The organism is Streptomyces sp. NPDC041968, from assembly GCF_055589025.1.
On record NZ_JBVJCB010000010.1, the window covers coordinates 268,440 to 363,541 of the forward strand.

The following is a 95,102-nucleotide window of genomic DNA, read 5'->3' on the forward strand; positions in this document are numbered from 1 at the left end:
CGGGGCACCGGGGTGGGGGTCACGCATGTGGTGCCCGGTGTCGTCGACACGCCGTTCTTCGAGCGCCGCGGGACGCCCTACCGGCGCTCACGGCCACGTCCCGTGTCCGCCGAGCGGGTGGCCGAGGCGGTGCGCACCGCGGTGGTACGGGGCCGGGACGAGGTGTACGTCCCCGGCTGGCTGCGGCTGCCGTGCCGGGTGCGGGGTGCGGCTCCGGGACTGTACCGGCGACTGGCCACGCGGTTCGGGTGAGTTCCGGATGAGCGGGAACGCGCGGCGGTGAGTGTCCTCACCGTCGTCCTCGCCCTGTTCGCGGCGCTGTCCAACGCCGCGGCGTCGGTCCTGCAGCGCCGGGCCGCGGCGCAGGACGAGGACCGGGCGGGCGCCGTTCACACGGCGGTGCGCTCGCTGCTGCGGCTGGTGCGCGACCCGTACTGGGTCGGCGGCGCGGCGCTGCTCGCGCTGACGACGGTCCTGCAGGGGGCCGCGCTGGCGGTGGGCAGCCTGTCCGTCGTCCAGCCGCTGATGGCCACGGAACTGCTCTTCACCCTGATGGTCGGCAGCGTCGTCTTCCACCGGCGGCCCGACCTGCGGACCTGGCTGGCCTTCGTGGCCCTGGCCGTGGGGCTCGCGCTGTTCCTCGGCGCCGCCAGCCCGTCGGCCGGTCAGGACACCGCCACCCCGGGGCGCTGGGGCTGGGCGGGCCTGGTGCTGTTCGTCCTGGTGACGGCCCTCGCCTCGGTCGGCAGCCTGGTGCGGGGCGCACCCCGCGCCGCGCTGTTCGGATCGGCGTCCGCGGTGGCGTTCGGCGGTACCGCGGCGCTGCTGAAGGAGGTCACCGGTCGCCTGCCCCAGGGGGTGGGCGCGATGCTGGCCCAGTGGCCGCCGTACGCCACGGCGGTCGTGGGGGTCGTCAGCTTCCTGCTGCTCCAGAGCGCGCTGCGGGCGGGGACCCTCGCGGCGTCGCAACCGGCGCTGACCCTCGGCGACGCCTTGACCAGTGTCGCCCTGGGCTGGGCGCTGTTCGGCGAGGAGATCGCCCTCGGGGTGCGGGTGCTGCCCGAGCTGGTCGGCGTGGCACTGATCGGTCTCGGCAGCATCGGACTGGCCCGGGCACCGTCGGTCCACGGGGCGTGGGACACGGCCCCCGCGGCGCGGGACGGGCCTGCCGGACGGAAGACGGCCGGAGCTTGAGCAGGGACGTGACGAGGAGCGGGAGCGTGAAGGCGGTCGGCAACGAGGTCGGCGGGAGGGCCGGGACCAGCACCGGTGGGGGACATGACGGGTTCACGTGGCACCGGGACAGGAGGCACACGATGCGGCGTAGGGGACCGGCCATCGGAGCGGCGGTGTACGCCGCCGCACCGGTCGCCCTCGCGCTGGCCCACGTCGGCCCGGCCGCGACCTGGCTGCCGGGGTTCCGCCGGCGCGCGTTCCCGGGTCTGGCGGGACTGGGCCGCCCCGACCACATCGCGCTCACCTTCGACGACGGCCCCGATCCGGCGTCCACCCCGCGCTTCCTCGACCTGCTGGACGAGCTGGGCGTACGGGCGACGTTCTTCCTGCTCGGCGAGGACGTCGTCCGCCACCCGGCGACCGCCCGTGAACAGGCTCGGCGGGGACACGAACTCGCCGTCCACGGCTGGTCGCACGACCGTCCCTGGACACCGGCCCCTGCGCGGGACGCGCGCGAGCTGCTGCGGGCGGCCCACGCGGTGGGCGAGGTCGCCGGGTGCGCCCCGGTCTGGTACCGCCCGCCCTACGGCATCCTCACCTCCGGACGCTGGGCCGCGGCACACCGGGCGGAGCTGCGGCCGGTGCTGTGGACCGCGTGGGGGAAGGACTGGCGGCCGGACGCCACGCCCGCGTCCGTGCGGGGCACCGTCGCGGCGGACCTGCGCGGGGGCGGCACGATCCTCCTCCACGACACCGACCACGCCTCCGCCCCCGGCAGCTGGCGGTCCGCCCTCGGCGCCCTGCCCGGCATCGTGCGCGACTGCCGGGAGGCGGGGCTGGCGGTGGGGCCGCTGGGGGAGCACGCGGTGGGCCGGCCGGACGCGCGGCACACGCCGGCACCGGCCCGGTGACGGCCCGGTCCGGGCAGCCGCCACCGGCCGGTAGCCACCGGCCGGCAGGGGTCGGGCGGCCGGGGAGCCGCCGGACAGGGACGGACCGCTCCGGACCGGCCCCCGCCCGGTGACAGGGCCACGGCACCCGCCCGCCACCCGCCACGGCTCGTCCGCCGTACCGCTGCCACCGGACGGACCCACCGAACGGAGCCACCGGACCGACCCCCGGCCGGCAGGGGTCAGGCGGCCACACCCGTGAGGTCGCGGTGGATCGGTGCCGCCCCGCCCGTGAGGGGTGCGCCCGTTCCGCCGCGCCGGGCGGCGACGATCTCCGCCGCGATGGAGAGCGCGGTCTCCTCGGGCGTCCGGGCGCCGAGGTCCAGGCCGATCGGTGAGCGGAGCCGGGACAGCTCCTGCTCGGTCAGGCCCGCCTCGCGCAGCCGCCGGTCGCGGTCCTCGTGGGTGCGGCGCGAGCCCATGGCACCGACGTACGCGACCGGCGTCCGCAGGGCCTCCGTCAGCAGCGGTACGTCGAACTTGGCGTCATGGGTGAGGACGCACAGCACCGTGCGTGCGTCGGTCGGCGTGCTCCGCAGGTAGCGGTGCGGCCAGTCCACGACCACCTCGTCGGCCTCGGGGAAGCGGGCCGCGGTGGCGAAGACGGGCCGGGCGTCGCACACCGTCACATGGTGACCGAGGAACTTGCCGGCCCGCACCAGCGCCGCGGCGAAGTCGACCGCCCCGAAGACGATCATGCGGGGCGGCGGCACCCTGGACTCGACGAGCAGCGTGAGTCCGCCGGGGCAGTGCGAACCGTCCTCCGAGAGGCCGACCGTGCCGGTGCGGCCGGCCTCCAGCAGGGCCCGGGCCTCGGCCACCGCCGTACGGTCCAGGTCCGGGTGGCCGCCGAGCCCTCCCTCGTACGAGCCGTCGGGGCGAACGAGCAGGGCCCGGCCCAGCAGTCCGGCCGGGCCCTCGACGACCCGGGCGAGGGCCGCGGTCCCGCCCCGGGCGGCGGTCGACAGGGCCGCCCGGAGGACCTCCCGTACGGGCGCGTCCGCGCCGACCGGCGTGACCAGCACGTCGATGACCCCGCCGCAGGTCAGTCCCACCGCGAAGGCGTCCTCGTCGCTGTAGCCGAACCGCTGCCGCACGGGCTCGCCGCTGCGCAGGGCCTCGGCGCACAACTCGTACACCGCGCCCTCGACGCAGCCGCCGGAGACCGATCCGACCGCCGTGCCCGCGCTGTCGACGGCGAGGGCGGCGCCGGGGCCGCGCGGCGCGCTGCCGCCGACGGAGACGACCGTGGCGACCGCGAACTCCCGGCCCTCGGTGAGCCATCCGTCCAGCTCGTCGGCGATGTCAAGCACCGTCCGCTCCCCCGCCGTCGGGTGCCGGAGCCGAGAGCACGCGGTCGGGCCGGATGGGCAGGTTCCGGTGGCGCACCCCGGTCGCGTGCCAGACGGCGTTGGCGACGGCCGCCGCCGCACCGACGATGCCGATCTCGCCGACGCCCTTGATGCCGACCGGGTCGTCCGGGTCGGGGTCGTCGACCCAGTCCGCCTGGACGTCCTGGACGTCCGCGTGGCTGGCGACGTGGTAACCGGCGAGGTCGGGGCCGTAGAGGCCGCCGCTCACCCGGTCCCGGACCGCCTCCTCGTGCAGGGCCATGGAGATGCCCCAGACCATGCCGCCGACGAGCTGGTTGCGGGCGGTGAGCGGGTTGACGATGCGGCCCGCCGCGAAGATGCCGAGCATCCGGCGCACCCGCACCTCACCGGTGGCGGTGTCCACGGCGACCTCGGCGAACTGCGCCCCGAAGGAGTGCCGTTCCTTCTGCGCGAGGGCACCGAGCGCCTCGGTGGTGTCGGAGCGCACGGTGATTCCCTCGGGCGGGACACTCGTGCCGAGGGCGAGCCGCTCGCGCAGTTCACCGGCCGCCGCCGTGATCGCCCAGGCCCAGGACCGCGTGCCCATGGAGCCGCCCGCGATCATCGCCGGTCCGAAGTCACTGTCCCCGATCCGCACCCGGACCCGCTCGGGCGCCACCTCGAGCGCGTCGGCGGCGACCAGGGTCAGGGCGGTACGGGCGCCGGTGCCGATGTCGGCTGCGGCGATCCGCACGGTGAAGGTGCCGTCGGCCTCCGCGGTCAGCAGGGCCGTGGAGGGACCGGCACCCGCTCCGAAGGAGGCGGCGGCCGTACCGGTGCCCAGCAGCCAGCGCCCGTCCCGGCGCACACCGGGGCGCGGGTCGCGCTCCGCCCAGCCGAACCGCCGGGCGCCCTCGCGGAAGCAGGCCGCGAGGTTGCGGCTGCTGAACGGCAGCCCGGAGACCGGGCCGACGTCGGGCTCGTTGCGCAGGCGCAGTTCGATCGGGTCGACGCCGCAGCGCTCGGCGAGTTCGTCGAGCGCCACCTCGATCGCGAAGGATCCCGGCGCCTCGCCCGGCGCCCGCATGAAGGTCGGGGAGGGCACGTCGAGCCGTACGACGTGGTTGGCGGTGCGGTGGGCCTCGGCGTCGTACATCACCCTGGCGACACCGGCGCCGGGCTCGACGAACTCGTAGACGGTCGACGTCTGGTTCAGCGAACGGTGCTCCAGGGCGCGCAGCCGGCCGTCGGCGTCGGCGCCGAGCCGTACGCGCTGGGCGGTGGGGCTGCGGTAGCCGGCCAGCGAGAACATCTGCCGCCGCGTCATCACCACCCGCACCGGTCGCTGCAGAAGGGTCGCCGCCATGACCGCGGACACCTGGTGGGCGCGCAGGCCCTTGCTGCCGAAGCCGCCGCCGATGTGCTCGGAGCGCACCCGTACCGCGGACTCGTCGAGGGAGAACATCCGCGCCAGCTCGCCCTGGACCCAGGTGGCGCCCTGGTTGGAGTCGACGACCTCCAGCCGGCCGCCGTCCCACCGGGCCGTGGCCGCGTGCGGCTCCATCATGCTGTGGTGTTCTTCGGGAGTGGTGTACTCCTCGTCGACGACGACGGCGGACGCGGCGAGCCCGGCCGCCAGGTCGCCCTTCTCGGTCTCCGCCGGCATGTGTCCGTCGGCCGGGTAGGCGCCGGGGTGGTCCGCCGTGAGCGCGATGTCGTGCGGCTCCGTGTCGTACGTGACGGCGAGGGCCTCGGCCGCCTCCCGCGCCTGCTCGGGCGTCTCGGCGACGACCAGGGCGACCGGCCAGCCCGCGTGCGGCACCCGCTCGTCCTGGAAGACGGCGGCGGTCGGGTCCGGTGCGATGCCCAGCATGCCGATGTAGTCGGTCTCGAGGCGCGGGGCGTTGCCGTGGTGCAGGACGGCGAGTACGCCCGGCATGCCGAGGACGGCGTCGGTGTCCATCGAGCGGATGCGGCCGCGGGCGACGGTGGACAGCACCAGCCAGCCGTGCGCGAGGTCGGCGAAGGGGATCTCGCCGGCGTAGCGGGCCGCTCCGGTGACCTTGTCGCGGCCCTCCACGCGCGTGTGCGAGGTGCCGACGGCGCCCTTGACCGTCGCGGGGCCGGTGGTGGCGGTGCTCATCGGGCGGCCTCCTCGGTGAGTTCGGTCAGGACGGCCACCACGAGGTTGCGCATGAGGGTCACCTTGTATCCGTTGTCGGGCAGCGGCCTGGCGGCGGCGAGTTCGGCGTCCGCGGCGGCGGCGAAGGTCGCGCCGTCGGCCGGCGCGCCGATCAGCACGTCCTCGGCGGCACGGGCCCGCCAGGGCCGGGAGGCGACCGCGCCGAAGGCCAGCCGTGCGTCGCGTACGACGCCGTCCTCGACGTCGAGCGCGGCGGCGACCGAGCCGATCGCGAAGGCGTACGAGGCGCGCTCGCGGACCTTGCGGTAGCGGGAGCGGGCGGCGACCGGGGCGGCCGGCAGGATCACGCCGGTGATCAGCGCGCCGGGCGGCAGGGCGGTCTCGCGGTGCGGGGTGTCGCCGACGGGGAGGTAGAAGTCGGCGAGCGGCGACTCGCCCGGTCCGTCCGGTGTCTCGTAGGAGACGACCGCGTCGAAGGCGGTGAGGGCGACGCCCATGTCCGAGGGGTGCACGGCCACGCAGTGGTCGGAGGCGCCGAGTATGGCGTGGTTGTGGTGCTCGCCGGTGACGGCGGGGCAACCGCTGCCGGGGGCGCGCTTGTTGCACGGCTTGCTCACGTCGGTGAAGTAGCCGCAGCGGGTGCGCTGGAGCAGGTTGCCACCGACGGTGGCCATGTTGCGCAGCTGCCCGGAGGCGCCGGCCAGCACCGCCTGGGTCAACGCCGGGTAGCGGCGGCGCACTTCGGGGTGGGCGGCGAGGTCGCTGTTGGTGACGGTCGCGCCGATGCGCAGGCCGCCGTCGGCGGTCGGTCCGATGCCGTCCAGGGGGAGGTCGCGGAGGTCGACGAGGCGGGCGGGCCGCTCGACGCCGGTCTTCATCAGGTCGACGAGGTTGGTGCCGCCGCCGAGGAAACGGGCGTCCGGGTCGGCGGCGAGCAGTGCCACCGCGCCGGAGACGTCGTCGGCGCGCTGGTAGCCGAACTCCCTCATGCCGCCGCCCCCTCGGTGGAGCCCTCGCGGGCACCGTCGTCGTCGTGGGCCGTCGCGTCGTGGGCCTCGGCCGCGCGGGCGACCGCCTGGACGATGGAGACGTAGGCACCGCAGCGGCACAGGTTGCCGCTCATGCGTTCGCGGATCTCGTCCGGTGTCAGGGGTGGTGGTCCGGCCTCGGGGCGGACGTCCTCGGTGGCGGCGCTGGGCCAGCCGGCCGCGTGCTCCTCGATGACGGCGACGGCCGAGCAGATCTGGCCGGGCGTGCAGTAGCCGCACTGGTAGCCGTCGAGGTCGAGGAAGGCCTGCTGCACCGGGTGCAGCCGGTCGCCCTCGGCCATGCCCTCGATGGTGGTGATCTCCCGCCCCTCGGCGGCGACGGCGAGGTTCAGGCAGGAGACGGCGCGGCGCCCGTCGACCAGGACGGTGCAGGCGCCGCACTGCCCCTGGTCGCAGCCCTTCTTGGTGCCGGTGAGGTCGAGGCGCTCGCGCAGGGCGTCGAGCAGGGTGGTGCGGTGGTCGACGGTCAGCTGGTGCTTCTCGCCGTTGATGGTCAGGACGACGGCGCTGGACGTCGACGAGGGCGCTGGGGCCATGATCAGCCTTCTTTGTGTCTGGTGACTGCGTCTGGTGACTGGGTCCGGTGACTGTGGGCTGTGGGCTGTCGGCTGTGGGCTGTATCCGGTGAGCGGGGAGACAGGCGGCGGAGAATGGTTTCGCCCGTGTTCGAGCGCACCTGCGGGTCACGCCGACCCGTTCCGCCGCTATCGTGGCTGACAACCGGACAACTGTCCGCTCACGAAAACGTAACGGACAGTTGTCCGCTTAGCAAGGACGGTATTCGGCCATGACCATGCAAGGAGGAGGAGTGCCTCACCCGGGCAGGGACAAGAAGGACACTCCCCTGCGCTCGGACGCCCAGCGCAACCGCGAGCGCATCCTGGAAGTGGCCAGGGAGGAACTGACGCGCTGCGCGGACGCGCCGCTGAGCGCCATCGCCAGGAAGGCCGGCGTGGGCCAGGGCACCGTCTACCGCAACTTCCCGCACCGCGAGGCGCTCGTCCTGGAGGTCTACCGCTACGAGATGCAGCAGGTGGCCGAAGCCGCGCGCCAGCTGCTGGCCACCCGGGACCCCGAGCAGGCCCTGCGCGAGTGGATGGACCGCCTGGCCCGGTTCGCCATGACCAAGGCCGGGCTGGCGGACGCGATCAGGCTGGTCACCTCCACGCCCGGAGGGCCGGTCAAGCCGGGTCCCACGCCCGTGGTGGACGCGGCCGAACTCCTGCTCCGCGCCAACGACGAGGCCGGGACCATCCGCCCCGGCGTCACGGCGGACGACTTCCTTCTCGCCATCGGTGGCCTCTGGCAGGTCGACCCGCGCGAGGACTGGCAGCCGAGGGTCACCCGGCTCCTGGACCTGGTGATGGACGGACTGCGCGCGGGCGCGCCCGGCCGGTGACCATGCCGACCGCGCCCACCCCGCCTTCCGCGGCGGCCGCGCAACGGTCAGGCCGTTCCGTCGTGCCGTCCACCCGGCTCCCGGCGCGCGCTCACCGTCCCGGCGGCCGGGCCCCGGGTGCGGCCCCGGCCGTCCCGAGCCCCGCGGGACGCTCCCGGAAGCGGTAGCGGCGTTCCGGCCGTCCGGCCACGCCGTACCGCAGGGACACGTCCGCGCTGCCGACGGTGTGGAAGTACTCCAGGTAGCGGCGGGCACTGACCCGGGACACGCCGGTCAGCGCCGCGCACTCGCTGGCGGACAGGGTGTCGTCGGCCGCGCGCAGGGTCCGTTCGACCAGCTCGGCGGTCTCCACGCTCATGCCCTTGGGCAACGCCGGCACCGCGGCGGCCGGTGCCGCCGCGGCCAGTACGCGGTCGACGTCGGCCTGACTGCGGACCACCGTGCCGAGCAGGCGGCCCCGCTGGACGGCGTAGCGCTCCAGCCGGACCCGCAGGTCCTCGAACTCGAACGGTTTGAGCAGGTAGTCGACCACGCCGTGCCGGACGGCGCCGCGCACCGCGTCCGCCTCCCGGGCCGCGCTGATGACCATGACGTCGCAGTCGTGGCCGGCGGCGCGCAGCCGGGGGATGACGTCGAGGCCGAAGACGTCCGGCAGGTACAGGTCGAGCAGGACGAGGTCGGGGCGCAGCTCGCCGACCGCCGCGAGGGCCTCCTCGCCGGTGCCGGCCACGCCGACGACCCGGAAGGGCTCGACGCGTCCGACGAAGGCCCGGTGGACCCGGGCCACCATGAAGTCGTCGTCGACCACCAGCACGCCGATCGCGGCCCCGGCGTCGTGGGGCGCCGCTCCCGTCACGGCGGCGGGGCCGCTGGTACCCGTCATGGTGCTGCTCCTTCCGCCACCGCTTCGGTGAGGTGGCCGACGGTCATGCGTGCGGTGAACATGGCGCCCTCGGGGGTGTTGGTCACCGAGATCTCACCGCCGTGGCGTTCGCAGACCAGCCGGGTCAGTGCCAGGCCGATGCCGCGTTCGCCCTGCCGGGCGGCCTTGGTGGTGAAGCCGTGCGAGAACACCTCACGGGCCAGCTCGGGGGCCACCCCCGGCCCCGAGTCGCGCACCACGATCTCGACGCCGGTGGCGTCCTGCCGCAGCTCGACCTCCACCCACGCCTCCTGGCCGTCGCCGGGCGCCGCGGCGGCGTCCACGGCGTTGTCGACGAGGTTGCCGACCACGGTGGCCACGTCGGCGGCGTCCGCCGGGGCCAGCCGGTCGAGCGCCGTGCGGTCCGAGACGCGCAGGGCGACCCTGCGCTCGGCCGCGAGGGAGGACTTCGCCGTGAGCAGCGCGGCGACGGCGGTGTCGCCTACCCGGCGGCTGAGCGTGACGTCCAGGGAGTGGCGGCGCTGGTTGAGCGCGCGGATGTAGCGCACGACCTCGTCCTGCTCGCCGATCTGGATGAGGCCGGAGATGGTGTGCAGCTGGTTGGCGAACTCGTGGGCCTGCGCACGCAGCAGCTCGGAGGTGCTGCGGAAGGCACCGATCTCCCGTTCCAGGCGGGCCAGTTCGGTGCGGTCGCGCAGAGTGGTGACGGAGCCGAGCGGGCGGCCGTGCTGCGTCACCGTCATGCGGTTCATCACCAGGACCCGGCCGTGGCGGACGACGACCTCGTCGCCCGGTTCCGCCGCGTCGGTGGCGCCGGCCAGGACGTCGCGCAGGCGTCCGTCGATGCCGAGGCCGTCCAGACTCTGGCCCACGCAGTCCGTGGGCAGGTCGAGCAGGCGCCGGCCCATCTCGTTGACCAGGGTGAGCCGGTGCTGCGGATCGAGGGCGACGACGCCCTCGGCGATGCCGTAGAGCATGGCCTCCCGGTGTTCGGCGAGTCCGGCGATCTCGCGCGGTTCGAGGCCGAGGGTCTGCCGTTTGACGCGCCGGGCGAGCAGCCAGGAACCGGCCACTCCGAGTCCGCTCGCGATGCCGAGGTAGGCCAGCAGGTAGGAGGAGGCACCGCTCAGCCGCTGCCACACCGTGGGGTCGGCCTCGCCGACCATCACCGTGCCCAGGTGCCGGCCGAGGGTCTGCCGGGTGGCGCCGAGCACCGGCACCTGGGCGACCAGCTCCCGGCCGCCCCGCACCGTCAGCGGCCCCGACCAGCCGCGCCCGTCTCCGGCCCCCTCGCCGCGCGCCAGCCGGCCACCGATCGCCGTGGGGTCGGTGGAGCTGACGACGCGGCCGTCGGCGTCGGCCACCGTGACCGAGGTGACCCCGGACTGGGTCTGTGTGGAGTTCACCAGCGGGGCCAGGGCCTCCTGCGGCACGGGGCGCAGAAGCTGGCTGCGGACCAGCGGAGTGGCGGCCAGCTGTTCGGCCAGGGCGGTGACCCGGCGCCCCTCGACGCGGTTGAAGGTGGCCTCGGACTGGGCGAGCGAGACGGCGGCGACCGCGAGCAGGACCACCACGACGATGGCGAGCTGGAGGACCAGCATCTCGCCCGCGAGGGTCTGACGGCGGAAGGTGGGGGCCACGACGGACTCGATCTCGACGGACGGGCGGGGACTGGAGGGCGGGGGCGGGAGTACGGGGCGGGGCGAGGCGCGGCGGGAGGGCGGGGCGCCCGGCGGCTGTGCCGGGTCGCCATCATGGCGCCCACCTGCGGCGAAGGAAAGGGATGTGTTGTCTTCGCAATGAACCGGCGATGAAGCGGCGACCCTTCGGAGACGCACCGCGGGGGCGCCGGCCCCGCGCGGCCGTGACCGCAAAGACCACAACCTCCCTTGGTTCCGCAAGGAAGACAGGGAGCAGGGGCACGGGCACCATGTGGCCCACGTCACCCTCCCCCACAGGGCTCTCCCGTACCGATCTACCCAACCGACAGGTGGTGTCATACGTGCGCCTGCGCACCCCCCTCGCCCTGCTCGGGGCCGCCGTGCTCGTCCTCGCGGGACCGCCGTTGCTCTCCACGGGCAGCGACGCCGGGAACGGCACCCAGATCCCCGGCCTGCGCTTCATGGTTCCCAACACGCCCGGCGGGGGTTACGACATCACCGCCCGCACGGCCGCGAAGAACGCCGAGGACGCCGGACTGACGCACAACATCGAGGTGTTCAACCTGCCCGGCGCCGGCGGCACCGTGGGGCTGAGCCGACTGGTGAGCGAGCACGGCAACGGCAAGCTCGCCATGTCCATGGGCCTCGGTGTCGTCGGCGCCGCCCGCTCCAACCACGCGCCCAAGACCCTCGCCGACACCACGCCGATCGCCCGCCTCACCGAGGAGCAGGACGTCGTGGTGGTCGCCAAGGACTCGCCGTACAGGACGATCGACGAGCTGATCGGCGCCTGGAAGAAGGACCCGGGCAAGGTCCCGGTGGGCGGTGGCTCCTCGCCGGGCGGTCCCGACCATCTCGCGCCGATGCTGATGGCGCAGGCGGCCGGGATCTCCCCCCGGTCGGTGAACTACATCCCCTTCGACGGCGGCGGCGAGCTGCTCGCCTCGATCCTCGGCGACAAGGTCGGCTTCGGGGTCTCCGGTGTCGGCGAGTACCTGGACCAGATCAAGGCGGGCGAGCTGAGGGTACTCGCGGTGACCGGCCCGGAGCGCGTCGACGACCTCCCGCAGGCGCCGACGCTCAAGGAGTCCGGCTACGACGTGGACTTCACCAACTGGCGCGGCGTCGTCGCCCCGCCCGGCCTGTCCGACGCGGAGCGGGACAAGCTGATCCGCTTGGTCGAGGAACTGCACGCCTCGCCCGAGTGGAAGAAGTCCCTGGAGCAGAACGGCTGGGACGACGCCTTCCTCACCGGTGAGAAGTTCGGCGCGTTCCTGGACGCCCAGGACAAGCGCGTGGTGTCGGTACTCAAGGAGCTGGGACTGTGACGACGCGGACCGAATCCACCCCCGCCCCGGACCCGGCGTCGGCGCCCGAGCGGCGCTCCTGGCTGCGCGAGCACTCCGAACTGGGCGTGTGCGTACTGCTGTTGGCGCTCGGCGCCGTGGTCCTGACCGACGCGCTCACCATGGACGTCGACCTCACCCAGCGCGGGCCGGTCGGCCCCAGGACCGTTCCGGTCGTGGTCGGCGCCGGCCTGCTGCTGATCGCCGCGCTGCTCGCCGTGGACGTCCTGCGCGGCGGCCGGGGCGAGGCCGAGGGCGGCGAGGACGTCGACCTGTCCGAACCGGCCGACTGGCGCACGGTGCTGCTGCTCGCCGGGATCTTCCTCGGCTCGGCGGTGCTCATCGAGCCGGCCGGCTTCCCCGTCGCCGGTGCGCTCCTGTTCTGGGGGGCCGCCTTCGCCCTCGGCAGCCGCCGGGTGGACCGCGATCCGTTGATCGCCGCGATGCTGTCCCTGCTCACCTACGTCGTCTTCGACAAGCTGCTCGGGGTTCCGCTGCCGGGCGGTCCGCTGATGGGAGTGCTCTGACATGAACGCCCTGAACTCCCTCATGGACGGCTTCGGAACGGCCCTCACCCCGCTCAACCTCCTGTGGGCCGCGCTCGGAGTGCTGCTGGGCACGGCCATCGGCGTCCTGCCCGGCATCGGCCCGGCGATGGCGGTGGCGCTGCTGCTGCCGGTGACGTACGGGCTCGATCCGGTCGCCGCGTTCATCATGTTCGCCGGCATCTACTACGGTGCGATGTTCGGCGGTTCGACCACGTCCATCCTGCTCAACACGCCCGGCGAGAGCGCCGCCGTGGTCGCGGCCATGGAGGGCAACCCCATGGCCAAGGCAGGACGCGGGGCCCAGGCGCTGGCGGCCGCCGCGATAGGCCACTTCGCGGGCGGCATGATCGGCACGGTGCTGCTGGTGGCCCTGGCACCGGTGGTCGCCGACCTGGCGGTGGACATCGGCGCGCCGGACTACTTCGCCATCATGGTGCTCGCCTTCATCGCCGTGACGTCCGTGCTCGGTTCGTCGCGCGTCAGAGGCCTGGCCTCCCTCCTGATCGGCCTGACGATCGGCCTGGTGGGCCTGGACCAGATGACCGGCCAGCAGCGGTTGACGTTCGGCTCCCTCCAACTCGCCGACGGCGTCGACGTGGTGATCGTCGCGGTCGGTCTGTTCGCGATCGGCGAGGCCCTGTGGGTGGCGGCGCACCTGCGGCGCGGTGCGGCCGAGCCGATCCCGGTGGGCCGTCCCTGGCTCGGCCGCGGCGACGTGCGGCGGACCTGGAAGGCCTGGCTGCGCGGCCCGTTCATCGGGTTCCCGTTCGGCGCCATCCCGGCGGGCGGCGCGGAGATCCCCACGTTCCTGTCGTACGTCACGGAGAAGCGCCTGTCCAAGCACCAGGACGAGTGGGGCAAGGGCGCGATCGAGGGCGTGGCGGGCCCCGAGTCTGCGGCGTCGGCCTCGGCGGCGGGCACCCTGGTGTCCATGCTGACCCTGGGCCTGCCGACGACTGCGGTCGCGGCGGTCATGCTGGCCGCGTTCCAGCAGTACGGCATCCAGCCGGGCCCGCTGCTCTTCGAACGCGAACCGGAGCTGGTCTGGGGCCTGATCGCCTCCCTGTTCGTCGGCATGGTGCTGCTGCTCGCCCTCAACCTGCCCCTGGCACCGGTCTGGGCCAAGCTGCTGCGCATCCCGCGGCCCTACCTGTACGCCGGGATCATGTTCTTCGCGGCCGTCGGCGCGTACGCGGTCGGCGGCGAGGTCATCGACCTGGTGACCCTGCTCGTCATCGGCCTGGTCGGTTTCGGCATGCGGCGCTACGGCCTGCCGATCCTGCCCGCCGTGATCGGCGTCATCCTCGGCCCCAACGCCGAGCAGCAGCTCCGCCGCGCGCTGCAGATCAGCGACGGCAGCGCGACGGGCCTGGTCGACACGCCGTTCGCGGTGACGGTCTACGCGGTGATCGTGCTGCTGCTGGCGTGGCCGCTGGTGAAGCGGCTGGTACGGAGGGTGCGCCACTGAGGGCCCGGACGCCGACGCGTCACCGCCGAGCCCCGCCGGCGGTGACGCGCCGGTGGTACCACCCGACCGGCCCCACCGCTCCAGCTGCCGTGGGGCCGGTCAGCGCTCCCCTGTCCGCCGTCCACGGACCGCCTGCCGCGATCCGCATGCGAGCGAAGTCTGCCAGTGCGGGACCATGGGGGCGTGGGGCCTCACACACGCCGGCCTCGCCGCAGCCGAACCAGGAGTCACCGTCTTGCCCGAGCGCACCCCGAACGCCGCCCACCCCGACCTGCGAGCCGACTGCGGCGACTGCTTCGGTCTGTGCTGCGTGGCGCTGCGCTTCTCACGTTCGTCGGACTTCCCGGTGAACAAGTCCGCCGGCACACCCTGCGGGAACCTCCAGGCGGACTTCCGCTGCGGGATCCACGAGCGACTGCGCGACCAGGGCTACAGCGGCTGCACGGTGTTCGACTGCTTCGGCGCGGGCCAGAAGGTCTCCCAGATCACCTTCAAGGGCGTCAGCTGGCGCGAGGAGCCGGAGTCGGCCCGCACGATGTACGAGGTCTTCCCCGTAGTGCGCCGGCTCCAGGAGCTCCTGAAGTACACCGCGCAGGCCTTGGACCTGCCCTCGGCCCGGCCCGTCCACCGGGACCTCCGCCGCGCGTACGAGCAGATCGACGCGCTCACCCGGGACACGGCCCAGACCTTGCTCGCCGTCGACGTGGACGCGCTGCGTGGCGAGGTCAACCCCCTGCTCCTGCGCGCCAGCGAACTGGCCCGCGCGGCGGTGCCGGGGCGCAAGAAGAACCACCGGGGCGCCCACCTCATCGGCTCGCGGCTTCGCGGCGCGAAGCTGCGCGGCGCCAGCATGCGCGGCGCTCTCCTCATCGCGGCCGACCTGTCCGACGCCGACCTGCGCGACGCCGACCTGATCGGCGCGGACATGAGGGACACCAACCTGTGCGGGGCAGACCTGCGCGGCGCGCTGTTCCTCACCCAGCCTCAGCTGAACGCCGCGCGGGGCGACGCCCGCACGAAGGTCTCCGACCCCTTGCAGCACCCGTCGCACTGGGCGGCCTGAAGCGGGGCGCAGAAGGCCGCTCCCGGGCAGGTTCCGGAGCCGGCCCGGCCACGCGGCGAGGACAAGGGCGCACCTGAGCCCGAGTCGGCTCAGCCGAGGAAACTCAGCCGCACCTGCCGGTTCGCGTTGTCCACGTTGGTGTCCACCAGGCACACCGACTGCCAGGTTCCGAGTTCCAGCCGTCCGCCGATCACCGGGAGGGTCGCGTGGGGCGGTACGAAGGCGGGGAGGACGTGGTCGCGGCCGTGGCCCGGGGTGCCGTGGCGGTGCTGCCAGCGGTCGTCGGCGGGGAGCAGGGTGTGCAGGGCGGCCAGCAGGTCGTCGTCGCTGCCCGCGCCGGTTTCGATGACCGCGATCCCGGCGGTGGCGTGCGGCACGAAGACGTTGAGGAGGCCGTCGCGGCCTGCGGCCGCCTCGCGGAGGAAGGACTCGCAGTCACCGGTGATGTCGGCGACACGCTCCGCCGAGCCGGTGGCGAGGTTCAGGACCCGGGTGGTGAAGGCATCAGGCATGCCTCCCATCCTGACGTACCCGGCGGACCGGGCGCGGGCCCAGAGGGGCGGGTCGGGGGAAGATCGGAGCCCTCGGCTCGGTTGGTAGAAGCGTGAACAACACGCGCGAGGTCGAGGTCGTCGTCATCGGTGCCGGTCAGGCGGGGCTCGCCGCCGCCCACCACCTGCGGCGCACCGGGTGGGAGCCGGACCGGGACTTCGTCGTGCTCGACCACTCCCCCGGCCCCGGCGGCGCCTGGCAGTTCCGCTGGCCGTCGCTGACGTACGGCAAGGTGCACGGGATGCACTCCCTGCCGGGCATGGAACTGACCGACGCCGACCCGGCGCGGCCGTCCGCGGAAGTGGTCGGCGAGTACTTCGCGGCGTACGAGCGGGTCTTCGACCTGCGCGTACGGCGGCCCGTGGACGTGCGCGCGGTGCGTGAGGGTACGGGCGGGCGACTGCTCGTGGAGACCTCGGCGGGCGTCTGGTCGACGCGGGCGCTGATCAACGCGACCGGCACCTGGGACCGGCCCTTCTGGCCGCGCTACCCGGGGCAGGAGACCTTCCGGGGTCGGCAACTGCACACCGCGCGGTACACCGGCCCCGAGGAGTTCGCCGGGCAGCGGGTCGTCGTGGTGGGCGGGGGTGCCTCGGCGACGCAGCACCTGCTGGAGATCGCTCCGTACGCCGCCGCCACCACCTGGGTGACCCGGCGGCCTCCCGTCTTCCGCGAGGGACCCTTCGACGAGGACGCGGGCCGGGCGGCGGTCGCGCTCGTGGAGGAACGGGTACGGCAGGGGCTGCCGCCCAAGAGCGTGGTGTCGGTGACCGGTCTTCCGCTGAACGACGCGATCCGGGCCGGGCTGGAATCGGGTGTGCTGGACCGGCGGCCCATGTTCGACCGGATCACGCCCGAGGGGGTCGAGTGGAGCGACGGGCGGCGCGTGGACGCCGACGTCATCCTGTGGGCGACCGGGTTCCGGGCCGCCATCGACCATCTGAGACCGCTGCGGCTGCGGGAGGCGGGCGGCGGCATCCGAGTCGAGGGGACGCGCGCGGTGACCGACCCTCGCGTGCATCTGGTCGGCTACGGGCCGTCGGCCAGCACCGTCGGCGCCAACCGGGCCGGGCGCGCGGCCGTACGGGACATCAGGCGGCTGCTGGCCGAGCGGGAACAGCTCGCCGCGTGACGTCCCCGCCCGGTCACGTGGCCAGGTCCTCCTTGGCGGCGTCCTGCCGGACGCGGTTGAACTCGGCGACGTTGCGCTGGTGCTCGGCGTGGTCGGCGGTGAAGCGGGTGTCGCCGGGCTTGACCGTGACGAAGTACAGCCAGTCGCCGGGGGTCGGGTTGATCGCGGCGCGCATCGCCTCGTCACCCGGGTTGGCGATGGGCGTGGGAGGCAGCCCCATGCGCTGGTACGAGTTGTACGGGCTGTCGATCCGGGTGTCCTTCGTGGTGGTGTGCAGCGTGGAGCGCCCCAGGGCGTAGTTGATGGTGGAGTCCATCTGCAGCGGCATGCCGCGTTCCAGCCGGTTGAAGATCACCCGGGCGGCCTTGGCCATGTCGTCTTCGGTGGCGGCCTCCGCCTGCACGATGCTGGCGATCGTGACGGCCTGGTAGACGTTCAGGGCGTTGCGCTGGGCGCCCGCGGCGACCGGCGCGCCGGTGAACCTCTCGTTCGCCTTGTCGACCATGGCCGTCAGCAGCTTCTCCGGGGTCGGGGCCTCGCCGAGCGGGTAGGTCGCCGGGAAGAGGTAGCCCTCGGGGTTGCCCTCGGCGTCGTTCGGCAGCTTCAGTTCGGCCTTGGCCAGGGACTTCCTGGTGGTGCCGGCGGGCAGGGCCAGGGCCTTGTCGACGGCCGCGTAGACCTGGGTCGCGCGCCAGCCCTCCGGGATCACCAGGGACGTGGGTTCCGACCCGCCCTCGTCGTCCGTCGTCAGCAGCGGCACCGCCACGGCGGTACCGGCGACGACGGCGCCGGTCACGATCAGGGCGATACGGCCCCGGCGCGTCAGTCGGATCGTTCTCCTCGTGCCTCTCGCACCGCGTGGCGGAGTGTTCGTCTGCATGCGGGCACGGTAACCCCCATCTGCACGCAAACCCGGCATATCGTCATCTTGTCGGCTCCAGTCGGGCGTCCCGGCGCACCAGTGCCGCGTACCTGCCCTCCTGCGCCAGCAGCTCCTCGTGCGTGCCCTGTTCCGCCAGGCGCCCCGAGTCGAGGACCACGATGCGGTCGGCGTCCCGGACGGTGGACAGGCGGTGCGCGATGGTGATGGTGGTGCGGTTGGCGGACAGGGCGTCGATCGCCTTCTGCACGGCGGCCTCGGTGCGCGTGTCCAGGGCACTGGTGGCCTCGTCGAGGACGAGCACGGGCGGGTCGCGGAGGATGGTGCGGGCGATGGCCAGGCGCTGCTTCTCACCGCCGGAGAAGCGGTGGCCGCGCTCGCCCACGACCGTGTCGTACCCGTCGGGCAGGGCGGCGATGTGGTCGTGGATCTGGGCCGCCCGCGCCGCCGCCTCCAGCTCCGCGTCGGTGGCGTCCGGCTTGGCGAAGCGCAGGTTCTCCGCGACCGAGGCGTGGAAGAGGTACGTCTCCTGCGAGACGACGCCGACCGCGCGGGCGAGGGTGTCGAAGTCGAGGTCGCGCACGTCGGCCCCGTCCAGGGTGACCCGGCCGCCCGTCACGTCGTACAGCCGGGGCACGAGGTGGCCGAGGGTGGACTTGCCGGCGCCGGTCGGGCCGACGACGGCGAGGCTGCTGCCCGCCGGGACGGTGATGTCGATGCCGTCGAGGACCGGGCGGCCCGCGCCGTCGTAGCGGAACTCGACGTTCTCGAACCGGACCTCGCCCTTGATGTGGTCGAGGTGGCGGGGGTCGTCCCGTTCGGTGATGTCGATCGGCAGGTCGAGGTACTCGAAGATCCGCTGGAAGAGCGCGAGCGAGCTCTGGATCTGGACGCCGGTCGACAGCAGGCTCACGGTCGGGCGGAAGAGCCCCTGCTGGAGCGAGACGAAGGCGACGATCGTGCCGAGCGAGACCTCGGGACCGCCGAACTGGAGGGCGATGCCGGCGGTCCAGTAGATGACGGCCGGCATGGCGGCCATGACGATCGTGATGACCGCCATCCGCCAGCGGCCCGCCATGTTCGACCTGACCTCCAGGTCGACCAGGCCCTCCGACTCGTCGGCGAAGGCGCGGGTGAGCGAGTCGGTACGCCCCATGGTGCGGCCCAGCAGGATGCCGCTGACGGAGAGCGACTCGGTCACCGTGGCGGCCATCGCGGCCATCTGCTTCTGGCGCCGGGTGGTGATCTTCCTGCGTTCCCGGCCGACGCGGCGGCTGATCCACACGAACACCGGCAGGAGGAGCAGCGAGACGACGGTGAGGCGCCAGTCCAGGACGACCATGGCGGCGATCGTGGCGATCACACTGGTGAGGTTGGAGACCAGGGAGGTCGCCGTTGACGTGACGGTGGCCTGCATGCCGCCGATGTCGTTGGCGATGCGGGACTGGACCTCGCCGGTGCGGGTGCGGGTGAAGAAGGCGAGGGACATCTGCTGCAGCCGGCCGTAGACGGCGGTGCGCAGGTCGTGCATGACGCGCTGGCCGACGGTCGTCGAGATCAACGTCTGCAGGACACCGAAGACGCTGGTGAGGACGGCGCCGAGGATCATGCCGAGGGCGAGCAGGCTCAGCAGGCCCGTGCGCCCCTCGGGGAGGGCGACGTCGAGGATCTCCTTGAGCAGGAAGGGCGTGGCGACCGACACGAGCGACGCGGCACCGACGAGCAGGCCGACGATCGCGAGCCGGGCGCGATAGGGGCGGAAGAGTCTCAGAATGCGGCGCACCTGCCGCGGCTGTTCCTTCGCCTCGGCGGGTGCGGTCCAGGCGGACTCGTGGTCGGGATGCATGGGCTCCTACGGGGGTCGGCAACCGGAAAGGCCGGGCGGGGGAGATCGGGGGCGGGAGGTGGGGGGAAGCCTGCGGATCACGGGATCCGGGCGGACTTCCGGCGACCTTGCGGACGCGATCAGGTGGATCCGACCTTGCGGATCCGACCTTGCGGATCATAGCTCATTGTTACCTATACTCACAATGAACGTAGTCCTGATATTGTTCCCGTATGACCGCCCCCGATCCCGACGGCCTGCTCGCCGAGCAGTTGCTGCGGCTCACGCGCCGGGTGCACCGCATCCAGAAGCGCCATCTCGAACACCGCGACCTCGGCATCACACCGGCCCAGTCCCGGCTGCTGCGCACGCTGGCGCACTACGGCTCGCCGCCCCGCATGGCCGACCTTGCCGAGCGTCTGGAGGTGGTGCCCCGGGCGGTGACGACGCTGGTCGACGGTCTGGAAGCCGCGGGGAAGGTCCGCCGCGTCCCGGACCCGGCCAATCGCAGGGTGATCCGGATCGAACTCACCGACGACGGACGCGCGGCCCTGCGGGAGTTGCACGGCGCGCGCCGCTCCGCCGCGGAGGAGATCCTGGCGCCGCTGACGGGCGAGCAGCGTACGGTGCTCGGCGGGCTGCTGGACACGCTGGTCGACGGCCCCGGTGTCATGCGGGGCGACCGGACCGGGTGACCGGGGGGCGCGTCCTCAGAGCCGCAGGTGCTCCCTGTCCCCCATGACCACCACCGGGTGCAGGTCCGGGTCCAGCGTGCGCAGCAGATGCTCCATGGCCGGCTTGGGCAGGCTCACGCAGGCCGACGTGCCACTGCCGTGGTCCATGTGCAGCCAGATGCCACCCCCCTTGGACGCGCCCCGCGGACGGGTCGGGTCGTTCGGCGGGGTGCCCTTGACCCGGTTGTAGTCGATGGCGATCACGTAGTCGAAGTCGTGCCAGTAGGACTTCTTCCACCACCTCGGTGCCGCGAAGGCGGCGGACCGCGTGTAGGGCAGGCCGGCGCCGGGGGCCGGTGCGGGGTCCGGGAGGACGCCCCCGGCGTCGCTGAGCGTGAAGACACCGACCGGGCTGCGCCGGTCGTTCTCGCGGTGGTCCGTCGTCCACCCCTTCGTACCGTTGTGCGCCGCCCAACTGCGCACGCGCTGCCAGCCGGAGCCCTGCTTCGTGTACAGCACGACCGTGGAGTCGGCGGAGTCCCTGTCCTGCCCGTACACCGCGACGACCTGGCGGGAGTCGGCGGGAACGAGCCGCTGGAGACGGTCGCCGACGCCGGGAACGCGGGTCGGGCCGGCCGTCGCACCACCCGCTCCCGCCCCTCCGGCGGGCCCGCTCGCCCGGGCGCCCGCGCCGGGCCCGGACGGGCCGCCGCAGGCGGACACCGTCGCCAGCAAGGATCCGAGGACCGCCAGAGCGACCGCCGTTCGCCGTGCACCACCCCTACGCATCGGTCCATGGTCGCACCGGCGCGGCATCCGTCGTAAAGGGAGGGGACGGACGGCAGCCGGATTCGTGTCCCCGCGCGGAAAACCGCTTGATTTTGGGCATGCCGCGACGCGAACCTTGCACGGTTTGCAGCCTCTTGCCGCCGCATCGCAACGGCACCCCCTGACACGAGCCACTGGGACGTCATGCAGATCCAAGACCTTCCGTATCCCGACCCGGGCGTGCCGGACGCGCGCTCGGGCCCCCGCTTCCTGCGATGGCTGTTCCGCAACCAGCTGGGAGGACAACTCAAGGCCTTGGCCTGGGGCATGGTGCACTTCGTCTCCGTCTCCGCCCTGCCGTTCTGCGTGGGTTTCGCCATCCAGGCCGTCGTCGACCGGTCCGGCGCCCGACTCGCCCTCGCGGGCGGCCTCCTGGCCTTGTGCTGCGCCGGCAACGCGCTCGGCGACACCTTCCTGCACCGTGCCGCCGTCACCAACTGGATCACCGCGGCGGCCCGGGTCCAGCAACTGCTGGCCCGCAAGACCGCGGTCCTGGGCTCGGCGCTGACCCGCCGGGTCGCGGCGGGCGAGGTCGTGGCCGTCTCCACCGGCGACGTCGAGAAGATCGGCTGGTTCGTGGAGGCCGTCTCCCGCTTCACGGCGGCGGCGCTGACGATCGTGCTGGTCTGTGTCGCCCTGCTCGTCTACGAGCCGGCGCTCGGCGTCGTCGTGATCCTCGGTCTGCCGGTGCTCGCCCTCGCCGTGCTGCCTCTGCTGCCGCGGGCCACCCGACGGGCCGACGTCCAGCGCGAGAAGGCCGGGCGCGCCACCGAACTCGCCTCGGACACCGTCGCCGGACTGCGGGTACTCCGCGGCATCGGCGGCGAGGAGCTCTTCCTCGACCGTTACCGCAGCGCCTCCCAGGAGGTGCGCCACGCTGCCGTGCGCAGCGCCCGGATGTGGTCCCTGATCTCCGCGATCCAGGTGCTGCTGCCGGGGCTGCTGCTGGTCGGCGTGGTCTGGCACGGCGTTCATCTCGCCCGCCAGGGCCGCATCGGGGTCGGCGAACTCGTCACCGTGTACAGCTCCGTCATGCTCCTCACCTATCCTCTTCGGCACTTCGAGGAGATCGCCATGGCGTACTCCTTCTCCCGGCCGTCGGCCAAGCGGGCCGCGCGGGTGCTCGCCCTGGAGCGGGCCACCGACACCGCCGGCTCCCGCGCCGCCGAGGTACCGACCGGGGATCTGTACGACCCGGCCACCGGTCTCCTGGCGTCGAGGGGCCGGTTCACCGCCGTGGTGTGCGGCGACCCGGACGCGGCCGGACGGCTCGCGGAACGGCTCGGTGGGCACCCCTCGGAGCAGGGCGAGTCGGCGCTGCTCGGCGGCGTGCCGCTCGACGAACTGCCGCTGGAGTCCGCCCGCACCGCCGTGCTGGTCCAGGACAAGGACCCGGTCCTGCTCTCCGGCACGCTGCGGGAACTGCTCGACGTGCCCGCCTCCGGCACGGTCGCCGCGCAGGACGCGCTGGCCGCGGCCCAGTGCGACGACGTGCTGGCGGCGCTCACGCAGGGGTCTCCAGGTGTGGACGACCCGATGGACGCCCGGATCACCGAACGCGGACGCTCGCTGTCCGGCGGCCAGCGCCAGCGGCTGGCCCTGGCCCGGTCACTGATCACGGACCCGGAGGCACTCGTCCTGGACGAGCCGACCTCGGCCGTGGACTCGCACACCGAGGCGCGGATCGCGGAAGGCGTGCGGACGCTGCGCGCCGGTCGGACCACCGTGGTGTTCACCTCGTCGCCGCTGCTGCTGGACCGCGCGGACCGGATCGTCTTCCTGCACGACGGCGAGGTCGCCGCGGTCGGTGGCCACCGGGAACTGTTGCACACCGACCCCCGGTACCGCGCGGTGGTGACCCGTGAGACCGACGAGGAGACCGCGGCGCGCGGCTTGACGGTCCCTGCGGCCGGAGGCGGCCCGGAGCCGGCCCCGAACGGTCGGCCGGCGCTGAACGGTGAGCGCCCGCGCGACCGCGAGAAGACCCCGGACGACGGCGCCCTCGTCGACGACGACGTACTGCGCCGACTGGAAGAGATCGAGGAGACGGCATGATCGGCGTCGCGCCACCGTCGTACGACCCGGCGGCCCCGACCACGGCGAGCACCCTGCCCGTCGGGGCACCCGCGACCGTACGCGCGTACACGGGAGAGCTGCTGCGCCGGCACCGCCGGGCGTTCCTCCTCCTGGTCTCCGTCAACACCGTCGCGGTGATCGCCTCCATGGCGGGCCCCTACCTGCTGGGCGGGCTGGTGGAACGGGTGTCGGACGAGTCGCGCGAGCTGAACCTCGGGCTCACCGCCTCGCTGTTCGTGCTCGCGCTCGTCGTCCAGGCCGTGTTCGTCCGGGAGGTGCGGCTGCGCGGAGCCGTGCTGGGCGAGCGGATGCTGGCCGATCTGCGTGAGGACTTCCTCGTGCGGTCGGTCAGGCTGCCGCCCGGCGTGCTGGAACGGGCCGGTACCGGTGATCTGCTCTCCCGGATCACGACGGACATCGACCGGCTCGCCAATGCCATGCGCGAAGCCGTGCCGCAGCTGGCCATCGGTGCCGTGTGGGTGGTGCTGCTGCTCGGCGGGCTCGTGATCACGGCGCCGCCGCTGGCGCCCGCGGTGCTGATCGCGGTGCCGCTGCTGGTCGTCGGCTGCCGCTGGTACTTCCGGCGGGCGCCCGCCGCCTACCGCTCGGAGGCCGCCGGGTACGCCGCCGTCGCCGCCGCGCTCGCCGAGACCGTGGACGCCGGCCGCACCGTGGAGTCCCACCGCCTCGACGCCCGTCGCATCGAGCTGTCGGAGCGGCGGATCACCGAGTGGACGGCCTGGGAGCGCTACACGCTCTGGCTGCGGTCGGTGCTCTTCCCGGTCATCAACGTCACCCATGTGACCGTGCTCTCCTCCGTCCTGCTGATCGGCGGCGTGTTCGTCCTGCAGGGCTGGATCGGGGTCGGTCAGCTGACCACGGCGGCGCTGATCGCGCAGATGCTCGTCGACCCGGTCGGCCTCATCCTGCGCTGGTACGACGAGCTCCAGGTCGCGCAGGTGTCCCTGGCGCGGCTGGTGGGAGTGCGGGACATCGAGCCCGAGGCCGGTGACCCCTCGCTGGCCCCCGACGGGCGGCACGTGCACGCCGACCGCGTGCACTTCGGCTACGTGGAGGGCGTGGACGTCCTGCGCAAGGTGTCGCTGGAGGTCGCCCCCGGCACCCGGCTCGCGCTGGTCGGACCCTCGGGCGCCGGCAAGTCGACGCTGGGCAGGCTGCTGGCCGGCATCTACGGCCCCCGCGACGGCCGGGTCACCCTGGGCGGCGCCGAGCTCTCCCGGATGTCCGCCGAATCGGTCCGCTCGCACGTCGCCCTCGTCAACCAGGAGCACCACGTCTTCGTGGGCTCCCTGCGCGACAACCTGCGCCTCGCCCGGACCGGAGCCACCGACGCCGAACTGTGGGCGGCGCTGGGCGCGGTCGACGCGGACGACTGGTCCCGGGGACTCGACGAGGGCCTGGACACCGAGGTCGGCTCGGGCGGCTTCACGCTCAGCCCGGCCCAGGCCCAGCAGATCGCGCTGGCCCGCCTGGTGCTGGCCGACCCGCACACCCTGGTCCTGGACGAGGCGACGTCCCTGCTCGATCCCCGGGCGGCCCGCCACCTCGAACGGTCCCTCGCCCGTGTCCTCGACGGCCGGACCGTCGTCGCGATCGCACACCGTCTGCACACCGCCCACGACGCGGACGTCATCGCCGTCGTCGAGAAGGGGCGGATCAGCGAACTGGGCAGCCACGACGAGCTGGTCGAGGCGGACGGGGCATACGCGGCGCTCTGGCGCTCGTGGCACGGCTGACCCGGCCCCGCCGGGCACCCTCCGGCCGGAACCGAGCCACCCCACCGCCCGGATCCGGCCGGGCGGTGGGCCGGGCGGGAGCGGGGCGGGCGACACCGGCACACTCGGCGTCGCGGGCCGAAGCACCGGGTACCCGGTCGACGGCTGTGGCGTTGCGCGGTCCCGAACGGGAGTGGAAGGCTGGAAGCAGGCACCGGCTCGGGGTAGGCCCGGGAACCGTGCGGTTCGTGACGGGTGACGCCTGTGCCCCGTGCAGCGGCGGCCCGCCGCGGTCCACGGTGAGAAGGGGCCCGTCCCCACCCCCTGGAGGTACCCGTGAACAGCGCCGACGGATGGGGAGACGACGTCTACCAGCCCGACGGATCCGAGCAGCGGGAGGACACCGGGCTGCTCGACGGGGAGGACACCCTCGAGAACGACGGTGTCGACGATCCGCTCGATCGTGGCTGGTCCCCGCCGGAGCGCCCCTGGGCGGTGGAGCACACCGGCGTGACGGCGGCCGAACGGCAGGCCGGCGAGACGCTGGAGCAGCGGCTCGCCGAGGAACGGCCGGACGTGCTCGCACCCGACGGTGACGGACTGGGAGACTCCGACGGCACCGACGGAGAACTGCTGGACAACGAGGTCGGCGCGGACCGCTCCGGTCGGCTCGTGGCGCCCGACGAGGGGGCTCACGAGGACGAGGAGCCGGCGCTGGTCGCCCTGGACGTCGGAATCGACGGGGCGGCGGCCTCCGCCGAGGAGGCCGCGATGCACGTCGTCGACGAGGACTCGCTGCCCGGCTGACACCCCCTGCGGCGGTGATCCACCGCCGTCCCGACGATCCGCGCCGTACGAGGAGCACTCATGCAGCAGGACAAGCACCCCGAGTACCAGCCTGTCGTCTTCCGTGACCGCAGCGCCGGGTACGCCTTCCTCACCCGGTCCACTGCCACCAGCGACCAGACCATCGCGTGGGACGACGGCGAGACCTACCCGGTGGTCGACGTGGAGATCTCCTCGGAGAGCCACCCCTTCTACACGGGCAAGGCCCGGACGGTGGACTCCGAGGGCCGTGTCGCGCGCTTCGAGCGGCGCTACGGCGGAGGCGAGGGACAGGGCTCGGACACACCGGGCTGAGCGGGCCGGGGCAGCGCCCCTCAGATGAAGTTCAGCGCGGCCGCGCCGCCCACTCCCCCGAGCAGCATGAACGCCGGCATCAGCACCTTCAGCTCGACCCAGCTGCCCGCCCGGAACCGCATGGCCTTCGGCGGGCCGATCGGGTACCAGCGCTTGCGGCCCACCGGTATCGGCCAGAGTATCGGGCAGCCCGAGACGGTCAGCGCGTCCCCGATGTCGTGGACGAGGGCGCCGAGCACGATCGGCAGCCCGAGCCACAGGTACTCCTGTCCCGGCGCGGTGAAGAGCCAGTCCGAGCCGCCGTCCGACTTGTCCAGGATCCCGGCGATGATCCAGGCACTGGTCCCGGCGAGCAGCCAGACCAGCACGTCGCTGCTGGAGCCGCGGGTCGCCCGCCAGAGCAGGCCCTCGATGGCGAGCACCATGTGCACGAAGAGGAGCGCCAGCACCGCCCAGCGGCCGCCCGTGACCGCCAGCGCCGAGGCCCCCGCCCCGATCAGGACCGCCCAGAGCCAGGTGTGGGTCAGCGTCCGGTGTCCGCCGGAGCGCCGTGGGTCGCCCTGCTTCTTCGTGGCCTTGTAGACGGCGTAGGACAGCTTGTCGACGATCTCGCACAGCCCCCGTGAGACGGGTCCGAAGGCCCGGGAGATGGTGGCCGCCTTGTGGTCGAGGTCCGGGGCGAGCGCCGCTCCCGCGCACATCAGGGCTCCGGCGAGCAGCACCGGCCAGGGCATCGGGTACCCCGCGGCGGTGGTCGCCGCCCCGACGCCGAGCCACGCCGCGGCGCCCGAGAGTGAGTGTGCTGGTCCCATCATCGCCGTTGCCCGCCCCATTCCTCGTGTGCCGCTGTGCAGTTGTCCGGGTCCGCTCTTGCCTCGCCGACGACCCAGCGTAGCGTTCGTGATCTTCACGCGGACAGCCGATTCCCCCATCGCGACCGAGGCCAGGCAAGATGGGGGCGTGACCCTCATCGATCAGCTGCCGCGGACCGCCGACCCCGATGCCCTGTACGAAGCCTTCGAGGCGTGGGCGCAGGAGCGCGGTCTCACGCTCTACCCCCACCAGGAGGAGGCGCTGATCGAGGCGGTCTCCGGCGCGAACGTGATCGTGTCGACGCCCACCGGGTCCGGCAAGAGCATGATCGCGGCAGGCGCCCACTTCGCCGCGCTGGCCCGTGACGAGGTCACCTTCTACACGGCTCCGATCAAGGCACTGGTGTCGGAGAAGTTCTTCGAGCTGTGCAAGATCTTCGGCACCGAGAACGTCGGCATGCTGACCGGCGACGCCTCCGTGAACGCCGACGCCCCGGTCATCTGCTGCACCGCCGAGGTCCTGGCGTCGATCGCGCTGCGTGACGGCAAGCACGCGGACGTCGGGCAGGTCGTCATGGACGAGTTCCACTTCTACGCGGAACCGGACCGCGGCTGGGCCTGGCAGATCCCCCTGCTGGAACTGCCGCAGGCCCAGTTCGTCCTGATGTCGGCGACGCTCGGTGACGTCTCCTTCTTCGAGAAGGACCTCGCACGCCGTACCGGCCGTCCCACGGCGGTGGTCCGCTCGGCCACCCGGCCGGTGCCGCTCTCCTACGAGTACCGCTACACGCCCCTCACCGAGACGCTCACCGAGCTGCTGGCCGCGCGGCAGGCCCCCGTCTACATCGTGCACTTCACGCAGGCGCAGGCCGTGGAGCGGGCGCAGGCGCTGATGAGCATCAACATGTGCACGCGTGAGGAGAAGGAGCGGATCGCCGAGCTGATCGGCAACTTCCGCTTCACCACGAAGTTCGGCCGCAACCTCTCCCGTTACGTCCGGCACGGCATCGGTGTGCATCACGCGGGCATGCTGCCCAAGTACCGGCGACTGGTGGAGAAGCTGGCCCAGGCCGGCCTGCTGAAGGTGATCTGCGGGACGGACACGCTCGGTGTGGGAGTCAACGTCCCCATCCGGACGGTGCTGTTCACCGCCCTGACCAAGTACGACGGCAGCCGGGTGCGTACGCTGCGGGCCCGTGAGTTCCACCAGATCGCCGGCCGGGCGGGGCGCGCGGGCTTCGACACGGAGGGCTTCGTCGTCGCCCAGGCGCCCGAGCACGTCGTCGAGAACGAGAAGGCGCTCGCCAAGGCCGGTGACGATCCGAAGAAGCGGCGGAAGGTCGTCCGGAAGAAGGCTCCCGAGGGCTTCGTAGCCTGGTCGGAGAGCACGTTCGACAAGCTCATCGTCTCGGAGCCGGAGCCGCTGACGTCCCGGTTCCGGGTCACGCACACCATGCTCCTGTCGGTGATCGCCCGGCCCGGTGACGCGTTCGCGGCGATGCGGCACCTGCTGGAGGACAACCACGAGCCGCGCAAGCAGCAGTTGCGGCACATCCGGCGGGCCATCGCCATCTACCGCTCGCTGCTGGACGGCGGCATCGTCGAGAAACTCGACCGGCCGGACGCCGAGGGGCGCATCGTCCGTCTCACGGTGGACCTGCAGCACGACTTCGCGCTGAACCAGCCGCTGTCCACGTTCGCCCTGGCCGCGTTCGAGCTGCTGGACCCAGAATCGCCGTCGTACGCGCTGGACATGGTGTCCGTCGTGGAGTCCACCCTGGACGACCCGCGGCAGATCCTCGCCGCCCAGCAGAACAAGGCGCGCGGTGAGGCCGTGGCCGCGATGAAGGCGGACGGTGTCGAGTACGAGGAGCGCATGGAGCGCCTCCAGGACATCACGTACCCGAAGCCCCTGGAGGAGCTGCTCTTCCACGCGTACGACACGTACCGCAGGAGCCACCCGTGGGTCGGTGACCACCCGCTGTCGCCCAAGTCCGTCATCCGCGACATGTACGAGCGGGCGCTGACCTTCACCGAGTTGGTCTCCCACTACGAGCTGGCCCGCACCGAGGGCATCGTGCTGCGCTACCTCGCGAGCGCGTACAAGGCGCTGGACCACACCGTGCCGGACGACCTGAAGTCCGACGACCTGCAGGACCTGATCGAATGGCTCGGCGAGATGGTGCGCCAGGTCGACTCCAGCCTGCTGGACGAGTGGGAGCAGCTCGCCAACCCGGAGGAGATGACCGCCGAGGAGGCGCAGGAGAAGGCCGACCAGGTGCGGCCGGTCACCGCCAACGCGCGCGCCTTCCGCGTCCTGGTCCGCAACGCCATGTTCCGTCGTGTCGAGCTCGCCGCCCTCGACCAGGTCGAGCAGTTGGGCGAGATGGACGGCGACGCCGGCTGGGACGCCGACGCGTGGGGCGAGGCCATGGACAAGTACTGGGACGAGTACGAGGACCTCGGCACCGGCCCCGACGCCCGCGGCCCCAAGCTGCTGGTGATCGAGGAGGAGCCGCAGAACGGGCTGTGGCGAGTCCGGCAGATTTTCGACGACCCGAACGACGACCACGACTGGGGCATCAGCGCGCAGGTCGACCTCACGGCCTCCGACGCGGAGGGCCGGGCGGTCGTCCGCGTCACCGATGTAGGCCAGCTGTGAGCACAGGAGAAGCCCACTCATGACGAATCCGGCCGAGAGCCTCGTGTCCCTGCTCGACCTGGAGCAGATCGAGGTCAACATCTTCCGCGGCCGCAGCCCCGAGGAGTCGCTGCAGCGGGTCTTCGGCGGCCAGGTCGCCGGCCAGGCCCTGGTCGCCGCGGGACGCACCACGGACGGCGAGCGCCCGGTGCACTCGCTCCACGCGTACTTCCTGCGCCCGGGACGCCCGGGCGTGCCGATCGTGTACCAGGTCGAACGGGACCGGGACGGCCGGTCCTTCACGACGCGCCGGGTCACGGCCGTGCAGCAGGGCCGCACGATCTTCACGCTCACCGCCTCCTTCCACAAGCCTGAACAGGGGAGTTTCGAGCACCAGCTGCCGCCGGCCCGCAAGGTCCCGGACCCCGAGTCGCTGCCGACGGTCACGGACGAGGTGCGGGAGCACCTGGGGGCCCTGCCCGAGCAGTTCGAGCGGATGGCCCGCCGCCAGCCCTTCGACATCCGCTACGTGGACCGGTTGCGCTGGAGCGCCGAGGAGGTCGAGGAGGCCGAACCGCGCAGCGCCGTGTGGATGCGCGCGGTCGGGCCGCTCGGTGACGATCCGCTCGTGCACACCTGCGCCCTGACCTACGCCAGCGACATGACTCTGCTGGACGCCGTACGCATCCCGGTGGAGCCTCTGTGGGGGCCGCGGGGCTTCGACATGGCGTCGCTGGACCACGCCATGTGGTTCCACCGGCCGTTCCGTGCCGACGAGTGGTTCCTCTACGACCAGGAGTCGCCCATCGCTACCGGCGGGCGGGGTCTGGCCCGGGGCCGGATCTACGACACGCAGGGACGCATGCTGGTCTCCGTCGTGCAGGAAGGGCTCTTCCGGGCGCTGTAGGTCACGGGCCGGCGCGCCACAGCCTGGTGAACATGCCGCGGATCCGTCCGGGGGCCTCGGCTCCGGACGGGCGGAGCGCGGGGCCGGACGGGGGCGGGCTCTGCACCGGGTTGGGTTCCGGGCGCGGCGCTCGGCGCGGCGGGTGCGGGTCCCTCGGTGCCGGGCCGTGTTCGGCCACCCTCGGAACCGGGCGAGGAAACGGGCGAGGGGCCGGGCGCTGTCCGCGAGCGACGTCCACCGCGCCCGCCAGGTCCGCGCGGAGCCAATCGATCTCGTCGGGGTCGGTCGCCGTCATGATCTCCTCGGCGAGCTGCGCGGCCGGGGAGCCGGGGGTCCCGTGGAACGGCTGGGCCGGGCGGAACCGCAAGAGGTGGGAACGTTCGTAGGGGTCCCTGACGACCTCCGAGACCTCCACCGGGTCGAGCAGCGACGCCACGGCCGCGGCCCGGGACCACGGGTCGTCGGCCCGGCGGAGCAGGAACCCCAGGTACCGGCCCCGCCAGTTGCGGGGGCGCAGGTCCAGGCCCTCCGTCAACTGGTCCCGCAGTCCCTCCGGTGTACGGCCCTTCAGGAGTGCGGCGTTCCCCTCGTCGGACGCGAACTGCCGCAGGTCGTCGGCCAGGTAGAGCCAGACGACGGCGCGGTACCGGTTGACGTAGAACGACACGGGCACCAGGAGGCCCAGACGTGCGAGGCGGGTGAAGCGGGCCCTGGTCACTCCCAGGAGAGCCGCGCCCTCCGCGGTCCCGACGCAGCGGACACTCTCCCGCAGTCCTTCGGGGAAGCCCTGTTGCGCCCGGACCCGCTCGATCTCGTCGCGGGCCACCCGCCCGCCTCCCCCTCCCCCTTCGTCGGGCAGCGTGCGGACGCGGCCGAGGTGCACCGCGAGGGCGAACTCGCTGCGCTTGAGGCCGAGTTCACGTGCCGCCCGGCCGGGCGCGAGGGATGTGCCGCGGGTGGTGCCGATCCGGTCTGCGGAGGCCGTCGTTTCGTGCGTGAGGGTGTTGCCGGACATGCTCGTCTCCCCCGTGGAGTGTGCGGCCGGCGCCGTCCGCGCCCGCCTGACACGAAAACCGTAGCCGCTGGCGCGGACTCGGCGACGGGCCTGTGGAAAACTTCCCGGCCGACCTCACCAGAGGATGAAAACCCCAGGTCAGAACTCTGTCGGCGCTATGCGACCCGGCTGTCGCGCGTCGACGTCGAGGTGTTCACCGACCCGGTTCACGAGCAGCGTCATCTCGTAGGCGATCTGCCCGATGTCCGCTTCGGCGCCGCTGAGCACGCACAGGCAACTGCCCGAGCCGGCGGCGGTGACGAACAGGACGGCGTCGTCGAACTCGACCATCGTCTGCTGCACCTGCCCGGCCCCGAAGTGGCGGCCCGAGCCCTTGGCCAGGCTGTGCAATCCGGACGAGACGGCGGCGAGGTGCTCGGCGTCCTCCCTCCGCAGGCCCGTACTCGCCCCGGTCACCAGCCCGTCGTTGGACAGCACCAACGCGTGCCGGACGTGTTCCACCCGCCCGGTCAGGTCGTCCAGCAGCCAGCCGAGTCCCTGGTTCTGCACCATGGTCCGAACTCCCCGTGTTGTCCCCGTATGCATGGTCTCCCCCTGGCCGGAGGATCTGCCCGCCAGCCTTCCCCACGCCCGTGCTCCGGGCAAGGAGGATGGGGGCATGGCAGAGAAGATGACCGATGAGGAATGGCGGGCGTTCGTCACGGACGGCACCCGCACCGCGAAGCTGTCGACCGTCCGGGCGGACGGCAGCCCGCACGTGGCCCCGATCTGGTTCCTGCTCGACGGGGACGACGTGGTGTTCAACACCGGCAAGGACACGGTGAAGGGACGCAACCTGGTGCGCGACGGCCGCGTCGCCCTGTGCGTGGACGACGACCGGCCGCCCTTCGACTTCGTCGTGCTGCAGGGGCGTGCGCGGATCTCGGAGGACCTCGCGGACCTCCGGCTCTGGGCCGAGCGCATCGGTGCCCGGTACATGGGCGAGGAGCGCGCCGCGGAGTTCGGGGCCCGCAACGGCGTCCCGGGCGAACTGCTCGTCCGCGTCACCGTGGAGAAGGTCCTGGCGCAGAGGGCCGTGGCGGACTGAGGCCCGACCGGTCCGACGCGCGGCGCGGTCAGCGCACGGAGTCGAGCAGTCGGGCGGTGTGCATCCGCCCGGCGTACTCGACGAGCCGGATGAGCACCTCCGCGGCGGCGCGCGGCGCGGTGCGGAGGTGCTCGCCGACGCGTCGCACCAGACGTGCCATCTCGTAGGCCACCAGGCCGATGTCCGCGGTCACGGCGGTGAGGACGGCGAGACGGGAGCCGGCGCCGGCGGCGGCGACGAAGAGGAAGCCGTCGTCGATCTCCACCATGGTCTGGCGCACGCCCCCGGCACCGAAGTGGCGACCGGCGCCTTTGGCCAGGCCGTGGAAGCCGGAGGCGACCGCCGCCAGGTGCTCGGCGTCCTCGCGTCCGAGGCCGGTCGAGGCGCCGACGGCGAGGCCGTCGTTCGACAGCACCACGGCGTGTCGTACTTCGCCCACCCGTATGACGAGGTCGTCCAGCAGCCAGTCGAGTTCGCGGGTCCGCCGGGCGGTTCCCGGGCCGGGATCGTGGATCATGCGGGGTCACAACGGGGGCGCATTGCGAAAGGTGTTGCTATCTGACGCAGAGAAGCGCTGAAACGATCGCGTCATGCTCGAACGTGCGCGCTGCGGCGTCCTCCCTGCGCTTGGGGGATCATGCGGACCATGAGCGACGACCACACACACGTGCAGGACTTCTTCGGCGCCCGCGCCGCGGACTGGGACAGCCGGTTCCCCGACGACGGGCCCGCCTACGAGGCGGCGGCCGCACAGCTGCGTCTGCGGGAGGGGGACCGCGTGCTCGACGCGGGGTGCGGTACCGGCCGCGCCCTGACACCGCTTCGGGCGGCCGTGGGGCCGTCGGGCCTCGTGGTCGGGGCCGACCTGACACCTGCGATGCTCCAGGCCGCCGTAAGGGCCGGACGGGATCGTGACGGGTGGCTGCTGCTGACCGACGTCGCCGCGCTGCCGCTGCGGTCCCGTTCGCTCGACGCCGTGTTCGCGGCGGGTCTCGTCGCGCACCTGCCCGATCCCGCGCGCACCGTGCGGGAGTTGGCACGCGTCGTGCGCCCCGGCGGGGTGCTGGCCCTGTTCCACCCGATCGGCAGGGCGGCGCTCGCCGCACGGCAGGGGCGGCAGCTCACACCGGACGACCTCCGTGCCGAGCACCGTCTCCGCCCCCTGCTGGCCGGTTCCGGGTGGCGCATGACGTCGTACGTCGACGAGGACGACCGCTTCCTGGCGCTGGCCGTGCGCGAGGACTGACCGATCAGCCCCGGCCCGCGACCGCGGCCGCGAAGACGTCGGGCCGGTCGAACATGACGTTGTGCCCGGCCCCCGGCACGGTCATCACGCGCACGCCCGCGTCTTCCAGCGCCTGTCGGCCCGCCACTTCACCGCTGAGTTCGCCCTGCAGGTACACCCGGTCGACCGGCAGCCCTTCGAGGAGGGCGCGCATCACGGGCCGCGACCCCCGGCGCAGCCCCACGGCGGAGCGGTGCAGGGCCCGGGGGTCGGTCAGCCGCATCGTCGCCGCCCACACCGGTCCGACGTGCTCCAGCACGCGCGCGTGGCCGCCGTCGACGAAGTCGTCCTCCTCATGGGCGGCGATGCCGCTGCTGCCGGCGGTCGGTGGCGGGCAGGCGTCGAGGTTGGCCTCCGTGAGGACCAGGCGGGAGACCAGCTCGGGCCGACGGTGCGCGAGGACGACGGCGACGGCGCCACCCATGCTGTGCGCGATCAGCTCGGCTCCGGACAGGCCGGCCTCGTCCAGCGCGGCGGCCAAGGCGTCGGCGTGGTCCTCGAGGGTGTAGCCGAAGCGCGCGGGCCGGTCGCTGATGCCGTGACCGGGCAGATCCACGAAGAGGCTGCGCCGTCCCGCGAGTTCGGGACGCGCCGCGATGTGCGCGTGGTACACGGACGACATCGCACCGAGACCGTGCACGTACACCCGCGCGGGTTCCTCACCCGGCGTCTCCGTCCAGCGGATGCGACTTCCCTCGCTGTCGAACCGGGCTTGTCGCATTCCGTCCTCCCTCGATGGGCCGCGGTCCTCGCCGCCCCTTCAGGAGAATACATCGGAAGCGATGTATTCGGTAAGCGAAGTACCGCATGCTCGATGTACAGCGGTCGTGCGCGAGAATGCGGGCATGCTGGAACTGTCCATCCTCGGATTCCTGTACGACGCCCCCCTGCACGGCTACGAGCTGCGCAAGCGCATCAGCGCTCTGACCGGGTACGTCCGGCCCGTCGCCGAGAGCACGCTCTACCCCGCGATCAAGCGCCTGGAAGCGGCGGGCCTCCTCGCGCGCGCCACGCAGCCGGGCGCCGTGGCGGCCCCGCGCCATGTTCTGACGCTCACCGAGGAGGGACGGCAGGAGCTGCGCCGCCGGCTCGCCGAGCCGACGAAGCGTGACATCACCGACGAGAACCGCTGGTTCACGCTCCTCGCCTTCCTCCGGCACCTGGACGACGCCGGCGCCCAGGCCGCCGTACTGCGCCGCCGCCTGACCTTCCTGGAGGAACCGGCGAGCTTCTTCTACGACGGTGACCGGCCGCTGCGCGCAGAGGAGCTGGACGACCCCTTCCGGCGAGGTGTCCTCACCATCGCCCGAGCCACGTCCCGGGCCGAACTGGGCTGGCTGCGCGAGACCCTCGGCTCACTCGGCGGCTGACGCCCCGATCCGACGGACCGGACAGCCCCGGACGCCGGGGGTCGGGTGGGTGCCCAGCTCCGCCAGCAGGTAACCGTCCGGGTAGCCCTTGATCTCCCTGTTCTGCCGGGCGTGGTGCGGGGCACGCCTCGGTGGCATCAGGCGGACCGCGCGCCCGCGCAGGCGCACCGCGCGGCGTACGATCGCGCGGCTGGTGGTGCTCGGCGGCGTGTACCGGAACGCGCGCAGGAGGGGCTCGTCGAGCAGGGCGAGGGTGCCGGTACGCAGGAGCGGTGCGAGGGCGCCGGGGTACCAGGAGGCCATGAGGTCGAGGGTGCCGTCGGCGACCCGGCGTGCCTCCTCGTCCCACGCGAAGTGGGCCTCCTCGTAGGCGTCGAGGCAGGCCTCGAACTCCTCGTACGACGTGGGAACGTCCCTGATGCCCATGTGCCGTCCCAGCGTGCGGTGGTGGACGGCGGAGGCGACGGTCTCGTGACGCGACAGCCTGCGCCAGCCGTAGGCGTCGATCCAGCGCTTGGGGATCACCACGAACGTGCACAGGACGTACCGCATGTCGTCGTTGGTGATGTCGTAGGCGCGGTGCATCTGGTTGATGCGCCGGATGGCCGTGCGGCCCTGCTCACTGCCGAAGCCGTGCTCGACGACGGCGTCGAGCAGCAGCGCCGTGTCGTCGTAGCGTTTCTGCGCCCGCTCCGTGAACTCCGCCGTCCGCGCCAGCAGTCGGCCGATGCTCGGCACGGCGTAGGTGCGGTACAGCGCCAGCTCCAGGGCGCGGGCGAAGTCCCACGGGAACTCGTAGGCCGAGGCCAGCCGATAGATCTCCGACGCGTCCTCGTAAGGGTCCATCCGCCGGATCTGCCGCAACCGCTCGTAGCGCTTCACAGTCCCCGTCCCCTTCTGCCGTAGGAACTTCAACTCTACGTTGGGGAGCGTGAGATGCACGGTCGCCGACCGTGGCATCCGGCAGGGGAGGTGGTCCGCTTGTTCGGCAGGATCCGCGAGAACTGGGGCAGGTCTCGCACCGTCCGGCGCACCGGGGGGAGCGGCGGAGGGGAGCCGCGTTCGCACAATCTCTTCGATGCCGCCGCCGCCTACGTCGCGGCGGCCGCGGAGAACGACCAGGAGGGCATCGACGAGGCGGCGGGCTGGGTGTCACCGGAGGCCCTGTCGTTCGGGGTGAACGAGCTGGCCTGCCGGGCCGTGATCGCGCTCGCGCGGGAGCGCGGCGAGTCGCCGCGGGAGGTGGCCCGGGACCTTCTGGGCCTGCCCGCGCCCTGACCCGGCCCTCCGGGCCGGTGGTCGATTCGCCCCGACCAGCCGGAAAGCTGCAGCTCGGGTGCGTCTGGGAGTCGTGACAAGGGCTTCCCGGTCGCACTAGGGTGCGCGCCATTGGACCAACCGATGGGGAGGCTGGGATGGCCGGGACGGACGAGGACACCGTCGCCGCCGCGGAAGATGCGCTCTACGTGCTCACGGCGGTGTTGCTGACGCCGGCGAAGTTCCCGAGTGTGCTGGGCGACGACTACGTGGAGGCGTGCGCGGCGCTCGGTCTACCGCCGCTGGCCGACGGCTACGGCCTGGTGCTCGGCCAGGACGGCGACGGTGCGCGGTGGACGGTGGTCATCGATGACGCGTCGCTGGTCGCCGTGGCCGTGGCGTCCTGGGACTGCGGGATGGAGTACGAGCTGTCGCCGGACGAGCGTACGGTCGTCACCGCGCTGCCCGGCTGGCCCCTGGCGGTCGCCGTGGCGGCCCCCGGCGTGCCCGCGCCGCACGATCCCGGCCCCGAGTCCGTTGACCAGCCCGCTTTGACGCCGCCGGACACGTCCGTGTGGGGGCCGGCGCAGCGACGTCTGGGGGCCGACGAGATCGCCCTGCAGTGGGCACAGTGGCGGGAGCAGATCGACGACGCGGACTTCCCCGTGCCGGACGGCGGGCCCGCCGCGGACGGGCGTGTCCCGGACGACGACGCCGACGAGGACCGGGCCACCGGCGCCGACGAGGGGGCGCCGGCCGGCGGCACGGATCGGGCCGCCGCCGTGGACGGCACCGGCACCACGGGCGGGGGCGCCACGGCGGATCAGGCCGACGCCGTGGGAGGGGTCGATGCCGGGTCCCCCGGGCACAGCGGGGTCCGGCGCGTGCTCGCGGAAGCGCGCGCCTACGTCGACACGCCCCCGCCACTGGGCCGGGTCCGTTCGTCGTTCGCGTCGGGGGACGCCCGGACGCTGCGGGCCGACGGTCCCGGCTGGTCACTCGTCGCCCGCACCGACGACATCGCCTTCATCCTGCTCGACGAGGAACCCGGAGAGGTTCTGCCGGTGGGCCGGGGGCCGTCGCTGCCCGGGCTCCTGGAAGCCCTCGACAGAATGGCGGTGCGGCCGAGCTGATCGGGTGGCGGAGAGCCCGGCAACGGTGCGGGACGGCCCCGGGCCGCCTTCGCCCCCACACCTGGCCGTTCCCTCATGTGGTTCGAGCACATGGCTACGGCCGCGGTGGGCCCGCACGATGGGGCAGCCCTGAGCTCCGCCCCACAGCGCCTGGAGACCCTGATGCGTCTGCCCCGTGGTGTCCCGTTCCTCGCCGCCGCCCTCACCGCGGTTGCGCTCACCCAGCCGGCTCCCGCGGCCGCGCAGGCCGACGGAGGGGGACACTGCTCCCGCCAGGACCGGGTGCGGGTGCCGGGCGCGGCTCTGCAGCGCAGCGCCTGTCTGGACGATCTGACCACCACCGGGCTCGCGGGCACCCCGTACACCGACATGGCCGACCAGGCCGGGCTGACCGCCGGTGGCACCGAGGTGCCGTCCGGTGTTCCCGGCGTCCAGGTCGACGGCTACTTCCCGGACTCCTCCCGCTTCAACGCCACGCACGGCTGGCGGCACGACGCGCAGTTCGTGATCCGGCTGCCGGACCGCTGGAACGGCGGCCTCGTCGTCACGGGGGCGCCGGGCACGCGCAAGCAGTACGCCACGGACAAGGCGATCTCCGACCGCGTCCTCGCCCAGGGGTACGCGTACGCCGCGACCGACAAGGGCAACAGCGGCGCGGACTTCTACCGGGACGGCGCACGGCCCGGAGACGCGGTCGCCGAGTGGAACACCCGCACCACGCAGCTCACCCGCGCCGCCCGGCGCGTGGTCGCCCAGCGCTACGGACACGCACCGCGTCACACGTACATCACCGGGATCTCCAACGGCGGCTATCTCACCCGCTGGCAACTGGAGAACCACCCGGAGCTGTACGACGGCGGTGTGGACTGGGAGGGGGCGCTGTGGACCGCGGACGGCCCCAACCTGCTCACGTCCCTGCCGGTGACGGTGGCCCGGATGCTCGGTGAGGCACGTGAGGAGGACCTGTACACGGCGGGCTTCGCGCGTGGATCCGAGTTCCTGTGGCCGTACCACGAGAAGGCCTACTGGGGGCTGACCCAGAAGATCTACCGCGCCGAGTTCGACCCGGGCTACGACCCCCGCTGTCCAGGACCGACCGCCGGGTCCGCGCTGGAGGAGATCCTGGCGCCGTGCCCCTCCGACGCGGCCTACGACTACGCGGCGCGCCCCGCCTCCGTCCACCGCGCGGTGGCCCGGGTCGCCCTGACCGGACGCGTCGCGAAGCCGCTGATCACCCTGCACGGCGATCTCGACGCGCTGCTGCCCAAGGCCGCCGACTCCGACGTGTACGCCCGCATGGTCGACGCGAGCGGCCGGGGGAGGCTGCACCGGTACTACGCGATCCGGGGCGGCACCCACGTCGACGGGCTGTACGACACCCATCCCGACAGGCTGCGGCCCATCCTGCCCTGCTACCGGTCGGCGTTCGACGCGCTGACCGCGTGGGTGGAGCGGGGCACCCCGCCGCCCGCGGACCGCACGGTCGGCAGGCCCGCGGACGGTGACGTGGTCAACTCCTGCTCGCTGCGGGAGCCGGCCGCGACGGGGCGTTAGCGCCTCATCGGCCTATCTCCCTGCGGGTCCTACGGCGCAGCCTGCGCCGCTGCGAGGGGTCCAGGGTGAGGTACGCGGCGGCCGGGACTCCCAGAACGATCAGCAGGGCAGCCCACCACGGGAGCCAGATCAGCAGGATGAGCCCGGCCGCCACACCTCCCGCGGCAACCTTGGCGTTCTTCGACATGGTGTCGCCTCCTTCGCGGCCACTGCCGCTCTCTGTCCTGAAAACGGGCCCGCGCTCCCGGCAGTTCCGTGCGGCGCCCCTGAGACCTCCCTGAGGCTCGACCCCTACGCGACCCCGAGAAGCCGCACGGCGGCGCTTCCTCCCCGCCACTTCAGTCGGAGGGGTCGTCCGGTACCGCCACTCTCCTCCTCGAACAGTGTCGCAAGCCACACTCGAGGCGCACCCCACGGCACCGGAAAGCATGTAGGCTCTGCGATCGCGACGTTGACTAGTCAAATTTGAGGAATACATCATCGCTGCACGGACCGCCCTCCCGGCCGCACTCTCCGCCCTCCCCGACCTCGCTCACGGCCGTGCCGTCTTCCTGCCCGGCGATCCCGCCCGCACCGGGGCGGTCGCCTTCTGGCGCCCCGACACCGAGGCCCCTCCGGGCATCGCCACGGGGCTGCCCGCGAAGCGTCTGACGGTCGCGCTGCCCGAGGGTGACGGTGTGCGCCCGGTGAGCGTGTCGGCGACGCTGCTTCCGGTGGGGTCGGCCCTCCCGGTCCTCACGCGCGCGGGGGTCCGCGCGGAGGGCCATCGGGCGACGGAGTTCTGGGGCGCGGTCGCGGTCGAAGCCCTCCACCTCGTGGCGCGCGGGCTGCTGCTGCCCGGCCTGTCGGCGACCGACCACGAGGCCTGGCGCGCGGGCCCGATGGGCGCCGACGACGTCGAGCGCCTCCGCCATCTGGCGGCCGCCATGCCGCCCGAGGCGCACGCGGTCCCGATCGACGGCGTCGAACCCCTGCGGCTCCCCGACCCGGAAGGGCTGGTGCGCGCCTTCCTGGACGCCGTCGCCGACTCGATGCCCCGCTCCCCCGCCGCCGCGCTGGTGACGGCCGGTCCCGCCTACGCCTCCTGGGAGCCGCGGCGGATGCCCGAACTGCGCGAGTGGGCCGCCGACGTCGCCGCGGGACACGACGCGGGCGTACGCCTGTCCCTGCGCCTCGAGGTCCGGGGGCTGTCGGACGCGGCGCCCTCGGAGGCTCGGCCGACGTTCCGGGCGGTGGTCCAGGTGCACAGCGTGAGCGATCCGGCGCTCGTGGCGGACACCGCCGAGGTGTGGGCCGGATCCGTGGGCACCGCGTTCGGCGCCCGCGCGCGGCTGGACACCCTGCTCGCCCTCCGCCGGGCCGCCCGGGCCTGGCCCGCCCTCACGCCGTTGCTGTCGGCGGCCGTGCCGGACGCGGTCGAACTGGCCGACGAGGAGGTCACCGAGCTCCTCGGGACGGCTTCCCGGGCACTGGCCGGCGCGGGAGTCGACGTGCACTGGCCGAGGGAACTGGCCCGTGACCTGACCGCTCACGCGGAGGTCGGACCGCCCGAGGAGGAGTCGGCGGGGCGCACGGCCTCGTCCGACGCCGGTCCGTCGTTCCTGTCCGCCGACGCGCTGCTCGCCTTCGACTGGTCGTTCGCCCTCGGCGACCGACGGCTCACTCGCGCGGAACTCGAACTCCTCGCGGAGGCCAACCGCCCCCTGGTGCGCCTGCGTGACCAGTGGGTGCTCGTCGCCCCGGAGGAGGCGCTGCGCGCTCGCAGCCGCCGGGAGCACAAGGTCACGCCCGTCGACGCGCTCGCCGCCGCCCTGACGGGCTCGACGGAGATCGACGGCGAGCGCGTCGAGGTGCGCCCCACGGGGTGGCTGGCCGAGCTGCGGGAACGCCTCGCCGATCCCGAGGCGCGGGAGGCCGTGGGACAGCCCGCGTCGCTCGACGCCACGCTGCGCGACTACCAGCTGAGGGGACTCGGCTGGCTGGTCCGCATGACGTCACTGGGTCTGGGGTGCTGTCTCGCCGACGACATGGGTCTCGGCAAGACCGTCACCCTGATCGCGCTGCACCTGCACCGGCAGACCGACCCGGCTGCCGCCGGGCCCACGCTCGTGGTCTGCCCGACCTCCCTCATGGGCAACTGGCAGCGGGAGATCGAGCGGTTCGCGCCCGGCACACCCGTGCGCCGCTTCCACGGCGCACGACGTGACCTGGAGGGCCTCCCGGACGGCGCGTTCGTGCTCACCACCTACGGCACCATGCGCCTGGACGCCGAACGGCTGGCCTCCGTCCCGTGGGGCCTGGTCGTGGCGGACGAGGCACAGCACGTGAAGAACCCGTACTCGGAGACCGCGCGGCAACTGCGTTCCATCGGCGCGCGCGCACGCGTGGCACTCACCGGCACCCCGGTGGAGAACAACCTCTCGGAACTGTGGGCGATCCTCGACTGGGCCACTCCGGGTCTGCTGGGGCGGCTCGGCAGGTTCCGCGAGCACTACGCGCAAGCCGTCGAAGGGGGCCGGGACCCGGCGGCTGCGGAGCGTCTGGCGCGCCTCGTTGGGCCGTTCCTCCTGCGCCGACGCAAGTCGGACCCCGGCATCGCGCCGGAACTGCCGCCCAAGACGGAGACCGACCACCCGGTGTCGCTGACCGCTGAGCAGACGGGTCTGTACGAGGCGGTGGTGCGCGAGGCACTCGAGGAGATCCCCGGGGCCGGCAGTATGGCGCGACGCGGCATGATCGTGAAACTGCTGACGAGCCTCAAGCAGATCTGCAACCACCCGGCGCAGTTCCTCAAGGAGGACCGTCCCCGGATCGCCGGACGCTCGGGGAAGCTGGAACTGCTGGACGAGTTGCTCGGCACGATCCTCGCCGAGAGGTCGAGTGTGCTGGTCTTCACGCAGTACGTGCAGATGGCGCGCCTCCTCGAACGACACCTGGCCGCCCGCGGCGTGCCGTCGCTGTTCCTCCACGGGGGAACGTCCGTCACGGCACGGGAGGCACTCGTGCGGCGCTTCCAGGACGGAGAGGTCCCGGTGTTCCTGCTGTCGCTGAAGGCGGCGGGCACCGGACTGAACCTCACGCGCGCGGAGCACGTCGTGCACTTCGACCGCTGGTGGAACCCGGCCGTCGAGGCACAGGCCACCGACCGCGCCTACCGCATCGGCCAGACCCGCCCCGTGCAGGTGCACCGGCTGGTCGCGGAGGGGACGGTCGAGGACCGCATCGCCGCCCTGCTGAACCGCAAGCGGAAACTGGCCGACGCCGTACTGGGAGCCGGCGAGGCGGCGCTCACGGAGCTGACGGACACGGAACTCGCCGATCTGGTCGAGCTGCGAGGGGGCACGCGATGACACGGTACGACGACGACACGCAGCGGACGTTCGCCGCGCTGCCGCCCGCAGCGGGCCGGGGCTTCGCGCAGACCTGGTGGGGCCGGTCCTGGCTGAAGGCCCTGGAGGACGCCGCGCTGGACACGGCCCAGGTGAAGACGGGCCGCCGGCTCGCACGCGCGGGAGCCGTCGGGGCGGTGTCGGTACGGCCGGGCCGCATCACCGCCGTCGTCCAGGACCGGGACGGCACCGCGCACCGGGCCGACGTCCTGCTCGAGAAGCTGTCCGACGCCCAGTGGGACCGCTTCGTCGACATGGCGATCGAGCGGTCCGGGCACGTGGCCGCCCTGCTGGACCACGACATGCCACCGCACCTCGTGGAGGACGCCGCGACCGCGGGGATCGACCTGCTGCCGGGCCTGGGCGACCTGGAACCGGAGTGCGACTGCGGCGCCTGGGACCACTGCGGGCACACCGCCGCGCTCTGCTACCAGGTGGCCCGGCTGCTGGACCAGGACCCCTTCGTGCTGCTGCTGATGCGGGGCCGCGCGGAGAGCGCCGTACTCGACGCCCTTCAGACGCGCGGCGGGACGTCCGCGGAAGAAAGCGCCTCGCGTCCGGCGGGGGTGGACGCCGCCGAGGCCTACGCGGCGGGGCACGTGCTGCCTCCGCTGCCCCCGCCGCCCGCGCTGCGCAAGGAGCCGGGCGTACCGCCCTCCCTGGAGACCGAGACGGTGCCACCCGCCGGCATCGACCCCGCCGCGCTGGCCTACGTGGCCTCGCAGGCCGCGGCGGAGGCACACCGGCTGCTCGCCGAGGCTCTGCGTTCGGGGGCCCCGGGTGACGGGCAGACCGGGTCCGCGGAGGCGACCGCTGCGCAGGACGCGGTACGGCTGGCGGCCGGCGACCCCGGACCGGAAGTGACGCGACGCCTCGGTGAGGGCTCGGGACGTGACGGGGAGGAACTGGCCGTCGCCGTGCGCGCGTGGCGGCTCGGGGGCGCGGCCGCCCTGTCCGTGCTCGAGGAGGAGTGGACGCCGCGGGGCGACACGTACACACGCGCGCGTGCCGCGCTCGGGTCCGCCTGGGACGAGGACGAGCGGCCGTCGCTGCGGGCACGGGCCAACCGGTGGACCGTCGTGGGCGCGCCGCATCAGCTCCGGCTGGACCGGGACGGCCGCTGGTGGCCGTACCGGAGGGAGCGGGGCCGTTGGCTCCCGGCGGGCGGCCCGGTCCAGGACCCGGCGACGGCCCTGGCCGCGGCGGCGCTCGCGGCGGACGAGGAAGCGTGACCCCCCGCCCCCCGACATCGCGCCGGTGGGACGGGGGGTCGAGCGTGCTCCGGCCCCACCTGTGAACAGGGGGAACAGGAGCCGTCGCGCAGCGGACGGACCGCTCAGCGGGCGCCGAGGAGGTGGTCCATGGCGAGCTGGTCGAGGTGCTCGAAGGCCATGCCGCGGGCGGCGGCCTCGTCCACGTCGAAGGTGTCGTAGGCGGTCGGGTCGGCCAGCAGCGCCGCGAGGCCGTCCTCGGCGGTCGGACGGGCCAGCTCGTCCAGCCGCGCCGCGGCGAGCGCCTCCTGCACCTGCGGGTCGGAGCGGAACGCGGCGGCCCGGTCCTTGAGGATGAGGTAGTTGCGCATGCAGCCGGCCGCCGACGCCCACACGCCGTCGAGGTCCTCGGTGCGCGGCGGCTTGAAGTCGAAGTGCCGCGGCCCCTCGTACCCGGCCCGCTCCAGCAGGTCGACCAGCCAGAACGCGGCCCTCAGGTCACCCGCGCCGAACCGGAGGTCCTGGTCGTACTTGATGCCGGACTGGCCGTTGAGGTCGATGTGGAACAGCTTGCCCGCCCACAGTGCCTGCGCGATGCCGTGCGGGAAGTTCAGCCCCGCCATCTGCTCGTGACCGACCTCCGGGTTCACGCCGTAGAGCTCCGGCCGCTCCAGCCGCTCGATGAACGCCAGCGCGTGGCCCACCGTCGGCAGCAGGATGTCACCGCGGGGCTCGTTCGGCTTGGGCTCGATCGCGAACCTCAGGTCGTAGCCCTGCTCGGTGACGTACTCGCCCAGCAGGTCGAAGGCCTCCTTCATGCGGTCCAGCGCGTCCCTCACGTCCTTGGCCGCACCGGATTCCGCGCCCTCCCGGCCGCCCCAGGCGACGTACACGCTCGCACCCAGCTCCACCGCGAGGTCGATGTTGCGGATCGTCTTGCGCAGCGCGTACCGGCGCACGTCGCGGTCGTTCGCGGTGAACGCGCCGTCCTTGAAGACCGGGTGCGTGAACAGGTTCGTCGTCGCCATCGGGACCTTCATGCCCGTCGCGTCCAACGCCTGCCGGAACCGCTTGACGTGCTCCTCGCGCTCGGTGTCGCTCGACCCGAACGGGATCAGGTCGTCGTCGTGGAACGTGACCCCATACGCGCCCAGCTCGGCCAGGCGCCGTACCGACTCCGCCGGGTCCAGCGCCCGCCGGGTGGCGTCACCGAAGGGGTCCCGGCCCTGCCAGCCGACCGTCCACAAACCGAACGTGAACCTGTCCTCGGGAGTGGGCTGGTAGTTCATTCCGCGGCTCCTCACTCGCTGCCGATCACTCGCTGCCGACTATTTCGTCATGGCGCTTTACAAATTAGTATGCACACACGCTCCTGGGAAGGGACAAGGTGTCCCCCCGACGCAGTACGAGCAGTCCGCTCAGACCCCGCGGAGCCGCGGAAGAGGAGAAGCCCGATGTCAGCAGCCGAGGGTCCGCTCGTCGTGGGTGTGGACACGTCCACCCAGTCCACGAAGGCACTGGTCGTCGACGCCGCCACCGGCCAGGTCGTCGCGAGCGGCCAGGCACCCCACACCGTCTCCTCCGGGGCGGGCCGCGAGAGCGATCCGCGTCAGTGGTGGGAGGCCCTGCGCGAAGCGCTGCACCAGTGCGGCGACGCCGCTCGCGAGGCGGCCGCGGTGTCGGTCGGTGGACAGCAGCACGGACTGGTCACCCTGGACGCCCAGGGAGATCCGGTGCGCCCGGCCCTGCTGTGGAACGACGTGCGTTCGGCCCCGCAGGCCCGTCGGCTGATCGATGAGCTGGGCGGCCCCGAGACGTGGGCGGAGCGCACGGGCAGCGTGCCGAGCGCCTCGTTCACGGTCACCAAGTGGGCCTGGCTGGCCGAGCACGAGCCGGAGGCGGCCCGCGCGGTCAAGGCCGTTCGGCTGCCCCACGACTACCTCACCGAGCGCCTCACCGGTGAGGGGACCACCGACCGCGGCGACGCGTCCGGAACCGGTTGGTGGGCCTCCGGTACGGAGTCGTACGACGAGGACATCCTCGCGCGCGTGGGGCTCGATCCGGCGTTGCTGCCCCGTACGGTGCGGCCCGGCGAGGTGGCCGGCACCGTGCGCGACGGTCACGACCTGCCGTTCTCCAAGGGCACCCTGGTCGCCGCGGGGACCGGCGACAACGCGGCCGCCGCACTGGGCCTCGGGCTCCGCCCCGGCGTTCCGGTGATGAGTCTCGGCACGTCCGGCACCGTGTACGCCGTGTCGCGGCGCAGGCCCGCCGACCCGACCGGCACCGTGGCGGGCTTCGCCGACGCACGCGGCGACTGGCTGCCACTGGCCTGCACCCTCAACTGCACGCTCGCCGTCGACCGCGTCGCGGCCCTGCTGAACCTGGACCGGGAAGCCGTCGAACCGGGCACCGAGGTCACCCTCCTGCCCTACCTCGACGGCGAACGCACACCGAACCTGCCGCACGCCTCCGGCCTCCTGCACGGCCTGCGCCACGACACGACCGCCGGCCAACTGCTCCAGGCCGCCTACGACGGTGCGGTGCACTCGCTGCTCGGGGCACTCGACCTCGTCCTGGACTCCGACGCGGACGCCTCGGCACCCCTGCTGCTGATCGGCGGCGGCGCTCGCGGGAGTGCGTGGCAGCAGACCGTACGACGACTGTCGGGCCGGCCCGTGCAGATCCCCGAGGCGAAGGAACTGGTCGCACTCGGCGCCGCCGCACAGGCGGCCGGCCTGCTGACCGGTGAGGACGCCGCAGCGGTCGCCCGGCGCTGGAACACGGCCGCCGGGCCGGTGCTGGACGCCGTGGAGCGGGACGAGGCCGCGCTGACGAGGATCTCCGGGGTGCTTTCCGACGCGGCACCCCTGCTGGAGCGGACCGCGGAAACCCGCTGACGGCGCGCTCCACGCGGGCGCCGTCGACGAGTCCCCGTCACCCATCCGTTCCCGGCTCGCGGCGGTGGTGCCCTCGGTGCGTCGAGCGTGCGCCGGCTGGGACCGCGCCCTGAGCGCGCCGACGGAGGCCGTGCCCGCGGACGGGCCCCGGCGGAGCCCGTCCGCGGGCGAGAGGCGACAGGCGACGGGCGACGGGACGTTCGCCGACGGACACGTCGGACGATGGCGGGGATCACACGGACCGCCGCCGGTCCGCGTCGGCGGGCGTGTGACGATGACCGGACCGGCCGAGCCCGACCGGGCCCGACCAGACCCATCGAACCGACCGAGACCTACCGAACCGACCGAGAATCACTGGTCCCGACCGAGATCCACTGGACCCGACCAAGACTCAGCGGACCCGACCGCCCTCGACCGATACTGACAGGAACCGACCGAGACCGACCAAGGACTGACGGAGGCATGACCGCACCCCCGCACGAAGACCGTCCGGCACGCGCCGGGCGCCCACTGCCGGACACCCAGCAGGGCATGCGTCGCCGCAACCTCGCCCGGGTGATGCACACCGTCAGTGCCGAGGGCCCGCTGTCCCGAGCCGCCGTCGCCTCACGCATCGGGCTCACGCGAGCCGCCGTGTCGACGCTCGTGGACGAGCTCATCCGCTCGGGGCTCCTGGAGGAGCTGGGCCCCGAGCGGCCCGGCCGGGTGGGACGGCCCGGGTCGGCGCTCGCCATCAGCGCACAGGGCCCGGCGGGCATCGGTGCCGAAGTCGGCGTCGACCACCTCGCGGTCTGCGCGGTCGATCTGCGCGGCCGGGTGCGGTCCCGGGCCGTGCGGTACGGCAGCAACCGGGGCCGTTCGCTGGAGCCGGTGGCCGAGCAACTCAACGGTCTGGTGCGGCAGGTCGTGTCGGAGGCCGAGTCGGAGGGGCTGTGGCCCGCCGGTCTCGCGGTGGCCGTGCCGGGTCTCGTGGCCCGGGACGCCCGGACCGTCGTACGCGCTCCGAACCTGGACTGGCACGACGCCGACCTGGGCGTTCTGCTCCCCGCCGACCTGCCGCTGACCGTGGACAACGAGGCCAACTTCGGCGCGCTCGCCGAACTCTGGCTCGGTGACGGCACCCCGCGGGACTTCCTGCACGTGTCGGCCGAGATCGGCATCGGTGCCGCGGTGGTCGTCGACGGACGGCTGCTGCGCGGTACCCGTGGATTCGCCGGGGAACTGGGCCACGTCCCGGTCCGACCCGACGGACCGGAGTGCGCCTGCGGCGGGCGGGGGTGCCTGGAGCAGTACGCCGGCGAGAAGGCGGTACTGCGCGCGGCCGGGGTGGAGCCGGGCGAGGACCGCGTCGGACTGCTCGCGGGGCGCGCGACGGAGGGCGACGAGGCCGTACGGCAAGCCCTGAGCGACGCGGGCAGGGCACTCGGCATCGCGCTGACCGGCGCGGTGAACCTGCTGGACCCGGAGAGCGTGGTGCTGGGCGGGGCACTGGCCGGACTCGCACCCTGGCTGCTGCCGTCCCTGCGTGACGAACTGGCCCGGCGCACGGCCGGCCCGGCCTGCCCGGTCTCCGTGTCGGAGCTGGGCCCGCAGGGTCCGCTGCTCGGCGCCGCGCACTCGGTGGTACGGGCGGTCCTGGACGATCCGGCGGTGGTGGCGGAGCGGGCCTGAGCCCGATCCGAGGACGGGGCTTCGTCGTCGGCCCGGGCCCTCATGCTCCTACGCCGACCCGACACCGGCTGCTCGCCCTCCCCAGCGCCGCCCCGCGCCGCTCCGCTCCGCTCAAACCGTCCCCTGTCACACCCTTTTCACTCGGTCGAGTGAGCGAGATGTCCACAAGGAGGCGTCCGTCCACGGAACGGCGCGGCGCTCTCCTGCGCAACCTCCGCCGCCCGTACGGTGATTCGCACCGACAGATCTCACACGGGGAGCGGCGCTCGTCCCCCACCCCACGAAAGGGCAGACCCATGGAAACGGAAAGGACCACACCTGTTCCGACCAGGCGGCGGCTCCTGAAGGGAGCCGCGCTCGCCACCGTCCCGTACGCCCTGCTCTCCGGCACCCGGGCCGCCGCCCGGCCCGCCGCCGTCGACCATCCCTCCGCCGAGTGGCAGCCGGCGAGCACGTCCAACTACACCCCGTCGAGCCGGCCCACCACCTATCCCGTCGACTACGTGGTCGTCCACGTCACGCAGGAGACGTACGCCGACACCCTCTCCATCTTCCGCAATCCGGACAAGCAGGTCTCCGCGCACTACGTCGTCCGGTCCGCCGACGGGCACGTGGCCCAGTGCGTCCGTGAGGCGGACGTCGCCTGGCACGCGGGGAACTGGGACTACAACACACGCAGCATCGGCATCGAGCACGAGGGGTGGGTGGACCGGCCCGAGTACTTCACCAACGCCCTGTACGAGGAGTCCGCCCGGCTCACCGCGGCGATCTGCGCCAGGTACGGCATTCCCAAGGACCGCAGCCACATCATCGCGCACCACGAGGTACCGGGCAGCGATCACACGGATCCGGGGCCTTTGTGGGACTGGACCCGCTACATCAGACTGGTCAACTTCGCCTGACCCGGTAGCTGTTCGCCTTCTCTCGGCCGCCCGTTCCGCGTCCGGTGTCCTCGTCCGGGTGGCCTCGCTGGTCGAAAGGGTTGTCCGTGCCTGACCAGGGAGTGACGATGTCCCCACCGCATCACTCTCCGGGGAGGCCGAGTTGACCGATCCATGGCTGGCTCTGGAGCCGGGGACCGACCCCGTCGAACGCGCGCGGGCGCTGCGGCGGGCGCACGCGACCTTCACCGAGGCGGGGACCGTGCCGCGTCCCGTGCGCCCGGTCGTGGCGGAGTCGTGGCGGCGCTCGGTCCGGGCGGGCGTCGGCCCGGACAGCAGCGCGCACGTGGAGCTCACGGACGGCGACCTGGGTGCCTACCGGGCCGAACACCCGCTGGCGCGGGTGATGCCGCTCATCCGGGAACTGCTGGGTGCGTTCGCCGCCGACGGCGAGCACCTGCTCGCCGTGTGCGACGCGCACGGCAGGCTGCTGTGGGTCGAAGGTCATCCGGCCACGCGGCGCCGGGCGGGGCGGATGAACTTCGTGCCCGGCGCCCGGTGGGCGGAGTCCGCGGTCGGCACGAACGCACCGGGCACGGCGGTGGCGGTCGGCCGTCCTGTCCAGGTCTTCGCGGCCGAGCACTTCGTCCGGCGGGTCCAGCCGTGGACGTGCGCGGCGGCTCCGGTGCACGATCCCCGCACCGGGCGGGTGCTCGGTGCGGTGGACATCACCGGCGGGGACGGTCTGGCGCACCCGCACAGTCTGGGCTTCGTCCAGGCGGTCGCCCGTGCCGCGGAGTCGCAGCTGGCGCTGCTGGCCCCGGAGCCACCGGAGGCCCGGACGGCTCAGCTGACCGCGCTGGGTCGGGACGAGGCCCTGCTGAGCGCGGAGGGCCGCACCGTCAGGCTGAGCCGGCGGCACAGTGAGATGGTGGTGCTGCTGGCCCACCACCCGGAGGGCCTGACCGGCGACGAGTTGCTGTGCGCGCTCTACCGGGACGAGGCGGTGCCGCCGGTGACACTGCGCGCCGAACTGGCCCGGCTCCGTGCGCTCCTGGGTCCGGGACGGCTGGCTTCACGGCCGTACCGGCTCACGATGCCCGTCGACTCCGACGCCGCCGTGGTCGAGCGGCGCCTGCGGGCCGGTGCGGTGACGGCGGCCGCGACGGCGTACGCCGGACCGCTCCTGCCCGGTTCCCAGGCCCCGGCGGTGACCCGGCTCAGGCGCCGGCTCGCCGACGGTCTGCGCGCCGCGTTGATCGCCTGCCGTGATCCCGACCTGTTGGCCGACTGGGCGCACGCGCCCTGGGGCGAGGACGATCTGGACGTCTGGCGGGCGCTGGTCGCGGCCCGGCCCACCGCTGCGGCCCGGTCCCGGCTGGCCGCGCTGGAGTCGGAGTTGGCGGCACCCGGGGCGTGGTGATCACCCGCCGGGTGTGGCGGGCCGCGGCCCTCGAAGGGGGGCGCCGCCGCGCAACGTCCCCGCAACGTCCCGCCTCCTAGCCTCACGGGCGGAGCTGCCCAACGGCGGGCAGCGCTCGATGAGGGAGGCACAGGATGACTCGTTACGCGGCGCCCGGCACCGAGGGCGCGATCGTCTCCTATCAGTCGCGCTACGACCATTTCATCGGCGGCGCGTACGTGCCGCCGGCGCGGGGGCAGTACTTCGAGAACCCGTCGCCGGTGGACGGCCGGCCCTTCACGGAGGTCGCGCGCGGTACGGCGGAGGACGTGGAGCGCGCACTCGACGCCGCGCACGAGGCCGCGCCCGGCTGGGGTCGCACATCGGTGACCGAACGCTCCGACATCCTGCTGCGGATCGCCGATCGCATGGAGGCGAACCTGGAGGCCCTGGCGGTCGCGGAGAGCTGGGAGAACGGAAAGCCGGTGCGCGAGACACTGGCAGCCGACATCCCGCTCGCCATCGACCACTTCCGCTACTTCGCGGGCGCGGTCCGCGCCCAGGAGGGCTCGATCGGCGAGATCGACGACGACACGGTCGCGTACCACTTCCACGAGCCGCTGGGGGTCGTCGCACAGATCATCCCGTGGAACTTCCCGATCCTGATGGCGGTCTGGAAACTGGCGCCCGCTCTCGCGGCCGGCAACGCGGTGGTCCTGAAGCCCGCCGAACAGACCCCGGCCTCCATCCACTACTGGCTGAGCCTGGTCTCCGACCTCCTGCCGCCCGGCGTCCTCAACGTCGTCAACGGCTTCGGCGTGGAGGCGGGCAAGCCGCTCGCGTCGAGCCCGCGCGTGGCGAAGGTGGCGTTCACCGGGGAGACCACCACCGGGCGGCTGATCATGCAGTACGCGTCGGAGAACATCAAGCCGGTCACCCTGGAGCTGGGGGGCAAGTCACCGAACATCTTCTTCGACGACGTCTGGGCGCGGGACGACGACTTCCGTGACAAGGCGCTCGAGGGCTTCACGATGTTCGCGCTCAACCAGGGCGAGGTGTGCACCTGCCCGTCCCGGGCGCTGATCCAGCGCGGCACCTACGCCGAGTTCCTCGAGGCCGCCGTCGCGCGCACCGAGCTGATCAGGCCGGGCCACCCCCTGGACACGGACACGATGATCGGCGCTCAGGCGTCCAACGACCAGCTGGAGAAGATCCTCTCCTACCTGGACATCGGCCGCCAGGAGGGCGCCAAGATCCTCACGGGCGGCGAACGGATCGAGTACGACGGCGAGTTGAAGGGCGGCTACTACGTCCAGCCGACGATCTTCGAGGGCCACAACCGGATGCGGATCTTCCAGGAGGAGATCTTCGGCCCGGTGGTGTCGGTCACGTCCTTCGACGACTTCGACGACGCCGTCAAGACCGCCAACGACACCCTGTACGGGCTGGGTGCCGGCGTATGGACCCGCGACATGAACACCGCGTACCGCGCGGGCCGCGCGATCCAGGCGGGCCGCGTCTGGACGAACTGCTATCACGCCTACCCGGCGCATGCCGCCTTCGGCGGCTACAAGCAGTCCGGGATCGGCCGGGAGAACCACAAGATGATGCTGGAGCACTACCAGCAGACGAAGAACCTCCTCTGTTCCTACAGCCCCCGGAAGCTCGGGTTCTTCTAGCAGCTCACGCCGGGGCGCCGGGACGGGTGTTTTCCTCCGTGTGGTCGGTGGCTCGGTGCGGTTGGCGGCGCCGTGCGAGGACGAGAGGGGTCGTGACGAGCGCGACCGCGACGGCGAGCAGGGTGAGCGGCGTCGTGACCGTCATCAGGGTCAGCAGCCGGCCGGCCGCGGACGCCTTGTCCGCGAGGTCCGCGGACCTGTCGGGGTCACCTCGAAGGTGAGGACGGACACCGGCAGCAGCGGCGTCGTCGCGCCCTGCGCCCCGGTGGTCGCCAGGGTCGTACGGTCGACGGTCCGGTCGATGGCGATCCCGGTCTGCCGGTCGATGTGGGCCACCCGCGTCGACCGGCAGACGTAGGTGAAGGGTCACGGCGACCTGCTCGGTCCGCGGCCCGGCGGCCTTGCCGGACAGGGGCCCGATGTCGGTGCTCCGGTTGCCGGGGCCGGTGACGCGTCCCCCCTTCAGGGTCAACCGGGACGCGGGGATTCCCCATGCGGTGGCCGCCGACGCGAGCAGCCGGTTCCTGGCGAGGGCGGCGGCGACCGGGATCGGGGTGTAGGTGGAGAAGGTGGTGTTCGATCCGCCGGTGAGCTGGTTGAACAGCAGTTCCGGTCGCGCGTCGGCCAGGGTGATGCGCACCTGTGCGAGCGGTACGCCGGGTTCCTCGGCGATCAGCATGGCCGTGGACGTGGTGATGCCCGGGGCACCTCGACAACGGCGTCCGCCCGATCCACGTGCCGCACCCCGTGACACGGACCCCGCCCGGTGATCAGGTGGGACGGCACATGCTCCCGTACACCCGCGATCAGCCGGGTGAGCAGTCCCGCCCGGCGTCCGTGCGGCGCCGCCCCACGGATCCGTACCGCGCCGCACCGCGTCCGGCGCCGCACCGAAGGCCTCCCCCTTGGAAACCCACTCGTCGGGCTCGGACCCCGCTACCGTCTCCCCCGCCCTCCTGCCCACCGTCCTGGCGTCCGCCGGCGTGTCCCGCGTCGACGTGGCTCGGGTCGTGCCTCTCGCGGGCGGCACCTACAACACGGTCCTGCGCGTCGTTCTGCACGACGGCCGGGACTGGGTGCTGAAGGTACCGCCGCGCGGGGAGACCCCGGGGCTGGGGTACGAACGCGACCTGCTGCGCTCCGAGGCAGCCTTCTGCGCGGCCGCCCGATCGGTGGGGGACGCGCGCGTCCCCGAGGTCGTACGGGCGGACCTGGCTCCCGGCCCCGCCGGCGGGCCGTGGCTGCTGACGACCACGCGGCCGGGCGCACCGTGGTCGGACCTCGCCGAGGACCTCACGGCGACGGAGCACTCCCGCATGCGGGAGGAGCTGGGCCGGATGGTGGCCCGCTTCCACACCGCCACCGGCCCCGGCTTCGGGTATCCGAGCGGCGCCCTCGGCCCGCTCGCCCCCACCTGGCGCGAGGCCTTCACCGCGATGACCGACGCCGTGCTCGACGACGCGACGCACTACGGCGTCCGGTTGCCGCAGCCGCCGGAGCGGCTCCGGAAACGGCTGGCCGCGGTCGCGGGCGTGCTCGACGACGTGGAACGGCCCGCCGCGGTGCACTTCGACCTGTGGAACGGCAACCTCCTCGTCCACGGTGCGCCGGGCGAACGGGCCATCGGCGGCGTCGTCGACGGCGAGCGCATGTTCTGGGGAGACCCGGTCGCCGACTTCGTCTCGCTCGCGCTGCTCGGCGACATCGAGACGGACCGGGACTTCCTGCGCGGCTACGCGGCGGCAGGGGGCGACGCACGCTTCGACGCCTCGGCGCGTACGCGGCTGGCCATGTACCGCTGCTACCTGTACCTGATCATGCTGGTCGAGACGGTGCCCCGTGCCGCCTCGCCCGAGCAGCGCGCCTGGGTCCGCGAGCACGTGACGCCGTGTCTCCTCGACGCCCTCGACGCCCTCGACGCCCCTCCCTGATCGCGGAGCCGTGGCCACGCGGCTCCGCCGCACCCGCGGCGGCCCGCGGCCCGGTCACGCGGACTCGCGCACCACGAGCTCGGGGTCGAAGATCACCGCGGTGGGCTCGGTGCGGGGCGCTCCCTCGATCTCCTCCTGGAGGAGCCGCGCCATCGTGCCCGCCATCTCCTCCATCGGCTGGCGGACCGTGGTCAGCGGCGGCTGGGCGGCGACCGCCGCGCTGGAGTCGTCGAAGCCGATCACCGCCACGTCGTCCGGAATCCTGCGGCCCTGCTCCCGCAAGGCGTCACAGGCGCCCCGGGCCATCACGTCGTTGGCCGCGAACACGCCGTCGATACCGGGGTGTTCGGTGAGCAGCCGGGTCATCGCCGCCGCACCACTGGCGGCGGTGAAGCCGCCCTCCGCGACCGGGACGCAGGTCTGGCCGTGCCGTTCCATCGTCTCCCGGAACCCGGTCAGCCGGTCCTGCGCGGCGGGCAGGTCCAGCGGCCCCGTGATGGTGGCGACGCGCCGGCAGCCACGCGTCAGGAGGTGCTCGGCGGCCAGGCGGGCGCCTTCCCGGTGGGCCAGGTCCACGTAGGTGACCGGGACCGGTGGGCTGGGACGCGCGAACAGCACGCAGGGCAGCCGCTCGGCCGCCAGCAGCGCGGGCAAGGGGTCCTCCGCATGGGTGGAGAAGATCAGCGCGCCGTCCGCGCTGCCCTGCCGGAGGTACGCCGCCACCTCCCGGCGGGCCGCCGCGGTCTCGGCGAACATCAGGACCGGGTACATCGACCGGGGCCGCAGGAACTCGACGACCCCGCTGACGACCCGGCCGAAGAAGGGGTCGGTCAGCATGCGGGAGGCGAACGCCCGCTCGTCCCCGGCGTCGTCCGCCGCGCCGGAGATGACCAGGGCGATGGTCTGGGCGCGCCGGGTCACCAGGGCACGGGCGGCGCTGTTCGGCGCGTAACCGGTCCTCTCGATCGCCTCCCGGACCACTTCCTGGATGGCGGGGTCCACGTTGCGGATGCCGTTGACCACGCGGGAGACGGTCGCGCGGGAGACACCCGCCTGCCTCGCGACATCCTCGAGCGTCGGAGGGCGTCTGGTCATGCGGACACCCTACCGGCGCATTACAGGGCCTGACCGGCGGTGGGAGGACCGGCCCCGGCGGGGCGTCACAACCCGGGACCGGGCACCTCGACGACGGTACGCAGGGGCAGGTTCGGGGAGCCGCGCGCCGGGGTGCCCCGGGCACGGGTGTGACCCGGGTCGTGGACGTGGATCGCGTCGAGGTTGACCCTCGACCTGGTCAAGGGCCCAAGGTCACGGATGTGGAGAACGAGATGCGCAGCATCGGGGAAACGGCCCGCGCCAGCGGCCTGGGCGTGAGCGCCCTGCGGTTCTACGACCGTGCCGGTGTGCTGGTCCCCGCCCGGGTCGATCCCGTGACCGGGTACCGCTGGTACGCCCCGGAGCAGACCGACGACGCCCGGCTGCTGGCCAGGCTGCGCAGGGCGGGCATGCCGTTGGCGGACGTCCGGCTGGTGCTGGCCGGGTGGTCCGGCGCCGACACGGACCTGGTGCGGGGCCTCATGGAGGCACACCTGCGCCGTCTGGAACGAGGACTGGCCGATGCCCGCGGCGAGATCTCCGCACTCCGAGCGCTACTCGACCAGAGGGAGAATCCCATGACCACGTCGTCGTCCACCGCCTCCGTGCGGCTGTCGGTCCCCGCCCCGGCCCTGGCCGCGGGTCTGGACGCCGTGCGGTTCGCCGCCGGCACCGACCCCGGCCTGCCCGTGCTCGGCGGCATCCTGTTCGACCTGGAGGGTGCCGCGCTCCACCTCGTCGCCACCGACCGCTACCGGATGGCCGTGGCACGCGTGGACGCCGGCACACACGACGCACCGTGCGTCCAGACCGTCGTGCCCGCCCCGCTCGCCGACGCGATGCGTGCCCTGCTGGGCCGCGACGAGCCGGTCGGTCTCGCCGTGGACGGTGGCAGTGTGACGCTGGAGACGGCGGGCGGCCGCACGGCCGGGCAGTGCCTCGCCCACGACTTCCCCGACTACCGCCGGCTCGTGCACCTGCCGGCCGGGCGGCGGACGCTCGTCGATGTGCCGGCCCTCCGTGAGGCGCTGGAGTCCGGCCCGGTGCGCGCGGGCGAGGTGCGTGAGCAGGACGGCGTGTCGCACGACGTCAGTGTGGTGCGGGTGGCCGACGACGGCACGGTGACCGTCCGCGGGGACGGCGACGACCACCCCGACGACTTCGCCGTCGACCGCGGGTATCTGCTCGACGCGCTGGAGGCCGGCGGCCGGGAGCGGCTGGTCCTGGAGTTCGGCGCTCCCACGGCGCCGCTCGCGATCCGCCGGCCCGACGACGAGTCGACGTTCTCGCTGCTGATGCCGGTCCGCCTGGACGGCTGACGGCCGGGCAGCCGTCGGCCCACGGGCAGCGCCGGCCCGGCTGGCCCCGCGACACCGCCCATCCCTGCGAGCGGGCCCGGGGAGCCGTCGGATTCGGCGCGTCGCTCGCCGGACGGCCCGCTCCACCCCGACCACCCCGCACGCTCTCCGGACCACCCTCGCGATCGGCCCGCCGAAGCCGAGCGGGTCGCCGTAGTATCGAACGATCTCGTGAGGGGGAGGCGGACGTGGGCAGGCAGCGACCCGGTACGCCGACGTTGGAAGAGGTGGCCGCGCTCGCCGGCGTCGGACGGGGCACCGTCTCCAGGGTCATCAACAACGCGGCCGGCGTGCGGGATTCGACACGCCGTGCCGTGCAGCAGGCCATCGTCGAACTGGGGTACGTCCCGAACCTGGCGGCCCGTTCCCTGGCCGGGCACCGTGCGGACGCCGTCGCGCTGGTCATGACGGAGCCGGACTGGCGGCTGTTCGGCGAACCGTTCTTCTCCGAGGTCGTCCACGCCGTGGGCGACGCCCTCACGGACACCCCGGTGCAGTTGCTGCTCACCCTCGTCCGTACGGACACCGAGCGGCAGCGCTTCGTGGAGTACGCCCGCGGTGGCCGGGTCGACGGCGTGCTGCTGATGTCCGTGCGCGCCGAGGACCCGCTGCCCGACATGCTCGCCAAGGCGGGGCTGCCCACCGTCATGCTGGGGCGGCGCTCCGGCGACGAAAGCGTCACCTACGTGGACGCGGACAACGCCGGCGGCGCGCGCGGCGCGGTCACCCACCTGCTGAACGGCGGCCGGAGGACGATCGGCGCCATCAGCGGACCGCTCGACATGTACGTCGCGCAGTGCAGACTGCGCGGGTACCGGGAGGCGCTGGAGCTGGCGGGCGTGGAGGCCAGGACCTCGCTCGTCGTCGAGGGGGAGGACTTCACGGAGGAGAGCGGCCGCCGGGCGACGGCCGACCTGCTCGCCCGGCACCCCGAGCTGGACGCGGTCTTCGCGGCCTCCGACACGATGGCCGCCGGGGCCCTGAACGCGCTGCGCGCGGCGGGTCGGCGGGTCCCGCAGGACGTCGCCGTGATCGGCTTCGACGACTTCCATCCGGCCCGGCCCACCGATCCGCCGCTGACGACGGTCCGTCAGCCGCTGGAGGAGATCGGCCGCACCATGGTGAGGCTCCTGCTGGAGGAGATGGAGCAGCTCGAGGAGTCGTCCGTCGCCTGGCGGCACGTCATCCTCCGTACGGAACTGGTCCTGCGCGACTCCGCGTGAGCGGGTCGCCGGGAGCGCTCCCGGCGACCCGCTCCGACCCACGTCTCCCACCTGCGGCTTCGAAAATCCTTCGACGACTCCTGCGCGCACAGTCTTGTCAGGAACATGAACCGCTTCTACAGTCCCCAATCAACCGGTAAGTGGGAGCGCTCCCATCAGTGGGGAGTTGGGAGCGCTCCCGCCCCGGCCCTTCTTCCCCCCGCACCCTCCGGAGAGGCCCCCATGCGACCGTTACGGCCCCAAGTACGCACCGCGCGCGGCCTTCTGGGCGTACTCATCGCGACTCTCGCCGTCGTCGCGTCCCTGGTGACCGCGGCGGCGCCGGCCCAGGCCGACACCACGATCTGCGAACCGTTCGGGACGACGACGATCCAGGGACGGTACGTCGTCCAGAACAACCGCTGGGGTTCCAGCGCGACCCAGTGCGTCACCGCCACCGACACCGGCTTCCGGGTCGCCCAGGCCGACGGCTCGGTGCCGACCAACGGAGCACCGAAGTCGTACCCGTCGGTCTTCAACGGCTGTCACTACACGAACTGTTCGCCGGGCACCAACCTCCCCGCCCGGCTCGACACCATCTCCGAGGCGCCCTCCGGCATCTCCTACGGCTATGTCGGCAACGCCGTCTACAACGCCTCGTACGACATCTGGCTGGACCCCACCCCCCGGACCGACGGGGTCAACCGGACCGAGATCATGATCTGGTTCAACCGGGTGGGCCCGATCCAGCCCATCGGCTCGCCGGTCGGCACGACCACCGTCGGCGGACGGACCTGGGAGATGTGGACGGGGAGCAACGGCGCCAACGACGTACTGTCCTTCGTGGCCCCGTCGGCGATCACCAGCTGGAACTTCGACGTCATGGACTTCGTCCGGGCGACCGTCGCACGGGGGCTCGCCGAGGACGACTGGTACCTGACGAGCGTGCAGGCGGGCTTCGAGCCGTGGCAGAACGGCGCCGGCCTGTCCGTCAACTCCTTCTCCTCCACCGTGGAGACCGGCGGCGACCCGGGCAACCCCGATCCCGGCAACCCCGGCGAGCCGGTGGCGTGCACGGTGACGTACGGGGCCAACGTCTGGCAGAACGGCTTCACCGCGGACGTCACCGTCAAGAACACCGGACAGTCCCCCGTCGACGGTTGGCGGCTCGCCTTCACCCTGCCCTCCGGCCAGCGGGTCACCAACGCCTGGAACGCCTCCGTCACCCCGTCCACGGGCTCCCTGACCGCCACCGGCCTCGGGCACAACGCCCGGATCGCACCCGGCGGCAGCCTGTCGTTCGGCTTCCAGGGCACCTACGGCGGGGCGTTCGCCGAGCCGGACGGTTTCCGGCTGAACGGCACCGCCTGCGCCGTGTCGTAGCGGCCGCGCCGGGGCCACCCCACCGCCCCCCTCGCCCGTCCGGACGAAGCGCCTTCCCGGACGGGCGAGGGGCTCCACCGCGCCACCCCTGCGACAGCGGGCCCGATCGGCACGTTCTGATTGTCATGCCCTGATCATCGGCGACGGAAGACTCAGCACCTGAAACAGGAGATTCCATGGCTCTACGCAGCAGATACATCTCCCTGGCGGCGATACTGGCCACCTTGCTCAGCGCGCTCGGCGTGACCTTCCTGCTCGGGCAGGGGCGGGCCGAGGCGCACGGCGTGGCGATGATGCCCGGCTCACGTACCTATCTCTGCCAGCTGGACGCCAAGACCGGCACCGGTGCCCTGGACCCGACGAACCCCGCGTGCCGGAGCGCCCTCGACCAGAGCGGCGCGACGGCGCTGTACAACTGGTTCGCCGTCCTCGACTCCAACGCGGGCGGACGCGGCGCCGGTTACGTACCGGACGGCACCCTGTGCAGCGCCGGCAACCGGTCCCCGTACGACTTCAGGGGCTACAACGCGGCCCGTGCCGACTGGCCGCGGACGCACCTGACGTCCGGTCGGACGATCCAGGTGAACTACAGCAACTGGGCGGCCCACCCGGGTGACTTCCGGGTCTACCTAACCAAGCCCGGCTGGTCTCCCACGTCCGAGCTGGGCTGGGACGACCTGGAGCTGATCGAGACGGTGACCAACCCGCCGCAGCGGGGCTCGGCGGGTGCCGACGGGGGGCACTACTACTGGGACCTCGCGCTGCCCTCGGGGCGGTCGGGTGACGCCCTGATCTTCATGCAGTGGGTGCGTTCGGACAGCCAGGAGAACTTCTTCTCCTGCTCCGACGTCGTCTTCGACGGCGGCAACGGCGAGGTGACCGGCATCCGCGGTTCGGGCGGCACGCCGAGCCCGACGCCGACGCCGACCACGCCTCCGACGACTCCCCCGCCCACGCACTCCGGTTCGTGCATGGCCGTCTACAACGTGGAGAACTCCTGGAGCGGCGGCTTCCAGGGCTCCGTGGAGGTCATGAACCACGGCACCGAGCCCCTGAACGGCTGGGCCGTGCAGTGGCGGCCGGGCAGCGGGACCACACTCGGCGGCGTGTGGAACGGCTCGCTGACCCGCGGCACCGACGGCACGGTCAAGGTCCGCAACGTGGACCACAACCGGGTCGTCCCACCGGACGGCAGCGTGACCTTCGGGTTCACCGCGACGTCCACGGGCAACGACTTCCCCGCGGGGACGATCGGCTGCGTGGCGCCGTAACACCTTCGGGGGAGGCGCCGTACCCGCTCCTGCGGCGCCTCCCCCGCACCCCGATCGTGCCGCGCGACCTCACGTGCCGGTTACGAATCGCTCAACCTCTGGTTGCGGGGCGGTGATCGGGCGACGATGGGGTCATGACTCTGGCCCAGCGCGCCCTTGAGCGGCTGCAAGCCTGGCCCGACCTCACCGCGGGTCAGGCCAGTTGCGGAACCGGACGGGCGCTGCGCTCCGTCCGCGACGAGATAGTCCACTTCCACTCGGACCGGGACGTGGACCTCCACCTCACCCACCGGGCCATCCAGCGTTTCCAGTACGACCTGGGCGGCTCCACCGCCATCCGCATGGTCCCCGGCTCGCGGTGGGTGACCGTGCACCTGGACTGCGACGCCGATGTCGACCTGCTGCTGAGCCTGGTGAGCATCGCGCTCAAGGCCCACCAGACCAGGCCGCCCTCGGACCTGCCCTCGGGCTGCAACTTCCACCGGGTCACGGTGCTCCCCCGCACCGCGGCCGGGGACTTCTGAGACAGCCGTCGGCGGCGCCCCTCGGGCTCGCAGGGGCGCCACCGCCGTTCCGTTTCCTCAGTGCTCCGCCGGCCGCTCCGCGGTGCGCCGGACACCGGTCGCGGCGAGGACGGCGCCGAGCACACAGAGCACGCCGGTGACGACCACCGCCGCGTGCACGCCGTTCATGAAGGCCTGCCCGCTGCCCTCCACCACGGCCGCCCGCAGGCCGGCCGGCATGTCGCCGGAGACCGGCGCCACGCCCATCGCCACGGCGTCCTTCGCCTCCCGCAGACCATGGGCCATGGCCGGGGGCACGCCCGCGCCGGCCAGTTCGCCGGTGAGGGTGGAGCCGACCTTGCCGCTGATCAGGGAGACCAGCACGGACGTGCCGAGCGCGCCGCCGATCTGCAGGGTGGTGGCCTGGAGACCGCCGGCCACACCGCCGTCCCGAACGGGGGCGTTGCCGACGATGGCGTCGGAGGACGCGGCCATCACCATGCCGACCCCGAGACCGAGGGCGATGAACGGCGGCCACATCGTGGCGTAGGAGGAGTCGGTCTGCCAGGTGAGCATGCCGAAGCAGGACGCCGCCTGGAGCAGCATGCCCAGCGGCATGGTCAGCCGGGGTCCGAAGCGCTGGGTCAGGGCCGCGCCCAGGGGCGAGGCGACCAGCGAGGCGAGGCTGAGCGGGAGTGTCCGCACCCCTGCCTCGACCGGCGTGAAACCGCGTACGTTCTGCAGGTAGAGCATGACGAAGAAGATCACGCCGAGCATGACGAAGAAGTTCAGCGCGGTGATGATCGCGCCGATCGTCAGCGCGCGGTTGCGGAACAGGCGCATCGGCAGCAGCGGGTGCTCGACGCGGGTCTCGAACCAGCCGAACACGAGCAGGAGCACGAGGCCGGCGGCCACGGCGCCCAGGGTGCCGGCGGACGTCCATCCCCACGTCTCGCCCTTGACGACGCCGAAGACCACGGCCAGCAGACCGAGGGCCAGCAGGACGAGGCCCGGGACGTCGAAGCGTTCCCGGCCGGCGGCGTTGCGGCTCTCCGGGAGGACCAGGGCGCCGAAGACGATGGCGACGATGCCGATGGGGGCGTTGATGTAGAAGACGGACTCCCAGTCGACGTGCTCCACGAGCAGGCCGCCGACGATGGGCCCGAGTGCCGTCGCGACGGCGGAGACCATGGCCCAGATCCCCACGGCCATGCCGAACTTCCTCGGCGGGAAGACGGACCGGAGCAGACCGAGGGTGTTGGGCATCAGCAGTCCGCCGAAGACGCCCTGGAGGGCGCGGAAGGCGACGACGCCCTCGATCGACCCGGACAGGCCGATGGCTATCGAGGCGAGGGTGAAGCCGGCGACGCCCACGAGGTAGTAGGTGCGCCGGCCGAACCGGTCGCCGAGCTTGCCGCCCAGGATGAGGGTGGCGGCGAGGGCGAGCAGGTAGGAGTTGGTCACCCACTGCAGCTGGGCGGTGGACGCCTGCAGGTCGCTGCCGATGGCGGGGTTGGCGATGGCGACGACGGAGCCGTCGAGCTGGACCATGAACAGTCCGAAAGCGACCGCGAGGAGGGTCAGCCAGGGGTTGGACCGCAGGCGGCCGACCGCGGGCGGGGCGGGCGGGGCCGCGGGCGCGACGGGGTGATCCACGGACGTGGGCGGCATGGGTGTGCCTTCTCTTCCAGGTTCAGGGGTGGTGCGAGGGGCCGGAGCGGCCCGTTCAGGAGCGGTGCGGGGGGCCAGGGCGGTCCCCGGGAGCACGGCGGGCCGGCCGCGGGCACGTCGGTGTGCCCGCGGCCGGCGGGAGTGCCCGGGTACCGCCCGGTCAGCGGGCGGGGTGGAGGTGCCGCGTCAACGCGTCGAGTGCGCCCAGGGCGGAGCCGAGCGCGCCCTGCTGGCCCTCGGTGAGGGAGGCCAGGGCGTCACGGATGAACGCGGTCTCCAGGTCCCGTACCTCGGCCAGCCGCTGCCGGGAGGTGGCCGTGAGGTGGAGGTGCGCGACGCGCTTGTCGGCGTCGTCCTGCCTGCGCTCCAGGTCCCCCTGTTCGGTGAGCTGGGAGACCAGGGCGCTGACGTTGTTGGGCTTCATCAGCAGGGCCTCGGCCGCCTCACGCACCGTGGCACCTTCGCGCTGGGCGACGAACCGCAGCAGGGCGAGCTGGCTCTCCGGAGGCTTGGGATGCGGGTACCGCGCGGTGACCTGTCGGTCCAGCGCCCGGTGCAGCGCGGGAAGGCACGCCGCGAGCCCGGAGGCCACGCGGTCGATGTCCCGGCGAGGGGTGCTGGAGTCGGTCACGTGACGATATTAGCTATGGGAAAATAGGTATGTCAAAAGATGTAATTGCGCCGTGCGGGAGGGTCCAGGTGATGCGGTGCAACCCTCACGCAACCTTCGCCGTGCTGGCATGTACGGCATGCCCGACACCTACGAGGAGACGCCCCGCGTCGCCGTGACGCCCGACGCGGCCGTCCTGCTGCGGCGGCTGCGCGAGGCGCACGGTCCGCTGATGTTCCACCAGTCCGGCGGCTGCTGCGACGGCAGCGCCCCCATGTGCTTCCCGGCCGGCGAGTTCCGCACCGGCGCGGCCGACGTGCTGCTGGCGGAACTGGTGATCGACGGCGTCGGGGAACCGGTGCCGTTCTGGATGTCGCGCAGTCAGTACGAGGCGTGGCGCCACACCCGGCTGACCGTGGACGTCGTCGCGGGCCGGGGCAGCGGCTTCTCGCTGGAGGCGCCCGAGGGGGTGCGGTTCCTCATCCGCTCCCACGTCGTCGACGCCTAGCCGCCCCGAAAACCCCGGCGCCCGGCCCGCCCGTCACGGCCTGAGGCCGCTGACGATGTCCGCCGTCGCGGTCAGGCCGCTGTTGATGGTCGGCGCGATGCTCGTGCCGGCCAGGTAGAAGCCGAGCAGCAGGCACACCAGGGCGTGCGAGACCTTCAGCCCGCCGTTCCGCAGGAAGATCACCGCCAGGACGGACAGCAACAGCACCACAGAGATGGAAACGGCCATCGTCAACCTCCTCCGCCACGTCCACTTCGCGGCGTTCGGCCGCAAGTGTGGCGTAGCGGAGGGTTCGTCCGGGCGGCTGACCTGTCCGCCGAACGAGTGGTGTCCCGCGGTGCCGACCGATGTCCTGGGCCGCCGGCGCCCCGGCCGCCCGGGCGTCCTAGGCGTCCTGGTGGGCGTCCAGGAACGCCTCCAGGCCGGCGAGGTCGTCGGTGTTGAGGTGGTCGACGCCGGCGGCGAGCAGTTCGGTCCACACGGCGTCCCGGGCGGGCCCCGCCAGATCGGGCGTGGCCCAGAACCGCACGCGCTGCCCGCGGGCGTGTGCCGCGCCGACGACGTCCCGCAGCTTGCGCCGCTCGGCCGCCGGGAAGGCTCCCACGCCCCGCCAGGTGAAGTGGACCGTCCAGTTGTCGCTGATCAGCGGGGCGAAGGAGGCCGGTGCGGAGGTGCCGAGGTCGGTGAGGCGGCCGTCGTAGAAGGCTCGGCGGGTGCTCTGCGCCTCCATCGGCGCGCGGGCCGCGCGGTCGCCCGAGATCACCGCGGTGACCGCGCCGGGGAACACCCGGCCGTGGGCGTACGAGGTGAACAGGTGCCGGTAGCGACGCAGTCGGCGGTCGAGTTCCCGGTACGTGGACGCCCCCTCGGTCTTGATGTCGATCAGGAGTTGCAGGGCGCGGCGGTCCCGTCGGTAGACCCGGCCGTGGTGCGCGCGGACGCGGGCGGCGAGGGGGTCGAGGTAGAGGGACTCCAGGGTCCGGCCGGGGTCGAGGTCCTCCGGGTCGTGGGCGACGAGGAGTTGGCCGTCGACCAGGTGGATGTCGGCCTCGACGCTGCCGAAGCGGTGGTCGAGGGCGTCCAGGAGGGGGCGCGTGTGTGCGTAGTCGTTGTGGGCGTGGGCCCGCCACAACGGGCGCGGTCCGTGCCTGCCTTCGCCGGCCAGCGCGGTGCCGGCGGGCAGGGCGACCGCCCCCGTGAGGGCGGCGCCGAGGGTGGTGAGGGCTCTGCGTCGGGTGGTGAGGGCCATGCTCTGCCTCCCTGGAAGTGCCGTACGGGACGCCTGTGAGTATGGGGTCCCGACACCCCCGGGAAGCAGAGCCCTGCGCGGAGTTGGCCGGACTGCCTCCGGTCGTTCACTTCGGAGGAGCGGTCGGTACGCGATCTGCCCGCCCCTGGTGGGACGGGCAGGTGGCGCGCCGGACGGCAGGCGTCAGGGGGCTTGCAGATCGACCAGCCCGGCGAGCGCCTCCCGGTGGGCCCCCGCCGTCCCGTACGCGATCGAGTCGGCCTTGGCCCGCTTCAGGTACAGGTGGAGCGGGTGCTCCCACGTCATGCCGATACCGCCGTGCAGTTGCAGTGCCTCCTCCGCGGCGTGGACGGCGACCTGGCCGGCGTACGCCTGGGCCACGGCGACGGCCACGTGGGTGTCCGCACCGGTCGCCAGCGCGTCGGCAACGTTGCGGGCCGCGGCGCGCAGGCCCGCGACCTCCAGCCACAGCCCGGCGAGCCGGTGCTTGAGCGCCTGGAAGCCGCCGACCTGCCGATTGAACTGCCTGCGTTCCTTGAGGTAGCGGACCGTCTCGGTCAGCAGCCAGTCGGCGAGGCCCAGTTGCTCGGAGGCGAGCAGCCCGGCGCCCGCCCACAGGGCCCGTCGCACCGCGTCCTCGGCGTCGCCGAGCCGACGCCCGGTGGCGCCGTCGAGGGTCACGCGGGCGAGGGGCCTGGTCAGGTCCAGGGAGGTCTGCGGGGTGACGGTCACCTCGGCGGCGCGGACCGCGTACAGGCCTCCGTCGTCCGCCGGGACCAGCAGGACGTCGGCGACGGCCGCGTCGGCGATCCCCGTCAACTCACCGCGCAGAACGCCCTCTTCGAGTCGCACCCGGTCGACGGCACGGCCGGGCGCGCCATGCAGGCCGACGGCGAGCACGGCGATGGTCGTCGCGGACGCCAGGTCGGTGAGCAGGTCGTCGGCCCCGCAGGCGAGCAGGGCCTCGGTGGCGACCACCGCACTCGTCAGGTACGGCACCGGAGCGACCGCGCGCCCCAACTCCTCCAGCACCACCGCGGCTTCCCGGTGGCCGGCCCCCTGACCGCCCAGTTCCTCGGGGATCAGGAGACCGGCGAGGCCCATCTGCTCGGAGAGCGCCTTCCACAGCGACACGTCGTGCGGCGCGGCCGACTCGGCGCGGGCGATGACACCCGCGGGCTCGCAGTGGTCGGTGAGCAGGTCCCGGACGGCGGCGCGCAGCGCTTCCTCCTCCTCCGAGTAGAGCAGGCCGGGTTCCGACTGTGCGCTCATCGGGCGAGGTCCTTCCATGCGACGTCCTTGTCGGTGCGCGGCTCGGCGGGCAGGCCCAGCACGCGCTCGGCGACGATGTTCAGCAGGACCTCGCTGGTCCCGCCCTCGATGCTGTTGCCCTTGGAACGGAGGTAGCGGTACCCGGCCTCGCGGCCGGTGAAGTCCACCAGCTCGGGGCGACGCATCGTCCAGTCGTCGTACAGCAGGCCCTCCTCACCGAGGAGTTCGACCTCCAGGCCGCTGATCTCCTGGTTGAGGCGGGCGAAGTTCAGCTTCATGCCGGCGCCCTCGGGGCCCGGCTGGCCGGCCACCAGCTGCTGGCGCAGCCGCACGCCGGTGAGCCGTGCGACCTCGGCCTCGACCCACAGGCCGAGCAGCCGCTGGTGGAGGTCGTGGGTGCGCAGGTCGGGGCGGTCCCGCCAGGTGGCGGCGATCTTGCCGATCATGCCGCCCTCGCGCGGGATCGGGGTGCCGCCGATGGCCACGCGTTCGTTGTTCAGAGTGGTCTGCGCGACCCGCCAGCCGTCGCCGATCTCGCCGAGGCGGCGGGAGTCGGGGATGCGGACGTCGGTGAGGAAGACCTCGTTGAACTCGGCCTCGCCGGTGACCTGGCGCAGCGGTCGGACCTCGACGCCGGGGTGGGTCATGTCGCACAGGAAGTAGGTGATGCCCCGGTGCTTGGGCACGTCCGGGTCGGTGCGGGCGATGAGGATGGCCCAGCGAGCGGTGTGCGCGCTGGAGGTCCACACCTTCTGCCCGTTGACGATCCAGTCCTCGCCCTGCCGCACCGCCCGCGTGCCGAGCGCGGCCAGGTCGGACCCGGCGCCCGGCTCACTGAAGAGCTGGCACCAGACCTCCTCGCCGGTCCACAGCGGGCGCAGCAGCCGCCGCTTCTGCTCCTCGGTGCCGTAGTGGAGGATGGTCGGGGCGGCCATGCCGAGGCCGATGCCGATGCGCCGGGGGTCGTTGTCGGGGGCGCCCGCGGCCTTCAGTTCGGCGTCCACGACGGCCTGGAGGGAGCGGGGGGCGGCGAGTCCGCCGAGGCCCTCGGGATAGTGCACCCAGGCGAGTCCGGCGTCGAAACGGGCCCGGAGGAAGTCCAGGCGGTCGGTGGTCGCCGGCGGATGGACGGCCAGCAACTCCTTCGTGAGGCGGCGCAGTTCCGCTGCGTCGGTCATGCTGCGGCTCCCTTCTGAGGGACGACGGCCACCCGGCCGGTCGTCGTGCCGTCGGCGACGCGCTGGACGGCGTCCGCGGCCCCGTCGAGCGGTACCCGCTCGCTCACCAGGGGCTTGATCGCGCCCCGGGCGGCCAGCTCGGTCAGCTGCTCGTGGCAGTGCTGGACCAGCTTGGGGTTCTTGGTGTTGTACAGGCCCCAGTGCAGGCCGAGGACGGCGTAGTTCTTCACCAGGGCGTGGTTCAGCGCGGGGCTGGGGATGGTGCCGCTGGCGAAGCCGACGACGACGATCCGGCCCTCGAAGGCGACGACCTTGGCGGACTGGGCGTAGGCCTCGCCGCCCACCGGGTCGTAGACCACGTCGGCGCCCCTCCCGCCGGTGGCCTCCTTCACCGCGGCGATGACGTCCTCGCCGCGCCGGTCGACGACCACGTCGCAGCCCAGCTCGCGGGCGACGGCCGCCTTCTCGGGGCCGCCGACGACACCGATGACGGTGGCGCCGGCGGCCTTGCCGAGCTGCACGGCCGCGCTGCCGACCCCTCCGGCGGCAGCGTGGACGAGCAGCGTCTCGCCGGCCTCCAGCCGGGCCCGGCGGTGCAGGCCGAACCACCCGGTCTGGTAGCCGATGTGCAGGGCGGCGGCCTCGGCGTCGTCCAGGGCGTCGGGGGCGGGCAGCAGGGCGCGGGCGTCGGCGACGGCGTACTCGGCGAAGCCGCCGTGCGGCAGCGCCGGGGTGGCGAGGACGCGGCGCCCGTCCTCGGTCTCGCCGCAGATCTCCACGCCCGGTGTGAACGGCATCGGCGGCCTGACCTGGTACTGGCCCCGGCACATCAGGGCGTCCGGGAAGTTGATGTTCGCGGCGCGGACCCTCAGCAGCACCTGGCCCTCGCCGGGGGCCGGCGTCGCCACGTCCGCGAGGCGCATCACCTCGCGCGGCTCGCCGTTCTCGTGCACCTGCCATGCCTGCATGCGGGGCCTCCACCGACTGCGTCGTCCGTCCGGGTCCACCGCATACTAAGCGGTCGCTTGCCGATCAGGGAACAGGTGCGCGCGGTCGTCGCCCGTGGCCGCAGGTCAGGACCGGGCCGGCCGCGCCCGGACGTGCATGCGCTCCCCCTGCGGGCCGAACAGGCTCAGGAACTCGACCGGCCCCTCCCCCGTCGACCCGAACCAGTGCGGTACCCGGGTGTCGAACTCCGCGGCCTCGCCCGCCGACAGCACCACGTCGTGATCGCCGAGCACGAGCCGCAGCCGGCCGGAGAGGACGTACAGCCACTCGTACCCCTCGTGGGTCCGCGGGTCCGGTTCCTCCTTGCGCCGGGGCTCCAGCACCTTGAACGCCTGGAGCCCCCCCGGCTGGCGGGTGAGGGGCCAGTGGGTGCGGCCGTGGCGTTCGATCGGCTTGGCCCGCACCCGGGGGTCGCCGACCGGCGGGGCGCCGACCAGCTCGTCCAGCGGCACCTGGTGGGCCTGGGCGATCGGCAGCAGCAGTTCGAGGCTGGGTCGGCGCAGCCCCGACTCCAGCCGCGACAGGGTGCTCACCGAGATGCCGGTGGTCTCGGAGAGCGCCGCCAGGGTCACCTCCCGCTCCTTGCGCACCTGGCGGAGCCTCGGTCCGACACCGGCGAGGACGTCGTCTGCAGTGGTCATGCACTTATTGCAGAACCGGCAAGTTCATTTGTCAATACCGGCGGGTCCGAGGGACCTTCTGGGTGGAGGTGGTCACCATGACCCGGAACAAGGACCTGTCGGAGAAGCACCTGGCGGAGACGGCGGAGAAGGACCTGTCGGGGACGTACGACGTGGTCGTCGTCGGTGGCGGCGCGGCCGGGCTCTCGGCCGCGCTCGTCCTCGGCCGCTCCCGGCTGCGCACCCTGGTCGTCGACGCCGGTGAGCCGCGCAACGCGCCCTCGGACCACATGCAGGGCTACCTGACCCGCGACGGCATGCCGCCCGCCGAGTTCCTCGCGCTCGGCCGGAAGGAGATCGCGCGGTACGGCGTGCAGCTCGTGCGCGACCGGGCCGTGGACGTGACGCGGGGCGAGGAGTTCGCCGTGGAGCTGGCCGGCGGCCGGACCGTCCGCGCCCGACGGCTGATCGTCACCACGGGGCTCAGGGACGAGCTTCCCGCGGTGCCCGGCGTGGCCGAGCGGTACGGCCGGGACGTGCTGCACTGCCCGTTCTGCCACGGCTGGGAGGTGCGCGACGAGCGTTTCGGCGTCCTCGCCAGCAGCCCGCTCAGCGTGCACCAGGCGCTGATGGTGTCCCACTGGTCGGACGACGTGACGCTCTTCCTCGACACGGTCGCCGAGGCCGCCCTCTCCGACGAGGATCTGCGCCGGCTGGCCGCGGCCCGGGTGAAGGTGGTGCCGGGCGCGGTGGCCGGCCTGCGGGTCGAGGAGGACAGGCTCACCGGGGTCCGGCTGGCGGACGGCACGGTGCACGACCGCTCCGTGGTGTTCGTCGCTCCCAGGGCCGTACCGCAGACCGGCCTGATGGAGCGCCTGGGCGCGGAGCTGCGGGAGACTCCGTTCGGCGCCTACCCCGTGGTGGACCCGACCGGCCTGACGACCGTGCCCGGAGTGTGGACCGCGGGCAACGCGATGGGCTTCGCCGAGCAGGTCGTCCACGCGGCCAGCGGCGGCTACCGCGCGGCGACGGCCGTGGTCGGCGACCTGATCATGTCCCGCCTGGACGCGGCGATCGGGGGTTAGACCGGGCGGGCGGTCGCGCGGTGACCGGACTACCCGGCGGTGGCCGGGCCACCCCGCGATGGCCGGGCCACCCCGCGGTGACCGAACCGCCACCGGACGACTCGAGCACACCGGACGACTTGAGCACCGCCGCATGGCCGGACCGCCGAACCCGGTACCCCGTCCGGGCAGGCCACGCGGTGTCGCCGGGCGGACGTCGGACGTCGGGCATCCCGCGTCCGACGTCCGACGCCCCCCCCGCCCGGCGTCCCCCGCCCGGCGTCCGGCGTCCGGCGTCCCGCGCCCGGCGTCCCGCGCCCGGCGTCCCGCGCCCGGCGTCCCGCGCCCGGCGTCCGGCGTCCGGCGTCCGGCGTCCGGCGTCGATGGCACGGTCCGGAGCCCCGCGGCGGCGGCCGGTCCGGGGCCCGCCGGACGGAAACCGGCGCCACCGGGGTGTGGCCCGGTCCTTCCCGGTGCACCATGACTGCATGCTGCTCGCCCGGTTGGCCCAGGTGTCCCGGGAGGTCGCCGCCACCTCGGCGCGGTCCCGGAAGACCGCCCTGCTCGCGGAGTTGTTCCGGGAGGCGGAGGCGGCGGACGTGCCGGTCGTCATCCCGTATCTGGCGGGACGGCTCCCGCAGGGCCGGATCGGCGTCGGCTGGAAGGTGCTGAGCCGCCCGGTCACGCCGGCCGCCGGGCCGACCCTGACCGTGCGCGAGGTCGACGACCGGCTGACGTGTCTCGCGGCGGTGTCCGGCGCGGGTTCGCAGGCCGAGCGGGCACGCCAGATCGGCGAGCTGATGGGCGCGGCCACCGAGGACGAGCAGCGCTTCCTGATCGGGCTGCTCACCGGCGAGGTCCGCCAGGGCGCCCTGGACGCGGCGGCCGTCGAGGGCCTGGCGGCGGCGACCGGCGCGCCCGCGGCGGACGTACGGCGCGCGGTGATGCTCGCGGGCTCCCTGCAGACGGTGGCCGAAGCCCTGCTCGCCGACGGCCCCGGCGCCCTGGACGGCTTCCGGCTCACCGTCGGACGGCCGGTCCTGCCGATGCTCGCCCACAGCGCCTCCTCGGTCGCCGAGGCGGTCGGCAAGCTCGGTGCCGCGGCCGTCGAGGAGAAGCTGGACGGCATCCGCGTCCAGGTCCACCGCGACGGCGGGACCGTAGGGGTCTACACCCGCACCCTGGACGACATCACCGACCGGCTCCCCGAGGTCACCGCGACGGCCCTCGCGCTGCCCGGGGAGCGCTTCGTCCTGGACGGGGAGGTGATCTCGTTCGACGAGGACGGGCGCCCCCGCTCCTTCCAGGAGACCGCCGGACGGGTCGGCTCCCGCACGGACGTCGCCACGGCCGCGCGGACGGTGCCCGTCTCCGTCGTGTTCTTCGACGCGCTGTCCGTCGACGGCCGTGACCTGCTCGACCTGCCGCTCACCGAGCGGCACGCGGAGCTGGCCCGGCTGGTCCCCGAGCCGACGCGGGTGCGGCGCAGGCTGGTGCCGGGGCCCGAGGAGGCACGGGCGGCGGAGGAGTTCCTCGCCGAGTCGCTGGAGCGCGGCCACGAGGGCGTCGTGGTGAAGGGCCTCGACGCCGGGTACAGCGCGGGCCGGCGCGGTGCCTCCTGGCTCAAGGTCAAGCCCGTCCACACCCTCGACCTGGTCGTCCTGGCCGCCGAGTGGGGCCACGGCCGCCGCACGGGCAGGCTCTCCAACCTCCACCTGGGCGCCCGCACCGCGGACGGTTCCTTCGCGATGCTCGGCAAGACCTTCAAGGGCATGACCGACGCCCTGCTGGCCTGGCAGACCGAGCGCCTGGGGGAACTGGCCGTCGAGGAGCACGGCTGGGGGGTGACCGTCCGCCCCGAACTGGTCGTCGAGATCGCCTACGACGGCCTCCAGCGCTCCACCCGCTACCCGGCCGGCGTCACCCTCCGCTTCGCCCGCGTGATCCGCTACCGCGAGGACAAGCGCCCCGAGGAGGCGGACACGGTGGAGGCGCTGCTCGCCGCGCACCCGGGGACGGCCCCGTGAGGCGCAGCGCGGGCCTGCTCCTGCACCGCCCCGCCGGCGAGGGCCGCGAGGTGCTGCTCGGCCACATGGGCGGTCCCTTCTACGCCCGCCGGGACGCCGGCGCGTGGACCGTTCCCAAGGGCGAGTACGAACCCGCCGAAGAGGCCTGGGACGCGGCCCGCCGCGAGTTCGAGGAAGAGCTGGGGCTGCCGCCGCCCGAGGGCGAGGCGGTGCCGCTCGGCGAGGTCAGACAGGCGGGCGGGAAGGTCGTCACGGTGTGGGCCGTGGAGGCCGACCTGGACCCGGCGACGGTCGTGCCCGGCACGTTCCGCATGGAGTGGCCGCCGCGGTCCGGCCGGATCGAGGAGTTCCCCGAGCTGGACCGGGTGGCGTGGTTCCCGGTGGACCGGGCGCGCGAAGTGATCGTCAAGGCCCAGGCCGCGTTTCTCGACCGGCTGGCTGAGCACTCGCACTGACGGAAGTGACGAGGAGCGACGAGAAGCTCGGGGCGGCGCCGGCGGGGCCCGTCCGCGTTGCGGCACCCCACGCCGCGCGCCAAGGTCGAAGCACGAGAACGCACCAGGGAGGTCGGCCATGCCCATCGCGACGGTGAACCCGGCGAACGGCGAGACGCTCAAGACGTACGAGGCCATGGGCGAGGAGGAGATCGAGCGCCGGCTCCAGCTCGCGGAGGCCACCTTCCGCACGTACCGGACGACGGGATTCTACGAGCGGGCCGGACTGCTGCGCCGGGCCGCCGACCTCCTGGAGGCCGACCAGAACGAGATCGGCGAGGTCATCACCACGGAGATGGGCAAGCCGGTCAAGCAGGCCCGCGCGGAGGCCGCCAAGTGCGCCAAGGCGATGCGCTGGTACGCCGACCACGCGGCGGAGCTGCTCGCCGACGAGGAGCCCGCCCAGTCGGACGTCGAGGACTCCGGTGCCTCCCGGGCGCTGGTCCGCTACCGGCCGCTCGGCCCGGTGCTCGCGGTGATGCCGTGGAACTTCCCGCTCTGGCAGGTGATCCGCTTCGCGGCGCCCGCGCTGATGGCGGGCAACGTGGGGCTGCTCAAGCACGCCTCGAACGTGCCGCAGACGGCCCTGTACCTGGAGGACCTGTTCCACCGGGCGGGCTACCCCGAGGGCTGCTTCCAGACCCTGCTCGTCGGCTCGGCGGCGGTGGACGACATCCTGCGCGACGAGCGGGTGCGGGCCGCCACCCTCACCGGCAGCGAGCCGGCCGGCCGCGCGGTCGCCGCCACCGCCGGAGAGATGATCAAGAAGACGGTGCTGGAGCTGGGCGGCAGCGACCCGTTCGTCGTGATGCCGTCGGCGGACATCGACCGGGCCGCCGAGGTCGCGGTGACCGCGCGCACCCAGAACGCCGGGCAGTCCTGCATCGCCGCCAAGCGGTTCATCGTGCACACGGACGTGTACGACGCCTTCGCCGAACGCTTCACCGAGGGCATGCGGGCGCTGAAGGTCGGCGACCCGATGGACGAGGGGACGGACGTCGGCCCGCTCTCCAGCGAGCAGGGCGTCGAGGACCTGGTGGAGCTGGTCGAGGACGCGGTGCGCGGTGGCGCGACCGTGCTGTGCGGAGGCGAACGCCCGGAGGGGCCCGGCTGGTACTACCCGCCGACGGTCCTCGCCGGTGTCACCCGGGAGATGCGCATCCACCGCGAGGAGGCCTTCGGCCCGGTCGCCACGCTGTACCGCGCGGCCGACCTGGACGAGGCCGTGCTGATCGCCAACGACTCGGACTTCGGGCTCAGTTCCAACGTGTGGACGCGTGACGACGCCGATGTGGACCGTTTCGTACGGGACCTGGAGGCGGGCGGCGTGTACGTGAACGGCATGACGGCGTCCCATCCGGCGTTCCCCTTCGGCGGGATCAAGCGGTCGGGATACGGCCGTGAGCTGTCCGGGCACGGAATCCGGGAGTTCTGCAACATCACCACCGTATGGCACGGAGCGTGAGCCTTCCGCGACTACGATCCCCTTTGTGAACCGCGAAGTGACCCTGCCTCTGATCGTCGACGACCGCGGTACCTTGCAGGTCGCCGCGTCCGACGTGAGCAAGCTGCTGCGCACGGTGGGCGGGAGATGGCTGCGGTTGGTGGAGGCCGGCGAGGAGAGTCTGGACGAGGACACGGTCGCGGCCCTCACCATCGAGCTGGCCAAACTCGCCGACCGGATCGACGTGGCCTGTATCGCCCACAGCAGCGGCCAGTCCTCCTGACCTCGCGCGCACCGGCCCGCACCGGCCGGGGTTCCCCGGGACGGAGCAGCCCCGCGGGAGATCGCCGCTCCCGTGAGTGATCGTGGGTGAGCACGTGGGTGAGCACCCCTGGGAACCGCGGGCGAGCACCCCGCCGCCCGCGTGCGACGGGCCCCGGCCCTCCGGCCGAGGCAGAACGGCGTGAGGCAAGCGTGAGCGAAGAGATCCTCGACCGGGCCGGGAGCGCCCCGCCCGTCCGCGACTGGCCGGCTCTCGACCTGCCCGGCACCGACTTCGACCCCGTCCTGCGCGAGCTGATGCGCGAGGGGCCCGTCACCCGCGTCTCGCTGCCCGACGGTGAGGGCTGGGCCTGGCTCGTGACCCGCCACGAGGACGTCCGGATGGTCGCCACCGATCCCCGGTTCGGCCGTGAGGCCGTCGTGGACCGGCGGGTCACCCGGTTCGCCCCGCACTTCGTCCCGGCGCGCGGCGCGGTCGGTTTCCTCGACCCGCCGGACCACACCCGGCTGCGCGGGGCGGTGGCCGCCGCTTTCACGGCCCGGGGCGTGGAGCGCCTGCGCGACCGGGCGCGCGGCATGCTCGACGAACTGGTCGACGCCATGCTGCGGGCCGGTCCGCCGGCCGACCTCACCGAGGCGGTGCTGAGACCCTTCCCCGTGGCGGTGCTCTGCGAGCTGATGGGCATTCCCGGCCCCGACCGGCCCGGCATGCACACCTGGACCGGGCTGATCCTCTCCTCGTCGCACGGCGCGGAGGTCAGCGAGCGGGCCAAACAGGAGGTGGGCGCCTACTTCGCCGACCTGATCGGAGCCCGGTCCGACGGCACCGGCGAGGACGTCACCTCGCTGCTGGGCGCCGCCGTGGGCAGGGGCGAGATCACGACCGAGGAAGCGGTGGGGCTGGCCGTGGTGCTCCAGCTCGGCGGTGAGGCGGTCACCCACAACAGCGGACAGATGCTCTACCTGCTGCTGACCCGGCCCGAACTCGCCGAACGCCTGCGCGCCGGGCCGGAGATCCGGCCCGGGGCCGTCGACGAGATGCTGCGCTGGATCCCTCACCGCAACGCGGTCGGGCTGTCCCGGATCGCCCTGGAGGACGTGGAGACCAGGGGGGTCCGGATCCGGGCGGGCGACGCGGTGTACGTGTCGTACCTGGCCGCCAACCGCGACCCGGCGGTCTTCCCCGACCCGGACACGATCGACTTCGCCCGCGCCCCCAACCCGCACGCGTCCTTCGGTCTCGGCCCGCACGCCTGCCCGGGCGGCGCGCTGGTCCGGTTGGAGTCGGAACTGCTGGTCGGCACCCTCCTGGACCGCCTGCCGGGCCTGCGGCTCGCGGTGGCGCCGCCGGACGTGCCCTTCCGGAAGGGCACCCTGATCCGCGGTCCCGAGGCGCTGCCGGTGACGTGGTGAGCGACCGCCGGGCCGCCCAGGCCGCCACGGAACCGACGGGCGGGCCCGCCGGGATGTCCTCCCCGGCGGGCCCGCCCGCGGGCCGCGACGCCTTCGGCCCTCGGGGCCTGGCTGGCGATTTCCGGCCCACCGGGCGACGACGCGCGTTGTCCGACGGGCCCTAGGTAGCGTCTTGTCGATCATGCTTCGAGCCAGATGAGTGTGCTGGCCAGGGCGAGTCGGCGGCTCGAGTCCCTCGTACGGGTTGCCTCCCCACCGGCCTGTACCGCGCGGCCACAGCGAAGAGATCACGGTCGACGGCGAGGCGGCCCCGGTGACCGTGAAACTCGGCGTGTGGGTATCGAACACCAAGTCGAGGCGAAGCAGACTCAGCGCCGAACAGCTCGACGCACTCCGGGAGCTGGGCGTGGAGTGGGCGTAGGAGCGCCGAGTTTGCAGCTTCACAAACTCAACACCCACCTGGCGGCCGGGCTGAAACGGTACGAGGCCGAGCATGACTTGCTCACCACCGTTCGCCTCCCGCCGTGTGCACCCGACCTGAATCCCGTTGAGGTCCTCTGGTCACTGGTACGCGGGGCCATGGCCAACACCGCCTTCGACACACCCGACGCCCTCGACCGCACACTCCGCCGGGAGTTACGCAGGATCCAGCTCCGGCCACACCTGATCGACGGCTGCCTCACCGCCACCGGCCTGACCCTCGCACCACCGACCCCACCCTGGGAACCTCAGTAGGTGGCATGGTGGCGGGGGACTGCGACGCCGACGGCTGTGAACGGGGCGGTGAGCAGGGCGTACTGCTCGGCTGGGAGCGTGGCGGGTTTCCGTACGGCCTTGGCTGCGATCACGCAGACGGACTTGGCGTCCGAGTGGAGTCCCGCGCGGTATGCATTGAGTTCCTCACTGCGCGGAAGCAGCGCCGACCGGACGGCGTGGTCGAGCTCGGAGTTTTCTGATGCGGAGAGCCGGAGGGCGCGGCTTGCCTCACGGCCGCCCTGCCGACGCCGGCTGACGGCGTGGTCGAACGCGGCGGCGAGAGTCTGGGGCGGCAGAGCCGCGACCGTCGCTATGAATCGAGCCGTGGCGGCATCCACAACCAGCTCCTTTAGCTTACTTGTTCAGAATGCGGAAGGTTCAAGGGCAGGCGCCGAGCAGGTGACGCGACCAGGCACTCTGCCTTGCCCGTGAGAAGGTGCGTTCCGGGTGGAACGAAGGGGAGTGTGACATGGATATCCATCGCCTGGCACGCATAGCAGCGACGCTCTTTGGGGAGCTCGGCACTGCTGGAGCGCTCACGGTACGGGAGTTGCCCGACGGACTCGGAATCTGTGTGTGGCCAGCCGGCACCCGGGGTGGAGGAAGCATCTTCGTGGGGTGCGACGAGTCGGTTCTGTTCGTGGGATCCGCGATAGGTTTCGACGCCGGTCTCGCCGCTTTCCGCCAGGGCAGGCGCACTCCCGCCGAACGCTTCCGGGGCGAGCCCGACAAGGCGACTGCACAGAAGCCCGTTGAGTAGCGGGGCGTGGGCGACCGCTACGAGCGGGCGAAGGACGTCCCCTCGTGTCGGCGGTGATGGCCGCTCTACCGCAGAGTCCGTGTTCGTCGCCATCACCGGATCCTGAATCGCATGAAGTCCGACCTGCCATGGCACCTGTCAGGCGCTGGCCGACGCCGCGCGTCGAGGCCCGCCCGCTATTCGGGCTCGGCCTCGACGATCCTGACGTCCTCGGCGATCGGGTCCTCCATGACCCTGGACATGTAGCGTTCGGCGCCGACAAGGTCATAGGTGTCGTAGGACGCCATCGAGCTGCCCTCGTAGGTCCACTCCACGCGGTACCGCTCTGCCACCTGGCCTCCCTCCCACTCGCTTACCGGCCGGAGCGCTGTCCGACTCGAACCGTACCCCGCCCGTCGTTTGCACCCCACACGACGTGCGCTCGGCCTCAAATGTCACAACCACCCACTTCCTTGCATCCGTCCCGGCCTGACTGGGCCATGCGCTCACGGTTCCGTGCGACGGATTCCAGGGCCGGTGGCCTCAGCCGCTTGCCGGGCCTCCCGGTGAGCGCGACGGCGAGCGGGGTTCCGTGACGGTCGACGAGCGGGCGGTGCTTGGAGCCGGGACGGGCCCGGTCGACGGGTGAGGGGCCGACGTGATCCCCCTTTGAGGTACCGGATGTGCAAGCCGTCCACGGCGCAGCGCGAAGCAGCGTACAGAGCGGCCTAGGGATGTCTTTCCGATCATCCGATGGTTGGACTGGTCGTGAGGGATGGGGAGTATCTGACGCCGCATGGTCGGTGATCGAGCCGTTGTTGCCGCCAGCGGGCCGGGCCCGGGGCAGGTGGCGCGATCATCGCCAGGGCCTGGAGGGCATCGTGTCCAAGTTCCGCGCAGGACTCCACGAGCGTGCGGGCCCCTCAGCACACGGCCGCCACAGGGGGCTCGATGAGCGTGGGCTCGGACGCTCCCGCGGCGGACTGACCAGCAAGACCCACCTGGCCTGCGACGGGCGGGGCCGGCCGTTGTCCTTCACGGTCACGGCCGGCACCCGCAACGACTGCACCCAGGCCGAGACGGTCATCGACAAGATCCGCGTCACCCGGCCCGGACCGGGACGGCCCCGCGTCCACCCGGAGCGGGTGGTCGCCGACAAGGGCTACCCGGCCCGCTCCTTCCGCGCCTACCTGCGCAGACGCGGAATCGAAGCGACCATCCCCGAACGCGTCGACCAGCTCGCGGGCCGACGCCGCAACGTCGTCGAACGCTGCTTCCACCGCCTCAAGCAGCACACTCAGCTGGCTCGAAGCGTGATCGACAAGACGCTACCTAGCGGATCGGCATCCCCGCCAGGGTCCGCGCGATGACCAGCCGCTGGATCTCGCTCGTGCCCTCGAAGATGGTGTAGATCGCGGAGTCCCGGTGCATCCGCTCCACCGGGTACTCCCGCGTGTAGCCGTTGCCGCCGAGGATCTGGACCGCCTGGGCGGTCACCTTCTTGGCCGTCTCGCTCGCGAACAGCTTGGACATCGATCCCTCGGCCGCCGTGAACGGCTTGCCGTTGATCGCCATCCACGAGGCCCGCCACACCAGCAGCCGCGCGGCGTCGATGGACGTCCGCATGTCCGCGAGCTGGAAGGCGATGCCCTGGTTGTCGATGATGGGCCGCCCGAACTGCTCGCGGGTCTGCGCGTACTCCAGGGCCACCTCGTACGCGGCGCGGGCGGTGCCCACCGCCATCGCGCCGACCGCCGGACGGGAGGCCTCGAAGGTGGCCATGGCGGCGTTCTTGACGCGCTCGCCGCCCTTCCTGGCCTTCTCCCGGGCCCGGGCCAGCCGCGCGTCGAGCTTCTCCTTGCCGCCGAGCAGGCAGTGACCGGGGACCCGTACGTTCTCCAGGACGACCTCGGCGGTGTGCGAGGCGCGGATGCCGTGCTTCTTGAACTTCTGCCCCTGGGACAGACCCGGGGTGGCCGGCGGGATGATGAAGGAGGCGTGGCCCTTGGAACCCAGCTCCGCGTCGACGACCGCGACCACGACGTGGACGTTGGCGATGCCGCCGTTGGTGGCCCAGGTCTTGGTGCCGTTGAGCACCCACTCGTCCTTGGCCTCGTCGTACACCGCGCGCGTGCGCATGGAGGCGACGTCGGAGCCGGCGTCGGGCTCGGAGGAGCAGAAGGCGGCGACCTTCACGTCGTTGGCATCGCCGTACATCTGGGGGATCCAGGTGCCGATCTGCTCCTCGGTGCCGTTGGCGAGGACGCCGACGGCGGCGAGGCCGGTGCCGACGATGGACAGGGCGATGCCCGCGTCGCCCCAGAACAGCTCCTCCATCGCCATGGGGATGCCGAGGCCGGTGGAGTCGAAGTACTGCTGGGCGTAGAAGTCGAGGGAGTAGATGCCGACCTTGGCGGCCTCCTGGATGACCGGCCAGGGAGTCTCCTCGCGCTCGTCCCATTCGGCGGCCGCGGGGCGGATGACGTCGGCGGCGAAGCCGTGCAGCCAGTCCCGGACCTCCTTCTGTTCGTCGCTCAGCTCCATGGTGAACTCGGCCATGTCCCCTCCAGTGACGCACCTGCGTGTTACTTGCGGTAACACGAGTCTGTTACCGACGGGTAAGAAAAGTCAACTCCCGGGGACCCGTCGCCCTCCCGTTCGATGTGCGGTGTCCCGTGGGTGTTAGTTTGCGCAGGCGTCACCGAACCAGCACGGGTGGGGAGAGCACATGAACACCACGCAGCGCACCGATCAGCAGCGGTCCGCCGACCGCAGACGGCGCGAGCTGCTGGAGGCCGCCGACCGGGTGGTGCTGCGCGACGGACCGCAGGCATCGATGAACGCCATCGCCGCCGAGGCCGGCATCACCAAGCCGATCCTCTACCGCCACTTCGGCGACAAGGGCGGACTCTACGCCGCCCTCGCGCAGCGGCACACGGACGCCCTCCTCTCCTCGCTGCGGGCCGCCCTGGACGCTCCGGCGGACCGCCGGGACCGCGTCGAGGCCACGCTGGACACCTATCTGGCGGCCATCGAGGCACGCCCGCAGGTGTACCGCTTCCTGATGCATCCGGCGGAGGGAGCCACCGCGCCGGGCGACCAGGCCGAGCAGGGTTTCGACGTCGGCAAGCACTCGGCGCCGCTGCTGCGCCGCATGGGCGAGGAACTGGGCACGGTCATCGAGGAGCGCCTCGACATGGGGCCGGACAGCCGGCAGCTGTCCCGCGTGTGGGGGCACGGCATCGTCGGCATGATGCACGCGGCCGGCGACTGGTGGCTGGGCGAACGGCCCTGTTCCCGCGCCGACTTGGTACGTAGCCTCGCCGACCTGCTGTGGGGCCGGCTGGCCGCGGCCGGCGACAAGGTGGGCGGGCCCGGCTTCTGAAGCCCCGCGGCCCCGTCGGCCCGGTCCACGGCCGCGGAGAGCACGGGCGGAACCCGCGGGCGGGACCGGGGAACCCCCGGGGCGCCTCAGCGGCTCCAGGACGCCCGGGCGGCCTGCCGGAGCACCTTGCGCCTGCGCCACCCCGTGAGGCGGTCGACGTAGAGGCCGCCCTCCAGGTGGTCGCACTCGTGCTGGAGGCACCGGGCGAAGAACCCCGTCCCGCGTACGGTGACCGGCTGCCCGGTCGCCGTGAAGCCGGACACGACCGCCTCGTCCGCGCGCTCCGTGCCCGCCTCCAGCCCCGGCAGCGACAGACAGCCCTCCGGCCCGCGCACCACCACCCCGCCGGTCTCGACGAGCCGGGGGTTCACCACGTGGCCGAGGTGACGCTCGTCCTCGTCGTCCGGGCAGTCGTACACGAAGACGCGGAGCGGCTCGCCGATCTGGTTCGCCGCCAGACCCACTCCGTGGGCGGCGTACATGGTCGCGAACAAGTCCTCCACGAGCGCCGCGAGTTCCGGACCGAAGTCCGTCACCTCCTCGCAGGGCGCGTGCAGGACGGGGTCGCCGAGGATGCCGAGGGGCCGGACGCGCCCGTGGGCGCCCGGGATGGAGCCGTGTCGCATGGCGGCAAGAGTAAGGTCCCTGTGTCCCCCGGCGGCTCGCGCCCACCGCCGGAACCCGTGGCCGGTGCCGCGATTCGGGAGTGCGAACGGATCTCGATAGGCTGAGGTCCACACCACGTGGCCGTCAGGCTTCAGGCGCGGCGCGTACGCAAGGAGGATCGAGAACTGATGGCAGGCAACTCGGACCCGCTCACGCCCCGGGCCAAGATCGCCGTGACCGCGGGCAAAGCGGTCGCGGCGGCTTCGCGCGCCGCGGGGCGCGGCAGCGGTTCGGTGATCGGCGGCAAGGTCGCGCTGAGACTCGATCCCGACCTTCTCGCCCGGCTCGCCCAGCACCTTGATGTGACGCTGGTCTCGGCGACCAACGGCAAGACCACCACCACCCGGCTCATCGCCGAGGCGCTCAAGGCGGCCGGTCCGGTCGTGTCCAACGCGCTCGGCGCCAACATGCCGGCCGGCATCACCTCGGCGCTCGCGGGCGGTTCGGAGGCCCGGTTCGGTGTCATCGAGGTCGACGAGAAGTACCTCGCGGGGGTCGCCCGGGACACCGACCCCAAGTGCATCGCGCTGCTCAACCTCTCCCGCGACCAGCTCGACCGCGCCGCCGAGACCCGGATGCTCGCCGAGAACTGGCGCGAGGGCCTCGCCGGTTCGAAGGCCGTGATCGTCGCCAACGCCGACGACCCGCTGGTGGTGTGGGCCGCGTCCTCCTCCCCCAACGTCATCTGGGTCGCCGCCGGGCAGATGTGGAAGGACGACGCCTGGTCCTGCCCGTCCTGCGGCGGCGTGATGCAGCGTCCGGGGGACGACTGGTTCTGCGGCGAGTGCGGCTTCCGGCGTCCGACGCCGAGCTGGGCCCTGTCCGGCGACCACGTCCTGGACCCGCACGGCTCCGCCTGGCCCATCCACCTCCAGCTGCCGGGCCGCGCCAACAAGGCCAACGCCGCCTCCTCGGCCGCCGTCGCCGCCGTCTTCGGGGTGCCGCCGCAGGTCGCACTGGAGCGGATGTACCAGGTGCAGGCGGTCGCCGGACGCTACGACGTCGTGCAGTTCCAGGGGCGCGACCTGCGTCTGCTGCTCGCCAAGAACCCGGCGGGCTGGCTGGAGACCTTCTCCCTGATCGACCCGCCGCCCACCCCGGTGATCCTCTCGGTGAACGCGCGCGGCGCCGACGGCACCGACACCTCCTGGCTGTGGGACGTGGACTACACCCGGCTGACCGGTCACCCGATCTGCGTGATCGGCGACCGGAAGCTGGACCTCGCGGTGCGGCTGGAGGTCGCGAACCAGCAGTTCCAGGTGTGCGAGGACCTCGACCAGGCGATCCAGCTGTGCCCGCCGGGCCGGATCGAGGTCATCGCCAACTACACCGCCTTCCAGGACCTGCGCCGCCGCGTCGGCAACTGACCGCGAGACTTCAGGGGACTTTCGTGAGCGACAACCAACTGCGGATCGTCTGGATCTACCCGGACCTCCTCAGCACCTACGGCGACCAGGGCAACGCCCTCGTCGTGGAGCGCCGGGCCCGCCAGCGCGGCCTCGACGTGGCCCGGCTCGACGTGCGCAGCGACCAGCCGATCCCGACCTCCGGCGACATCTACCTGATCGGCGGCGGCGAGGACCGTCCGCAGCGGCTGGCGGCCGAGCGGCTGCGCCGCGACGGCGGCCTGCACCGGGCGGTGGCGAACGGCGCGATCGTCTTCTCCGTCTGCGCCGGGTACCAGATCCTGGGCCACGAGTTCATCAACGACCTGGGCCAGCGCGAGCCGGGCCTCGGCCTGCTCGACGTGGTCTCCACGCGCGGTGAGGGCGCGCGGTGCGTCGGCGACGTCCTCGGCGACATCGACCCGCGCCTCGGCCTGCCCCCGCTGACCGGCTTCGAGAACCACCAGGGCGTCACCCATCTGGGCCCCAGTGCCCGTCCGCTCGCCCAGGTCCGCTTCGGCAACGGCAACGGCACGGGGGACGGCACGGAAGGCGCGTACAACGACACGGTCTTCGGTACGTACATGCACGGCCCGGTGCTGGCCCGCAACCCGCTGATCGCGGACCTGCTGCTGAAGCTGGCCCTCGACGTGAACGCGCTGCCGCCGACCGACGACCGCTGGTACGAGGCGCTCCGCAACGAGCGCATCGCGGCGGCGCAGCAGCCTGCGTAGACACTGTGGCGCAGCAGCCTGCGTAGACACTGCGGCGCAGCAGCCTGCGTAGACACTGCGGCGCAGCAGCCTGCGTAGCACATGCGCCGGGACGGTGCGGACGGCCCGTCTGATGGGTCATCCGCACAGGTGAGCGGGCACGTCCAGTAGGCGGACGCACGGTTCGGTCCCGCCCTCCGATGCCGCTAGGGTGGCGGGGATCGAGCCGGACAGCGCGGTCCGGACCCGTGCCACTTGAGAAGGTATTTCGGGCTATGCGCATTGGTGTCCTCACCTCCGGCGGCGACTGCCCCGGCCTGAACGCCGTCATCCGGTCCGTCGTGCACCGTGCCGTCGTCGACCACGGCGACGAGGTCATCGGCTTCCGGGACGGCTGGAAGGGCCTCCTGGAGTGCGACTACCTCAAGCTCGACCTGGACGCGGTCGCCGGCATCCTGGCCCGCGGCGGCACCATCCTCGGCTCGTCCCGGGTCCGTCCCGAGCATCTGCGGGACGGGGTGGAGCGCGCCCGGGGGCACGTCGAGGAACTCGGCCTGGACGCGATCATCCCGATCGGCGGCGAAGGCACCCTCAAGGCGGCCCGGCTGCTGTCCGACGGCGGTCTGCCGATCGTGGGCGTGCCGAAGACCATCGACAACGACATAGCGGTCACCGACGTCACGTTCGGCTTCGACACGGCCGTCACCGTCGCCACGGAGGCCCTGGACCGGCTGAAGACCACCGCCGAGTCCCACCAGCGGGTGCTGATCGTCGAGGTCATGGGGCGCCACACCGGCTGGATCGCGCTGCACTCGGGCATGGCGGCGGGCGCCCACGCCGTCGTCGTCCCGGAGCGGCCCTTCGACATCGAGGAGCTGGCCGCCAAGGTCGGCGAGCGCTTCTCGGCGGGCAAGCGGTTCGCGATCGTGGTGGCCGCGGAGGGCGCCAAGCCGAAGGCCGGAAGCATGGACTTCGACGAGGGCGGCAAGGACGTCTACGGCCACGAGCGCTTCGCCGGGATCGCCCGCCAGCTCTCGATCGAGCTGGAGGAGCGGCTCGGCAAGGAGGCCCGGCCGGTGATCCTCGGGCACGTCCAGCGGGGCGGGACGCCCACCGCCTACGACCGGGTGCTGGCGACCCGGTTCGGCTGGCACGCGGTGGAGGCCGTGCACCGCGGGGAGTTCGGGATGATGACGGCGCTGCGCGGTACGGACATCACGATGGTGCCGCTCGCCGACGCGGTCGAGTCGCTGAAGACGGTGCCGGACGCGCGGTACGCGGAGGCGGAGTGCGTGCTGTGAGTGTGCGGGGCCGCTGAGCGCTCGGGCCCACCGGTTCGTCGCGGGCTCCGGGCCGTGGACGGCCGGTCGCGCCCACGCGGCGGAGCCGCGCATCGGTACAGCCCCGCGCCCCTACGGGACGCTTCACCGCCCCCGGTCGCAACAGCGGCCGGGGGCGGTTCTACGCTTGCTTCCGGACAAGCGGCGTTCAACCGCGCTCAACCCCCACGAAACAGGAGCCGGCGGATGGATCACAGCGGGCACGGCATGACGATGGATCTGCCGCCGTTCACGCTGGGGCGAGGGCTCGCCTGGTCGGCGGACCCCTTCTTCCTCGTCGCCTGCCTCCTGGGGCTCGCGCTGTACGGCTGGGGCGTGCTGCGGCTGACCCGGCGCGGCGACAGGTGGCCGGTGGGACGGACCGTGTCCTTCGTCGTCGGGGTGCTGAGCATCGGGCTGATGATGTGCACCAAGCTCAACGACTACGGCATGGTCATGTTCAGCGTGCACATGGTGCAGCACATGATCATCAGCATGGTGTCGCCGATCCTGCTGCTGCTCGGGGCCCCCATCACGCTGGCCCTGCGCGCGCTGCCGACGGCCGGTCGTGGCCGCAAGGGCCTCCGCGAGCTGCTGCTGATGCTGCTGCACAGCCGCTACATGCGGATCATCACCCACCCCGCGTTCACCATCCCCCTGTTCATCGCGAGCCTGTACGCGCTGTACTTCACCCCCCTCTTCGACTTCCTGATGGGCTCCCAGGCCGGGCACATCGCGATGATGGTGCACTTCCTCGCCGTGGGCGTGGTGTTCTTCTGGCCGATCATGGGGGTGGACCCGGGCCCGCACCGGCCGGGCTACCTGATGCGGATGCTGGAACTGTTCGCCGGCATGCCGTTCCACGCGTTCTTCGGCATCGCGCTGATGATGGCGTCCTCGCCCATGGTCGAGACCTTCCAGAACCCGCCCGCCTCGCTCGGCATCGACGCGCTCTCGGACCAGAACGCGGCCGGTGGCATCGCCTGGGCCTTCAGCGAGGTGCCCTCCGTGCTGGTGCTGCTCGCCCTGTTGTTCCAGTGGTACGCCTCGGAGGAGCGGCAGGCCCGGCGCACCGACCGCGCCGCCGACCGCAACGGCGACAAGGAGCTGGAGGCGTACAACGCCTACCTGGCCTCGCTGAACACCCGCGGCGGCTGAGTCCGGGACGGGCACCTTTCTCGCCGTCCGAGTCCCCTCCGGCCCGAACCGGGGCACCATGGAGGGAACGGACCACGAGGAGGGTGTCGCGATGCCCGGTTCCACGGACAGTTCCACGAAGACGATGGGGGCGCTCACCATCGGCGGCCTGGTCGCGGTGACGGCCTACACGGTGGCGCTCGGGAGCAACGGCTGGCTGTGGTTCGGCTGGGTCGTGCTGGGCCTGATCACCGTGGGAATGGTGGCCACCCGCAGCGCCTGAGCCCCGCACGGGGCGCAGGACGACTCACTCGCGGCCGAGCCGGCCCGCCGAGTGCACGCCCGGCTGGTACTTCGGCAGCCGGACGGTGATCTTCATGCCCGCGCCGACGGCCGTCTCGATGACGAGGCCGTGGTCGTCTCCGTAGACCTGGCGGAGCCGGTCGTCGACGTTGGACAGCCCGATGCCGCCCGACGGGCTGACTTCGCGCGCGAGGATGCGGCGCAGCAGGTCGGGGTCCATTCCGGCGCCGTCATCCTCGATGACGACCAGGGCCTCCGCGCCCGCGTCCTGCGCGGTGATCTGGATGCGGCAGCGGTCGGCCTTGCCCTCAAGGCCGTGCTTGACGGCGTTCTCGACGAGGGGCTGGAGGCAGAGGAAGGGCAGGGCGACCGGCAGCACCTCGGGCGCGACCTGGAGGGTGACCGCGAGCCGGTCGCCGAAGCGGGCCCGCACCAGCGCCAGGTAGTGGTCGATGGCGTGCAGCTCGTCGGCGAGGGTCGTGAAGTCGCCGTGCCGGCGGAACGAGTAGCGGGTGAAGTCGGCGAACTCCAGCAGCAGCTCGCGGGCGCGCTCGGGGTCGGTGCGGACGAAGGACGCGATCACCGCGAGCGAGTTGAAGATGAAGTGCGGGGAGATCTGGGCCCGCAACGCCTTGATCTCGGCCTCGATGAGCCGGGTGCGGGACTGGTCGAGGTCGGCCAGCTCCAGCTGGACGGAGACCCAGCGGGCGACCTCGCCGGCCGCCCGGACCAGGACGGCGGACTCGCGGGGCGCGCAGGCGACCAGGGCGCCGTGCACCCGGTCGTCGACGGTGAGCGGGGCGACCACCGCCCAGCGCACCGAGCAGTCGGGGGTGTCGCAGGTGAGCGGGAAGGCCTCCCCGCGGCCGGTCTCCAGCGGACCCGCGAGGCGCTCCATGATCTCGGCCCGGTGGTGGGCTCCGACGCCGTCCCAGACCAGCACCTCCTTGAGGTCGGTCAGGCACAGCGCGTCGGTGCCGAGCAGGGAGCGCAGCTTGCGGGCCGACTTGCCGGCCGTCTCCTCGGTGAGGCCGGCCCGCAGCGGGGGTGTGGCCAGGGAGGCGGTGTGCAGGGTCTGGAAGGTGGCGTGCTCGACCGGGGTGCCGAGCCCGCCCAGGTGCCGCGGGCGGGCCGTGCGCCGGCCCAGCCAGAAGCCCGCGGCCAGCAGGGGCAGCACGGCGACGGCCAGTCCCGCCAGGAAACCGCTCACGGAGTCGCTCACGGGTTCGCCTCCTTGCGCAGTCCGTCGGCGTGCAGCTCTTCCGGCAGGTGGAAGCGGGCCAGGATCGCCGCCGTCCCGGCCGGCACCCGGCCCGGGGTGGCCAGCGACACCAGCACCATGGTGAGGAAGCCCAGCGGCACCGACCACAGCGCCGGCCAGGCCAGCAGCGCGTGCAGCGCCCCGCCGCCGCCGGGGAAGCCGCCCATGGTGGCGGCGACGGCGAGCAGCGCGGAGCCGCCGCCCACCAGCATCCCGGCCGCCGCGCCGGGCGGGGTCAGGCGCCGCCACCAGATGCCGAGGACGAGCAGCGGGCAGAACGACGAGGCGGACACCGCGAAGGCGAGACCCACCGCGTCGGCCACCGGCAGCCCGCCGACGAGGGCGCTCGCCGCCAGCGGCACGGCCATGGCGAGGACGGTGCCGAGCCGGAAGTGCCGGACCGCGCGGGACGGCAGCACGTCCTGGGTGAGGACGCCGGCGACGGCCATGGTGAGTCCCGACGCGGTGGACAGGAACGCGGCGAAGGCACCGCCCGCGACCAGGGCCCCGAGCAGGTCGCCGCCCACTCCCCCGATCACCCGGTCGGGCAGCAGCAGGACGGCGGCGTCGGCGTCACCGGTGAGGGTCAGCTCGGGTGCGTACAGGCGGCCCAGGGCGCCGTAGACGGGCGGCAGCAGGTAGAAGGCGCCGATCAGACCGAGGACGGCGACGGTGGTGCGGCGGGCGGCGACGCCGTGCGGGCTGGTGTAGAAGCGGACCACGACGTGCGGGAGGCCCATGGTGCCCAGGAAGGTGGCGAGGATCAGGCCGTACGTGGCGTACAGCGGGCGTTCCGTGCGGCTCTCGGCCCGGGAGGGCGACAGGGCGTCGTCGGCGCCGCGTCCGGCGGCCGGGACGGAGGTGCCGCGGGCGAAGGTGAGGCGGGTGCCGGCCTCGATGTGCCGGGTGCCGGCCGGGAGGACGGTCGGGACGCCGTCGTGGGCGCGGCCGTCGACGGTGCCGTCCACGGTGACGCTCAGCGGCTCGTCGAGTTTGAGGGTGAGACTGTCCTCGACCCGCACGGAGCGCTGCTCGCGGAAGGTGGCCGGTTCCTCGAAGGGGCGGCCGGGGGCGCCGTCGCCCTGCCAGGCGAGCACCAGGAAGAGGGCGGGGACGAGCAGGGCGGTGAGCTTGAGCCAGTACTGGAAGGCCTGGACGAAGGTGATGCTGCGCATGCCGCCGGCGGCGACGATGGCCGTGACGACGACGGCGACGATCACTCCGCCGAGCCAGTCGGGCGCGTCGCTGAGCACGGTCAGGGTCAGTCCGGCGCCCTGGAGCTGGGGCAGCAGGTACAGCCAGCCGACGCCGACGACGAAGGCGCCCGCGAGGCGTCGTACGCCCTGGGAGGCGAGCCGGGCCTCGGCGAAGTCGGGCAGCGTGTAGGCGCCGGAGCGGCGCAGCGGGGCGGCGACGAAGAGCAGCAGGACCAGGTAGCCGGCGGTGTAACCGACCGGGTACCAGAGCATGTCGGGGCCCTGGACGAGGACCAGGCCGGCGATGCCGAGGAAGGAGGCGGCGGAGAGGTACTCGCCGCTGATGGCGGCGGCGTTGAGGCGGGGGCCGACCGTGCGGGAGGCGACGTAGAAGTCCGAGGTGGTGCGGGAGATGCGCAGGCCGAAGGCGCCGACGAGGACGGTCGAGACGACGACGAGGGCGACGGCGGGTATGGCGTAGGTGCTGTTCACGGTTCCTCGGGGACGGTCAGCGGTCCTCGACGAGGCGCACGAAGTCGCGTTCGTTGCGCTCGGCGCGGCGGACGTACCAGCGGGCGAGGAGGACGAGCGGGGCGTACAGGCCGAAGCCGAGGACGGCCCATTCCAGGCCGTGGGCGTCCGGCATCGCCGCGAACAGCAGGGGCAGCGGCCCGACGAGGAGCCCGAGGACCGCGAAGGCGGCGAGGCCGGCGCGCAGCTGGCTGCGCATGAGGGAGCGGACGTAGGTGTGCCCGAGGGTGGTCTGCTCGTCGATCTCGGTACGCGGACGGTAGTAGCCCGAGGCGCCGGGGGCGCGCCGGGGTGGTCCCGTGACGGTGACGCGGCGGTCGGTGGGGTCCTGGGGCACGGTCACGGCCTCCGCATGAGCAGGTCCCGCAGTTCGCGGGCGTGGCGCCGGCTGACCTGGAGTTCCTCGGTGCCGACCAGGACGCTGACGCTGCCCGCGTCCAGGCGTAGTTCGCCTATGTGGTGCAGGGCGACGAGGTGGCGGCGGTGGATGCGGACGAAGCCGCGGGCGCGCCAGCGTTCCTCCAGGGTGGACAGGGGGATGCGGACGAGGTGGCTGCCCCGGCCGGTGTGCAGGCGGGCGTAGTCGCCCTGGGCCTCGACGTGGGTGATGTCCTCGACGGGGACGAAGCGGGTGACGCCGCCGAGTTCCACCGTGATGTGGCCGGGGTCGGGTTCGTGCACGGGCACGCGCGGGGCGGGGGCCGGGGTGCCCCGCTGTTCCGCGGCGCGGCGGACCGCCTCGGCGAGCCGTTCCCGGCGGACGGGCTTGAGGACGTAGTCGACGGCCTTGAGGTCGAAGGCCTGTACCGCGAAGTCCTCGTGCGCGGTGACGAAGACGACCAGCGGCGGCCGGGCGAAGCCGGTCAGCAGCCGGGCGAGGTCCAGCCCGTCGAGGCCGGGCATCTGGATGTCGAGGAAGACGACGTCGATGGCGTCCGGACCGTCCGGGCCCGACTCCAGGGCCCGGTTGATGCGGCGCAGCGCCTCGGTCGCGTCGCCCGCGCCCTCCGCCGTACCGATGCGGGGATCGGCGTTCAGCAGGTACACGAGTTCCTCGAGCGAGGGGCGTTCGTCGTCGACAGCCAGGGCGCGCAGCATGAGGCTGGAGTGTAGGGGCGATCCGTACGCCTGAACACGGGCCCGACAGGGACGTATCCGCTGGATACAGTGCCCGCATGAGCAGCAGGCCCACCCCGTTCGACGAACTCGACCGGAAGATCGTCACCGCCCTGACGGCGAACGCCAGGTCCTCCTTCGCCGAGATCGGCGCGGCGGTCGGACTGTCCTCGACGGCGGTCAAGCGCCGGGTGGACCGGTTGCGCGAGACCGGCGTGATCACCGGGTTCACCGCGACGGTGCGGCCCTCCGCGCTGGGCTGGCGGACCGAGGCGTACGTGGAGGTGTACTGCGAGGGCGCGGCGCCGCCGCGGCGGCTGGCGGAGGTGGCGCGCGGCTATCCGGAGATCACGGCGGCGATGACGGTGACCGGGGGCGCCGACGCCCTGCTGCACGTGCGGGCGCGGGACGTGGAGCACTTCGAGGAGGTCCTGGAACGGATCCGCGCCGAGCCGTTCATCCGCAAGACGATCAGTGTGATGGTGCTGTCCCACCTGATCCCGGACAGTCCGGAGGCCGGCGCGGGCCTGCCCGCCGCACAGGACGCAGCGGACATGCGCTGACCGGGGGGACAACGCAGCATTGCTGCGGGAACGCGCAGCTTTCCGCGCTTGTCGGGCGGGCTCGTCACTTCCTACCGTGGTGTCAACCCCTCGTCACACACCGTGAGGAACGGAGGTACCCCTCTGTGCCCGACTCCCGTGTGCCGCGCCGGCGGCGCTTCCTGCTCTGCGAACCCAGACACTTCGCCGTGCAGTATGCGATCAACCCGTGGATGAGCACCGGCCGGCCCGTCGACGTCATCCGCGCCCTGGACCAGTGGCAGGCGCTGGTCGACGCCTACCGCGTGCACGGCCACACCGTGCACACCGTGCAGCCGGTGTCGGGCCTGCCCGACATGGTCTTCGCCGCGAACTCCGCGGTCGTCGTCGAGGGCCGGGTGTTCGGCTCCCGCTTCCACGCCCCCGAGCGCCGTCCCGAGTCCGTGCCGTACGCGACGTGGTTCAAGACGGAGGGCTTCGAGGTGCACCAGCCCGAGGCGGTCTGCGAGGGCGAGGGCGACCTGGTGCCGGCCGGTCGCTGGATCCTTGCCGGTACGGGCTTTCGCACCACGCGTGAGGCGCACCGCGAGGCGCAGGAGTTCTTCGGTGTGCCGGTGATCTCGCTGACGCTGGTGGACCCGTACTTCTACCACCTGGACACGGCGCTGTTCGTGCTCGACGACACAGGCGACGGGGGCGCCGGGAACGTCGCCTACTACCCCGGGGCGTTCTCGCCCGGCAGTCGTGAGGTGCTGGAGCGGCTCTACCCGGACGCGGTGCTCGCCACCCGCGAGGACGCCCTGGCCTTCGGGCTCAATTCCGTCTCCGACGGACGGCACGTGTTCCTCTCGCCCGGGGCGCGGGGACTCGCCGATCGGCTGGCCGGCCTCGGTTACGTCCCCGTACCCGTCGACCTGTCCGAGTTCCACAAGGCCGGAGGCGGCATCAAGTGCTGCACCCAGGAGATCCGGGAGATCCGCCCATGACCGCACCCGCCCGCACCCGCGGCTCCGAAGAGCTGATCCGCGCCGAGGAGCCCGTCCTCGCGCACAACTACCACCCGCTGCCCGTCGTCGTGGCCCGCGCGGAGGGCGCCTGGGTCGAGGACGTGGAGGGGCGCCGCTACCTGGACATGCTGGCGGGGTACTCGGCGCTCAACTTCGGCCACCGCCACCCGGCGCTGGTCGAGGCGGCCCACCGCCAGCTGGACCGGCTCACGCTCACCTCGCGGGCCTTCCACAACGACCGGCTCGCCTCCTTCGCCGAGCGGCTGGCCGCGCTCACCGGCACCGACATGGTGCTGCCGATGAACACCGGCGCCGAGGCGGTGGAGAGCGGCATCAAGGTGGCCCGCAAGTGGGCCTACGACGTGAAGGGCGTCCCGCGGGACCGGGCGACGATCGTGGTCGCGGCGGACAACTTCCACGGCCGTACGACGACGATCGTGGGCTTCTCCACGGACGAGACGGCCCGCTCGGGCTTCGGCCCCTTCGCCCCCGGCTTCCGGATCGTGCCGTACAACGACCTGGCGGCGCTGGAGGCGGCGGTCGACGAGACGACGGCGGCCGTGCTGATCGAGCCCATCCAGGGCGAGGCGGGGGTGAACATCCCGGACGACGGCTACCTGGCCGGTGTGCGGGAGCTGACCCGCCGCGAGGGGTGCCTGTTCGTCGCGGACGAGATCCAGTCCGGACTCGGCCGTACGGGGCGCACGCTGGCCGTCGAGCACGAGCCGGTCGTGCCGGACCTGGTGCTGCTCGGCAAGGCGCTGGGCGGCGGGATCGTGCCGGTGTCGGCGGTGGTCGGCAGCCGGGAGGTGCTCGGGGTGCTGCGTCCGGGCGAGCACGGCTCGACCTTCGGCGGCAACCCGCTGGCCGCCGCGGTCGGCACGGCGGTGGTGGAGCTGCTGGAGACGGGCGAGTTCCAGCGCCGGGCTACCGAGCTGGGGGCGGTGCTGCGGGAGGGCCTCGCCGCCCTGGTCGACAAGGGCGTCGTCGGATTCCGTGCGCGCGGGCTGTGGGCGGGCGTCGACGTCGACCCGGCGCTGGGCACCGGGCGTGAGGTCAGCGAGCGGCTGATGCGCGAGGGCGTCCTCGTCAAGGACACCCACGGCTCGACCATCCGCCTTGCCCCGCCGCTGACCGTCACCGGTGCGGAGCTGGAGGCAGCGCTCGGGACGCTGGAGAAGGTGCTGACCTCCTGAGCGGGGCGCCCGGGGAGGTCAGGGAGCGGCTCGACCCTCGTCGAGCCGCTCCACCTGCGTCACACCGTCCCGGTCCTCGGCGTCCTCGCTGGGCGCGCCCGCGAACCAGGCGTCGAGGATCTCGCCCAGCAGCGGCCCCGAGGTCAGCCGCAGGCTGAGGGCGAGGACGTTGGCGTCGTTCCAGCGGCGGGCGCCGTCCGCCGTACAGGCGTCGGTGCACAGGGCCGCCCGTACGCCCGGCACCTTGTTGGCCGCGATGGACGCGCCGGTGCCGGTCCAGCAGCACACCACCGCCTGATCGGCCGTGCCGTCGGCGACCTCGCGCGCCGCACGCGCGGAACACACCGCCCACCGGGTGTCGGCCCCCGGGCTCAGGGCGCCGTGCGCGAGCACCTCGTGGCCGCGTCCGCGCAGCTCCTCGACGAGGAGCCGGGCCACGGGTTCGTCCATGTCGGAGGAGACGGAGATCCGCATGGGCGAAGCCTACTCAGCGCGCCCCGCTCACCTCATCGGCCCAACCGCATGACCGAGGTCACGGCCATACGCAGCATGATCGAGGGAATGGTACGACCTGAGAATCGTACGACCGAGCAGTTTCCCCGTCCGGGGTTCCTGCGTGGAAAGGGAGGCCGCCACGTCCCCCAACGACAACGGCCAGGAATCCGACGCCGCGGCGGTCCGCCGCCACCCCGCCCTGTTCCGGGCCATCAGACGTCGGCAGAACCCCCGACTGCGCCGGTCGGACATCACCGTCACCGACGAGGCCGCGGTCAGGCGCGCCGTGAAGGCCGCCTCGCTGGGCAATGCCATGGAGTGGTTCGACTTCGGCATCTACGCCTACCTGGCGGGCACCATCGGTCGTGTCTTCTTCCCGTCGGGTAGTGACACGGCGCAGTTGCTCTCCTCGTTCGCCACGTTCGCCGTGGCGTTCCTGGTGCGGCCGATCGGCGGCATGGTCTTCGGGCCGATGGGTGACAAGGTCGGCCGCAAGAAGGTGCTCGCGCTGACGATGATCCTCATGGCGATCGGCACGGCCGCCATCGGGCTCATCCCGAGCTACGACTCCATCGGCTTCTGGGCCCCGGTCCTGCTGATCGTCTTCCGCCTGCTCCAGGGCTTCTCGACCGGCGGCGAGTACGGTGGCGCCTCCACCTTCATCGCCGAGTACGCGCCCGACAAGCGGCGCGGGTTCTTCGGCAGCTTCCTGGAGCTGGGCACGCTGGCCGGGTACACCGGCGCCGCGAGCCTGGTGACCGCGCTGACGGCCTGGCTCGGCAGCGACACCATGGACGCCTGGGGCTGGCGCATCCCGTTCCTGGTCGCCGCGCCGCTCGGCGTCGTCGGCATCTACCTGCGGCTGAAGCTGGACGACACGCCCGCCTTCCTGAAGCTGGAGGACTCCAACGTCCACCTCTCGGAGGCGGCGAACGCGGTGGAGACGACCGCACGGGGCGACCTCGCGAAGATCTTCCGCACGCACTGGCGGGCGCTGTTCCTGTGCATCGCGCTCGTGGGCGCGTACAACATCACCGACTACATGCTGCTGTCGTACATGCCGACGTACCTGTCGGACGAGCTGCACTACAGCGAGAGCCACGGACTGATGATCCTGGTGGCCACCATGGTGCTGCTGATGCTGATCATCAACCAGGTGGGCCGGCTGTCCGACCGCTTCGGCCGCAAACCGCTGCTGATGACCGGCATGATCGGCTTCCTCGTCCTGTCCGCGCCGGCCTTCGTGCTGGTGCAGGAGGGCAGCCTGCTCGCCGTCTCGGCCGGCATGCTGATGCTCGGCCTGTCCCTGGTGTGCCTGCTGGGCACCATGTCGGCGGCGCTGCCCGCGATGTTCCCGACGAACGTGCGGTACGGGTCCCTCTCGGTCGGCTACAACCTGTCGGCTTCCCTGTTCGGCGGCACGACGCCGCTGGTGATCACGGCGCTGATCGGCGTGACCGGCTCCGACATGATGCCCGCCTACTACGCGATGGCCGCGGCCCTGGTCGGCGTCGTGGCGGTGGCCTGCATGAAGGAGACGGCCCAGCAGCCCCTCGAGGGCTCCCCTCCCGCGGTGCAGACCGACGAGGAGGCGGCGGAGCTGGTGGAGGCGCAGGCGCCGACCCCGAAGTTCTGACGCTCCGGCCGTCGCGGTGTCCGTGTGCGCCGACCGTCGCGGCGGCCGGCCCGGAGTTCCCCGTCGGCCGTGCCCCGGGCGGGCCTCAGCGTCCGAGCTG

90 protein-coding genes and 4 pseudogenes (1 of these 94 only partly in view) are annotated in these 95,102 nt (G+C 72.9%); 55 read left to right on the plus strand and 39 right to left on the minus strand.

Annotated elements, in window-relative coordinates; translation table 11 throughout:
* The 3 genes from ACZ6EG_RS24975 to ACZ6EG_RS24985 all read left to right on the plus strand — a co-directional run.
* Window positions 1-252, plus strand: partial view of an SDR family NAD(P)-dependent oxidoreductase gene (locus ACZ6EG_RS24975; RefSeq protein WP_391969319.1) — the 3' portion only. It extends 603 nt beyond the left edge of the window; the window shows 252 of its 855 coding nt (coding positions 604-855); its start codon lies beyond the left edge, outside the window; it ends in the stop codon at window positions 250-252.
* Between the two features lie 27 nt (window positions 253-279).
* Window positions 280-1,194: a DMT family transporter gene (locus tag ACZ6EG_RS24980; RefSeq protein ID WP_469607720.1), complete on the plus strand. Its 915-nt coding sequence runs from the start codon at window positions 280-282 to the stop codon at window positions 1,192-1,194.
* 122 nt (window positions 1,195-1,316) lie between these two features.
* A complete protein-coding gene (locus ACZ6EG_RS24985; protein ID WP_469607723.1) occupies window positions 1,317-2,087 on the plus strand; it encodes a polysaccharide deacetylase family protein in 771 nt (256 codons plus the stop codon).
* A 221-nt stretch (window positions 2,088-2,308) separates the two neighbouring features.
* Here the strand turns inward: ACZ6EG_RS24985 and ACZ6EG_RS24990 are convergent, their stop codons facing one another.
* Genes ACZ6EG_RS24990 through ACZ6EG_RS25005 form a run of 4 tightly spaced genes read right to left on the minus strand, consistent with a single transcriptional unit; the run spans window position 2,309 to window position 7,167 of the window.
* Window positions 2,309-3,439 (minus strand): XdhC family protein, encoded by a 1,131-nt coding sequence (locus ACZ6EG_RS24990; protein WP_469607726.1) that lies wholly within the window; start codon window positions 3,437-3,439, stop codon window positions 2,309-2,311.
* A complete protein-coding gene (locus ACZ6EG_RS24995) occupies window positions 3,432-5,582 on the minus strand; it encodes a xanthine dehydrogenase family protein molybdopterin-binding subunit (RefSeq protein ID WP_469607729.1) in 2,151 nt (716 codons plus the stop codon). The genes ACZ6EG_RS24990 and ACZ6EG_RS24995 overlap by 8 nt, the downstream gene beginning before the upstream one ends.
* Entirely contained in the window at window positions 5,579-6,571 is a 993-nt protein-coding gene (locus ACZ6EG_RS25000; protein ID WP_469607732.1) for an FAD binding domain-containing protein, read from the minus strand. Before ACZ6EG_RS25000 ends, ACZ6EG_RS24995 begins: the two co-directional genes overlap by 4 nt.
* Window positions 6,568-7,167: a 2Fe-2S iron-sulfur cluster-binding protein gene (locus ACZ6EG_RS25005; protein ID WP_469607735.1), complete on the minus strand. Its 600-nt coding sequence runs from the start codon at window positions 7,165-7,167 to the stop codon at window positions 6,568-6,570. Before ACZ6EG_RS25005 ends, ACZ6EG_RS25000 begins: the two co-directional genes overlap by 4 nt.
* 257 nt (window positions 7,168-7,424) lie before the next feature.
* On the opposite strand from ACZ6EG_RS25005, the gene ACZ6EG_RS25010 reads away from it, so the two are divergent.
* Window positions 7,425-8,030, plus strand: a complete 606-nt coding sequence (locus tag ACZ6EG_RS25010; protein WP_469607857.1) for a TetR/AcrR family transcriptional regulator — start codon at window positions 7,425-7,427, stop codon at window positions 8,028-8,030.
* A gap of 91 nt (window positions 8,031-8,121) precedes the next feature.
* On the opposite strand, the gene ACZ6EG_RS25015 is transcribed toward ACZ6EG_RS25010, so the two are convergent.
* Both ACZ6EG_RS25015 and ACZ6EG_RS25020 read right to left on the minus strand, forming a co-directional pair.
* On the minus strand, window positions 8,122-8,913 hold the full coding sequence (locus ACZ6EG_RS25015) for a response regulator (RefSeq protein WP_469607738.1): 792 nt from the start codon (window positions 8,911-8,913) through the stop codon (window positions 8,122-8,124).
* Window positions 8,910-10,553 carry a sensor histidine kinase gene (locus ACZ6EG_RS25020; RefSeq protein WP_469607741.1) on the minus strand — a complete coding sequence of 548 codons (1,644 nt, stop codon included), beginning with the start codon at window positions 10,551-10,553 and terminating at the stop codon, window positions 8,910-8,912. Before ACZ6EG_RS25020 ends, ACZ6EG_RS25015 begins: the two co-directional genes overlap by 4 nt.
* A 362-nt stretch (window positions 10,554-10,915) precedes the next feature.
* On the opposite strand from ACZ6EG_RS25020, the gene ACZ6EG_RS25025 reads away from it, so the two are divergent.
* From ACZ6EG_RS25025 to ACZ6EG_RS25040, 4 genes are all read left to right on the plus strand, one after another.
* On the plus strand, window positions 10,916-11,902 hold the full coding sequence (locus tag ACZ6EG_RS25025) for a Bug family tripartite tricarboxylate transporter substrate binding protein (RefSeq protein ID WP_356606929.1): 987 nt from the start codon (window positions 10,916-10,918) through the stop codon (window positions 11,900-11,902).
* Window positions 11,899-12,447: a tripartite tricarboxylate transporter TctB family protein gene (locus tag ACZ6EG_RS25030; RefSeq protein WP_391969328.1), complete on the plus strand. Its 549-nt coding sequence runs from the start codon at window positions 11,899-11,901 to the stop codon at window positions 12,445-12,447. Before ACZ6EG_RS25025 ends, ACZ6EG_RS25030 begins: the two co-directional genes overlap by 4 nt.
* A 1-nt stretch (window position 12,448) precedes the next feature.
* Window positions 12,449-13,936 carry a tripartite tricarboxylate transporter permease gene (locus ACZ6EG_RS25035; RefSeq protein WP_356606611.1) on the plus strand — a complete coding sequence of 496 codons (1,488 nt, stop codon included), beginning with the start codon at window positions 12,449-12,451 and terminating at the stop codon, window positions 13,934-13,936.
* A 235-nt stretch (window positions 13,937-14,171) separates the two neighbouring features.
* Window positions 14,172-14,999, plus strand: a complete 828-nt coding sequence (locus tag ACZ6EG_RS25040; RefSeq protein ID WP_469607746.1) for a pentapeptide repeat-containing protein — start codon at window positions 14,172-14,174, stop codon at window positions 14,997-14,999.
* 89 nt (window positions 15,000-15,088) lie between these two features.
* Here ACZ6EG_RS25040 and ACZ6EG_RS25045 read toward each other — a convergent pair whose 3' ends face one another.
* The gene (locus ACZ6EG_RS25045; protein WP_391969330.1) at window positions 15,089-15,511 is read right to left on the minus strand and encodes a YjbQ family protein; all 423 of its coding nucleotides are present in this window, start codon (window positions 15,509-15,511) and stop codon (window positions 15,089-15,091) included.
* A gap of 92 nt (window positions 15,512-15,603) precedes the next feature.
* Between ACZ6EG_RS25045 and ACZ6EG_RS25050 the strand changes: the two genes are divergently transcribed.
* Window positions 15,604-16,683, plus strand: coding sequence for an NAD(P)-binding domain-containing protein (locus ACZ6EG_RS25050; protein ID WP_469607749.1), 1,080 nt, complete (start codon window positions 15,604-15,606; stop codon window positions 16,681-16,683).
* Window positions 16,684-16,696: 13 nt separating this feature from the next.
* On the opposite strand, the gene mltG is transcribed toward ACZ6EG_RS25050, so the two are convergent.
* A complete protein-coding gene (gene mltG / locus ACZ6EG_RS25055) occupies window positions 16,697-17,563 on the minus strand; it encodes an endolytic transglycosylase MltG (protein WP_469607752.1) in 867 nt (288 codons plus the stop codon).
* Window positions 17,564-17,606: 43 nt separating this feature from the next.
* Window positions 17,607-19,409, minus strand: coding sequence for an ABC transporter ATP-binding protein (locus ACZ6EG_RS25060; RefSeq protein WP_469607755.1), 1,803 nt, complete (start codon window positions 19,407-19,409; stop codon window positions 17,607-17,609).
* A 212-nt stretch (window positions 19,410-19,621) separates the two neighbouring features.
* On the opposite strand from ACZ6EG_RS25060, the gene ACZ6EG_RS25065 reads away from it, so the two are divergent.
* A complete protein-coding gene (locus ACZ6EG_RS25065) occupies window positions 19,622-20,083 on the plus strand; it encodes a MarR family winged helix-turn-helix transcriptional regulator (RefSeq protein WP_391969334.1) in 462 nt (153 codons plus the stop codon).
* A gap of 15 nt (window positions 20,084-20,098) precedes the next feature.
* Here ACZ6EG_RS25065 and ACZ6EG_RS25070 read toward each other — a convergent pair whose 3' ends face one another.
* On the minus strand, window positions 20,099-20,851 hold the full coding sequence (locus ACZ6EG_RS25070) for a hypothetical protein (RefSeq protein WP_469607758.1): 753 nt from the start codon (window positions 20,849-20,851) through the stop codon (window positions 20,099-20,101).
* 183 nt (window positions 20,852-21,034) lie between these two features.
* Here ACZ6EG_RS25070 and ACZ6EG_RS25075 point away from each other — a divergent pair, with 183 nt between their 5' ends.
* The 4 genes from ACZ6EG_RS25075 to ACZ6EG_RS25090 all read left to right on the plus strand — a co-directional run bounded on the left by ACZ6EG_RS25075 (window position 21,035) and on the right by ACZ6EG_RS25090 (window position 25,842).
* Window positions 21,035-22,945, plus strand: a complete 1,911-nt coding sequence (locus ACZ6EG_RS25075; protein ID WP_469607761.1) for an ABC transporter transmembrane domain-containing protein — start codon at window positions 21,035-21,037, stop codon at window positions 22,943-22,945.
* Window positions 22,942-24,723, plus strand: coding sequence for an ABC transporter ATP-binding protein (locus tag ACZ6EG_RS25080; protein WP_391969337.1), 1,782 nt, complete (start codon window positions 22,942-22,944; stop codon window positions 24,721-24,723). Before ACZ6EG_RS25075 ends, ACZ6EG_RS25080 begins: the two co-directional genes overlap by 4 nt.
* 315 nt (window positions 24,724-25,038) lie before the next feature.
* Window positions 25,039-25,509, plus strand: coding sequence for a DUF5709 domain-containing protein (locus ACZ6EG_RS25085; protein WP_356606592.1), 471 nt, complete (start codon window positions 25,039-25,041; stop codon window positions 25,507-25,509).
* Between the two features lie 60 nt (window positions 25,510-25,569).
* Window positions 25,570-25,842 (plus strand): type B 50S ribosomal protein L31, encoded by a 273-nt coding sequence (locus ACZ6EG_RS25090; protein WP_384691102.1) that lies wholly within the window; start codon window positions 25,570-25,572, stop codon window positions 25,840-25,842.
* Window positions 25,843-25,862: 20 nt separating this feature from the next.
* Here ACZ6EG_RS25090 and ACZ6EG_RS25095 read toward each other — a convergent pair whose 3' ends face one another.
* On the minus strand, window positions 25,863-26,657 hold the full coding sequence (locus ACZ6EG_RS25095) for a metal-dependent hydrolase (protein ID WP_391969338.1): 795 nt from the start codon (window positions 26,655-26,657) through the stop codon (window positions 25,863-25,865).
* A 145-nt stretch (window positions 26,658-26,802) separates the two neighbouring features.
* On the opposite strand from ACZ6EG_RS25095, the gene ACZ6EG_RS25100 reads away from it, so the two are divergent.
* Together ACZ6EG_RS25100 and ACZ6EG_RS25105 are read left to right on the plus strand one after the other, a co-directional pair.
* Window positions 26,803-29,316 (plus strand): DEAD/DEAH box helicase, encoded by a 2,514-nt coding sequence (locus ACZ6EG_RS25100; RefSeq protein WP_391969339.1) that lies wholly within the window; start codon window positions 26,803-26,805, stop codon window positions 29,314-29,316.
* Between the two features lie 19 nt (window positions 29,317-29,335).
* Window positions 29,336-30,202, plus strand: a complete 867-nt coding sequence (locus ACZ6EG_RS25105; protein WP_356606584.1) for an acyl-CoA thioesterase — start codon at window positions 29,336-29,338, stop codon at window positions 30,200-30,202.
* A gap of 1 nt (window position 30,203) precedes the next feature.
* Here ACZ6EG_RS25105 and ACZ6EG_RS25110 read toward each other — a convergent pair whose 3' ends face one another.
* The gene (locus ACZ6EG_RS25110) at window positions 30,204-31,217 is read right to left on the minus strand and encodes a DUF6397 family protein (RefSeq protein WP_391969341.1); all 1,014 of its coding nucleotides are present in this window, start codon (window positions 31,215-31,217) and stop codon (window positions 30,204-30,206) included.
* A 138-nt stretch (window positions 31,218-31,355) separates the two neighbouring features.
* A complete protein-coding gene (locus ACZ6EG_RS25115) occupies window positions 31,356-31,769 on the minus strand; it encodes a roadblock/LC7 domain-containing protein (protein ID WP_356606580.1) in 414 nt (137 codons plus the stop codon).
* Window positions 31,770-31,875: 106 nt separating this feature from the next.
* Between ACZ6EG_RS25115 and ACZ6EG_RS25120 the strand changes: the two genes are divergently transcribed.
* On the plus strand, window positions 31,876-32,304 hold the full coding sequence (locus ACZ6EG_RS25120) for a PPOX class F420-dependent oxidoreductase (protein WP_356606579.1): 429 nt from the start codon (window positions 31,876-31,878) through the stop codon (window positions 32,302-32,304).
* A 28-nt stretch (window positions 32,305-32,332) separates the two neighbouring features.
* On the opposite strand, the gene ACZ6EG_RS25125 is transcribed toward ACZ6EG_RS25120, so the two are convergent.
* Window positions 32,333-32,821 (minus strand): roadblock/LC7 domain-containing protein, encoded by a 489-nt coding sequence (locus ACZ6EG_RS25125; protein WP_391969342.1) that lies wholly within the window; start codon window positions 32,819-32,821, stop codon window positions 32,333-32,335.
* A 129-nt stretch (window positions 32,822-32,950) separates the two neighbouring features.
* Between ACZ6EG_RS25125 and ACZ6EG_RS25130 the strand changes: the two genes are divergently transcribed.
* Entirely contained in the window at window positions 32,951-33,550 is a 600-nt protein-coding gene (locus tag ACZ6EG_RS25130) for a class I SAM-dependent methyltransferase (protein ID WP_469607770.1), read from the plus strand.
* Between the two features lie 4 nt (window positions 33,551-33,554).
* On the opposite strand, the gene ACZ6EG_RS25135 is transcribed toward ACZ6EG_RS25130, so the two are convergent.
* Window positions 33,555-34,310, minus strand: a complete 756-nt coding sequence (locus ACZ6EG_RS25135; RefSeq protein WP_469607772.1) for an alpha/beta fold hydrolase — start codon at window positions 34,308-34,310, stop codon at window positions 33,555-33,557.
* 124 nt (window positions 34,311-34,434) lie between these two features.
* On the opposite strand from ACZ6EG_RS25135, the gene ACZ6EG_RS25140 reads away from it, so the two are divergent.
* Window positions 34,435-34,959 (plus strand): PadR family transcriptional regulator, encoded by a 525-nt coding sequence (locus ACZ6EG_RS25140; protein ID WP_469607775.1) that lies wholly within the window; start codon window positions 34,435-34,437, stop codon window positions 34,957-34,959.
* Here ACZ6EG_RS25140 and ACZ6EG_RS25145 read toward each other — a convergent pair.
* The gene (locus ACZ6EG_RS25145) at window positions 34,945-35,841 is read right to left on the minus strand and encodes an oxygenase MpaB family protein (protein WP_469607777.1); all 897 of its coding nucleotides are present in this window, start codon (window positions 35,839-35,841) and stop codon (window positions 34,945-34,947) included. The genes ACZ6EG_RS25140 and ACZ6EG_RS25145 overlap by 15 nt on opposite strands.
* Before the next feature lie 99 nt (window positions 35,842-35,940).
* Here ACZ6EG_RS25145 and ACZ6EG_RS25150 point away from each other — a divergent pair, with 99 nt between their 5' ends.
* The 3 genes from ACZ6EG_RS25150 to ACZ6EG_RS25160 all read left to right on the plus strand — a co-directional run bounded on the left by ACZ6EG_RS25150 (window position 35,941) and on the right by ACZ6EG_RS25160 (window position 38,903).
* Entirely contained in the window at window positions 35,941-36,237 is a 297-nt protein-coding gene (locus ACZ6EG_RS25150) for a hypothetical protein (protein ID WP_469607781.1), read from the plus strand.
* 137 nt (window positions 36,238-36,374) lie between these two features.
* Window positions 36,375-37,349 carry a hypothetical protein gene (locus ACZ6EG_RS25155; protein WP_391969348.1) on the plus strand — a complete coding sequence of 325 codons (975 nt, stop codon included), beginning with the start codon at window positions 36,375-36,377 and terminating at the stop codon, window positions 37,347-37,349.
* A 162-nt stretch (window positions 37,350-37,511) separates the two neighbouring features.
* Window positions 37,512-38,903 (plus strand): tannase/feruloyl esterase family alpha/beta hydrolase, encoded by a 1,392-nt coding sequence (locus ACZ6EG_RS25160; protein WP_469607784.1) that lies wholly within the window; start codon window positions 37,512-37,514, stop codon window positions 38,901-38,903.
* A gap of 4 nt (window positions 38,904-38,907) precedes the next feature.
* Here ACZ6EG_RS25160 and ACZ6EG_RS25165 read toward each other — a convergent pair whose 3' ends face one another.
* Window positions 38,908-39,090 carry a hypothetical protein gene (locus tag ACZ6EG_RS25165; RefSeq protein WP_391969350.1) on the minus strand — a complete coding sequence of 61 codons (183 nt, stop codon included), beginning with the start codon at window positions 39,088-39,090 and terminating at the stop codon, window positions 38,908-38,910.
* A 292-nt stretch (window positions 39,091-39,382) separates the two neighbouring features.
* On the opposite strand from ACZ6EG_RS25165, the gene ACZ6EG_RS25170 reads away from it, so the two are divergent.
* Both ACZ6EG_RS25170 and ACZ6EG_RS25175 read left to right on the plus strand, forming a co-directional pair.
* Window positions 39,383-42,253 (plus strand): DEAD/DEAH box helicase, encoded by a 2,871-nt coding sequence (locus ACZ6EG_RS25170; protein WP_469607860.1) that lies wholly within the window; start codon window positions 39,383-39,385, stop codon window positions 42,251-42,253.
* On the plus strand, window positions 42,250-43,524 hold the full coding sequence (locus ACZ6EG_RS25175; protein ID WP_469607787.1) for an SWIM zinc finger family protein: 1,275 nt from the start codon (window positions 42,250-42,252) through the stop codon (window positions 43,522-43,524). The genes ACZ6EG_RS25170 and ACZ6EG_RS25175 overlap by 4 nt, the downstream gene beginning before the upstream one ends.
* 104 nt (window positions 43,525-43,628) lie before the next feature.
* Here the strand turns inward: ACZ6EG_RS25175 and xylA are convergent, their stop codons facing one another.
* The gene (xylA, locus tag ACZ6EG_RS25180) at window positions 43,629-44,792 is read right to left on the minus strand and encodes a xylose isomerase (RefSeq protein WP_391969352.1); all 1,164 of its coding nucleotides are present in this window, start codon (window positions 44,790-44,792) and stop codon (window positions 43,629-43,631) included.
* 165 nt (window positions 44,793-44,957) lie between these two features.
* Between xylA and xylB the strand changes: the two genes are divergently transcribed.
* The 5 genes from xylB to exaC all read left to right on the plus strand — a co-directional run bounded on the left by xylB (window position 44,958) and on the right by exaC (window position 52,036).
* Window positions 44,958-46,403: a xylulokinase gene (xylB, locus tag ACZ6EG_RS25185; protein WP_391969353.1), complete on the plus strand. Its 1,446-nt coding sequence runs from the start codon at window positions 44,958-44,960 to the stop codon at window positions 46,401-46,403.
* Between the two features lie 462 nt (window positions 46,404-46,865).
* Entirely contained in the window at window positions 46,866-48,074 is a 1,209-nt protein-coding gene (locus ACZ6EG_RS25190; RefSeq protein WP_469607791.1) for an ROK family protein, read from the plus strand.
* A 296-nt stretch (window positions 48,075-48,370) separates the two neighbouring features.
* Window positions 48,371-48,976: an N-acetylmuramoyl-L-alanine amidase gene (locus ACZ6EG_RS25195; protein ID WP_391969355.1), complete on the plus strand. Its 606-nt coding sequence runs from the start codon at window positions 48,371-48,373 to the stop codon at window positions 48,974-48,976.
* Window positions 48,977-49,118: 142 nt separating this feature from the next.
* Window positions 49,119-50,378, plus strand: a complete 1,260-nt coding sequence (locus ACZ6EG_RS25200) for a GAF domain-containing protein (protein WP_391969356.1) — start codon at window positions 49,119-49,121, stop codon at window positions 50,376-50,378.
* Window positions 50,379-50,512: 134 nt separating this feature from the next.
* Window positions 50,513-52,036, plus strand: coding sequence for an acetaldehyde dehydrogenase ExaC (exaC, locus tag ACZ6EG_RS25205; protein ID WP_469607796.1), 1,524 nt, complete (start codon window positions 50,513-50,515; stop codon window positions 52,034-52,036).
* Window positions 52,037-52,040: 4 nt separating this feature from the next.
* On the opposite strand, the gene ACZ6EG_RS25210 is transcribed toward exaC, so the two are convergent.
* Window positions 52,041-53,000, minus strand: coding sequence for a molybdopterin cofactor-binding domain-containing protein (locus ACZ6EG_RS25210; protein ID WP_469607799.1), 960 nt, complete (start codon window positions 52,998-53,000; stop codon window positions 52,041-52,043).
* Here ACZ6EG_RS25210 and ACZ6EG_RS25215 point away from each other — a divergent pair.
* Window positions 52,942-53,967, plus strand: coding sequence for a phosphotransferase family protein (locus ACZ6EG_RS25215; protein WP_391969359.1), 1,026 nt, complete (start codon window positions 52,942-52,944; stop codon window positions 53,965-53,967). The genes ACZ6EG_RS25210 and ACZ6EG_RS25215 overlap by 59 nt on opposite strands.
* Before the next feature lie 54 nt (window positions 53,968-54,021).
* On the opposite strand, the gene ACZ6EG_RS25220 is transcribed toward ACZ6EG_RS25215, so the two are convergent.
* Window positions 54,022-55,062, minus strand: coding sequence for a LacI family DNA-binding transcriptional regulator (locus ACZ6EG_RS25220; protein ID WP_391969360.1), 1,041 nt, complete (start codon window positions 55,060-55,062; stop codon window positions 54,022-54,024).
* 65 nt (window positions 55,063-55,127) lie between these two features.
* Window positions 55,128-55,265: a hypothetical protein gene (locus ACZ6EG_RS25225; RefSeq protein ID WP_391969361.1), complete on the minus strand. Its 138-nt coding sequence runs from the start codon at window positions 55,263-55,265 to the stop codon at window positions 55,128-55,130.
* A gap of 30 nt (window positions 55,266-55,295) precedes the next feature.
* On the opposite strand from ACZ6EG_RS25225, the gene ACZ6EG_RS25230 reads away from it, so the two are divergent.
* From ACZ6EG_RS25230 to ACZ6EG_RS25250, 5 genes are all read left to right on the plus strand, one after another.
* A complete protein-coding gene (locus ACZ6EG_RS25230) occupies window positions 55,296-56,381 on the plus strand; it encodes a DNA polymerase III subunit beta family protein (protein WP_391969362.1) in 1,086 nt (361 codons plus the stop codon).
* Window positions 56,382-56,608: 227 nt separating this feature from the next.
* Window positions 56,609-57,643, plus strand: a complete 1,035-nt coding sequence (locus tag ACZ6EG_RS25235) for a LacI family DNA-binding transcriptional regulator (protein WP_391969363.1) — start codon at window positions 56,609-56,611, stop codon at window positions 57,641-57,643.
* Window positions 57,644-57,865: 222 nt separating this feature from the next.
* Window positions 57,866-59,005, plus strand: a complete 1,140-nt coding sequence (locus ACZ6EG_RS25240; RefSeq protein ID WP_391969364.1) for a glycoside hydrolase family 12 protein — start codon at window positions 57,866-57,868, stop codon at window positions 59,003-59,005.
* A gap of 176 nt (window positions 59,006-59,181) precedes the next feature.
* Window positions 59,182-60,276, plus strand: a complete 1,095-nt coding sequence (locus ACZ6EG_RS25245) for a lytic polysaccharide monooxygenase (RefSeq protein ID WP_391969365.1) — start codon at window positions 59,182-59,184, stop codon at window positions 60,274-60,276.
* Between the two features lie 134 nt (window positions 60,277-60,410).
* Window positions 60,411-60,800 (plus strand): luciferase domain-containing protein, encoded by a 390-nt coding sequence (locus ACZ6EG_RS25250; RefSeq protein WP_391969366.1) that lies wholly within the window; start codon window positions 60,411-60,413, stop codon window positions 60,798-60,800.
* A gap of 57 nt (window positions 60,801-60,857) precedes the next feature.
* Here ACZ6EG_RS25250 and ACZ6EG_RS25255 read toward each other — a convergent pair whose 3' ends face one another.
* Window positions 60,858-62,450, minus strand: a complete 1,593-nt coding sequence (locus tag ACZ6EG_RS25255; protein ID WP_391969367.1) for an MFS transporter — start codon at window positions 62,448-62,450, stop codon at window positions 60,858-60,860.
* 160 nt (window positions 62,451-62,610) lie between these two features.
* The gene (locus ACZ6EG_RS25260) at window positions 62,611-63,081 is read right to left on the minus strand and encodes a MarR family winged helix-turn-helix transcriptional regulator (RefSeq protein ID WP_391969368.1); all 471 of its coding nucleotides are present in this window, start codon (window positions 63,079-63,081) and stop codon (window positions 62,611-62,613) included.
* A 118-nt stretch (window positions 63,082-63,199) separates the two neighbouring features.
* Here ACZ6EG_RS25260 and ACZ6EG_RS25265 point away from each other — a divergent pair, with 118 nt between their 5' ends.
* A complete protein-coding gene (locus ACZ6EG_RS25265; protein ID WP_391969369.1) occupies window positions 63,200-63,568 on the plus strand; it encodes a DUF779 domain-containing protein in 369 nt (122 codons plus the stop codon).
* A gap of 33 nt (window positions 63,569-63,601) precedes the next feature.
* Here the strand turns inward: ACZ6EG_RS25265 and ACZ6EG_RS25270 are convergent, their stop codons facing one another.
* From ACZ6EG_RS25270 to ACZ6EG_RS25295, 6 genes are all read right to left on the minus strand, one after another.
* The gene (locus tag ACZ6EG_RS25270) at window positions 63,602-63,796 is read right to left on the minus strand and encodes a hypothetical protein (protein ID WP_356606513.1); all 195 of its coding nucleotides are present in this window, start codon (window positions 63,794-63,796) and stop codon (window positions 63,602-63,604) included.
* 157 nt (window positions 63,797-63,953) lie between these two features.
* Window positions 63,954-64,817: a phosphatidylinositol-specific phospholipase C/glycerophosphodiester phosphodiesterase family protein gene (locus ACZ6EG_RS25275; protein WP_391969370.1), complete on the minus strand. Its 864-nt coding sequence runs from the start codon at window positions 64,815-64,817 to the stop codon at window positions 63,954-63,956.
* Between the two features lie 183 nt (window positions 64,818-65,000).
* The gene (locus ACZ6EG_RS25280) at window positions 65,001-66,089 is read right to left on the minus strand and encodes an acyl-CoA dehydrogenase family protein (protein ID WP_469607810.1); all 1,089 of its coding nucleotides are present in this window, start codon (window positions 66,087-66,089) and stop codon (window positions 65,001-65,003) included.
* The gene (locus ACZ6EG_RS25285; protein ID WP_391969372.1) at window positions 66,086-67,267 is read right to left on the minus strand and encodes an acyl-CoA dehydrogenase family protein; all 1,182 of its coding nucleotides are present in this window, start codon (window positions 67,265-67,267) and stop codon (window positions 66,086-66,088) included. Before ACZ6EG_RS25285 ends, ACZ6EG_RS25280 begins: the two co-directional genes overlap by 4 nt.
* Entirely contained in the window at window positions 67,264-68,235 is a 972-nt protein-coding gene (locus ACZ6EG_RS25290; RefSeq protein WP_391969373.1) for an NADPH:quinone oxidoreductase family protein, read from the minus strand. The genes ACZ6EG_RS25285 and ACZ6EG_RS25290 overlap by 4 nt, the downstream gene beginning before the upstream one ends.
* A 105-nt stretch (window positions 68,236-68,340) precedes the next feature.
* On the minus strand, window positions 68,341-68,916 hold the full coding sequence (locus ACZ6EG_RS25295) for a helix-turn-helix domain-containing protein (protein ID WP_391969374.1): 576 nt from the start codon (window positions 68,914-68,916) through the stop codon (window positions 68,341-68,343).
* 77 nt (window positions 68,917-68,993) lie between these two features.
* On the opposite strand from ACZ6EG_RS25295, the gene ACZ6EG_RS25300 reads away from it, so the two are divergent.
* The 8 genes and pseudogenes from ACZ6EG_RS25300 to ACZ6EG_RS25335 form a co-directional block, all read left to right on the plus strand.
* Window positions 68,994-69,980, plus strand: a complete 987-nt coding sequence (locus ACZ6EG_RS25300; RefSeq protein ID WP_469607815.1) for an NAD(P)/FAD-dependent oxidoreductase — start codon at window positions 68,994-68,996, stop codon at window positions 69,978-69,980.
* A gap of 467 nt (window positions 69,981-70,447) precedes the next feature.
* Entirely contained in the window at window positions 70,448-71,986 is a 1,539-nt protein-coding gene (locus ACZ6EG_RS25305) for an ATP-dependent DNA ligase (RefSeq protein WP_469607818.1), read from the plus strand.
* The gene (locus tag ACZ6EG_RS25310) at window positions 71,983-72,441 is read left to right on the plus strand and encodes an NUDIX hydrolase (protein WP_391969377.1); all 459 of its coding nucleotides are present in this window, start codon (window positions 71,983-71,985) and stop codon (window positions 72,439-72,441) included. Before ACZ6EG_RS25305 ends, ACZ6EG_RS25310 begins: the two co-directional genes overlap by 4 nt.
* Window positions 72,442-72,559: 118 nt before the next feature.
* Window positions 72,560-73,945 (plus strand): NADP-dependent succinic semialdehyde dehydrogenase, encoded by a 1,386-nt coding sequence (locus ACZ6EG_RS25315; protein ID WP_391969378.1) that lies wholly within the window; start codon window positions 72,560-72,562, stop codon window positions 73,943-73,945.
* Window positions 73,946-73,970: 25 nt separating this feature from the next.
* Window positions 73,971-74,207: a DUF6213 family protein gene (locus ACZ6EG_RS25320; protein WP_030969080.1), complete on the plus strand. Its 237-nt coding sequence runs from the start codon at window positions 73,971-73,973 to the stop codon at window positions 74,205-74,207.
* A gap of 191 nt (window positions 74,208-74,398) precedes the next feature.
* Entirely contained in the window at window positions 74,399-75,619 is a 1,221-nt protein-coding gene (locus ACZ6EG_RS25325; protein WP_391969379.1) for a cytochrome P450, read from the plus strand.
* A 253-nt stretch (window positions 75,620-75,872) separates the two neighbouring features.
* A pseudogene (locus ACZ6EG_RS25330) lies at window positions 75,873-76,040 on the plus strand (helicase associated domain-containing protein); the annotation flags it as partial.
* 26 nt (window positions 76,041-76,066) lie between these two features.
* Window positions 76,067-76,354, plus strand: a pseudogene (locus tag ACZ6EG_RS25335) (transposase); the annotation flags it as partial.
* Here the strand turns inward: ACZ6EG_RS25335 and ACZ6EG_RS25340 are convergent.
* From ACZ6EG_RS25340 to ACZ6EG_RS25350, 3 genes and pseudogenes are all read right to left on the minus strand, one after another.
* Entirely contained in the window at window positions 76,348-76,713 is a 366-nt protein-coding gene (locus ACZ6EG_RS25340) for a hypothetical protein (protein ID WP_086741343.1), read from the minus strand. The pseudogene ACZ6EG_RS25335 and the gene ACZ6EG_RS25340 overlap by 7 nt on opposite strands.
* Window positions 76,714-77,311: 598 nt before the next feature.
* On the minus strand, window positions 77,312-77,467 hold the full coding sequence (locus tag ACZ6EG_RS25345; protein ID WP_158102172.1) for a hypothetical protein: 156 nt from the start codon (window positions 77,465-77,467) through the stop codon (window positions 77,312-77,314).
* Between the two features lie 209 nt (window positions 77,468-77,676).
* Window positions 77,677-77,821, minus strand: a pseudogene (locus ACZ6EG_RS25350) (IS5/IS1182 family transposase); the annotation flags it as partial.
* A 27-nt stretch (window positions 77,822-77,848) separates the two neighbouring features.
* Between ACZ6EG_RS25350 and ACZ6EG_RS25355 the strand changes: the two are divergent.
* Window positions 77,849-78,421 (plus strand): annotated as a pseudogene (locus ACZ6EG_RS25355) (IS5 family transposase); the annotation flags it as partial.
* A gap of 25 nt (window positions 78,422-78,446) precedes the next feature.
* On the opposite strand, the gene ACZ6EG_RS25360 reads toward ACZ6EG_RS25355, so the two are convergent.
* Window positions 78,447-79,673 (minus strand): acyl-CoA dehydrogenase family protein, encoded by a 1,227-nt coding sequence (locus ACZ6EG_RS25360; protein ID WP_391969381.1) that lies wholly within the window; start codon window positions 79,671-79,673, stop codon window positions 78,447-78,449.
* Window positions 79,674-79,842: 169 nt separating this feature from the next.
* Here ACZ6EG_RS25360 and ACZ6EG_RS25365 point away from each other — a divergent pair, with 169 nt between their 5' ends.
* Window positions 79,843-80,499 carry a TetR/AcrR family transcriptional regulator gene (locus ACZ6EG_RS25365; RefSeq protein WP_356606489.1) on the plus strand — a complete coding sequence of 219 codons (657 nt, stop codon included), beginning with the start codon at window positions 79,843-79,845 and terminating at the stop codon, window positions 80,497-80,499.
* 86 nt (window positions 80,500-80,585) lie between these two features.
* Here the strand turns inward: ACZ6EG_RS25365 and def are convergent, their stop codons facing one another.
* Window positions 80,586-81,125, minus strand: a complete 540-nt coding sequence (def, locus tag ACZ6EG_RS25370; RefSeq protein WP_391969382.1) for a peptide deformylase — start codon at window positions 81,123-81,125, stop codon at window positions 80,586-80,588.
* Between the two features lie 168 nt (window positions 81,126-81,293).
* On the opposite strand from def, the gene ACZ6EG_RS25375 reads away from it, so the two are divergent.
* The 5 genes from ACZ6EG_RS25375 (at window position 81,294) to ACZ6EG_RS25395 (ending at window position 86,002) form a co-directional block, all read left to right on the plus strand.
* Window positions 81,294-82,532 carry a MurT ligase domain-containing protein gene (locus ACZ6EG_RS25375; protein ID WP_356606485.1) on the plus strand — a complete coding sequence of 413 codons (1,239 nt, stop codon included), beginning with the start codon at window positions 81,294-81,296 and terminating at the stop codon, window positions 82,530-82,532.
* A gap of 23 nt (window positions 82,533-82,555) precedes the next feature.
* Complete coding sequence (locus ACZ6EG_RS25380) at window positions 82,556-83,284, plus strand: type 1 glutamine amidotransferase (protein ID WP_356606483.1); 729 nt, start codon at window positions 82,556-82,558, stop codon at window positions 83,282-83,284.
* A gap of 254 nt (window positions 83,285-83,538) precedes the next feature.
* Entirely contained in the window at window positions 83,539-84,564 is a 1,026-nt protein-coding gene (locus tag ACZ6EG_RS25385) for a 6-phosphofructokinase (RefSeq protein ID WP_391969383.1), read from the plus strand.
* 225 nt (window positions 84,565-84,789) lie between these two features.
* Window positions 84,790-85,740, plus strand: coding sequence for a cytochrome c oxidase assembly protein (locus ACZ6EG_RS25390; RefSeq protein ID WP_391969384.1), 951 nt, complete (start codon window positions 84,790-84,792; stop codon window positions 85,738-85,740).
* Between the two features lie 91 nt (window positions 85,741-85,831).
* Window positions 85,832-86,002 (plus strand): membrane protein, encoded by a 171-nt coding sequence (locus ACZ6EG_RS25395; RefSeq protein WP_019327487.1) that lies wholly within the window; start codon window positions 85,832-85,834, stop codon window positions 86,000-86,002.
* A gap of 24 nt (window positions 86,003-86,026) precedes the next feature.
* On the opposite strand, the gene ACZ6EG_RS25400 is transcribed toward ACZ6EG_RS25395, so the two are convergent.
* The 4 genes from ACZ6EG_RS25400 to ACZ6EG_RS25415 are packed head-to-tail and all read right to left on the minus strand — an operon-like array spanning window position 86,027 to window position 90,108.
* Window positions 86,027-87,232, minus strand: coding sequence for a sensor histidine kinase (locus ACZ6EG_RS25400; RefSeq protein WP_391969495.1), 1,206 nt, complete (start codon window positions 87,230-87,232; stop codon window positions 86,027-86,029).
* An 8-nt stretch (window positions 87,233-87,240) separates the two neighbouring features.
* Window positions 87,241-88,971 (minus strand): sodium/solute symporter, encoded by a 1,731-nt coding sequence (locus tag ACZ6EG_RS25405; RefSeq protein ID WP_469607831.1) that lies wholly within the window; start codon window positions 88,969-88,971, stop codon window positions 87,241-87,243.
* 16 nt (window positions 88,972-88,987) lie between these two features.
* Window positions 88,988-89,347: a hypothetical protein gene (locus ACZ6EG_RS25410; protein WP_391969496.1), complete on the minus strand. Its 360-nt coding sequence runs from the start codon at window positions 89,345-89,347 to the stop codon at window positions 88,988-88,990.
* A gap of 2 nt (window positions 89,348-89,349) precedes the next feature.
* Entirely contained in the window at window positions 89,350-90,108 is a 759-nt protein-coding gene (locus ACZ6EG_RS25415; RefSeq protein ID WP_361010191.1) for a LytR/AlgR family response regulator transcription factor, read from the minus strand.
* Between the two features lie 77 nt (window positions 90,109-90,185).
* Between ACZ6EG_RS25415 and ACZ6EG_RS25420 the strand changes: the two genes are divergently transcribed.
* From ACZ6EG_RS25420 to rocD, 3 genes are all read left to right on the plus strand, one after another.
* A complete protein-coding gene (locus ACZ6EG_RS25420) occupies window positions 90,186-90,689 on the plus strand; it encodes an Lrp/AsnC family transcriptional regulator (protein WP_391969386.1) in 504 nt (167 codons plus the stop codon).
* 125 nt (window positions 90,690-90,814) lie between these two features.
* On the plus strand, window positions 90,815-91,654 hold the full coding sequence (ddaH, locus tag ACZ6EG_RS25425; protein ID WP_391969387.1) for a dimethylargininase: 840 nt from the start codon (window positions 90,815-90,817) through the stop codon (window positions 91,652-91,654).
* Window positions 91,651-92,871, plus strand: a complete 1,221-nt coding sequence (gene rocD / locus ACZ6EG_RS25430) for an ornithine--oxo-acid transaminase (protein WP_469607837.1) — start codon at window positions 91,651-91,653, stop codon at window positions 92,869-92,871. The genes ddaH and rocD overlap by 4 nt, the downstream gene beginning before the upstream one ends.
* A gap of 18 nt (window positions 92,872-92,889) precedes the next feature.
* Here rocD and ACZ6EG_RS25435 read toward each other — a convergent pair whose 3' ends face one another.
* Window positions 92,890-93,345: an RpiB/LacA/LacB family sugar-phosphate isomerase gene (locus ACZ6EG_RS25435; RefSeq protein ID WP_391969389.1), complete on the minus strand. Its 456-nt coding sequence runs from the start codon at window positions 93,343-93,345 to the stop codon at window positions 92,890-92,892.
* A gap of 142 nt (window positions 93,346-93,487) precedes the next feature.
* Here ACZ6EG_RS25435 and proP point away from each other — a divergent pair, with 142 nt between their 5' ends.
* Entirely contained in the window at window positions 93,488-95,002 is a 1,515-nt protein-coding gene (gene proP, locus ACZ6EG_RS25440; RefSeq protein ID WP_391969390.1) for a glycine betaine/L-proline transporter ProP, read from the plus strand.
* Window positions 95,003-95,102 lie beyond the last annotated feature (100 nt).

Coding starts and splice junctions, on each gene's coding strand:
- ACZ6EG_RS25165 (WP_391969350.1), bottom strand. CDS start 39,090: ATGTCGAAGAACGCCAAGGTTGCCGCGGGAGGTGTGGCGGCCGGGCTC.
- ACZ6EG_RS25270 (WP_356606513.1), bottom strand. CDS start 63,796: ATGGCCGTTTCCATCTCTGTGGTGCTGTTGCTGTCCGTCCTGGCGGTG.
- ACZ6EG_RS25295 (WP_391969374.1), bottom strand. CDS start 68,916: ATGACCACTGCAGACGACGTCCTCGCCGGTGTCGGACCGAGGCTCCGC.
- ACZ6EG_RS25175 (WP_469607787.1), top strand. CDS start 42,250: ATGACACGGTACGACGACGACACGCAGCGGACGTTCGCCGCGCTGCCG.
- ACZ6EG_RS25240 (WP_391969364.1), top strand. CDS start 57,866: ATGCGACCGTTACGGCCCCAAGTACGCACCGCGCGCGGCCTTCTGGGC.
- ACZ6EG_RS25230 (WP_391969362.1), top strand. CDS start 55,296: ATGCGCAGCATCGGGGAAACGGCCCGCGCCAGCGGCCTGGGCGTGAGC.
- ACZ6EG_RS25015 (WP_469607738.1), bottom strand. CDS start 8,913: ATGACGGGTACCAGCGGCCCCGCCGCCGTGACGGGAGCGGCGCCCCAC.
- rocD (WP_469607837.1), top strand. CDS start 91,651: ATGACCGCACCCGCCCGCACCCGCGGCTCCGAAGAGCTGATCCGCGCC.
- ACZ6EG_RS25140 (WP_469607775.1), top strand. CDS start 34,435: ATGCTGGAACTGTCCATCCTCGGATTCCTGTACGACGCCCCCCTGCAC.
- ACZ6EG_RS25120 (WP_356606579.1), top strand. CDS start 31,876: ATGGCAGAGAAGATGACCGATGAGGAATGGCGGGCGTTCGTCACGGAC.
- ACZ6EG_RS25130 (WP_469607770.1), top strand. CDS start 32,951: ATGAGCGACGACCACACACACGTGCAGGACTTCTTCGGCGCCCGCGCC.
- ACZ6EG_RS25160 (WP_469607784.1), top strand. CDS start 37,512: ATGCGTCTGCCCCGTGGTGTCCCGTTCCTCGCCGCCGCCCTCACCGCG.
- ACZ6EG_RS25035 (WP_356606611.1), top strand. CDS start 12,449: ATGAACGCCCTGAACTCCCTCATGGACGGCTTCGGAACGGCCCTCACC.
- ACZ6EG_RS25255 (WP_391969367.1), bottom strand. CDS start 62,450: ATGCCGCCCACGTCCGTGGATCACCCCGTCGCGCCCGCGGCCCCGCCC.
- xylB (WP_391969353.1), top strand. CDS start 44,958: ATGTCAGCAGCCGAGGGTCCGCTCGTCGTGGGTGTGGACACGTCCACC.
- ACZ6EG_RS25090 (WP_384691102.1), top strand. CDS start 25,570: ATGCAGCAGGACAAGCACCCCGAGTACCAGCCTGTCGTCTTCCGTGAC.
- ACZ6EG_RS25290 (WP_391969373.1), bottom strand. CDS start 68,235: ATGCAGGCATGGCAGGTGCACGAGAACGGCGAGCCGCGCGAGGTGATG.
- ACZ6EG_RS25395 (WP_019327487.1), top strand. CDS start 85,832: ATGCCCGGTTCCACGGACAGTTCCACGAAGACGATGGGGGCGCTCACC.
- ACZ6EG_RS25285 (WP_391969372.1), bottom strand. CDS start 67,267: ATGACCGACGCAGCGGAACTGCGCCGCCTCACGAAGGAGTTGCTGGCC.
- ACZ6EG_RS25105 (WP_356606584.1), top strand. CDS start 29,336: ATGACGAATCCGGCCGAGAGCCTCGTGTCCCTGCTCGACCTGGAGCAG.
- ACZ6EG_RS25190 (WP_469607791.1), top strand. CDS start 46,866: ATGACCGCACCCCCGCACGAAGACCGTCCGGCACGCGCCGGGCGCCCA.
- ACZ6EG_RS25305 (WP_469607818.1), top strand. CDS start 70,448: ATGCTGCTCGCCCGGTTGGCCCAGGTGTCCCGGGAGGTCGCCGCCACC.
- ACZ6EG_RS25005 (WP_469607735.1), bottom strand. CDS start 7,167: ATGGCCCCAGCGCCCTCGTCGACGTCCAGCGCCGTCGTCCTGACCATC.
- ACZ6EG_RS25220 (WP_391969360.1), bottom strand. CDS start 55,062: ATGACCAGACGCCCTCCGACGCTCGAGGATGTCGCGAGGCAGGCGGGT.
- ACZ6EG_RS25435 (WP_391969389.1), bottom strand. CDS start 93,345: ATGCGGATCTCCGTCTCCTCCGACATGGACGAACCCGTGGCCCGGCTC.
- ACZ6EG_RS25010 (WP_469607857.1), top strand. CDS start 7,425: ATGCAAGGAGGAGGAGTGCCTCACCCGGGCAGGGACAAGAAGGACACT.
- ACZ6EG_RS25000 (WP_469607732.1), bottom strand. CDS start 6,571: ATGAGGGAGTTCGGCTACCAGCGCGCCGACGACGTCTCCGGCGCGGTG.
- ACZ6EG_RS25265 (WP_391969369.1), top strand. CDS start 63,200: ATGCCCGACACCTACGAGGAGACGCCCCGCGTCGCCGTGACGCCCGAC.
- xylA (WP_391969352.1), bottom strand. CDS start 44,792: ATGAACTACCAGCCCACTCCCGAGGACAGGTTCACGTTCGGTTTGTGG.
- ACZ6EG_RS25300 (WP_469607815.1), top strand. CDS start 68,994: ATGACCCGGAACAAGGACCTGTCGGAGAAGCACCTGGCGGAGACGGCG.
- ACZ6EG_RS25080 (WP_391969337.1), top strand. CDS start 22,942: ATGATCGGCGTCGCGCCACCGTCGTACGACCCGGCGGCCCCGACCACG.
- ACZ6EG_RS25390 (WP_391969384.1), top strand. CDS start 84,790: ATGGATCACAGCGGGCACGGCATGACGATGGATCTGCCGCCGTTCACG.
- ACZ6EG_RS25415 (WP_361010191.1), bottom strand. CDS start 90,108: ATGCTGCGCGCCCTGGCTGTCGACGACGAACGCCCCTCGCTCGAGGAA.
- ACZ6EG_RS24995 (WP_469607729.1), bottom strand. CDS start 5,582: ATGAGCACCGCCACCACCGGCCCCGCGACGGTCAAGGGCGCCGTCGGC.
- ACZ6EG_RS25275 (WP_391969370.1), bottom strand. CDS start 64,817: ATGGCCCTCACCACCCGACGCAGAGCCCTCACCACCCTCGGCGCCGCC.
- ACZ6EG_RS25155 (WP_391969348.1), top strand. CDS start 36,375: ATGGCCGGGACGGACGAGGACACCGTCGCCGCCGCGGAAGATGCGCTC.
- ACZ6EG_RS25115 (WP_356606580.1), bottom strand. CDS start 31,769: ATGGTGCAGAACCAGGGACTCGGCTGGCTGCTGGACGACCTGACCGGG.
- ACZ6EG_RS25060 (WP_469607755.1), bottom strand. CDS start 19,409: ATGCATCCCGACCACGAGTCCGCCTGGACCGCACCCGCCGAGGCGAAG.
- ACZ6EG_RS25280 (WP_469607810.1), bottom strand. CDS start 66,089: ATGAGCGCACAGTCGGAACCCGGCCTGCTCTACTCGGAGGAGGAGGAA.
- def (WP_391969382.1), bottom strand. CDS start 81,125: ATGCGACACGGCTCCATCCCGGGCGCCCACGGGCGCGTCCGGCCCCTC.
- mltG (WP_469607752.1), bottom strand. CDS start 17,563: ATGCAGACGAACACTCCGCCACGCGGTGCGAGAGGCACGAGGAGAACG.
- ACZ6EG_RS25360 (WP_391969381.1), bottom strand. CDS start 79,673: ATGGCCGAGTTCACCATGGAGCTGAGCGACGAACAGAAGGAGGTCCGG.
- ACZ6EG_RS25135 (WP_469607772.1), bottom strand. CDS start 34,310: ATGCGACAAGCCCGGTTCGACAGCGAGGGAAGTCGCATCCGCTGGACG.
- ACZ6EG_RS25110 (WP_391969341.1), bottom strand. CDS start 31,217: ATGTCCGGCAACACCCTCACGCACGAAACGACGGCCTCCGCAGACCGG.
- ACZ6EG_RS25375 (WP_356606485.1), top strand. CDS start 81,294: ATGGCAGGCAACTCGGACCCGCTCACGCCCCGGGCCAAGATCGCCGTG.
- ACZ6EG_RS25315 (WP_391969378.1), top strand. CDS start 72,560: ATGCCCATCGCGACGGTGAACCCGGCGAACGGCGAGACGCTCAAGACG.
- ACZ6EG_RS25125 (WP_391969342.1), bottom strand. CDS start 32,821: ATGATCCACGATCCCGGCCCGGGAACCGCCCGGCGGACCCGCGAACTC.
- ACZ6EG_RS25420 (WP_391969386.1), top strand. CDS start 90,186: ATGAGCAGCAGGCCCACCCCGTTCGACGAACTCGACCGGAAGATCGTC.
- ACZ6EG_RS25095 (WP_391969338.1), bottom strand. CDS start 26,657: ATGATGGGACCAGCACACTCACTCTCGGGCGCCGCGGCGTGGCTCGGC.
- exaC (WP_469607796.1), top strand. CDS start 50,513: ATGACTCGTTACGCGGCGCCCGGCACCGAGGGCGCGATCGTCTCCTAT.
- ACZ6EG_RS25070 (WP_469607758.1), bottom strand. CDS start 20,851: ATGCGTAGGGGTGGTGCACGGCGAACGGCGGTCGCTCTGGCGGTCCTC.
- ACZ6EG_RS25245 (WP_391969365.1), top strand. CDS start 59,182: ATGGCTCTACGCAGCAGATACATCTCCCTGGCGGCGATACTGGCCACC.
- ACZ6EG_RS24985 (WP_469607723.1), top strand. CDS start 1,317: ATGCGGCGTAGGGGACCGGCCATCGGAGCGGCGGTGTACGCCGCCGCA.
- ACZ6EG_RS25065 (WP_391969334.1), top strand. CDS start 19,622: ATGACCGCCCCCGATCCCGACGGCCTGCTCGCCGAGCAGTTGCTGCGG.
- ACZ6EG_RS25045 (WP_391969330.1), bottom strand. CDS start 15,511: ATGCCTGATGCCTTCACCACCCGGGTCCTGAACCTCGCCACCGGCTCG.
- ACZ6EG_RS25365 (WP_356606489.1), top strand. CDS start 79,843: ATGAACACCACGCAGCGCACCGATCAGCAGCGGTCCGCCGACCGCAGA.
- ACZ6EG_RS25075 (WP_469607761.1), top strand. CDS start 21,035: ATGCAGATCCAAGACCTTCCGTATCCCGACCCGGGCGTGCCGGACGCG.
- ACZ6EG_RS25385 (WP_391969383.1), top strand. CDS start 83,539: ATGCGCATTGGTGTCCTCACCTCCGGCGGCGACTGCCCCGGCCTGAAC.
- ACZ6EG_RS25250 (WP_391969366.1), top strand. CDS start 60,411: ATGACTCTGGCCCAGCGCGCCCTTGAGCGGCTGCAAGCCTGGCCCGAC.
- ACZ6EG_RS25195 (WP_391969355.1), top strand. CDS start 48,371: ATGGAAACGGAAAGGACCACACCTGTTCCGACCAGGCGGCGGCTCCTG.